Raw genomic sequence first — 81,177 nt, 5'->3', positions numbered from 1 at the left:
CGACTTGCATGTGTTAGGCCTGCCGCCAGCGTTCAATCTGAGCCATGATCAAACTCTTCAATTAAAGTTTTTTGAAACCTTCACCCTTACAAGTAAGAACGAAGCTTTCGGCTCAATGAATTCTGATTTCATTAATTAGACTCGGAAGAATCTAAATAATGTTTGTACATATTACTATGAACATTCATCGTTGCATTGAGTTGAAATTTTTTGATTGCCAACATTCCGAAGAACAGAAGACAATTTCGAATAACTCAATACCTGTGAATGTCCACACAGATTTCTTGTTTAGATTGTTAAAGAACGTTGCTAACATGAACATCTTTCGATTTTTCATTCAGCGGCCGTTGACGCTAGGTCGTTGGCTTGGGGTGCGTATTTTACGCATTTCCCGTTTCGCGTCAAGTGTTTTTTCAAACTTTCTTTTCGCTGTTGTAAGCTTCAATTTGAACCTTACAACCTGTCCGCGACGTTTGCCGTGTCAGTGGTTGCGCATTATAGGGAGCTTAAGATTTTGTGCAAGTATTAAAAGGCTAAATATTGCAAAAACATGACCAAGAGGTGCTTTTTCAATCGAAACGAACAAAAAAGGGACTACCCGTCCCTTTTTTGGCTATTTTACTGGGTTCTAATCCCCGAAAAATCGTGTTTCCTGTTTTATTTCTATTGGATTACCATCTATTTGCGCCGTAATTTTAATATAGATTTTAGTGATCCTTCTCTTCAGCTCAATGGGATCAACAGCAATACTAATTGGTAAGGTTATAACTTCACCAGATCCTATTGATACGTGCTGCGACCCAATCCATTTAGCGTTAGGCAAGCCTTCGACACTTAACTCATATTCTTGCGGTTGCTCTGTCTTATTGAGAATTTTAATCGTAAAGGTATTCTCTGTGTTGCCTCGGTTATTTTCTCGATAAAGTGAGTTTCTATCTCTAATGACATCCATGCGAACTGGAGCAATGGTTGCGCTGGCATAGATGAAGATTAATATCATCGAAGTGAGTACCACTCCGTAGCCAACCAACTTAGGTCGCAATACCTTTTCTTGCACACCATCAAGTTTATTTTCTGTTGTGTAACGAATGAGACCTTTATCGTATCCCATACGCTCCATGGTGTTATCACATGCATCAATACAGGCACCACAGTTAATGCATTCGTATTGCAGACCATTACGAATATCAATCCCTGTTGGGCACACTTGAACACATAAGTCACAATCAATGCAGTCGCCTAAACCCATTTCTTTTGGATCTTGTTTACGAGTACGTGGACCGCGAGTTTCTCCGCGCTTAGTGTCATAACCCACTATATAAGTGTTCTTGTCAAACATAGCGGCTTGGAAGCGGGCATACGGACACATGTGAATACACATGATCTCTCGCATCCATCCTGCATTACCGTAAGTCGCAATAGTAAAGAAGACCACCCAAAAATATATCCCACCACCGGCATTAAGCGTAAAGAAGTCTATATAGAGTTCGCGACTTGGAACAAAGTAGGATACAAATGTCGTGGCCGTTAATAGTGAGACCAATAGCCAGGAGGTATGTTTAGCGGTTTTACGCCATAGTTTATTAATACTCCATGGCATTTGATCAAGCTTGATTCGTTTATTACGCGCACCTTCAAACTTTTCTTCGAACCAAATAAAGATGAAAGTCCACACGGTCTGTGGACAGGTATAGCCACACCACACCCTGCCAAGGTAAGTGGTGACAAAAAATAATCCAAATGCGGCTATCATAAAGAGTGCAGCAAGCAAGGTAAGATCTTGTGGCCATATCGTTAAGCCAAAGACGTGAAATTTTTGCTCGGCAAGATGAAACCACACGGCTTGACGATCTCCCCAGGGTAACCAAGGAAGAAGTAAGAAGAATAATATGGCAATCCACCCCATATAACGTCGTAACGTTGTCCATAAGCCATCGACAGCTCTTACGTAAATACGGTTGCGCGGATTGAAACGGTCTGCTTTACTAGCATCAGGTTGATGAATTTTAATACGCTGCTGTTTAGAAAAGTCCTTGGAGTTAGATTCTGTCGTCATTTTACAGCCTTACTGCTTTAATATTGAACGGTAACTAGCTTATTATATAGGTAATAACACATAATTGGATAAAAAGATGAGAGGCTGGATAGGATTAGCAATAATCGCGGGGGTTATTTATTATTTCGCGACAGAAACAGACAAACTAGATAAGCCAATTAACGATATTAACACTATGTTTACTAAGGCAGATAAAAAACTTGATTCGATGACTGGCACAAAAATAATTAAAATCGATAAACATCTACCACAACTTAAAACAGAAATTTATGAGCGATTATCAACAATTGAAATCCGTGAATTAGATGGTGTATTTACCAGTAACGAAGCGATAGCCCAGTTTAAAGATCAATACTGCCACAGTAGTGCTCGCCACCCGGTTTTTACTAAAGAAAATCTGCAATTTATTTGCGATAAAATCTGAGTAAGTTAACGGTTTTATCGACACGAATTGACCTAGATATCAAACAAGCCTAGCCTTTATGTAACATTTGCAATAGGGGCTAGGTTTTATATGACGCAACAATCACAAACTAATTCAGTATCTGACATTTTTGACCCTACTTTATGGGATGTTGTTAACGGATTCAATTTTGAAGACATCACATATCATCGCGCTAAATCCCAAGGTACAGTGCGTATCGCCATTAATCGCCCTGATTGTCTTAACTCATTCCGTCCCAAAACAGTAGATGAACTCTATATAGCGTTAGACCACGCGAGGCAATGGTCTGATGTGGGCTGTGTACTCATAACAGGTAATGGACCGTCTGCAAAAGGTCAGTATTCATTCTGTGCAGGTGGCGATCAACGTATTCGAGGGAAAGATGGCTATAAATATGAAGGAGCTGAAGAAGGTAAACCTGATGTCGCTCGTATGGGGCGCCTGCATATCTTAGAAGTGCAGCGTTTAATTCGTTTTATGCCAAAAGTGGTGATTGCCGTAGTGCCTGGCTGGGCTGTTGGCGGTGGACATAGTTTGCATGTGGTTTGTGATTTAACTTTAGCATCTAAAGAACATGCCATCTTTAAACAAACCGACCCTGATGTAGGCAGTTTTGACTCAGGATATGGTAGTGCTTATTTAGCCAAGATGATTGGCCAGAAACGTGCACGTGAAATATTCTTCCTTGGGTTTAATTACTCTGCTGAAGAGGCGTTTAATATGGGCATGGTCAACCGTGCCATTCCACATGCAGAACTCGAAACTGAAGCCTTAGTTTGGGCTAAAGAAATTAACTCTAAATCCCCTACGGCAATGCGCATGCTGAAGTATGGCTTTAATATGGCTGATGATGGTTTAGTGGGCCAACAACTGTTTGCTGGTGAAGCAACACGCTTAGCCTATGCCAGCGAAGAAGCCCAAGAAGGCCGTGATGCCTTTTTAGAAAAGCGCGACCAAGACTTTTCACGTTTTCCTTGGCATTACTAACCTCAATAGATGAGGTTATGATCTGACTTAATGTTATTAGCTAGTATAAAGGCCCTTGTTAAGGGCCTTTATTTTTTTGGTATTAGAAAGTATAAACCTAATCGAAATTTTCATTTGCAACAATCGAATCACCCCTCTTTTATATGATAATGATAACTGTTATCATTTAAATAAATCAAACGGGGGATCCATCATGAAAAAGACCATCAGCTTTGCAATTTTACACTTCTGTGTTGCGTTTACGATTACTTACTTATTAACGGGTAGCATTATTATCGGTGGCACCATTGCCCTGCTTGAGCCTGCAGTCAACACGGTTGTGTTTTACTTTCATGAAAAGGTGTGGAAAAACATTGAGGCAAAGCAGGTGCAACAAGCTGAGATAGTGGCACAACACGCAAGTATTTAGGTAACCCGAATATGGTTAAGACTAACATTACGGCGAGAGGTTTAACGTACTCAAGTAAAAGTTGTCTCAGGTTAATGTCGCGATATCACGAGTATGTTGAAGACAAGCAAGAGCTTGCTTTTCTCACCAGCACTGACTTTCAAACACCCTCTATTAAAGTGCAACACTTCACGGCAATCTGCAGCGTGGTTTCAGTTGATGACACCCCAACAGCCACTCATGTTTCAACCGACCAAGTACTAGCCTAGACATAAATTAAAACTCATCTGTTTTATTAACGGAACTAGACCCAGTAAATAAATGGCGACCCAAATATAACAACGCTCAATCAACCTCAGCCACATTGCTCAACACCGTAACTTGAAAGCGAAACGGTCTGATGAATACATCGTTAAATGAGCAATCTAGCCACCTGAGTTAACGGCTTCATTAATGTATCCCACCTAGAAATAAATGATGTCGACGACGCCATTGCCAGCATTAACCAAACCGTTGCCTAACAGAATAATACCACCGAAAATCATTAGCCTCTGCTAACGAACTTCAAAGCACAATAGTAAATTTAGTGGATGTTATGTCGCAACTTGAGCTGCTAATGGAGCAAATGTAGAGCACTTTTAACGTGCCTCAGACTCAGCCCAACAAAGTACTAGAAGTATGCCCGACGGCTAAAAGGAAGTTGAACAGACTGCCGGCAGCATTTGCATATTGGCCAAGGACATTAAAACCACAGCCAGCATATTACTCACACGGAAAATTTCAGGTAAACAATTGGCTAACCCGGTAAAACGATTGCTCCACAAACCCGTTTGTTGTCATTGAATACCGCAACTCGATCAGGCGAAAGAAACCGTCAATCAGCAATAAGCCGTGCTAACGAGCACAAGCCTCACAACAATAAGCTCATATAGTTAAGCTTAGAATGCAAGATTTTAGACCGTTAGGCGAAACTGTTTCTGCTGGTAATTATCAAATTAGTGAAGCAGGCGTCGAGCTAAGCTCTGTTGCAGGCAAGCAAACCAATATCGCTGAGTATTTTTGAGGCTTTGTGAGCATTAATGAGTAACAGTTAACACAAATAAAGTTATTACCTGGGCGGTTTTTGTTTATACCAAATCCAAAATCCACTTAATGACACTAACAATAATGCTAGCGCAAACAAATCCCATAACCACACAGTTAACGCCCCAAATAAGCGACCACTATGCAGGTCTAGCATTACGCGTTGCCAATTTAAATGCGCACTACGGGCATGTTGAATAAACTCAGCATCAACTCGTGGATTAGGTATCAACCAAGTGATAGCCTTGATAGGCTCCATGAGTTGCCAATCGATTAACTGCTCATCGGCTTGATAAACACCAGCTTTAGTATTTAACCATACTCGACTGTTCACCACAGCAAGCGCTAATAAGTCAGTCGGTAAACCCATGCTGCTATTTTGCGTTTCTTGTAAATGGCCTGCTGTATCGAATAAATACAACTGTTGCTCATCTATTGCCACCAGCATATTGGCAGTATAACTGGCACTCATTAAGGTTTGTGATCCTTCAAAAATAACCCGTTTACCCTGCCACAATAAATTATCGGTAATATACAGCGCAGGCAAATTGGAGGTATCTAATGCAGAAAACTGAGCAACATGTGCAGGAGCAGGAATACCATAATAATCAAGTAACCACGACTGAGTAACTGGCGTTTGAGCTAAACCAATATCGTCACTGTGATTTATCGCCACACCGGTAAGCACTAACAGCAAGATGAACAGCGCACTTACCAATCCTAAACGGCGATGCCAAGGACGAAGAATGCGCATAAATTTAAGCCTAACACTGTTTTGTCGAGATGCTTTATTCACACTAACCTGCTTGAAATTATCCGGTTGAATTGAAACGTGGTTTATTGCACCACATGGGCATGAAGTAATAATGCAATGCGCGATAACTTCGTTAATGCTCTTACCGATAATGTTGCACCAGTAATCCCGTCTATATGTTTATCCAGCTGATGTTGGTCGTCTAACTTTGCCGACTTAAATTGGTCGGTAAAAAAATCATGACGAACTTCATCACCACGACTTTCGCGATAAACTAACACTTTAGTTCGCGCTATATGATGGTCTTTTATATGCACAGCAACCGTAATAGGCGACTCTTTACCAATCTCATCCATAATCCATACGGTTTCATCATTATGTTGCCAGTAACGCACACGCATTTTATTAAAACGATGAGCTAAAATAGCTTCTACCGATTGTTTGAGATCATCATCTAACCACAAGACTTTGGCTTTACCACTACCGCCATTAAATGCTTGGTTAATAAAGGCTTCATTTGACTGATATTGTGAGGCTGCAATCGCATTAAATGCCGAAAAACAAATAACTAACCCCATCATAAATAACATTAAATATGATCTTAACCTTGTCTGCATATCAGCCCTTAATCTATAATAAAAACACGGGTGCCGACAATATACACTGTTGGCACCCATTGACCGATAATCTGTTATATCGGTTTATCTTATCTCTGAATACTCAACGATTAAAACTGGTAACCAACACCTAGGTTGAAACCATCTGAATCAGCAGCGCCGCCAATTTTTTCGTAGTCAGCTTTAAACACCACGTTTTCGTGTAACCAGTAGTTCACACCCACACTAGTTTGTTTTTTCTTCGTATCGGCGCTATCACCGGCATTGTTGTCCCACTCGTTGTAACGGGCAAACACACCAAACTGTTCATTGATTCGGTAAGCAGGCTCAATATAGAAACCATTTTGCTTGTCACGACCTAACGCTTCAGCTTCTTTACCATCAATATTCCACTGGGCGTATAGCGCTTTAACCGTGAAGTTTTCAATGCTGTAAATCGCATGCGCAGTAAGCAATGTTGCTGAGGCAGAATCAACATCAGCTGTACCTTGCGTTAAGTCAGACTGATATTGAACCGTCGCCGCTAGCTCTAAACCTGGAACCGCAGTATATTTTACTCGGCCGGTATAGGCTAAATCTTCACCTTTCGCTTTAGATACTTTTTGACGACCATTACGGATTTTATAACCAGAGCTTTGGTCTAAATACAAACCAGACGTCACGGCGGTGTCAAAGGCTACACCAGGAGCGGCTTTAATATTAAGGTTTAAACCACCTTCCCACCATGTCGCAGGAATAATGTCTTTTTCTACCGGGTTACGCTCAACACCGTAGAATACTGTAGGTTCGTGAGTTTCGTTGATAATACCGACAGGCATTAAGAATAGACCCGCTTTACCGGTAAACATTTCATTAAAGTCATGCTCGATATACGCTTGCTCTAACTCAACCTCACCATTTTGACTCTCACCGGCAATTGAATGTTCAACTTCTAGCTCAGAGAAAAAACGGGTTGTGCTATTAAACTCGTGACCTACAAACAATACAAAGCGGTGGAAATCGAATTCTTTCTTGTCGGTGCCGGTTTGGTTATTAGAAATATTGTTATAGTGTAATTCACCATAACCACCAATAGTGGTTGCCGACTTGCTTGATGCGGTCGCTTCTACTACATCAGCTGTGGTCTCTACACGCATTTCTGTTTGCTCTAGACGTTTTTCAAGATCTTGCAGCACTTTTTGCTGCTGCTCAATAATTTGGCGTAATTCGGTTGTGTCGTCAGCAGCTATAGCTTGATTGCTAGCAAAAAGCCCGAGTATTGTTGCCGCAATTAACGTTTTTTTCATTTTCTCATCCTGATTTAGTCAATGTGAGTAACTATAATGTTATATAAAGCTCTGTAAGTTCCGTGGATTATACATAGTGGATATACTAATGCAAACAATTATCATTAAGATTATGATGCGTATGTCACATATTTAACAATGAATAGCGCTTTATTATCAGAGCTGATAATTGATATAAAAGGGGGTTATTAAGGTGAAAGTGAGCATGCTAATATTAACCAGTAACGGGTGAAAACCTGTTTTATTCGCAGCGATTAATAGCTGTGTAGGCCTTATATTTGTATTGAGTATTCTCCACATTGAGACCCAAAGCGCACAAAAAAACACAATATAATGATGCCTTTGACTAAGGGCTTAACCTAATAGAGCCCAAACCAATTAAATATATTTGCCTTTCTAGCAAAGTGCTATAATCTAACTAACACCTCTTCGTTTTGTCATTTATTTGTCCTCGATATCTGGCTGAACACTCAATTTTTAAGACGGCCCAATGACTGCCCTTCGTTTAAGCTACCAAACTGTTGAGTTTGGTGAAATCGATGTTCACTTGTGTACCTTACGTAATAATCAAGAATTTGATGACCCTACCGGTATTGCTGAAAAACTCGGTATATCCTCGGCGAATTGGCCAATTTTTGGCATTGTTTGGCCATCAAGCTTAGTGCTGGCTAATTATATGTTGGATTACAAAACAGAAGGCAAAAGAATTCTAGAAATAGGCTGTGGAATGGCGCTCTCAAGCTTACTACTTAATGCAAAAAATGCCGATATTACCGCAACCGACTACCACCCAGAAGTTGAACAGTTCCTTAATAGAAATACCCAATTAAATAATGGTAAAAGCATTGCTTTTGAGCGGGTAGACTGGGCTAACGACACCAGTAAATTGGGGCTTTTTGACGTCATCATCGGCAGCGATTTGCTCTATGAAGATCAACATGTGCAGTTATTAGCTTATTTTATTAAAAACCATGCCAGCGCCAAATGTGACGTCATCATTGTCGACCCCGGTCGCGGTCGAAAAAATAAGCTCACTGTAAAATTAGCCGAATTCGGGTTTATCAGCAGCCATTTCAAACCGATACACACCGACTATCTAGCACTGCCATTTAAAGGCTATATTCTGGTTTTTTCTCGTATTAATGTTATCGCGTAACCACGACGTAAAAGCCTACATGTGATTCTTGTCGATGTAAAAAAGAGCGCGGTCATCTTAAATTCAATACTCACTAACCGGAGCGAGGCATAACAAGCAAACCTAAGTAACTATTTTTTAAAACTTTTGTAGCACGATCTGTATGGTATTACTTGTCATTGACTCGTTTGAACACGTCAATGAACCTTGTTATCAGCAAAAGCGTAAGGACACATTTAACATCATTTTTGGGCTAAAGCCTGTTATTCACAACTTGGTGAAGCCTTACACTTTACGCCGAGGTAGCTATCTGAGATTTAACATATTGTCTCAAGTGACCACGTTCACTACACTTGCTTCATTTTGATGCTTCACTCACATCTGCGCGACCATCACGGGTCAATTTGATGGCACAACAGCCACCAGCAACTGCTGCCACTATTTTACCCATCCACAAAATGCCGTTGATACCTTGTTACGGTAACGATAAACGCCCATTGAACGATCAAAATCTAAGTAACGAATACAACACTCAGCCAGCATTTTATTATTTGTCAGGTTTTTAGGCTCAAAAAAGGCTATGATCTCCCTTCGTCGCCCCCAGAGCCTTTTGACATTGATAATAGTGTGATGTCATCCATGCCTCTAATGAGTCGTTATAGCGGTTTTTACTCAGCCTTTATCAGGTGCGCCGTGAATCTTTTTACCCCTTTTATAATTTAAATTAGGCAGTACCATGGCTATCAGAATTAAACTTAAACCTGGCCGCGAACGTTCATTAGATCGACGCCACCCTTGGATATTTTCCAACGGTATTCACAACATCAATGGCGGAAAACCTGCAGCAGGTGACACGGTTGAAGTCGTGGCGCACGACGGGCACTGGCTCGGACGCGGAGCCTGGTCGCCAGAATCTCAAATCCAAGTACGGATATGGACCTTCGACAAAGAAGAAACCATCGATGCCGACTTCTTCGCGAGACGCATAAAAAGGGCACAAGCAGGCCGGGATGATCTGATCCGCGAACAAGGCCTAACAGGCTATCGCTTAATCGCCGCAGAATCGGACGGTTTACCTGGTATCACCATAGACCGTTACGCCAATGTATTGGTGTGCCAACTATTAAGTACCGGTGCCGAAAAATGGCGTGACACCATAGTAGAGCAACTGGTTATTCAATATCCAGATTGCACTGTCTATGAGCGTTCAGATGTTGACTCGAGAAAGAAAGAAGGCCTCATTCCAGTGGTAGGGTTACTGCACGGTGAATTACCCCCCATGCCAGTCATCATCGAAGAAAATGGTATCAAGATTGCCGTCGATGTGGTTAAAGGCCACAAAACAGGCTTCTATTTGGATCAACGTGACAACCGCGCCATCGCCGCCCGTTTCGTTAAAGGTAAGTCTGTACTTAACTGCTTCTGTTACACCGGCACTTTTGGTTTGTATGCCGCTAAAGCTGGTGCGGCGAGTATTGAAAACGTCGATGTCTCTACCCTAGCACTGCAAACCGCCCGCGATAATATGGCGATTAATAACCTTAATGATGACCATGTAAACTACCTCGAAGCCGACGTATTTAAGTTACTGCGACTGTATCGAGATGAAGGTAAAACCTTCGATGTTATCGTATTAGATCCGCCTAAGTTTGCCGACAATAAGTCACAACTCGATGGCGCGTGTCGCGGTTATAAAGACATCAATATGATTGCCATGCAATTACTTAATCCTGGTGGAATACTACTGACTTTCTCTTGTTCGGGCTTAATGCAGTCAGACTTGTTCCAAAAAGTCGTTGCCGATGCTGCATTAGATGCAAAACGTGAAGTACAATTTATTGAGCGCATGCATCAAGCCAGCGATCATCCTATTAGTAGCGCATTCCCAGAAGGCTATTATCTTAAAGGGCTCGTTGCCAGAGTTTGGTAAATCAAGTGCCTGGTAAATCAATAAGCTACAGATAGCAAAAAGGGAACAAGATTTGTTCCCTTTTTGTTGGACTGCTTAGCGATGGTGTGATGTAGAAAGTGCCAAAAGCGAAAATTAACTCTTGGCACCATAGTCTCTTGCTCAGTTTTATGCTGGTACACCTGATTTAGGATTACTACCGTAATCATTTGCATCATGGCTATCTTGAGCTAGAAAAACAATTAGCACAATTAAACCAATAATTGGAATTAATAGTATTAATTGCCACCACCCAGAACGACCAGTATCATGCAGCCTTCTTGCTGCAATGCTGAGACTAGGGACTAGCAGTGCAAGACTCACTATCGCTGAAATGGTATCCAAACCAATTACAGCAAAAACAATATTGATAATCATATAAACAAGTATAAACATCCAATATTCTTTTCTTCGTGCTCGACCAGTGAAATCAGCATATTTTTTTAACGCGCCTATAAAATAATCCATTAGGGACTCTCCTTGTTGTTGATAAAGCTTTAAAGCGTATTAGCGAAAATGCCGATAAACATCCTGAGATACCCTTCAACAACCATCATTAACATTGCTTTATTTATTAATAATTTTAATAACCTACCAGCATATTTAAGTTAAATCAATCACCCTTTTGTGAGAATGTTCTTTATAGAAATAGGTGCATTACGCCCCATAAAAACAACTGCCGAAGAAGCCGCCTTTTATTCGTGTCACATGCTATGACAATAACGGTAATGGGATAATGTAAATTAACGGCACTATAAACTCGCGCAGAGTGGCAAAGGGATGACTTTTCATGATGAAGTGTGACTCAAACTGGGCAGCAACATAACGTGAAAAAAAATGAATAAGCGGTTTACTTAAAGCACCCAGCAATATCTGAACCATTAATTGGGCATAAAAAAGCGGCTTATCAGGCAAGAATAAGCCGCAAATCTTTTACAGAGTAATATTACATTGCAGTGAAGTCGTCTAATAAAATCACCCCAAATGGCGCTCCGCCACCGACATTATCAACAGCTGCCACACCATATATACCCGAGGCTCCTAATGTGACCTCTAAAGGCCCAATAGCGACATCTTTAGTATTAGCCACAGTGACACTAATAGTATAAGTACCAGGTGTTACGCTAATGCTGCCAGAAGAAACCTTAAATGGCACGTCCTCTAATACTGGTGTTGCATCAGTGATATCAGCAGATGAAGTAAGGTAAACGTCTACTTCTGGTGCAGAATAGGCAGCATGTGTCACAGTAAGCTTTGCCTCTGTCGCTACGCGACGAGTTTGTTCAACTAACACTAATGGCTCAATCATATTGCTGGTTAATGATCCCACAGCCAAGGCGCTATAACTCATACCAATACCTAAGTCGACTGCAGCATTATCTATAACCACAACATCATTATCGGCATCCGCGGCAACGGTTACGGTGTGAGCACCTTGAGCAAGGTTGACATAACCCGTCACATCACCAAAAGACAGCATATCTACAGCTGGTGTAGTGGCGCCGTCAACAAACACATCAACAGCTGGCGCATCAGCAACGGCATGTACCACCCGTAAATCAGCGCCACTGTTTACGTCATTTAACACTAGCTGTGCTCCGGGTAGCGACACTTGCAATGCCACAGGTGAATCTCCAGACCATGTATTAGGAATGGCACTGATAAAGTAATCTTGCATATCGCCTAACGCAACAGAACCTGAGTCATACACAACATCTTTCATTCCAGATGCAGTAATACGAATTTGATAATCGCTAGCGGGCACTTCAATCTGCGAGCTTACATCTAAATAGCTTGCCGATAACGTGGGAGCTGTAGCGCTTATATCTGCATCAGGAGCCGTAACATAAATATCAACAGTACCCACTAAAGGCGCGCCATGCAGCACTTGTACTCTGGCATAACCCGCAGCAATGTCCATGGTTGGGTTTTCAATTAATTTTAGACTCAAGGTGTTATCTGCAACAGAACCTAACGCAATGGCGGTATATTCCATGTCATCTTGTGCATCAAGTAATGCTTCTAACACAGTTAGCGTGGTGCCATCTGCCAACACAGCATCAACGTCAATGTCGTAGCTTGTTGCTGACACTTCGATTAAATCACTGGCCATCGCATAATCAACATTCGACAGCAATGCATTGCCATTAGCCACAACATTCACCAATGGAGCATCGCTGCCAGCATGAATAACGCGTATATATGACATTTCAGGCTCTACAAGCTCTACAACTGTTGCATCATCGTCGTCTGAGCAAGCTGTTAGACCAATTAAAGAAACACATAGTGCAAAAGGGTATATCCGTTTCATCTTAGAAATCCTCATTAGTAATATGACCGATTTCTATACGTGACAATCTTTTTTATAGTTCAAAAAAAACACAACAAAAATACAACACTTCCTGTTGGCTTTATATAAAAAAAACTATAAGCATCTGATAAAAAATGGAATAGTAATAAAAAAATAATTTAGTAGAGGGTACTTTATAGGATACGAAACCAGCAGAAAATAACCGAAAGGATAATGAGATTAATATATCTATCTTTGGCTTATTGTCAGATGCGTTAGTACGGGAATGATTAAGCTCCGGCAATGTATCATCGCACAACGAAACTCACCGATGATTAATATCACAAAAATTACAATCCTGTTTTACTTAAAAAAGGCCTAAAACCCCAGCCTTTTGAACGGGTGCATCAGCAAACCAACAATTATCCTATTAATAGCCCATTGCCAAAAGGTGATGTATTTAAAGATCTTGTGGGCAAAATTGAGTAGCGAAAAAGGGTTCTTGTTGAACACCCGGTGATATTTTAGCGTCGTACTGTAAGTAAATTGAAACCAAACTGATCTAGTTGTTTATACCATGCGTAACAAATGTTGCACAAAAAAACAGCCTCCCTCTCAACGTGGTATAAATTCGAAAGGAATATAAAAATGTTAAAGAAATTTATTACAACACTCGCCCTTATTGTTGCCAGTTTATCATTCACCTCTGTTGCTTATGCCGAACATCATGGTATGAAAAAAGACATTGTCGATGTCGCAGCTGAAAATGGCTCTTTCAATACGCTTGTTGCTGCAATCAAAGCAGCTGGACTTGTTGATACACTAAAAGGTGAAGGTCCATTTACGGTATTCGCACCGACAGATGAAGCTTTTGCTAAGTTAGCAGATGGGACCGTCGAGTCGCTACTGAAACCAGAAAACAAAGATAAACTTGCGGCAATTTTAACATATCATGTTGTTGCAGGAAAAGTGATGGCTGCTGATGTCGTTAAACTAGACAGCGCATCAACAGTTCAGGGACAAATGGTTACGATTAAAGCAAATTACGGCAATGTAATGGTAAATAACGCAAAAGTTATCATGACAGACGTAAAGGCGAGCAACGGTGTGATCCACGTGATTGATACTGTACTACTGCCTAAGTAATTGATGTACCGACGGGGGTATTGGTTACTATCAGTGCCCCCTAACCTTCAATAGCATAATAATCTTTATAATACAGAGCCTAGGTAATCGATAGCCAATCTTTAGATAACATGTCGAGCATCGAAACAGTCGTCACTTTTTTATATTGCCTTGTTCAATATTTTCCAACTCATGACCATTGTTTAGACAAACCTCAAAAGTATTGAATGAGCTTAATGATTTCTTTTCTAGTTAAACAACCTAGCGTGTTTCAACATGATTGCGATAGCTTTTATGGCCAGCTAAGTGCTCACATTGCGATCGACTTATTTGAAACTAAAAACGTAAACAACCAAAAACACCATTGATTTATTAGACCCCTGCACCCAATAAAAACAGCTTCCTAAGAAGCTGTTTTTTCATTGCTATATGCGATTTAAATCAATTTAGAGGTTTATTCTACCGTGACTGATTTTGCTAAATTACGCGGCTGATCTACGTCAGTCCCTTTAATTAATGCCACATGGTATGACAATAACTGTAATGGGATGGTGTAGATTAACGGTGCCATAAATACATCGCAGTGTGGAACAGGGATGACTTTCATGGTGTCGTCTGACTCAAATTCTGCATCGACATCAGCAAACACATACATCAATCCACCACGGGCACGCACTTCTTCAACGTTTGATTTAAGCTTTTCGAGTAATTCATTGTTTGGCGCCACCACAATCACGGGCATATCGGCATCAATCAAGGCTAATGGGCCATGCTTTAGCTCGCCAGAAGCATAGGCTTCTGCGTGAATATACGAAATTTCTTTTAGCTTTAATGCACCTTCCATCGCAATGGGGTATTGATCGCCTCGGCCTAAGAATAAGGCATTCTGTTTATCGGCAAAGTCTTCAGCTAATTCTGCAATAGCATCATTTAAGCCAAGCGCTTGCTCCACTTTAGCAGGCATAGATAACAGGCTTTGCGTAATAGCCGCTTCCATGTCGCTAGACATACCATTATGACGACCAATCGCCGTGGTTAACATTAACAAACCGGCAAGTTGCACGGTAAAGGCTTTCGTTGATGCAACGCCAATTTCAGCGCCCGCTTTCATCATGTAAGCCATATCAGATTCACGTACTAATGATGAACCCGCTGAGTTACAAATGGTTAATGTGGCTTTATAGCCCATTTCTTTTGCCAGGCGCATTGCCGCTAAGGTATCTGCGGTTTCACCAGATTGTGAGATAGTCACTAACAAGCTATTTGGGAATAAGTGCGACTTGCGGTAACGAAATTCTGAGGCTATTTCGACGTTACATGATACTCCGGCCCAGTCTTCTAACCAGTAACGCGCTGCCATACCCGCATGATAACTGGTACCACAGGCAATAATTTGTACGTGCTTAATGTCTTTTAAAAATTCAGCTGCATTTTCGCCAAAAGCTGAATCTAATACCTTACCGCCGGCAATACGACCTTCTAAGGTGTGCGCAATGGCTGTAGGTTGCTCATAAATTTCTTTGAGCATGTAGTGACGATATTCACCTTTGTCACCCGCGTCATGGGTCACTTCAGATTCTTTCACTTCACGCTTAACGGCGTTGCCATTAACATCAAAAATATTCACTTCACGACGCGTTATTTCTGCTACGTCGCCTTCTTCTAAAAAGGCGAACGAGCGAGTGACGGGTAACAGTGCCAGTTGGTCTGAGGCGACAAAGTTTTCACCTAGGCCGTAACCTATCACTAACGGGCTACCGCTTCGAGCCACAACCATGCGATCACTGTCGCGACGGTCGATAACAACAGTGCCATAGGCGCCTTCAAGTTGCTTAACGGTCGCTTGTACCGCTGCTAATAAATTAGTCGCTGTTTTTAATTCGTGGTGAACAAGATGACAAATCACTTCGGTGTCGGTGTCTGATGAAAATACGTAACCCAAACCTTTTAACATTTCGCGCAGTTTGTTGTGGTTTTCAATAATACCGTTATGTACAACAGCAACATCGCCTTCAGATAAATGTGGGTGTGCATTTCGCTCACTTGGTTCACCGTGGGTTGCCCAGCGAGTGTGGGCAATACCGGTGCCACCCGTTAATGGTGCGGCATCAAGTGCTGATGATAACTCCTGCACTTTACCCACGCGGCGAGTACGGCTTAATTCACCTTGATGAATCACAGCAACGCCCGCTGAGTCATAGCCACGGTATTCAAGACGGCGTAAACCTTCAACTAATATTTCAGCAACATCCCTTTGGGCCACGGCGCCTACGATTCCACACATGATATTTTCCTTTATTATTTCAATTTAATTTAATTAGCGAACGGCGCGAGTATTACTCTAACGCCATGGGCTGAAATGGTATCGACTGCATCTTGGGTGATGTTGTCATCGGTCACTAACACATTAATCACATCCCAAGGCAGCTCTAGATTGGGGATACGCCGACCAATTTTGGTCGATTCCAAAAGTACCACCACTTCACGCGACATTTCTGCCATCACTTTACTTAAGCCTGTTAACTCGTTAAACGTGGTGGTACCGCGATTAAGATCGATGCCGTCGGCACCGATAAACAGTTGGTCAAAGTTATATGATCGCAGCACTTGCTCTGCCACTTGGCCTTGAAAAGACTCAGAATGGGGATCCCACGTACCGCCGGTCATCAATAATGTCGGTTCATTTTCAAGTTCATGAACGGCATTGGCTAACTGTAATGAATTAGTCATCACCACTAAGCCACGTTTGTCATTGAGTTGCTGGACAATACCTGATGTGGTACTGCCGCTATCGATGATTATCCGGTTATGGTCGCGGATCAGCAGTGCGGCTTTGGCGGCTATCGCTTGTTTATTAAGAGACAGTTTTTCGCTGGCTATTTGGGTCATTTCTTGTGGCACTGACACCGCGCCGCCATAACGTCGTAATAATAGTCCATGGGTTTCAAGCATGGCCAAATCTTTACGAATAGTCACTTCTGAAGTGGCAAATAGATTCGCCAGCTCATCGACACTGACTTCGCCTTGCTCATTAACCAATTTAATGATCGAATGGCGACGTTGTTGGGTGTTACGTTTCGTCATTAAAATTAACTATCTTTCACATAAGTTTCGAAGCGAAAGGTATTTTAACAGCAAATGAAACTTTTTCTAGATCATATAGCCTAAATTTGAAATAAAAGTACAAAAAAGCCTCTTGAGTAAGTAGAGGCTTTTGATGATTAAGAAATGAAACTACTTTGAGTGGATAAAATCTTATTTCTGATTAGAACTTAGTTTCGACAGCAACACTGAAATTACGGTCTTGGCCGATTGTGACCATATTATACTGACCACCTTCAATATAATCGGTATCGAATAGATTTCTGACATTGGCACGAACACTGACGTCTTTGCCCATAATATCCATAGTATAAGCGGCACCAATATCAAAGCGGACATAACCGTCTTTGCTAATGCTGTTATCGGTATTAGCAAAACGCTCACCAACGTAGATAGCACCAAAATTAATTGCCAAACCTTCGGTCATTTCATAGCGAGTCCAGATGTTGGCTGACAATTCTGGAGCATCAACGGGTGTTTTACCTTCTCGCTCATCGCCAGTTTGATATTTGGCATTTAAGTACATCATTGAAGAGGTCATAAACCAGTTATCACTTAATTGGCCTTGGGCGCCGACTTCAAATCCACGATGTTGCTGCTCACCGCCTTGGGTGGTGATATCAGTAAAGGAAGCTATTGGAGTCGGTAATGTCTCAGAGACAGTTATATTTTCAAGGGTGATATCAAATACCGCCGCCGTGAGTAACAAACTATCGTTAAACAGCTCCCATTTGGTGCCGACTTCGTACTGAACACCATATTCAGGCTTTAAATCTAGCTTATCGTTTACATCAAACTGATTACTAACGGCACCTTGTGGGGTAAAGCTCTTTGAATAGTTAACGTAAATGCTGCCATTTTCCATCGGCGAGTAAATAATCCCGAATTTAGGTGATACCGCATAACTGTTCTCACCTAAGCCATCTTTCTTCTGTTCATCGTAACGCACTCCAGCGAGCAACTTCCATTGCTCACTTAATGTCATTAAATCCTGTAAATAGAAGCCGTAGTATTGGTATTCACTTGCAGTGCTTTTTGTACCAAGATGATAATCAATATCTGGCTGTATAAGGGGTTGTCCTGGCATAACCGTTTGAGGGGTACCCCGTACGATTTGTCTCTGATAGAAATAATCTAAATAGTTAGCGCCGATCAACAATTGATGTTGTATTGCCGCGAAATTAAACTCGCCAGTGAAATCGATATAAGCCGTTTTATGTTGCCAGTCGTCATAGCGATCAAATGGTTTAATGTTGTAGCCATTAGTAAAAGGGTCGGTTGTACGTTGCGGCGCAGAGTCGAAACGTTGACGATTAAATTGTTGATCGTTATATCCCCCTTTAACTTTCCACTTATCACTAATATACCAAGTCAGATCAGCACCTAGGTTAGAAATGGTATTATCGGTAAAAGCCCAAGGCGCATCCCAAACGGTTTTATTACTCCCTATAACATTACCTTGGGCATCTAACCAACCACCGGCATCAATACCGGCTTTATCTTGAGTGTGATCGTATTTAACCGATAACAATACATCATCAGTTAAATCAAATTCCATATTAAGATAACCTAACCAACGATCGCGCTGTTGATTTTCTTCGGTAGTGGAATATTCACGCCAGTATTGGGTGTCTTGCTTAACTAACACACCACGATAACGAATACTTTGAGCGTCATTTAAACTCCCTCCAGCATCTATCTTCGCACGAGTAGAGCCGTAACCATCCGTGTCTAAACCGATATTAAGCATAGAGTCATAGGTCGGTTTTTTAGTCACCATATTGACTAAACCGCCAGGGCCAGATTGGCCATACAGCATACTAGAAGGGCCTTTCAATACTTCAACTTGTTGCAGCGTTTCAATAGGTTGTATGTAGTGAGACCATTGCTGGTGGCCATTAATAAGATAACCATTGCCCGAACTTAACTCAAAACCTCGAATACTGAACACTTGGCGGTTCCAGCGTGTCGTCCCCGCTGTTACGCTCGAGTCGTTCACTAACACTTCGGCAAGGTTAGTGGCCAGTTGTTCGTCGGTAACAAAATAGGGGATCACATTGACTGACTGCGGAGTATCCATGAGGTCGATATCACCACGCATAGCGCCAGATGCTGTACCGACTTTATAATCGTTAAAAGTACGACCGGTAACATTAATGCGCTCTATGTTTGCATCACTCGAGACCTCTGCCATCACAGGCATAGTCATTAATACCGAACCGACGGCCAAACCTATAACTGAATATTTATACACCATTGCCAACACCTCAATTAAACCTTTAACTTTAGAATTAACGGTAATATAAATGAGAAGCGTTTGTATTTAAGGTTCTTTACACAAACTTACAATCTGTTGCGATATAGATCAAAACTATTTAAAACCAATAGATTGAAAACCACATATAGGTTAACTCAAGCTTAATTTATTTTTAATCAGTTATTTTCTATACAGAATAAATAAACAACAAAAATGTTAAAACAAAAAAACGGCATATAGCCGTTTTTTTGTATTGGTTTAAAACTTACTTTTTAATTTTTAACGGACGTTGCCAACCCGTAATATGGCGCTGCTTAACGCGGGTAATAACCAATTCATCTTCGCCGACATCTTTAGTAATAGTAGAACCAGCACCAAGGGTGGCATTTTTACCAATAGTCACGGGGGCAATTAATTGGGTATCACTACCGACAAATACGCCATCTTCAATGGTGGTAATAAACTTATTGGCACCATCGTAATTACAGGTGATGGTACCGGCGCCAATGTTCACCCCAGCGCCTATTTGGGCATCACCTAAATAGGCTAAGTGGCCTGCTTTAGAGCCCTTACCTAACACGCTTTTTTTAATTTCAACGAAGTTACCAATGTGGGCATCTTCTTTAAGCTCTGCCCCAGGGCGTAAACGCGCAAAAGGTCCTGCACTCGCAGCGGGTCCAAGCTTGGCGCCTTCTACAATAGTATAGGGTTTAATTTCAGCATTATCGGCAATCTGGCAATCTATAAGAATCGCTCCTGCGCCAATAGTGACGTTATTACCCAAGGTGACTTTACCTTGGAATATCACATTGATATCAATCATCACGTCCATACCTACGCTTACATCACCGCGAATATCGATACGAGCAGGATCGCGCAAGTTAGCCCCTTCGAGCATCAGTTTTTCAGCAGCACGCGCTTGATAAGCTCGTTCTAATTGCGCTAGTTGTACGCGATTATTAGCACCTTCAACTTCGATAGACGATTGCGGCTGTGAGGTAGTAATTTCAACGCCATCAGCTTTAGCCATGCCAATAATGTCAGTAAGATAATATTCGCCTTGAGCATTATTATTCGATAAACGCTTTAACCACGCTTTTAGCTGCTTACCGGGTACCGCCATGATGCCGGTGTTCACTTCGTTAATTTTTAGCTGTTCAGCGTTGGCATCTTTTTGTTCAATAATGCCGACTACGCTGCCATGCTCACGCACAATACGACCATAACCGCTAGGGTTAGGTAAATTAACCGTCAAAATAGCGAGGCCATTTACAGGGCGAGCAGCCAATAATGCTTCTAGGGTTGATTGCTGAATAAGCGGCACATCGCCATATAGGATCAAAACGGTATCGTGGTCATTAATGTTTGGGGTTGCTTGCGCGACCGCATGGCCGGTCCCCAGTTGTTCTGCTTGTAATACCCAGTTTAATGCTTGCTCACCTAATGCTGTTTGTAACCTATCTGCGCCATAGCCATACACTAATTGAATTGCAGATGAGCCTAATGAATTAGCCGTATCTATCACGTGTTGCACCATACTTTTATGGGCAATAGGATGCAGCACTTTAGGCAGATCTGAGCGCATCCGAGTTCCTTTTCCTGCAGCTAAGATCACAACATTTAACGACATTAAGCATTCCTTTATTGAACCGATAGAGATTGGCTGACATTTTAACGGAATATCGCCAAAAGTAAAAATAGAGCGAGGGAATTTAACCCATAAAAAAGGCGACTCATAAGAGTCGCCTTTTAAGCGTCAAATAATCAGATTATCTGGTGATATTTTTCTTGATGGTTTCAACAACACGTAATTGAGCCAAAGATTTGGCTAATTCGATTACAGCAGCTTCGTAATTGAAGTCAGATCCAGCATTAGCAATTGCTTGCTCAGCATGTTCTTTAGCTTCTAAAGCCGCTTTCTCATCAATATCATCGGCACGTAATGCTACATCAGCAAGTACTGAAATTGCAGTAGGTTGTACTTCCAGTAAACCACCTGAAAGATACAACACTTCTACACTGCCATCTTGCATGATAAAGCGCGCCATACCAGGCTTAATTTTTGTTAGTAACGCAACATGGTTAGGCATAATGCCTAACTCACCTTCAGCACCATTAACTTCAAAGAAGCTAACTTGGCCATGAAAGATGCTGCTTTCTGCACTAACAATATCAAGTTGGACTGTTTTGGCTGCCATCAAGTTCTCCTTAAAGAACTAAGCTTTACGGCCTAGTTATTTTTTTTTGTTCGCTTTTTCGACAGCTTCATCGATTGAGCCAACCATGTAGAACGCTTGCTCTGGGATGTGATCGAACTCGCCATCCAAGATACCCTTAAAGCCACGAATGGTGTCTTTTAGAGAAACGTACGTACCAGGAGAACCGGTGAAGACTTCTGCTACGAAGAAAGGTTGAGACAAGAAACGCTCAATCTTACGTGCTCGGAATACCATGGTTTTGTCATCATCTGACAATTCATCCATACCCAAGATAGCAATAATGTCTTTCAGCTCTTTATAACGCTGTAATACAGTTTGTACACCGTTGGCAACATCATAATGCTCTTGGCCAACAACCTGAGGATCTAACTGACGTGAAGTCGAATCCAATGGGTCAACCGCAGGGTAAATACCCAAAGAAGCAATTTGACGAGACAATACAACAGTCGCATCTAAGTGAGCGAAAGTTGTTGCTGGTGACGGATCAGTTAAGTCATCCGCAGGTACATATACTGCTTGTACAGAAGTAATCGAACCCGTCTTAGTTGAAGCGATGCGTTCTTGAAGAACACCCATCTCTTCAGCTAGTGTTGGCTGATAACCTACTGCAGAAGGCATACGACCTAATAGTGCAGATACTTCAGTACCAGCTAAGGTGTAACGATAAATATTGTCAACGAACAACAATACGTCACGACCTTCGTCACGGAACTTTTCAGCGATACTCAGGCCGGTTAACGCTACGCGTAAACGGTTTCCTGGAGGCTCGTTCATCTGACCATAAACCATGGCAACTTTGTCTAATACGCCTGAATCTTCCATCTCGTAGTAGAAGTCGTTACCCTCACGGGTACGCTCACCAACACCAGCGAAAACAGAAAGACCAGAGTGAGCTTTAGCGATGTTGTTAATCAGTTCCATCATGTTAACTGTTTTACCAACACCAGCACCACCGAACAGACCTACTTTACCGCCTTTAGCGAAAGGACAAACAAGGTCGATAACCTTGATACCCGTCTCTAATAGTTCAGTTGAAGTTGACTGATCTTCGTATGAAGGCGCAGCACGGTGAATAACATAACGTTCTTCTTCACCGATAGGACCCGCTTCATCGATAGGCTCGCCCAATACATTCATAATACGGCCAAGGGTCTTAAGCCCAACCGGAACATTAATTGGTGAACCTGAGTTTACTACCTCTAGACCACGACGCAGACCATCAGAAGAACCCATAGCGATGGTACGAACAACGCCACCACCTAGCTGCTGCTGAACTTCCAGCACCAAACCATTACATGGGCCTTCGCCAGTGATCTTCAGAGCGTCATATACTCGAGGTACAGAATCTTGTGGAAATTCTACGTCCACAACCGCGCCAATTACTTGGACAACAGTACCTGTGCTCATGATTAATCCTCTAAACTTGATTTCGTTACCTAAACCTAAACCGCTGCAGCGCCTGAGACAATTTCCGACAGTTCTTGCGTAATAGCAGCCTGACGGGCCTTGTTATAGACGAGTTGCAAATCATCGATCATTTCGCCAGCGTTATCTGTTGCCGCCTTCATTGCTACCATACGGGCAGCCTGTTCAGAGGCAATATTCTCAACAACACCTTGATACACTTGAGACTCTACATAACGAGTTAACAATACATCCAAAACTTCTTTTGGATCTGGCTCGTAAATATAATCCCAAGGATAATTAGCTACTTCTTCATCTGACTTAGGTAAAGGTAGCAGCTGTTCGATCACTGGTGTCTGGCTCATTGTATTAACAAACTTGTTAAACACAATGTACAGACGATCCAATTTACCTTCGTTGTAAGCTTTTAACATGACACGTACTGTGCCAATCAAATCAACAAGTTTGGGCGCATCGCCTAAACCTGATGCATGGGCGGATATTTCACCACCGAAGCTTTTAAAAAACTGAACAGAACGGGCACCAATTGGGCAAAACTCAAAATCTGCGCCCTGTTCCTTCCATTTTTTAACGTCTGACACAACCTGTTTAAATAAGTTGACGTTCAAACCACCACAAAGGCCACGGTCGGTCGCTACAACAATGTAACCAACCCGCTTGGCCTCTCTCACCTCTAAATAGGGGTGTTTATACTCGAGAGTACCTCGCGCTACGTGACCGATCACCTTACGCATATTTTCTGCATATGGACGGCTTGCTCTCATGCGTTCCTGCGCTTTGCGCATTTTGCTGGCAGCTACCATTTCCATAGCGGAAGTGATCTTCTGAGTATTTTTAATACTCGCGATCTTGGTTTTAATCTCTTTAGCGTTGGCCATCTCTACTCTCCAATCTGGGACCTGAGGTGCCTAATGACACCCCTTGTTCATTATTACCAGGTTTGGGTTTCAATGAACTTGTCTAAGCCTGCCTTTAACTCACCTTCGATATCAGCGTTATAATCGCCAGTAGCATTGATGGTATTAAATAGGTCAGCATGTTGACTGTTCATGTATGAAAGCAGAGCGGCCTCGAAGCGACCAATTTCATTTAAAGCAACACCTTTAAGGTAGCCTTTTTCAGCTGCGAAAATAGACACAGACTGTGCTGCAACGCTCATAGGAGCATATTGCTTTTGCTTCATTAATTCGGTTACACGCTCACCATGCTCAAGTTGAGCACGTGTTGCATCATCTAAATCAGATGCAAACTGTGAGAACGCAGCAAGCTCTCGATACTGTGCAAGAGCAGTACGAATACCACCTGACAGTTTCTTGATGATTTTAGTCTGCGCAGCACCACCAACACGAGAAACTGAAATACCTGGGTTAACAGCTGGACGTAAGCCCGAGTTAAACAAATCAGTTTCAAGGAAGATCTGACCATCTGTAATAGAAATTACGTTAGTCGGTACGAACGCTGATACATCACCAGCTTGGGTTTCAATAATAGGCAAAGCGGTTAACGAACCCGTTTGACCTGTTACTGCACCTTTAGTGAACTTTTCTACATAATTTACGTTTACGCGTGAAGCACGCTCTAGTAAACGAGAGTGTAGATAAAATACGTCACCTGGGTAGGCTTCACGTCCTGGTGGACGCTTCAATAGCAATGAAATTTGACGGTAAGCAACTGCTTGCTTAGACAAATCATCATATACGATTAAAGAATCTTCACCGCGGTCACGGAAGTATTCACCCATAGAACAACCAGAATATGGCGCTAAAAATTGCAGTGCTGCAGTTTCAGAAGCAGATGCAACAACTACGATAGTGTTAGCTAATGCGCCATGTTCTTCAAGCTTTCGCACTACGTTAGCAATGGTAGAAGCTTTCTGACCAATGGCAACATAGACACACTTAATGCCTGAATCTTTCTGGTTGATAATTGCATCGATTGCCATCGCTGTTTTACCAGTCTGACGGTCACCAATGATCAATTCACGTTGACCACGACCAATAGGGATCATGGCATCAACGGCTTTATAACCAGTTTGAATTGGTTGTGATACAGACTTACGTTCAATAACACCAGGGGCAATCACTTCAACAGGAGAGAAACCATCGTTTTCGATAGGTCCTTTACCGTCAATAGGCTCACCTAGAGTGTTAACAACGCGGCCAAGTAGACCACGACCCACTGGTACTTCAAGAATACGACCAGTGGTTCTAACTTTATCGCCTTCTGCTAAATTAGCATAAGGCCCCATCACTACGGCGCCGACAGAATCACGTTCTAAGTTCAACGCGATTGCAAAACAGCCACCAGGCAGTTCGATCATTTCACCCTGCATTACATCGGCAAGGCCGTTAATGCGAATGATGCCGTCACTTACTGCAACGATTGTACCTTCGTTGCGAGCTTCACTAACGACGTCGAACTGCTCGATCCGCTGCTTAATCAGATCGCTGATTTCAGTGGAATTCAGTTGCATGCTCAAACTCCCAATTACGACTGCAGCTTATCAGACAATCGCGATAATTTACCGCTTACCGAGCCATCAATGACTAGGTCGCCTGATTTAATAATAACACCGCCAATAAGCGATGCGTCGATGCTGCAATTCAGCTTAACTTTGCGTGCGAGACGTTTCTCTAGAGAAACACTAATTTGTTGCTGTTGCTCAGAGCTTAGCTCAGTAGCAGAAACCACATAGGCCTCAACTTCTTTTGCCCACTCATTACGGTATTCAGCAAAAAGTAGCGATACTGTTGACAGTATCCCTAAACGACCGTTTTCAGCCATTACCTTTATCAGATTTTGACCTTGCTCATTGACTTGTTCACCGCATACTTTAATAAACAGTGAAGCGAGTTCTGTACTCGCTAAAGTACCATTAAGCAGTGGCTTTATTGATTCGTTTTCACTTACCAATGAAGCGAAAGTTAACATTTCTGTCCAACTTTCTACTACTTTATGTTCAACAGCAAAATCAAAAGCTGCCTTTGCGTAAGGGCGAGCGATGGTGCTTAATTCAGCCATAACTCAACTCCCTTAATCAAATTTCAGCAACAAGTTTATTAACAATGTCACTGTGGGCTTCTGGATCAATCGCACGTTCAAGAATCTTCTCTGCACCAATGATGGCTAGAGAAGCAACTTGCTTACGCAAGTCATCTTTCAGGCGATTACGTTCGTTTTCAATTTCTGCTTGACCCTGAGCGATAATTTTCGCTCGCTCAGTTTGAGCTTCAGCTTTAGCTTCGTCAACGATTTGAGCCTTACGCTTATTAGCTTGCTCAATAATGTCGTTGGCAGTTACCTTTGCTTCTTTTAGATGCTCAGTAGCTTTAACTTGTGCTAACTCTAGATCTTTTGCTGCACGGCCGGCATCAGCCAGACCATCAGCAATTTTCTTCTGGCGTTCTTCGATGGCATTCATCAACGGCGGCCATACAAACTTCATGCAAAACCACACGAAGAGAATAAAGGCAACCGTCTGACCGAATAGGGTAGCGTTGAAATTCACAACAGCCTCCTAGTTAGATTAAAGACAGAAGCGTTAATTAAAGCATTGCACCCAATGGGTTAGTAAACAACATAAATAGCGCAATACCGACACCGATCATAGTCACCGCATCTAGTAGACCCGCTACGATGAACATTTTAACTTGTAACATAGGCGCCATTTCTGGCTGACGTGCTGCACCTTCCAAAAACTTTCCACCTAAAAGGCCGAAACCGATAGCTGTTCCTAATGCACCCATACCAATAAGTAGAGCAACAGCAATAGCCGTCATTCCTAATACAGTTTCCATATCTATCTCCAGTATTCTAAATCGTTGTTATTAATGATTTAGGTCAAAAAAATTTTCGGTTATTCTTAATGATCTTCATGAGCCATGCTTAAATAAACAATGGTCAACATCATGAAAATAAATGCTTGTAAGGTAATAATTAAAATATGGAAAATTAACCAACCTAGTTGTAAACCTACACCTAGAGCAGATAACGCCACGTTAGAACCGTACATCAATGCAATAAGAATAAAAATCAACTCACCAGCATACAAGTTACCAAATAGTCGAAGAGCCAATGAAATAGGCTTTGCAACAAGAGTAACTGTTTCTAATAAAAAGTTGACGGGTATCATTGCCCAATGGTTAAAAGGCTGAAGTGTTAATTCTTTTACAAAACCTGAAACACCTTTGACTTTAATGCTGTAATAAATAATCAGCACAAACACACCAATAGCTAAGCTGAAGGTGATGTTAACGTCGGTAGTCGGAACAACTTTTAGGTATGGCACACCCATTAAACTCGCTGCCCAAGGCAACCAATCTACAGGTATCATATCCATGAAGTTCATCATGAAAATCCACACAAAAACTGTCAAGGCTAAAGGTGCAATAACCGGATTGCGGCCGTGAAAAGTTTCTTTCACACTGCTATCAACGAACTCAACAATCATCTCGACAAAACATTGAAATTTGCCAGGAACGCCTGTTGTCGCTTTTTTGCCGGCACTGTAAAACAGCCATAAGAACAACACTCCAAGCCCAACCGAAAAGAACAACGAATCAATGTTCCAAGTCCAAAAGCCAGCCTTTTCACATGCATGGTTCATTGCTAGCCCATTATCGGTAGCACAAACTTGCAGGTTAGTAAGGTGATGTTGGATATAGCTTTGCTGTGTTAGCTCTTCACCAGTTGCAGCCATGATTCATCCCACTTAACTTTGCTTGAAATATAAAGGTGCTATCCAATGTACTACTAACGCTAACGAATAACAGGTAAAAAGTGGCATAAAACCGACTTTTAAATTGATAAACACTAACGAAAACAATGCAATGGTTAACAGCATCTTTACCGCTTCCCCCCAATAAAAGCTTTTAATCACTTTTACTGCTGAGCTTGCTCCACTATGAGAGAAAGCTAGGGTTGCGAATACAAAATTAGGAAGTACAGCAATTACACCACCTGCTAGTGCAGATAAGCCATGCAGTGCTCCCCACATAACGAAAAATAATATTGAAATAATACTCGCCACTGCCGCTTGTACCAGCACTAATTTATAGGCTGCTAACCTGCCACGACGCGCCAAAACATTACTCAACTTTATATCTCCGCATTAATACCTTTTGTGGTCCTAATGTTAAATTTAATATATTAAACTAGCCTTAAGATCCAAAAAGCCTGCAAAGTATACCTTTTCGCGCTTTGTTTGCAACGTTGATGATAGTAAAACAGCTATGTAATGCACTATTACGCACTTAATAATCAAAAACAAAAAACAGAGCTATGTCGCAAACTTACTAATGAAATTGGTTTAATCCACATTTCAACGAATTTTACTTAAAATCCCGTCTAATTCAGTAAGGTTCTGATAGTTTATAACAATTTTCCCTTTACCTTTGCTGCCATGATTAATGGCAACCTTGGCACCGAGTTTTTCAATTAACTCTTGCTCTAAGCGACTAACATCATGATCTTTAGCTGGTGTTTCGGCTTCTTTAGCAGGATTTAAGACTTTATTAACTAATCGTTCAGTTTCTCGAACAGTCATTTCTTTTGACGCGACTAATCGAGCTAAATTTGTCTGTTCATCACCCTCTACAGCCAATAATGCACGGGCATGGCCCATGTCGATGTCACCATTTTCTAACAAACGTTTAACAGGCTCGTTGAGGCTATTTAAGCGTAATAAATTAGACACGCTTGCACGAGACTTACCAACAGCATCGGCTACTTGTTGGTGGGTTAACTCAAACTCTTCAAGTAATCGTTGCAGTGCGATGGCTTCTTCCATTGCATTAAGATCTTCACGCTGAATATTCTCAATAAGGGCGATGGCGACAGCAGCATCATCTGCCACTTGCTTAACAATACAGGGGACTTTATCAAGTTTGGCTAATTGAGCGGCACGCCAGCGACGTTCACCGGCGATGATTTCATAGTTAGTTTCAGATATTTTACGGATAACAATCGGTTGGATTACACCTTGAGCACGGATCGATTCAGCCAACTCTTCTAACGCTTCTGATGACATATCTTTACGAGGTTGATATTTACCCGGCTGTAATAAATCAAGATCTAGGTGAATTAAATCACTTAATCTAGCTGATTGTTGCTGTTCTTCTGCTTGTTCGCTTTTAAGACTTGCGGCATTACTATGATTTAATAAGGCATCCAAGCCTTTACCTAAACCGCGTTTTTTTAAGGTCATTTTTGTATCCTACGCTTGTTTTGGTTGAGTTTGCTGTTCCGCACGACGTATTATTTCACCGGCTAGGGCTAAATATGCTTTGGCTCCAGCACTTGATTTGTCGTAATACATGGCAGGTGCACCAAAACTAGGTGCTTCAGCTAAACGAACATTTCTAGGTATGACGGTACGATACACTTTTTCACCAAAATGCTGCTTGAGTTGATCAGATACATCATTTGATAAACGATTGCGCGGATCATACATGGTGCGCAAAATACCTTCTATGCTCAACGTAGGGTTAACCATAGCACCGAGCTTAGTTATAGTATCAATTAACGCTGTTAAGCCTTCTAGGGCATAATATTCGCATTGCATTGGTACTAGAACCGAATCAGCGGCAGACATGGCGTTTACCGTTAGCATATTGAGCGATGGCGGGCAGTCTATAAAAATATAGTCATAATCATCTTTGATCGACGCTATTGCATTACGTAAACGGATCTCTCGAGCATAAAATTCCATCAATTTAATTTCTGCCGCGGTGACATCACTATTACCTGCGATCAAATCATATTTACCTACGGTATTTTTAATCACGATATCGGCAAACGGTTTTTCTTCGACTAATAATTCATAAGCGGTATTCTCGACTTCATATTTATCAACGCCACTGCCCATAGTCGCATTGCCTTGAGGATCTAAATCGATCAACAACACTTTACGCTTTGTGGCGGCAAGTGATGCGGCTAAATTAACGCAAGTTGTTGTTTTTCCAACGCCACCTTTTTGGTTGGCTACGGCAATTATTTTACCCACAATGTCATCCTGTCTTAAAATTATTGATGTCCGGTTAGCTTAATTAGCGAAAGAAATGCGTGTTATTGCTTGGCTATTTTTAATAAATGTCGCTGTTCATCTAACGTTGGAACATGCAATACAATAGTTTCTACCAACGAAAATCCTGCTGGTATCTGTTGTAATTCTTGCTGATTTAACTGGCCTTTTAACGCATAAAAAATGCCTTTTTCAGTCGGTAAATGGTGACACCAACTTAGCATATCTTGAATAGATGCAAATGCTCTGCTTAATACACCGTCAAATTTAATCTCTGGGTTATAAGCTTCAACACGACTTTCAACTGGAGTAATATTATTGATTTTTAGTTCGAACTGAACCTGTTTTTGAAAACGGAACCGTTTGCCTAAACTATCAAGCAATACAAACTGCTTATCTGGATTCATAATCGCTAATGGGATCCCAGGTAAACCAGGGCCGGTTCCTACATCGATAAAATGCTGTCCTTCAAGGTAAGGAGAAACCGTTAAGCTGTCCATAATATGGCGGATTAGCATTTGCTCAGGATCGCGAACGGAGGTGAGGTTATAAGCCTTATTCCATTTATCAAGCATTTCAACAAAACCTATTAATTGTTTTTGTTGTAATTCGGTGGCCGACATTTTAATTTCAGCTAAATAGGTTTTAAGTTGGGCAGATAACACAGAAAGCCTCGTAGGTTGCATGATAACGACGGCAGTTATTATGAAGCCGTAAAAGCACTAAGGGAAGCCTTATGGCTTCCCTTGTGTTATTGAGTTGAAAAAATTACAACATTTATGCGATTTTGCGCAATAAACCTCGTTTTTTCAAATGCACTAGCAAAATAGAGATTGCTGCAGGTGTAATTCCTGGGATCCTTGATGCTTGTCCAACGGTATCGGGTTTATGGTTATTGAGTTTTGCGATCACTTCATTTGACAGGCCTGGTACTTGTTGATAATCCAAATCAAGTGGCAATAACGAGTTTTCATGACGAATAGCTTTATCAATTTCATCTTGCTGACGCTGAATATAACCCGAGTATTTAACTTGAATTTGTACTTGCTCAGCCGCTTGCGGATCATCAAGACCAGGACCAAAACCCTCTAATGACATTAGCTTCGCATAATCCATTTCTGGACGACGTAGTAAATCTTCAAATGATGCTTCACGAGAAATAGGCGCATTTAATTCTGGATTAAGTACGCCTAATAAAGGTGAATTAGTATGAACCCATTGGCTACGTAAACGCTGAAGTTCCAATTCGATCGATTCTCTTTTTTCTATAAATAATTTCCAGCGATTGTCATCAACTAATCCAAGTTCACGGCCTTTTTCTGTTAAGCGTAAATCGGCATTGTCTTCGCGAAGCAATAAACGGTATTCCGCACGACTGGTAAACATGCGGTAGGGTTCTTTGGTTCCTAAGGTTGATAAATCATCAACAAGTACGCCAAGGTAAGCTTCATCACGACGAGGACACCAAGCCGTTTTGCCTTGAACTTGCAGTGATGCATTCATCCCAGCAAGTAAACCTTGTGCTCCGGCTTCTTCGTAACCTGTAGTGCCGTTAATTTGACCGGCGAAAAAGAGTCCTTCAATGGCTTTGGTTTCTAATGAGTTTTTAAGATCTCGTGGATCAAAATAATCATATTCAATGGCATAACCTGGCCGAATAATTTCAGCGTTTTCCATGCCTTTAATCGAACGTACTAAATTTAGCTGTACATCAAATGGTAAGCTGGTTGAGATACCGTTTGGGTAGATCTCATTGGTGCTTAGCCCTTCTGGCTCAATAAATATTTGATGTGACGATTTGTCTGCAAAACGGTGGATCTTGTCTTCGATAGATGGGCAATAACGTGGCCCAACACCTTCTATCACGCCAGAATACATCGGACTTCTATCAAGTCCTCCACGAATTATCTCGTGGGTATTTTCATTGGTATGAGTAATAAAACATGAAACTTGTCTTGGATGCTGGCTGACATTACCCGTAAATGACATTACAGGTAACGGTGTATCACCTTTTTGTTCGGTCATTTGTGAAAAATCAATGGTGTTTGCATCAATGCGTGGTGGTGTACCGGTTTTCAAGCGGCCAACACGGATATTTAATTCGCGTAAGCGATTAGCCAATGCAATCGCGGGTGGATCACCGGCTCTGCCACCGCTATAATTTTGCAGTCCAATGTGAATTTTACCGCTTAAAAAAGTGCCCGTGGTTAGCACTATTGCAGGTGCTTCGAAAGCTAAGCCCATTTGAGTTACTACACCAACAACTTTATCATTTTCAACAACGAGGTCATCAACAGCCTGTTGGAAAATACGTAAATTAACTTGGTTTTGTAAAATATGTTGGATTTTTTGACGATACAGCGCTCTGTCTGCTTGGGCTCGTGTTGCACGAACTGCTGGCCCTTTGCTTGAATTTAATGTTCTAAATTGGATACCAGCAAAGTCTGTTGCCGTTGCCATTGCCCCACCCAATGCATCTATTTCTTTCACTAAATGGCCTTTACCAATGCCACCGATAGCTGGATTACAAGACATTTGGCCAAGCGTGTCGATGTTATGAGTTAACAATAATGTTTTTGAGCCCATTCTTGCCGCTGCAAGTGCTGCTTCAGTTCCGGCATGACCACCACCAACAACAATTACATCAAACCGTTCATGAAAATGCATTATCTGACCTTTGATTGCTAAGTAAGTTAAATTTGAATCTACCCTTTTTTCGATTGGATCATTTTAGCACTTGCTTGTCTGAACGTGAACGATCATTTTTCACTGATTGATCAAGATGGCGTTTGCTTAATAGATCTTAAGATCTTTATATAGATCTTTTTATTATACTTATTATTAGGATCGGACTTTTCTGTTGATAACTTTTATTTTTCTTTATAATCATATAGTAATGCAAAACCTAACCTGTTATTTGATCGCGATCAAACTCAAGATAACATGGGGACAGATCGGGGGGTTATCCACAAGGGTGATCATTGAGCGGATCGGACCGTGAATAGTACAGAGTTATGATCGCTAAAAATAATAGCTTATCCACAAAGTTATACTAAAAAAGAGTATATTGTGGATAAGTGTAATCTAATCTGTGAATGGATCATTATTTATTCAGGATATGATCGCGTTTACTGACATTTAGATAAGATGTTGCCATTGCAATAACCACGCTAGAGCGGGTTCTTCCGGTATTGGATCTTGTTGTACATCGATTTGGATCTTATCCACAATAGCTTTAGATCCATTTTGTAAAAGCAGTTCGGTGATCATTTCAGGTCCTTGGCAGAAAGTATCGTAGCTTGAGTCCCCTATTGCACACAAAGCGAACTGGATATGGCTAAGATCGGGTATTTCGATCATTAATTGTTTATAAAAAGGAACGATATTATCAGGTAGATCGCCTGCTCCATGAGTAGAACTGACAATGATCCACAGTGAAAAATCACCTAATTCATCGATATTTGGCTCTATAAATACCTCTGTTTGGTGATTTAACTCAGCAAGTTGAGCTGCCATTTCATCGGCAACATACTCTGAACCCCCTAATGTTGTGCCTACTAATAATGCGATTTTTGCCATTTTAACTCCGAATGATTAATTATATTTGTCCATTATACGCCCATTTTTCATTACCCTGTGTGGCTAACCTCAGTCGTGTATTAGGCTGAATGTAACCATCAAACAACCGGTTTAAATGACTCTTGCTGAAGAAACACGACAGATAGCTGAGTTTGCATGGGGGTCTGAGAGGGTGATGTTATGGGTTGATGACTTATTCTGGCTTATTTACTTTCGATTTGTCCCCTTTAGCTACATAGATCACCCTATTAATGTCGTTAGAGGTCCATATCCTGATGATCGCGCCAAGCATAATATACTCATGCGTGGCGTTTTTCAGGGCCATGAGCGGTACCGTGGGAATGACCTATGTTGCAGTGGCTAATATGTTTGGGGCGGCAAGGGGCTATTTTCGGTTGGGAATTAATCATTAATATATTGATTAATAATAAAAAACGAGCTATCTAGGCTCGTTTTATTATCTGCTTATAGACTTTATAACCGTGCTAGGTGTTTTGCATGAAAACGCAGATGGTCTTCTATAAACGTTGCGATAAAATAATAGCTGTGGTCATAGCCTGGTTGCATTCTTAGCTCAAGCGGATAACCTTTGGCTTTAGCCACTTGTACTAAGGCTTGTGGTTTGAGTTGCTCGTCTAAAAAATTGTCGTTGCTGCCTTGGTCCACTAGCGCGGGGACAAAGTGTTGACTATGGTTCATTAACTCACAACTGTCATATTGAGCCCATTGCTTTTGATCATCCCCCAAATAACCGCGAAAGGCTTTGATCCCCCAAGGGCAGTCTATTGGATGACAAACAGGGCTAAACGCTGACACACTTTGGTATCGCTGTGGATTTTTTAAGGCGATGGTTAATGCACCATGACCCCCCATCGAATGGCCACTGATACTGCGCTGTGTTGTTACCGGAAAGTGGGCTTCAATCAATGCTGGCAGTTCGTTCACTACATAATCATACATTTGATAATGCTGCTTAAATGGTGGTTTTGTGGCATTAAGATAAAATCCTGCCCCTAAGCCAAAGTCATATGCGCCGTCTTTATCATCTGCGACACCTTCCCCTCGCGGGCTGGTATCGGGTGCCACAATTGCTATTCCTAGTTCGGCAGCGATGCGCTGTGCGCCCGCTTTTTGCATAAAGTTTTCATCAGTACAGGTGAGCCCTGACAACCAATATAACACCGGTACTTTTTGGCTTTCTGCTTGTGGCGGTAAGTAAATGGCAAAGCGCATAGTGCAATTAAGTGCGCTTGATTGATGACTATATTGTTTATGCCAACCACCAAATGCTTTGGTACTGCTGATACTTTCAATGGTCATTAAGTGTCCTTATTTGTCAGCAAGCAGTTAAGCAGTCTGAATGCTTAACTGCGCCTGCGATGATGAATTAAGCGTTACTTGGCAAAGTGAATTACACTGCGAATACTTTCGCCTTTGTGCATTAACTCAAACGCATGGTTAATATCTTCAAGACCCATAGTGTGGGTAATAAAGTGGTCTAGTTTGAATTCGCCCGCTAAGTATTGTTCAACAATACCGGGTAACTCGCTGCGTCCTTTTACCCCACCAAATGCACTGCCACGCCATACACGACCCGTGACCAACTGGAATGGGCGGGTTGATATTTCTTGGCCTGCGCCGGCAACTCCAATAATGACCGATTCGCCCCAACCTTTATGACAACATTCTAATGCACTGCGCATCACATTGACGTTACCGATACATTCAAACGAGAAATCCACGCCGCCATCGGTCATTTCTACAATCACTTCTTGAATCGGCTTATCAAAGTTTTTAGGGTTAATGCAATCGGTTGCCCCTAATTTTTTAGCCAATTCAAATTTAGATTCATTAAGATCTATACCAATAATACGGCTGGCACCTGCCATGGTGGCACCAATAATTGCAGATAAACCAATACCGCCTAGACCAAAAATAGCCACAGTATCGCCTTGTTGAACTTTAGCTGTCTTTAGAACAGCGCCCATTCCAGTGGTAACACCACAACCGAGAAGACACACTTCTTCAAGTGGCGCGGTTGGATTCACTTTTGCTAACGATATTTCTGGTAATACTGTGTATTCCGAGAACGTTGAGCAACCCATATAATGGAAAATAGGTTGGCCATCTTTAAAGAAACGTGTAGTGCCGTCTGGCATTAACCCTTTTCCTTGAGTAGCGCGAACCGCGCTGCAAAGATTGGTTTTACCAGAAGTACAAAACTTACAAACACCGCATTCAGCGGTATACAGCGGAATAACATGATCGCCTACTTTTACGCTAGTGACACCGTCACCGACCATATGAACAATGCCGCCGCCTTCATGACCAAGAATCGCTGGGAATACGCCTTCAGGATCATCGCCTGAAAGTGTGAATGCATCTGTGTGACAAACGCCTGATGCCACAATTCGTACCATGACTTCACCTGGTTTTGGGTACATTACATCGACTTCTTCTACCGATAGTGGCTGACCAGGTCCCCAAGCAATTGCGGCTTTTGACTTAATAAATTGTGCTGACATAAATGATTTCCTTAACATTAGCTACCATGGTCGACATGGCTGATCGTAATAACTTCAGTGTAGTGTATTTAGCCATTGTATTTGTTTATCATATAATGATAATTAGCTTGTTTTACAAATGACTTTTACGAGAATGTAATAATGATGAAGTGGGAAGGTATTTTTGAATTTGTTGCCGTGGCCGAAACCAACAGTTTTACGGCTGCAGGTAAGCGTTTGGGTATTTCTACTGCGCAAGTGAGTCGACAAATCAGCCAGTTGGAAAATCGTTTAAACACCAAATTATTTTATCGCACCACCCGTAAGGTATCACTAACTGAAGAAGGCATGGTTTATTATCAGCATTGTCGTCAAGTGTTAAACAGTCTTGATGAAGCAGAGCGAGCTATTTCAAGTTTAAAAGATAAACCGCAAGGCTTGATTAGGATTACCGCGCCAGTGACCTACGGTGAAAAATTTATTATGCCGATAGTAATTGATTTTATGCAGCAATATCCTGACATTGAAGTGGTTTGCGAATTAACAAATCAACAACTTGATTTGGTTGATGGTGGTTATGATTTAGCTATTAGGCTTGGGCGTTTACTCAATTCCAGCATGATGGCAAAACGATTAACCAATAGACGCCAGTACGTGTGCGCCGCACCGAGTTATATTGCTAAATACGGTACACCTTATGCTTTATCTGAACTGACTCAACATAACTGCTTAATTGGCAGTCAGCCTCATTGGCATTTTGTTGAAAAAGGCAAACCTAAGACGGTAAAAGTGCATGGATCTTTGGCATGTAGTAGCGGCTTGAGTTTATTGAATGCGGCAATTTTGGGTTTGGGTATAGTGCAGTTACCGGGATATTACGTCAATGATGCCATTGCTGAGGGGCGATTGGTTGTATTACTTGCACCTTTTCAACAACCAAAAGAAGGCATTTGGGCTTTGTATCCGCACAATCGTCATTTATCACCAAAGGTGAGATTGTTGGTCGATAAGTTATCGCAAGAGTTATCATTAAAGTGATTCAATCACTGATAAATTTAGCTCATAGTCCGTAAAAACCGCGCTATTTGAGCTTTAGGAAGACTGGATATTTTGTTGACCATATCAATGGTAATCGGTTGTTTTGGAAGTTGTTGCTGCAATACTTCTATTTGATGTAACCATAAATGACTTGTCATGGTGGCGTCGGCTAATGCGCGGTGAAATACGCCATCGTTAGGTAACTGATGATGATCCACTAGCGTGCCGAGCTTATGATTGGGGGCATCTTGGCTTATGCGGCGAGATAACAATAAAGAGCAGCAAAAGATCCCTGAATATTTCAGCTTGTGTTGGCTAAATTCAGCATCGAGAAACTTCTTATCAAAGCTGGCATTGTGTGCCACCAAATTAAATCCATCGATAAATTTGGCAAATTGTCCCATTACTTGCTTTGACACTGGGGCATGTTTGAGCATGTCGTTGCTGATACCTGTGTATTGTTCAATAAAGCTATTGACTCGCCGACCAGGATTAATAAGTTCCTGAAAGGTATCGACTATTTGACCATCGACCAATTTTACCGCGCCGATTTCAATGGCACGGTCACCATTATCGGGTGATAAACCTGTGGTTTCAAAATCGAGCACCACAACTTGGTTAGCGAGTGTTGTCATTAATATTGTCTACTTATTTACCGATACAAAATGAACTAAAAATCTTGCCGAGCAAATCATCTGAGGTAAATTTACCGGTGATTTCAGATAAGGCTATTTGTGTCATTCGAAGCTCTTCAGCCAGTAATTCACCGGCTAAATACACTTCAAGCTGTTCTTTACCTAGCTGTAAGTGACTTGCGGCAAGATCGAGTGCTTCTAAATGGCGACGACGGGCAATAAAGCCACCCTCTAAGTTACTTTGGTAACCCATTAATGATTTGAGATGTTGCTTTAACTCATCAACACCTAAACCTGTTTTGGCCGATATCCGATAAACGTTATTGCCCTGTTCTTCGGTTTTGTCTAAGGTTTCACCGGTTAAATCGGCTTTATTACGTACGACTGTAACCCCAAGTTTTGCCGGTAGGCGGTCGATAAAATCTGGCCAAATCTCGTGAGGGTTCACGGCATCGGTTGTGGTGCCATCGACCATAAACAATACTCTATCTGCTGCGGCTATTTCGGCCCATGCGCGTTCAATACCAATTTTTTCAACAGTGTCGAGCGTATCTCGTAATCCTGCTGTATCTATTATGTGAAGTGGCATACCGTCTAAGTGAATGTGTTCGCGTAGCACGTCGCGAGTCGTACCGGCAACTTCCGTTACAATAGCCGATTCTTTACCTGCTAACGCATTCAGTAAGCTAGATTTACCGGCATTTGGGCGACCGGCAATAACAACTTTCATGCCTTCGCGGATAATAGAACCTTGCTTGGCGCTGGCTTGTACCGTGTCTAATTTATTGATGATTTTATATAACGCGTTGGCGATTTTACCATCGGATAAAAAATCGACTTCGTCATCGGGGAAATCAATTGCGGCTTCCACATATAAACGTAGGTTGGTGACTTGGTCGACAAGCTCATAGACTTCTTTTGAGAATTCACCTTGTAGTGACAACAATGCACTTTTCGCAGCCTGTTCACTGGTGGCATCGATTAAGTCTGCAATGGCTTCTGCCTGAGTTAAATCGAGCTTATCGTTCATAAAGGCTTGTTCGCTGAATTCACCTGGTCTAGCAATGCGAATACCATCGATTTCCATGACGCGCTTGATTAGCATGTCGAGCACAATTTGACCACCATGACCTTGTAGTTCAAGTACATCTTCGCCAGTAAAGGAATTGGGTCCTTTAAAAAATAGCGCAATACCTTGGTCAATAACCTTACTGTCAGCACTGTTAAAGTCACAATATTCAGCGTAACGCGTTTTTGGCACATGGCCAATAATGGCGGTTGCAACATTAGTGGCTAAGTTACCAGAAATACGAATGATGCCTACGCCACCTCGTCCGGGGGCGGTCGCTTGTGCCACAATAGTGTCTGTTGTCACGGTAGTACCTATAAAATTGATAAAGGAAAAGGCGGCTAATCAGCCGCCTTTTTAATCAGTTATACAACATTGAGCTTAGGCTTATTTTATGCCATTTTTCTCAAGGCCGGCATAAATAATCTTCTGCTGAGTAATGGCAACTAAGTTACCTACTAACCAGTAAAGTACTAGACCTGCTGGGAACCATAAGAAGAAGACGGTAAAGATAACGGGCATCCACTGCATCATTTTTACTTGCATAGGATCCATCGTTGGCGCAACCGGTTGCATTTTCTGCATTAAAAACATCGACAAGCCCATTAATAATGGCAAGACGTAGTATGGATCTTGTACCGATAAGTCGTTAATCCATAGCATGAATGGCGCATGGCGTAATTCATAGCTTTCTAGCAGCACCCAGTAAAGCGCGATAAAGATTGGCATCTGTAACAAAATAGGTAAGCAACCTCCCATAGGGTTTACTTTCTCTTTCTTGTACAGCTCCATCATCGCTTGACCCATCTTCTGACGGTCATCGCCAAAGCGTTCTTTCATCTCAGTCATTTTTGGCTGCAGATTACGCATTTTGGCCATCGAAGTGTATTGCTTCTTGGTCAGGGGATATAAGCCACCACGTACCGTTAGGGTAATCAAAATAATTGCTACACCCCAGTTACCCACAAATGATTGATAGAACATCAATAACCAATGGATTGGAATGGCTAACCACCATAAGAAACCGTAATCAACAACCAAGTTTAAGGTTTCAGAAATAGCTGAAAGCGCTTTTTGATTTTTAGGGCCGACATAAAACTGTGAGCTAATATCTTGTGTGACGCCTGGTGCAATATCATATACCGCGCCGCGAAAACCTATATTGGCTAGACCACCAGAGACTCTTGAGAAAATGGTGTTTGAATCTATTGCTGGCGGAACCCAAGCTGACACAAAGTAATGTTGTAGCATTGCTGCCCAACCACCTAATGTGACTTTAGCAAGATTCTTATCAGCCATATCGTCAAAATTATATTTCTCATAACGAGTATCTTCAGACGAGAAAGCACCACCACGATAAGTCGGCATAATCATGCTGCTTTCTGATTCTTTAATCGTTTGCTTAATTTGACCATACATTTGCACTTGTAACGGTGCCGTTGAGGTGTTGTTGATAGTGTAATCTACGCCGACATCATACTGACCACGGGTAAACGTAAAGGTTTTTACGTAGGTGACACCGTTGTCTGCTGTAAAAGTAAATGGCACTGTTAATGTGTCTTTGTCTTCAGCTAAAAAATATGAACTGGCTTGAACATTATAAGTTGCACGACCATTAGCACTACTATCAATACCATCACGACCAATAAGGCCACTTTGAGCTATATAAGTGAAATCATTTTGCTGATCTAAAATAACGAAAGGGTCGTTACTGTCTATTTCGCGTTTATGTTCCACTAATGCGGCATAAACAATGTCACCACCAATAGGGCTTATTTTAATAACAAGCTTATCGGTTTTAACGCTAATAAGGTTTTTAGTTGCAGGTAATTCTTCTTGTACCCCAATAACATCTGCTTCTGGAACGTCATCACTGTGTTGTGGGGCGGCGTTAGTTTGGCTAACAGTTTGTGCTGCTGCCGGTTGTGGTGCTTTATCTGTTTGCCATTGTTGCCACATTAAAAAGCTGACAAACAGCAGACCGATTAGCAATATATTGCGTTGAGATTCCATAGCCTATTTATTACACCTGTCATTTTTAGGGGGGACGGGATCACTACCGCCTGCATGTAAAGGGTGACATTTTAATATGCGTTTTATTGCAAACCAACTACCTTTTAGTGTTCCATGTGTTTTTATTGCTTCTATAGCGTAATAAGAACAAGTTGGATTAAACCGACAACGCGGTCCCAATAAAGGGCTGATAATAATTTGGTAACCACGGATAACCGTAGTTGCTAGCCATTGTAACGGCGACTGAGTTTGCGCCATAGCTTTTCTACTAATTTGTGTAGTTCTGCATTTTCCATTTCCATCACGCCATTTCTGACTAATACAACGATATCTATATCTGGGATGTCGTGTTGATGTAAACGAAAACTATCTCTTATCACACGTTTGATACGATTACGTTGGTTTGCACGTTTAACAAAACGTTTTGCAACGGTTAACCCTAAACGAGGATGTTGCTCTGAATTTGGAATTGCGAGCAGAGTTATTTCAGCAGAGGATGCTTTGATTGGATTGGAGAATACAGATTTAAATTGCGCGGGAGTTAACAAACGTAACTCCCGCGAAAAGGTATAGCTAGTCACCTGGTTATCTACTTATGCAGATAAACGAGTGCGACCTTTCGCACGACGACGTGCAAGTACCTTACGGCCACCTACAGTAGCCATACGAGCGCGGAAGCCGTGAGAACGCTTGCGCTTCAGGTTGCTAGGTTGAAAAGTACGTTTACTCATTATGGCAATCCGTCTTTGTTAGTGAATTTTCCTTATCTCCAAAATTAGAGTTAAGGGTAAAAAAGAGGCAGAATTGTAATCACTTTAAGTACTGTCGTCAATAACGAAAGTACTTATATAATAAATTTATGCCAATCTTTATTTGAAGCTACTAACGATTAAGCACCATAAGATGTGGATAAGTCTGTGTACAGACACTATATCTTGTGGATCTTTCATTGTTTCAGTAGATCAAAGAATCGCTATTATAGATCAAGGTGGATCGGTTAATAAAGCTGGATTTGCTTGAAATTCACAATTAATCGATCGTTTTCGATCTTTGATGATCATCGATTTATACATAGAATGATCACGCTGGGGATAAATCTGCTTTTAAGGATAGCGATCATAGTGATCTCACTATAGAATACATCTCCTTTGTTTAAAGATATTTGGGGATAAATAAGTGGCGGTTTCACTTTGGCAACAATGTATCGGCAGACTGCAAGACGAGTTATCAGCGCAGCAGTTCAGTATGTGGATCCGTCCGTTACAGGCTGAAATGGATGGTGATACATTGGTTTTGTATGCGCCAAATCGTTTTGTGCTGGATTGGGTACGCGATAAATACATCAATATCATTAATCAATTTTTTACTGAACAAATGGGCGGTAATGCACCCAAGTTACGTTTTGATATTGGTAGCCGTCCTTCTGCACGCCAAGTTGCGCCAGCGCCTGTAGCTGCTAAGCCTGTGAATCGTCAAACGAAAGCCCAAGTGGGAACGACGTCTTTTAATACCCAGGCCGAACCGATTATCAATCCCAACCACCGCAGTAATATTAACCCAACATATCAGTTTGATAATTTTGTTGAAGGTAAATCGAACCAATTAGGTAAAGCTGCGGCATTGCAAGTATCTGAAAATCCTGGTGGTGCTTATAATCCGTTATTTTTATATGGCGGAACCGGTTTAGGTAAAACCCATTTACTGCATGCTGTGGCCAATGGCATTATTAAAAACAATCCTAATGCTAAAGTGGTATATATGCATTCTGAGCGTTTTGTACAGGACATGGTTAAGGCCTTACAAAATAACGCCATTGAAGAATTTAAACGTTATTACCGCAGCGTAGACGCGTTATTTATTGATGATATTCAATTTTTTGCCAATAAAGATCGTTCACAAGAAGAATTTTTTCATACCTTCAATGCTTTACTAGAAGGTAATCATCAAATTATTTTAACCTCTGATCGTTATCCTAAAGAGATCGACGGGGTAGAAGATCGCTTAAAATCACGTTTTGGTTGGGGGTTAACCGTAGCGATTGAACCGCCGGAGTTAGAAACCCGCGTGGCGATTTTAATGCGTAAAGCACAAGAGAATGGCATTAATTTACCCGATGAAGTGGCTTTCTTTATTGCCAAGCGTTTACGTTCAAATGTACGTGAATTAGAAGGTGCACTAAACCGTGTGATTGCTAATGCTAACTTCACTGGACGTCCTATCACCATCGACTTTGTGCGCGAAGCATTAAGAGATCTCTTGGCACTGCAAGAAAAATTAGTCACTATAGATAATATTCAGAAGACTGTTGCTGAGTACTATAAAATAAAAATGGCAGATATGCTGTCTAAACGCCGTTCTCGCAGTGTGGCAAGGCCTAGACAAGTGGCGATGGCGCTATCTAAAGAACTTACTAACCAAAGTTTACCGGAAATTGGTGATGCTTTTGGTGGTCGTGACCATACGACAGTATTGCATGCTTGTCGTAAAATCGCCCAACTGCGCGAAGAGAGTCATGACATTAAAGAAGATTATGCTAACTTGATTAGAACTTTGTCTTCTTAATTCAGGGATTGTAGACACGATGAAATTTTCAATTGATAGGGACGCCCTGTTAAAACCGTTGCAGCTAGTGTGTGGCGCGGTAGAACGCAGACACAATTTACCTATTTTAGCCAACTTATTAGTTGAAGTTAGTGAGTCCTCACTTAAGCTAACGGGCACTGATTTAGAAGTTGAGTTAGTGGGCCAAGTGGCAATTCATGGTGATATTGATATCGGTCGTACCACCGTTCCAGCCAAAAAATTGCTGGATATTGTTAAGTCATTACCAGAGCAAAGTGAATTAAAAGTCGAACAGCAAGATAATAAATGGTTATTGCGTTCCGGTCGTAGCCGTTTTTCATTGGCAACATTGCCTGCTGAAGATTACCCCAACGTTGAAGAATTCCAAGCAGATATCGAATTTAGCTTAAAGCAAGGCGTGTTGAAGTCGATTATCGATTCAACTCAGTTCTCAATGGCTAACCAAGATGTGCGTTATTACCTTAACGGTTTGTTATTTGAAACCGAAGGTAATGTTTTACGTGCTATAGCCACAGACGGACACCGTTTAGCGCTAAGTCATCGCACGTTAGATATCTCATTACCTGAAAAACAAGTGATTGTGCCTCGCAAAGGGGTGGTTGAAATGGCACGCTTGCTCGACAGTGACGATCAGGACATTACCATTGCGATTGGTGATAATGCCATTCGGGCCGTGACTACCTCCGCTGTGTTTACCAGTAAGCTCGTTGATGGTCGCTTCCCTGATTATCGTAGAGTGTTACCTAAGGGTGGCACTAAAGTGGTCATTGCCAGCCGAAATCAGCTAAAACAAGCATTAACCCGCGCCTCTATTTTGTCGAATGAAAAATTCCGTGGGGTTCGTATTCAGCTTGAACCTGGGTTATTGAAAATTACTGCTAATAACCCAGAGCAAGAAGAAGCTGAAGAAATCATTGATGTTGATTATGACTCTGATAATTTAGAAATTGGTTTTAACGTCAGCTATCTACTTGATGTGTTAAATAACTTAGCCAGCGATGAAGTGCGTATTACCTTAATTGATGGTAATTCGAGTGCTTTGATTGAGAACCACAAAGAAGAAGATTCTATGTATGTGGTGATGCCTATGCGTCTTTAACGGGTTATCGTCTGATTGTTTATTAAGGTGCTGTAAGGCACCTTCTTTGTCTATATAGGATTATTTATTCTGGTTATCACAAATAGGTCTACATGAGTTTATCGCGTCTTACCATTGGTTCATTTCGTAACATTACCTCTGCGTCATTACAGCCTTGTGATGGCTTAAATTTGATTTACGGTCAAAATGGCAGTGGCAAAACCAGTATTCTTGAAGCCATTTACTTTTTGGGTATGGGCCGCTCATTTCGCAGCCACTTATCGCAACGGGTGATCAACCATGATGACGATAAACTGACCCTATTTGCCCAGTTAATTGACGCCGACAGAGACTATAAAATTGGTTTACGTCGCCATCGAAGTGGTGAGATTGAAGTTAAAATCAATGGCGAGAAAGTGAAGCGTTTATCAACGTTGGCCGATACTTTGCCCATTCAAGTTATTACTCCAGAAAGTTTTTCTTTATTGTTCGAGGGACCTAAAGCTCGCCGTCAATTTATCGATTGGGGGGCATTTCATTCCGACCCGTATTTTTATCAAGCTTGGGTGAATACCAGGAAGGTATTAAAGCAGCGCAATCAATTACTTAGAAATCAATCACCCTATAGCCAAATACAATTTTGGGATAAGGAGTTGGTGCGGTATGCTGAACAGGTTACCGATATACGAAATCAATATGTAGACTCGTTAAATGGGCTACTAAAGGGTATAATCGGAGTGTTTTTACCTCATATTGATATTAAGGTTTCTTTTACCCGAGGATGGGACAGTAAAACGGATTTTTCACAATTACTTGAAAACCAATACTCAAGAGATTTAGCCGCAGGTAATACGGGTAGCGGGCCCCATAAAGCAGACTTACGTTTGCGTGTGGGTACTTTACCCGCGCAGGATGCGTTGTCCCGTGGACAATTAAAATTATTAGTCTGTGCACTACGTATTGCACAGGGAAAGTTGCTCAAACAACAGCTAGATAAAAACAGTATTTATCTGGTTGACGATTTACCGTCAGAGTTGGATGCACAGCATAGGCAGCTATTGCTTCAGCAGTTAACCGAAACCGGTGCACAAATATTTGTCACCGCGATTGATCCGCTAACAATAGTCGATTCGTTATCTAGCCCTCCAAACAGGACGTTTCATGTGGAACAAGGGCTGGTAACAGTTATTGAATAACAACGAGAGATAAATATGTCAGAGAATAGTTACGATTCTTCGAGTATCAAGGTATTAAAAGGCCTTGATGCAGTCCGTAAGAGACCTGGTATGTACATTGGTGATACTGATGATGGCACAGGTCTTCATCACATGGTATTCGAAGTGGTTGATAACTCTATCGATGAAGCTTTAGCAGGCCATTGTAGCGAAATCACCATTACCATTCATTCCGATGGTTCAGTCTCAGTAAAAGACGATGGTCGTGGTATTCCTGTTTCGATACATGAGGAAGAGGGTATCTCTGCTGCTGAAGTGATTATGACCGTACTTCATGCTGGTGGTAAGTTTGATGACAACTCATACAAAGTCTCTGGTGGACTTCACGGTGTGGGTGTTTCGGTCGTTAATGCTTTATCGCGAAAGCTGCAGTTAACTATTCGTCGTGCAGGTAAAATCTATGAGCAGTTTTATACTCATGGTGTACCTGATGCGCCTATCAAAGAAATCGGCGATGCGGTGACAACCGGCACCGAACTCCGTTTTTGGCCAAGCAGTGAGACGTTTACTAATAATCTTGAATTCCATTTTGAAATTTTAGCCAAACGAGTACGTGAACTCTCATTCTTGAACTCTGGTGTGGGCATTCGTTTAGTTGACGAGCTCGAGAATAAAGATGAGTTCTTTAGATATGAAGGTGGTATTAGAGCCTTTGTTGACTACTTAAACCGTAACAAAACGCCGATTAACAAAGATGTATTCCATTTTGCACACGAACGCGAAGACGGTATTACCGTTGAAGTGGCAATGCAGTGGAACGATGGTTATCAAGAAAATATTTATTGTTTTACCAATAATATTCCTCAGCGCGATGGTGGTACTCACTTAGCCGGTTTCCGTGGAGCATTGACGCGTAACTTGAATAACTACATGGAACGTGAAGGTTATAACAAAAAAGGTAAAACCAACGCCACCGGTGATGATGCGCGCGAAGGCTTAACTGCGGTTATTTCTGTTAAAGTACCGGATCCAAAGTTTAGCTCGCAAACGAAAGATAAACTTGTTTCTAGCGAAGTGAAAAGCGCTGTTGAGCAAACGATGGGTGAGCAGTTAAACGATTACCTATTAGAAAACCCAGCAGATGCTAAATTAATTGTTGGCAAGATTGTTGACGCTTCACGGGCGCGCGAAGCGGCTCGTAAAGCGCGTGAAATGACTCGTCGTAAAGGCGCATTAGATTTAGGTGGTTTGCCTGGTAAGTTAGCTGATTGCCAAGAGAAAGACCCTGGTCTTTCTGAAATATATATAGTGGAAGGGGACTCTGCTGGCGGATCTGCCAAGCAGGGGCGTAATCGTAAAAACCAAGCTATTCTTCCACTGAAAGGTAAAATCTTAAACGTAGAAAAAGCGCGTTTTGACAAAATGTTATCGTCTCAAGAAGTGGCAACACTGATCACGGCATTAGGTTGTGGTATTGGCCGTGATGAGTATAACCCTGATAAGACCCGTTATCACAATATCATTATCATGACCGATGCTGATGTCGACGGTTCACACATCCGTACCTTGCTACTGACCTTTTTCTTCCGTCAAATGCCAGAATTGATCGAACGTGGATATATTTATATTGCTCAACCACCGCTCTTTAAAGTAAAAAAAGGTAAGCAAGAACAATATTTAAAAGACGAACCCGCGTTAACGGAATATTTAACTACTCAAGCACTTGATGGTACAAGTATTTACCCAAGCAAAGGTGCTTTTGGTATGTCTGGTGAGCCATTAGAGCGCTTGGTGGCGCAGTATCGTGAAGTTGAACGCATCATTAAGCGTCTAGAAAAACGCTTCCCGTCCAACTTACTTGACCGTATGTTGTATCACCCAGAAGTCACCGCGGATGTGTTGAATGACGAAGCGAAAATGACCACATGGTGCAATGACTTTATTGCGGCATTAGTTGAGCGTGAAAATAGTGGCATTATCTACACTGCGAATGTCATGCTTGATCCTGAACGTAAGGTTTACACTCCTAGTGTGACAATCCGTAAACACGGTATTGATTTCAGCTATCTATTTGGTCATGACTTCTTCACGTCAACGGATTACCAACGTATGGCTAAATTAGGTGCTGCGTTACACGGTATGATTGAAGAAGGCGGTTACGTACAACGTGGCGAACGTGTTAAAGACGTTGAAAGTTTCTTAGAAGCGCTAGATTGGACGATTAGTGAAGCGAAACGCGGTCTTTATATTCAACGCTATAAAGGTTTGGGTGAAATGAACCCTGAACAGTTATGGGAAACCACAATGGATCCGGAATCCCGTCGTATGTTACGTGTGACTATTGAAGATGCAGTTGCTGCAGATCAGCTCTTTACGTGTTTGATGGGCGACCAAGTTGAGCCGCGTCGTGAGTTTATTGAAACCAATGCGCTTAATGTTGCAAACTTAGACGTATAACATAAATTATGTGTGTAAATGGGTGCCTTTGGCACCCATTTTTTTACTATATTGATTGCTATTATAATCAATATAGCAATTAATCAACAGCTTATAAGGTTTGTAATCGTGGTTATTAGTTTTTTTAAAAATTTATTTAATTTTCGTGACCACAATGACCAAGTCAAATTTACTGGCATAACCACAGTAGAGAAACGTCAACAAACTAAACCGAAAGCGCCAGTCCCTGCAATTGAGATCACCGTAAATCAAGCCGCTGAATCACAGTTAGACTTGTCTAGTTTATTTTATAGTTTGTTATTTTCAAACCAACAAACGACAGTAACCGGGATCGCCAATAATTTAGAGCGTAGCGTGATGCGAAATATTGAACAGGCATTAAGCTCACCTCAATCGATTGCAGAAAACGTATTAAAGCTACCCAGTAAAATACTGGAACTCGATAAAAAACTTGCCGATGACAGTATTGAAACCCAAGCGTTAATAAAACTCATTGAGCAAGATCCATTATTGTGTGTTGAAGTCCTTAAACTTTGTAATTCATCCGCTTTCAAACGAGCGAATAGTGATGTTAGTAGTATTCAGCAAGCATTAGTTCAAGTGGGTCGACAGCAATTAAGGCAATTTATTACCGCGTGTTTAGCCCGTCAGTTGATAGATATAAAACCTATTTATTTTAGACGGTTCGGCGCTGAAATTTGGCGCCACTCTATGCAAGTGGCTTTCTTGGCCAGCGAGTTAGCCAAGCCTGATCAGCGTGACAGTGCTTTTCTTTTGGGCTTGCTCCATGATGTCGGTAAAATTGCTATTTTTAAAATGCTGGTAGATGCTTTTTATCAAGCTGAACCTGGAGATCAGCCTAACTCACAGCTATTTAAGCAGGTCATGACCACAAAGTCGTTAACCCTGAGTGCGCTTTTAGCCCGTTATTGGCAACTACCACAACACTTTGAAACGCCATTAACTCTCCTTGCCAATAGTAATATTAAGCCTACAGACGATATGGCACTGCTAGTCTGGAAAGCTAATATTATTAGTGAGTGCTCAATGCTAAAGCAAGTCGATAAATTACCTAAACCGGCATTAACGGTTTTGTTAGCTCAAGTAGAGTGTAACGAAGAAGATTTTATTGCATTACATCAAAAGCTTATGCAATTTTAAATTAACCTCAGTCCGGGAATAGGAGCAGTTTTATAACCATTTATGACCCCAAGTTTAGGCTTAATGAGTATAACGCCCATAAAAAAGCGCCTTTCGGCGCTTTGTCACTTCATTTTAGTGGCAGCTGAAGCAAACTATTGCAGTAATGAAATATCTGCAACGTGTAAGAACTGCTCACGAAGATTGGTTAATAAGGCTAAACGATTATTTTTCAATGCTTCATCATCAGCCATTACCATCACATCTTCAAAAAACAGATCGACACTTTCGCGTAAGTCAGCTAGCAAGGTTAATGCTTGTTGGTAATCGCCATTGGCAAACAAGGGGGCTAACTGCGGTTGCAGTTGTGCTAGTTTGTCGGCTAAGGCTTTTTCTGCTGTTTCGGTTAATAGTGCTTGGTTGATGGTTTCAGGCAGTTTACCTTCAACTTTAGCCAGAATATTCGATACCCGTTTATTCGCTGCTGCAAGCGCGGTAGAAGCGTCTAAACCACGGAAGTGAGAAACAGCATTAATACGGCTGTCAAAGTCTGCTGGACGAGTAGGGCGACGAGCAAGTACGGCCAAAATAACATTGACTTGAATGCCTTTATCTTGGTACCAAGCACGGAAACGTGCGAGCAGGAACTCAAGGACATCTTCGCCGCTATTGGCATTAGTCACGTTAGCTGCGTGCAATGCTTGAGCTTTAGCTATTAATTCAACTAAGTCGAGTGGCAGTTTGTTTTCAACGATAATGCGTAAAATACCAATGGCTGCACGGCGAAGGGCAAATGGGTCAGCCGCCCCTTTTGGAGCTTGGCCAATACTAAAAATACCCACTAAAGTATCGAGCTTTTCAGCTAACGCAACGGCACATGATACGCTTGCTGTTGGTACTGTATCCCCAGAAAACTTAGGTTTGTATTGCTCTTCAAGCGCCACGGCAACGGCTTCTTCTTCGCCGTCTAAACGGGCATAATGCATGCCCATAGTGCCTTGAGTGTCGGTAAACTCCATAACCATATTGGTCATAAGATCGGCTTTAGACAATAAACCGGCGCGGCTGGCATCAGCACTATTAGTGTTTACACCATTGTCGTTCATTTGCGTTGCAATGAAACCAGCTAGCGTTGAAATACGCTCAACTCGGGCCTTTAATGTGCCCAGTTGTTTTTGAAATACCACAGTTTCCAAGCTATCAATACGAGATTCAAGCTTTTGTTTCTTATCAGTATTAAAGAAAAACTCTGCATCAGCAAGACGAGGGCGCACCACTTTTTCGTTACCTGATATAATCTGTTGTGGATCTTTTGATTCGATGTTGGTAACAAAAATAAAGTTAGGCAGTAGCTTGCCTGCTTTATCAAATACGGGGAAGTATTTTTGGTCACCTTTCATGGTGTAAACCAAGGCTTCAGAAGGCACATCTAAAAACTTTTCTTCAAAACTGGCCGTCAATACAATTGGCCATTCAACTAATGAGGCCACTTCTTCTAATAAGCTGTCTTCAATATCGGCAACGCCGCCTAATTTGGCTGCAGCGGCTTCAGCATCGGCTTTAATCAGTGATTTACGCAGGTGATAATCGGCAAGGACTTTTCCTTGCTCTTTAAGCGCGGCGAGGTAGTTGTCTGCATGATCCAATTCAAAGCTCGCTTGGCCCATAAAGCGATGTCCGCGAATTACGCGGTCAGATTTAATCCCAAGTAATTCGCCAGAAACTATTTCGCTACCTAGTAACATGGTCACTGTGTGCACAGGGCGAATAAACTGCGTTTTGTTGTAACCCCAACGCATTCGTTTTGGAATAGGTAACTTGTCTAACGCTCGCTGTGCCATGTCAGTAATTAAGCTTTTTGTTTCAACGCCAACTACTTTAGCTTGATGAACTAACCATTCACCTTTATCGGTCACTAAACGTTCGGCCTGTTCAACAGTAATACCGTTACCACGCGCCCAACCTTGTGCTGCTTTAGTTGGATTACCGTCTGCATCAAATGCTGAACTGACTGCGGGTCCACGTTTTTCAATCACTTTATCGGCTTGAGCTTGTGCTAAACCAATGACATTAATCGCTAAACGTCGAGGGGCTGCGTACCAAGTTGCAGATTCAAAAGGTAAATCTGCTTTGGTTAATTCATCGGTAAAGTTTGCTAGAAATGATTCGGCTAAAGTGCGCAGTGACTTTGGCGGTAACTCTTCGGTACCAATTTCAATGAGTAAGTTTTCAAAATTCATTCGTTACCTCTACTTACACATTGGGAAGCCAAGAGCTTCACGTGCTTGATAATAAGATTCTGCAACACCTTTTGCCATCGTGCGAACGCGAAGAATATAACGCTGGCGTTCGGTAACTGATATAGCATGGCGAGCATCAAGTAAGTTGAAAGCATGTGATGCTTTCATGACTTGCTCGTAAGCAGGTAATGGTAGCGGTTTTTCGAGTGATAAAAGGTGATGGCACATTTTTTCACACTGGTCGAACAGGGTGAACATAAAGTCGACATCGGCATGTTCAAAGTTATAAGTTGATTGCTCAACTTCGTTCTGATGGAAAATATCACCATAAGTGACACGACCTAAAGGTCCGTCGGTCCAAACAAGATCGTATACACTATCAACTTCTTGAATATACATCGCTAGACGCTCAAGTCCGTAAGTGATCTCACCGGTAACGGGGCTGCATTCAATGCCGCCGACTTGCTGGAAATAAGTAAACTGAGTCACTTCCATTCCATTAAGCCAGATTTCCCAGCCCAATCCCCAAGCACCTAATGTTGGTGATTCCCAATTGTCTTCAACAAAGCGAATATCATGTATTTGGGTATCAATGCCGAGGGCTTCAAGTGAGCCAAGATAAAGTTCTTGGATGTTGTCTGGCGATGGCTTGAGGACTACTTGGAATTGATAGTAATGTTGTAGGCGATTAGGGTTTTCACCATAACGTCCATCAGTAGGACGGCGAGACGGTTGCACATATGCACTGCTCATTGGCTCTGGGCCTAATGAACGCAAGAACGTCTGCGGGTGAAAAGTACCAGCGCCAACTTCCATATCCAGAGGTTGAACAATAGCGCAACCTTGTTGCGCCCAATATTCCTGAAGGGTTAGAATAAAACCCTGAAATGTCTTTACGTCGTGTTTCGTCGTCATGTCTACTACTGTCAGGCTATTAATAGAAAATGGTTATGATTATACCTTGTCGAGCAAGGCAGATGTAGGTTATTTTTTAACGTATACATAAAAACGTTAATGGGACTCTAGTATGCAAGTTAACCGATGTGGTTGGGTAAGTGAAGATCCTTTATATCAGCAATACCACGATACGGTTTGGGGACGACCTCAATTTGATCCCAAACAGCTTTTTGCTAAGTTATGTTTAGACGGTCAGCAGGCTGGATTATCGTGGCTTACTATTTTAAAAAAGCAGCAAAACTATGAGCAATTTTTTGCCAATTTTGAGCCCAGTATTATTGCCCAATATGATCAACACAAGGTGGAAGCATTAATGCTTGAACCGGGTATTGTGCGTAATCGACTTAAAATAAACTCGATCATCAAAAATGCCAAAGCCTATATGGCTTTTGTAGAGCAGGGTAATGATTTTGCTACTTTTTTGTGGGATTTTGTCGGCGGTTCGCCTAACGTTAATCAGTTTGAATCATTGAGTCAAGTTCCAGTGCAAACTCCTGAGTCTGAAGCTATGTCTAAGGCATTAAAAAAGCTTGGCTTTAATTTTGTCGGGCCCACAATTTGCTATGCGTTTATGCAGGCGGTGGGGATGGTTAATGACCACACCACAGATTGTCATTGTTATGGGCAGTTTTAATGAGTCTTGATCGATAATAAAAAGGGCTGTTCCACGTGGAACAGCCCTTTTTTGTCTAAGTCACTTTATTGTAAGTTAACATATTAACTGGTTTAGATTTTCTCGAAGAAAAATGGTTTACGTTGGTGTTTATCACCATTTAGTTGATCCATGGTTTCTGAGTTAAACAACTTACCATTGACCATGGTATAAGTGACTTTATCAGTAGTTCTGATATCGGCTAATGGATCGCCATCAACCACTATTAAGTCTGCCAACTTACCGACTTTAATAGAACCTAGTTGATGGTCCATTCCAAAGGTAATAGCAGGATTTATGGTCGCGGTTTTTAACACCTCCATATTACTCATTCCACCTTGAGCAAACATCCACATTTCCCAGTGAGCGGCTAGACCTTCACGTTGACCGTGTGCACCAATATTGGGTTTTACGCCGAGTTCATTGAGTTCATTTGCTACACGCGCCACGTTAAAGTGGTTGTAATGTGCGTCGGGTGCTGTGGTTCTGCGCATTGAACGTGCATCTAAAATATCGTGTGGTACATACATGCTTAGCCGAGGGTGAGCCCAAACATCGGTTTTGTCATACCAGTAGTTTTCGCCGGAAATACCACCATAGGCGACAACCAGTGTCGGGGTGTAATGGACTTCCGTCTGGCTCCAAAATTGTTTGATGTCGTTATAAATCGAGGCAACGGGTAATGAGTGCTCTACCGTTGTGTGGCCATCGGCAATCATTGACAAGTTATGTTGTAATAAACTGCCGCCTTCTGGTACCACCATCATTTCAAGTTCGCGTGCCGCGGCGATAATTTGCTGGCGCTGATCGCGACGTGGTTGGTTATAGCTTTTAACACTAAAGGCACCAACTTTTTTAAGACGCTCTAAATGGAATTTAGCATCATCGAGCGAGTCAACGTGCGAGGTGTAACCGGGTAGATTTGCGCCATACAAAATGGTACCGGTTGAAAAAATTCGTGGCCCAACAATTCTGCCGGATTTTTGCTGCTCAGAAGCGGCAAATATTTCAGTGGTGTCATTTGATGGATCATGGATCGAGGTCACCCCAAGTGATAAACCTGAATACAATGCCCAGTTTTGCTGTGGAATAATTTCATCATCTGCTTGACCTCCATGAGCGTGGGCATCGAATAAGCCTGGCATAATCGTTTTGCCGCTGATGTCGATGACTTGGGCGTCTTTAGGAATAGTGGTATTAGCACCGCCGACGCTAACAATTTTATTGTCTTTAACAATGACAACACCATTGTCGATCACCTTGTCATTTTCCATGGTGATTACTTTGCCGCCAGTAAACACCACGGTTCCACGTGGAACATCAGCGTTGTCTTTAAAACCCAGAGAGGTGATTGTAGGTTCAACTTTGGTTTCAGACTTTCCATATTGAGTGTCAACTTCTGCTTGATATAAGTCTGGGCCTAAGGTCCAATAAAGTTGGTTGTTTTTTCCGTTCCAGCTAATGCTTTCACCTGCTCTGGTACTCAATTGGATGATAGGCAAATTAGTGGCTTTAGGGCCAATCGCAATGGTTTCACCGTGTTTTGCAAAAGGCGTCACATACACTCTAAAGCGTTCTGCAAACGCTAAGTGCTCACCGTTTGGAGATAGACGAAACTCAGTGGCATGCTCACTGGTGTAATGGGTCCGTTTTTCAAAACCATTCATGCCGATGGATGCGAACTCTGGTGTCTCATCTGAATCCATAAAGTAAACCCGTTCTGGGTCCGCGCCAAATTGGGGCTGATGGCCACTGGCAGTTAGTTTGGTATTCTGTTTACCCTTGATATCGACTTTATATAAACCAGGTTCTTGTGACCAAGTCCGTGGTGTTATGTCGCCACCACGCGCTTTACGGTAAACAACATAGTCGCCATTAGGTGAAAAGGTCGGTTCAACATATTTACCAGGCTCACTGGTTAGTACTTTAGCTTTGCCACCACGGGTGCTAACGACCCTAACGGTGCCTTGTAGTTGGTCTGTCCAAGTGGTAAACACAATATCTTTGCCGTCTCGAGACCATTGTGGGAACAGTTCATTTATATCTTCGTCTAAACGCGTTAGACGTGTTTTTTTACCATTATTTATATTACGGATCCAAATTTTACCTAGAGCCTCAAACACCACTTTGTTGCCGTCTGGTGACACTTGTGCCATACGTAGCATTTTTACATTAAACTCATCTTGGTCGAGATTTTGGGTAAAACGGACCGAGGGTTGAATGTCTCGTTGAGCCTTAACACTAAATGGAATGTCACAGACTTGTTTGCTGTCTACGTCGAGTTTGTTTATTTTACCTTTAGCCCAAAATACGATGTGCTTGTTGTCATTGGTCCATGACATTGTCGGGTAAACACCATGGATTGCCCAGGTTTCCTGCATATCACGATCAAGCTTGTCATAAAGCTTGGTTTCTTTACCTGAGGTTAAATCGACAGAATATAACGTCGATTGGAATCCATCGCGTTTGATGTATGCCAGTGTTTTACCATCAGGACTTGGTGTTGGACGAATTGCACCACCGGTACCTTCGATTATGACTTCTATATCACCCGTCTGAGTATCGTAACGCTTTATTTTATAAATGCCTTTAACTGAGTCTTTAGAGTAGTGAAAGGTTTTGCCTGGGGTGGCATCTTGGCTGAAGTAGATGTAACGCCCATCGGGTGAGTAAGCGGGTTCGCCTAAATCTTTTTGTTCATTTGGGCGCTCTGTAAGTTTAACGCCTTCACCCCCTGCGATGTGATACATCCATACTTCACCAGCTCCTAAGCTGCGGGTACCGGTAAAATGTTTTCTGGCCACCAGGTATTGTGAGTCTGGACTCCAGGCAGGGCTATTTAATAGACGGAACGTTTCGGTGGTAATGGGGTGGGGATTAGTGCCATCGGCATTCATAATCCAAATATTATCGCCGCCATCCTCGTCAGAGGTAAAAGCAATATATTTACCATCAGGACTATAAACGGGCTGCATTTGCCAAGCAATACCTTGTGCTAGTGGGGTTGCTTCACCACCAGCAATCGGTATTTGGTAAATGTCGCCTAATAGATCAAACACAAGGTGTTTACCGTCTGGTGACACATTGATATTCATCCAAGTACCTTCAGAAACATTAATGTCTATTTTTGTCAGAGGTGCACTTTCAGGCGCATTGACGAGCCATTTGGTTTTTTCAACTTCAGCAAAGGCTGCTGTATTTAGCCCTAACGTTAATGCCAGCGCGGTATAAAGTGGTGTTAGTTTTTGTGTAAACATAAATTATCCGTTATTTTTTTAGTTTGTTGTTGGCTTTGTTATTCTAGTTTTTTATTTTACGAATAGCGTTAAATCAGTTCATTTATTCTTAATTCTTATATTAAGTATGAGGTTGAAATGAATTTAATGGCCCCCTTTATCGCATGATTAACGCATAAGGGGTACTACAATTCTGTTTCAATTGATGATGTATATTAACAACTTAATCATGTTGACCCATCGCAAGCGAAGTTTGCAATGAGTTTTTCGGGATAACGTCAGTAATAGAAATGGGTAAATGTGCTGCAGATATTAATGTATCAAGCTTAATTTGAGATGAGTTCTATTTAATGAATGTGGCTAAATTTATTATTTACAGCTTAGCTAAGGATGATTAGATCACCAGGCTGAATTAATCCGCCATTGATGACTCTACACGTAACACCACCACGCCAATCTGGCGTTAATGCCTGTTCTAGACCTGCATGCGCGAGTTCCATTTTTTTACAGGGATCGGTTTCGCCGGTGATCTGCAATCGAAGCTCAGTTCCAATGGTGATAATTTTGCCAACATCAGCGGCGCTAAATTGGTAGCCGTTAATTAATAAATTGGCTCGACGAGTTAACCAATCTAAATCTGTTTTGACCTGTTGGCAGGCTATTTGCCATTGCGGTTTCGACAATACGGTAACTTGGCGTTTGCCTGGTCGGCCAAAAACATCATTTTCCACCCCTCGCGCTAAGGTCACATTGGCACATAAAGCGGGTTTCATTGCGCCGCGTTTTGCCGTTTTGTATGCGATAGCTTCCAAGGTGATAGTCATTATTTACAATCCTTTTTTGAGCAAGTAATGGTAAGGGGCTTTACTGATATCGAAGGCAATTAACGTGTGGTCCATAAATTCACAAAAACTGGGGATATCACGAGTCGTAGCCGGATCATCTGCAATGATGAGTAATGTTTCACCTTCGGCCATTTTTCGAACGGTTTTACGGATCATCATTACAGGTTCTGGGCAGCGAAGTCCAAGTGCATCGAGTTGGTATTGTGCTTGGGTGTAAATATCGGTCATTGAGTGTTATCTATTTTAACTAATCTAATTAGCGCTAATATTACTCTTGTGATTTATGCTTGCCAAGTTTGCTATTAATTTATGTTTTTTTAACGTTTTTTATTTTGCCTAAAACATGTTTCACGTGGAACATTAGCCAAAGTAGGAAAAGAAAAAAATAAAAAAACGAGCCAAAATAGCTCGTTTTTTATTACTGATCATTAATCAGCTTGGCATTGGTAACCTTATACGCGTTCGAATACGGTTGCGATACCTTGACCTAAACCGATACACATAGTGGCAAGACCAAGTGTTGCATCTTTTTCTTCCATTAAGTTAATCAGGGTTGTTGAAATTCGTGCGCCTGAACAACCTAGTGGGTGGCCTAATGCAATCGCGCCACCGTTAAGGTTAATCTTCTCATCGACGACATCTTGCAAGCCAAGATCTTTAACACAAGGTAAAGACTGTGCAGCAAAGGCTTCATTCAATTCGATAAGGTCTAAATCTGCAACAGACAAACCGGCACGAGTTAATGCTTTTTTGGTTGCGGGTACTGGGCCGTAACCCATAATGGCTGGATCACAACCCGCAACAGCCATAGAGCGGATACGAGCTCGAATCGTTAACCCAAGGGCACGCGCTTTTGACTCTTCCATGACCAACATAGCAGAAGCACCATCTGATAATGCTGATGATGTACCCGCTGTCACAGTACCGTTAACTGGGTCGAATGCCGGACGTAAACCCGCAAGCGACTCGAGTGTTGTTTCAGGACGGATAACTTCGTCATTCATCACTTTAATCAGTGTGCCGTTTGCGTCGTGGCCTTCAATACCCCAAATTTCTTTGGCAAAACGACCTTCAATCGTTGCTGCATGAGCACGCTGATGAGAGCGCACGGCAAACGCATCTTGTTGTTCGCGAGTAACACCATACATTTTACCCAACATTTCAGCGGTCAAGCCCATCATGCCTGATGCTTTTGCAACACGGTTTGCGAGGCCTGGATGGAAATCAACACCGTGGTTCATTGGTACATGACCCATGTGCTCAACACCACCAATAATGAAGGTGTCACCTTGGCCGGTCATAATGGCACGAGCCGCTTGGTGAAGGGCATCCATTGACGAACCACATAAACGGTTTACGGTAACGGCGCCAGCTGTTTTAGGAATACCAGCTAATAATGATGCGTTACGAGCAATGTTGAAACCTTGTTCAAGGGTTTGCTGCACACACCCCCAAATCACATCTTCAATGTCATTAGGGTCTAGTTGTGGGTTACGCACTAATAGCGCTTTCATTAGTTCTGCAGACAAGGTTTCTGCACGTACATTTCTAAATACCCCAGCCTTAGAACGGCCCATTGGGGTACGAATGCAGTCTACGATAACAGCTTGTTTCATGATTTAATTCCTTTCCCGCTAATTAGGCTTGGTAGTAACTACCGTTGTTGGCTGCAAGTGCACGCATTGCATCGGTAACTTGATACAAGCCACCCAGATGTGCGTATTTGTCTGCTAGGGCAACAAAGTTTGCTACGCCCATGGTGTCTAAGTAACGGAATACACCGCCGCGGAATGGTGGGAAACCAATACCGTAAACCAGACCCATATCGCCTTCAGCAGGTGATGCAATAATATCTTCTTCTAAACAACGGACGGTTTCGATGATCATCGGGATCATACAACGAGCGATAATATCATCAGACTCGAATGCCTTTAATTCACCAAAAGTGGCGTGCAATAATTCATAGCTTGTTGGATCAATGTCTTTCTTCGGTTTACCGCGACGGTCGACAGAATAAGCATAGAAACCTTTGGCATTTTTTTGACCTAGACGCTTGTTTTCAAACATAATATCGATAGCATCTTTGCCATTTTTACCCATGCGGTCAGGGAAGCCTTCTGCCATTACAGCTTGGGCGTGATGACCGGTATCTAAACCTACTACGTCAAGTAAGTATGCTGGGCCCATAGGCCAGCCAAACTGTTTTTCCATCACTTTATCGACAGCAGCAAAATCAGCACCTTCAGCGAGTAGACCACTAAAGCCGGCAAAATATGGAAACAATACTCGGTTAACGAAGAAGCCTGGGCAATCATTTACCACAATTGGGGTTTTGCCCATTTTGCTAGCGTAAGCCACTACGGTTGCGATGGTTTCTTCAGAGCTATGCTCACCACGGATAATTTCAACTAATGGCATTTTATGCACAGGGTTAAAGAAGTGCATACCGCAGAAACGTTCTGGTTTCTTCAGGCTTTTTGCCAATAAATTGATTGAGATGGTCGAAGTATTTGACGCAATAATGGCATCTTCAGATACGTATTGTTCGACTTCTGCAAGCACTGTCGCTTTCACTTTTGGATGTTCAACAACGGCTTCTACAACGATATCGCTATGTTTAATGGCGGCATAATCTAATGAAGGAGTAATGTTGTTTAATACTTTAGCCATTTTCTCTGGCGTAGAGCGGCCTCGAGCAACTTGAGTCGTAAGGATTTTAGCTGCTTCGTTTAAGCCTAACTCTAATGCTGGCTGAGCGATGTCTTTCATGACAATCGGCGTGCCTTTGCTGGCACTTTGGTATGCAATACCACCACCCATGATACCTGCACCCAATACCGCGGCTTGGTTTACATCATGAGCCAGCTTACCGGCTTTCTTTGCTTTACCTTTTACAAATTGGTCATTTAAGAAAATACCAATTAGGGCTTGGGCAACGTCTGTTTTAGCCAATTTAATGAAAGCCTGTGCTTCCACTTTTAATGCGCCATCACGATCTAAACCTGCAGCGTGTTCAATAACATTCACAGCGGCCATTGGCGCGGGATAATGTTTGCCTGCAACTGAGAACACCATGCCTTTCGCTGTGGCAAAAGACATCATGGCTTCAAGCTTTGGTAACTGTAATGGTGATTGCTTTTTGGTACGTCGGGCTTGCCAATCAAGGCTGCCATTAAGTGCATCATGCAACATTTGGATCGCTGCGGCTTGTAAATTCTCTGGTGCAACAACGGCATCAATAGCACCTACTTTTAAGGCATCTTCTGGGCGTTGATCTTTAGCCGTGGTGATCCACTCAAGCGCATTATCTGCACCAATCACTCTAGGCAATCGCACTGTGCCACCAAAACCAGGAATAAGACCTAATTTTGTTTCTGGTAACCCGATACGAGCATTGGTATCTGCAACACGTAAGTCAGTTGCTAAAATGGTTTCACAACCACCACCAAGCGCAAAACCGTTTACGGCAGAGGCCGTTGGGAACGGTAAGTCTTCTAGCTTATTGAATACCGCGTTGGCTTGTTCAACCCAAGCTAACAAGGTTGCATCGTCTTGTTGAAATAGGGTTAAGAATTCAGTGATGTCTGCGCCAACAATAAAAGTGCTTTTTGCTGATGTCAGCAATAAGGCTTTAATGTCAGTGTTTTGTTTGATGCTGTCTAGCGCGGCATCAAGAGAGGCTATGGTTTCTCTGTCAAATTTGTTTACCGAACCTTGTGCGTTAAAGCACAGTTTGGCAATATTATCTTCAAGTAACTCAACCTGAATGGTAGGGCTTTGGTAGATCATTGCTTGCTTCCTTATTGCTTAAAAGCGACTTCCACATCTTATTTTACTGTGCAGTTATCAAGCTTGAATCACAGCGGTTTCGGCCATCTATTGACCAGCTAATTATCAGTGTGCGACTAAATGAGACAAATTACAACAACCAATTTAAACGGCCGTTTAATTTCTTATCATCTAGGGAGGAGTTTTTATGTTTGTGATAGACTGATCAAGTTAACACTTATTAAAAAAGGGATACTCAATGGATCTGTTAGCCCATCTATATCATGCACACATCGGTGAGCTAAATCGTCGAGTCGCTGAAATTTGTCTGCGTGAGAATATTTCAGGATTAGTTATTCATTCTGGTCAGCCGCACCGACAGTTTTTAGATGATTTAAACTATCCCTTTAAAGTGAACCCGCAATTTAAAGCTTGGTTGCCGATTTTAGATAATCCTAATTGTTGGATTATTGCCAACGGCCAAGATAAACCGCGTTTAGTATTTTACCGTCCGGTCGATTTTTGGCACAAGGTGAATGATTTGCCTGATGCCTTTTGGACTGAGCATTTCGAGATTGAATTATTAACCAAAGCGGATCATATTGCCGAATATTTACCCAAAGAGATAACTCAATGGGCGTATGTTGGTGAGCATTTGGATGTTGCAGATGTATTAGGATTTACCTCTCGAAATCCCGATGCTGTGATGAACTACTTACATTTTCATCGTGCGGATAAAACCGAATATGAACTTGAGTGCATGCGCCGAGCGAATCAAATTGCCGTAAAAGGTCATTTAGCGGCCAAAAATGCTTTTTATAATGGCGCTAGCGAGTTTGAAATACAGCAGCGTTATTTGCTCGAAATTGGCCAGGGTGAAAACGAAGTGCCTTATGGCAATATCGTCGCATTAAATCAAAATGCCGCTATTTTGCATTACACTGCTTTAGAACATATAAACCCAGCACAGCGTTTATCATTTCTCATTGATGCTGGGGCCAGTTATCACGGCTATGCTGCTGATATAACAAGAACTTATGCATTTGAAAAAAACCGATTCTGTGAACTAATTGATGCACTCAAGAAGGTGCAATTAGCCATCATTGACACCATGAAACCCGGGGTTAAATACACCGATCTCCACATTGCGACTCACGAGCACATTGGTCAGTTATTGATTGATTTTGGCTTGGCTAATGGTACGGTTGAGCAGTTAGTTGCCCAAGGCATTACCCGAGCATTTTTCCCCCATGGCTTAGGTCATATGTTGGGGCTACAAGTCCATGATATGGGCGGTTATGCTCATGATGAACGTGGTACTAATGTCGCCGCGCCAGATGATCACCCATTTTTACGTTGCACCCGAGTGTTAGCAGCAAATCAGGTACTCACCATTGAACCTGGTATTTACATTATCGATACCTTGCTTGAGCAACTATCTGCAACCGCTAAGCTAGCCATTAATTGGCAAACTGTTGCTGAGCTGCGTCCATTTGGTGGTATTCGTATTGAAGATAATGTGATAGTGCATCATAACCGAGTGGAAAACATGACAAGAGAGTTTGGTTTAGTTGATTGAATATTATTCAGTTCCAACAGCTAATGTATTGATTCAAGAAGAGATAAAGCATAGTCGCTTTATCTCTTTGTTATTTCATTGTCCACACCCAAATGATATGAAGTTAGCACTTACTGACATAAAGCGGCAATATCCTGGAGCGAATCATTATTGTTATGCTTTTGTCTCTGGCAGCCCTGAAAACACCATTGATATGGGGTCCAGTGATGATGGTGAACCATCAGGTAGTGCCGGCAAACCCATGTTAGCGTGCTTACAAGGCGCAAACATGGGTGAGCTTGGTGCTATTGTGGTGCGTTATTTTGGTGGCACCAAGTTGGGTGTCGGTGGTTTAGTGCGTGCTTATACTTCGGGTATCAAGCAAGGATTAACGCAAATACACACTCAGGTGAAGCATTTAAGGTATCGGGCAAGCTTAGTGTGCCATTATGCACAACTAACTGATGTTGAGTATTTAGTTGCTCAACATGATGGCGTGGTGACGGATAAAATGTTTAGCGACATTGTTGAAATACACTTTGAGCTGGCTAAATCACACCATCAGGCTTTTAATCAAGCATTAGCGACACTGACTCAGGGCCAACTACAAGTAACGTTTACAGTTTGAGCTATGACTAACTTATGCCAGAATGTCACTCAATAGTTAAATCCGACGCAGCACAACTTAAACAGAATCCTTAATGCAATATAAAACAATTATTAGAATCACAGGTTTGCTGATGGGGTTATTTTCAATCACCATGTTGCCGTCAGCATTAGTGGCTATCTTGTATAAAGATGGTGGCGGTACTGCTTTTATTCAGGCCTTTTTTGTCAGTATTTTTTTAGGCTTTTTATTGTGGTACCCCAACCGTCATCAAAAAGGTGATCTACGAACTCGTGAAGGTTTCTTGATTGTGGTGCTGTTCTGGACAGTGCTGGGATCCATAGGTGCGCTGCCGTTTATTTTTGCTAATAACCCCGATTTAAGTTGGACCGACAGTTTTTTTGAATCATTTTCAGCCTTAACCACCACGGGCGCTACCGTGATTGTTGGGCTAGATAATTTACCTAAGTCAATATTGTTTTATCGCCATTTACTGCAGTGGATGGGTGGTATGGGTATCATCGTTTTAGCCGTAGCCATTTTACCGCTGTTGGGTATTGGTGGTATGCAGCTGTACAAAGCTGAAGTACCAGGCCCGGTTAAAGACACTAAAGTGACCCCTCGCATCGCCGAAACAGCTAAGGCTTTATGGTATATATACTTTTTGCTCACTACCGCTTGTGCTTTAGCATTCTACTTTGCTGGTATGGATGCATTTGATGCGATTTGTCATTCATTTTCGACCATTGCGATTGGCGGTTTTTCTACTCATGATGCGAGTATAGGCTATTTTGAAAGCCCGTTAATTAACGTGATTTGTGCTGTTTTCTTGCTCATTGCGGCAGCCAATTTTAGCTTGCACTTTGCTGCATTTACTCGCCGTGGTATTAACGTTAAGGTCTACCTAAAAGACGCGGAGTTTAGGGTTTTGATTGCCGTGCAACTGGTGTTGACCGCAATCTGTTTTGCGACATTATACCAGTCAGGTATTTACGATACTCCTGAGAAAACCCTTGATTATGCCTTCTTCCAAGTGGTATCGATTTCAACTACCGCAGGTTTTGGTACTGAAGATTTCCATTCTTGGCCGTTGTTTTTACCGATTTTATTAATATTCTCAAGTTTTATTGGTGGGTGTGCTGGTTCTACTGGCGGCGGCATGAAAGTCATCCGCTTCATTCTACTTATTTTGCAAGGTTCACGTGAGCTAAAACGATTAGTTCATCCTAAGGCTTTGTATTCCATTAGGATCGGCTCAAAGGTATTACCCGATAGAATTATTGATGCGGTGTGGGGATTCTTTTCCGCTTACGCATTAGTATTTGTGACGTGTATGGTGATTTTAATGGCCATGGACATGGACGCCATTACCGCATTCAGTGCCACTGCCGCGAGTTTAAATAACTTAGGACCCGGTCTGGGTGATGTGGCATCAAATTATGCCAGTATTTCAGACGGTGCCAAGTGGGTACTGGTGATGGCGATGTTATTTGGTCGATTAGAAGTGTTCACCTTATTGGTGTTATTCACCCCTACGTTTTGGAAAAATTAATGATGAAAACTGCAATTCTGTACTCTACAGTCGATGGGCAGACGCTGGCAATTTGTCAGCAAATCAAGCAAATTTTAATGACAAATGGCGAGCAGGTTAGGGTGGTTAACCTAGCGGAGGCTGACGCGGATGATTTAGTTTGTGTCGATAAAGTCGTTATTGGTGCCAGTATTCGATATGGCAAACATCGACCAGAATTGTTCAAGTTTGTTGAGCAACACAAAGCCATACTCGATACCAAGCGGAACAGTTTTTTTAGCGTAAACGTTGTGGCAAGAAAGCCTGAAAAAAACACTCCAGAAACCAATCCTTATATGGTGAAGTTTTTAGGACTCTCGGCTTGGAAGCCTCAGCTATTAGGCGTCTTTGCGGGTAAGATAGATTACCCTCGTTACGGTTTCTTCGATAAGTTTATGATCCGATTTATCATGTGGATGACCAAAGGACCGACCGATACACAGGGAACGTTCGAGTTTACGGATTGGAGTAAAGTCGATGATTATGCCAAACAAATAACAGGGCAAATGTAACCTCATGACACCAACAGCGTGTCCAATGACATATTATTGGGCACACTATTCACTCTCAACGCTATTTAAGCCTTTATGTTAGTTAAGCGCAGTAGCGTCGATGTAGAATAGAGATAACTTCGGTTACTTGCTCATTTTTAAGCGTGTAATAAACCACTTGTGAGCTCTTACGAGTGTTGACCAAATCTTGGGTACGCAGTACCGCTAAATGCTGTGACAATGCTGATTGGCTCAGCGGCACTGTCTCATTTAACTCCGTGACACTTAATTCTTGTTCTAACAATAAACATAAAATCATTAAGCGGTAAGGATTCGCAATGGCTTTTAACCATTGTGCAGCCGTTTCGGCATTAATAAGCATCGTTGCGACATCGATATCTTGCTTCATGAGTGTCCTTATGTAACCTTTAATTGCGAGTTAGTCTGGGTTCAGTTTTGTTTTCTATATCATAATACTTTTGCTTCATAGAGATCTCAATTTAAACGATTAAATATATGAGCCATTTCTAATTTGTGATCTTTGCAGGGGTTTTAAGAGACTTTTTTTGCCAAACTGATGAAAATCAATCAGCAATGAGAATCAAAAATGGCCAATGTTTTAGTGTTGTATTATTCTCGGGGTGGCCACACCGCACATATTAGCCGTGCAATTTCAGAGCAAATTCAATCCCAAGGCGATAATTGTGATGTGATGAATATTCAAGATAAAACCCCAATCGATTGGTCTAAATACCAAGCTGTTGCGTTAGGGGCTTGTGTCTTATATGGCTCATATCACAAATCGGTGTTTGAATTTGTTCGTGAAAATCAGCGACACTTGTCGCAGTTACCCAATAGTTTTTTTTGCGTCAATGTCGTCGCTCGCAAGCCAGAAAAACGCATCCCCGAGAACAATAAATACTTACAGAAGTTTTTAACCTTATCGGCGTGGAAACCCCAAGATGTCAAAATTATTGCCGGTAAAGTCGATTATCCTTCTTGGCCTTGGTATGACAGCTTAATGATCCGCCTTATTATGAAGATGACCGATGGCCCCACCGATCCTACTGCAATTATTGATTATACTGATTGGGACGATGTGAAGGCCTATGCTGACCATATTACCCATTTAGCGTCTTCTGGAGTCGTCATTGCCTAAGCAATATTAATAACGCCAAAATTTAGGGTGAAACAACACTGCGACAGTCAGTATTTCCAAGCGCCCTAATAACATTCCTAGTGCCAATGCCCATTTTGCTACGTCAGGAAGTGGAGCAAAGTTTCCTGCTGGGCCAATAATAGGACCAAGGCCTGGTCCGACGTTGGTGACCGCAGTAATCGCTCCTGTAAAGCTGGTCATTGGGTCTAACCCTGTCAGTACTAATGTAATTGAAAGCACTAATATCACGATAACCATCAGCATAAAAAACGCCATGATTGAGCGGACAATATCATCACGAATACGATGGCCATTGTATTTGTCTTTAAACACCCCGTTAGGATGAAACTGTTGTTTAATTTGTTGACGCATAATTGAGAATGCGATTTGGAAACGAAATATTTTTATCCCACCAGATGTTGAGCCAGAACAACTGCCAATAAACATTAGAAATAGAAATATCACACTGGCGAAAGCCCCCCAAGATTGATAGTCCGTTAACCCATAACCTGTGGTAGTGATAACCGAAATGACATTGAAGCTGGCTAATCTTAATGCATCTAAAAAGTCTATTTGCTGGTGTTGCCAAAGCCAAAAGGCTAACGAAAATGACACCAGTAACACAAAGCGTAAAAATCCTTTTACCTGTTGATCATTCCATAAGCGTAAGCTGCGTTGCTGTATGGTTTGTACAAACATCAATAACGGCAATCCGCCTGCCAACATAAACACGATACTCACCCAATGAGCCGAATGTGAAAAGATGGCCATTGATTTATCTGAGGTTGAGTATCCTCCGGTCGATAATGTTGTCATTGCATGATTGATTGCCTCAAACCAGTGCATGCCAGCAAGGTGATAAGAATATGCACATAGCATTGTTAATGCCGCATAAATCAAGAATAAGTGTTTAGCCATATGCTGGGTGCGGGGGATCGTTTTGTCACTCCAATCAGAGGATTCGGTCCTAAATAAGCGCATACCCCCCACATTCAAAAACGGTAGGATTGCCACGGCCATGACAATAAAGCCTATGCCGCCAAGCCATTGTAATAATGAACGCCAGACTAAAATACTATGGTCCATATTATCTAAACCAGATAAAACCGTTGAACCTGTGGTGGTAATGCCTGACATAGTTTCAAAAAAAGCGTCGGTATAATTAATACCGTGATAAAGCGTGAAGGGTAAGGCTGCAAATAAGCTGACCACAAACCAAGTTACACTTGTCAGCATAAACATGTCGCGGATGTTGAGGTTGAAATGATGGTGTCGGCCATTTTGAATACACAGAATGGCGATAAAGCCGGTAAACAACCCTGAGATCATAAAGTCTCCAATGGTTTCTTCAGCATAAAACAGTGCAAAAGCCATTGGTACCAGCATAAATCCTGTTAGTATCGCCAGAAAAATACCGATAATGAAAATGATTTGTTTGAAGTTAAGCATAAGAACTTAAAAGAAAAATGCGCTAGGTTGAAATAACTTTTCTACGTCACCGATGAACTTCTTATTGACCAAGAATAAAATGACATGGTCACCCTGTTCGATTACCGTTCTATCGTGGCCCATTAACACCTCATCATTACGAACAATGGCGCCAATGGTGGTTCCTGGCGGCAGCTTGATATCACCAATTTTTTTCCCGACCACTTTTGAGGTACTCGAATCACCATGGGCGATGGCTTCAATGGCTTCTGCTGCACCACGGCGCAATGAATAAACATTACAAATATCACCTTGGCGAATATGCGTCAGCAGCGCTGAAATAGTAGCTTGTTGCGGAGAGATGGCGATATCAATGTTAGCTTCTTGTACTATATCAACATAGGCTTCACGTTGGATCAGCACCATGACTTTTTTAGCACCCATACGTTTGGCGAGTAGAGCGGACATAATATTGGCTTCATCGTCGTTAGTGACGGCGATAAACACATCGGTTTGATCTATGTGCTCTTCAAGCAATAATTCTTGGTCTGAGGCATCACCACAAAACACGGTGGTTTTTTCCAATTTTTCAGACAGTAACTCTGCGCGCTCTTGACGGTGCTCAATCAATTTAACCGAGTGAGTACGTTGTAGTTTTTGGGCAAGGCCAAAACCAATATTACCGCCACCGGCAATCATTATATTTCGGTACGAATTATCCAGTTTTTGCATCTCACTCATTACCGCGCGAATATGGCGGCTATCGGCGACGAAAAACACTTCGTCATCGGCTTCAATAATGGTGGTGCCACGCGGCATAATGGGACGACCTTGTCTAAAAATAGCCGCCACCCGGGTATCAATATTGGGCATGTGCTCACGTAATGTGGCGAGTGCGTTACCCACTAGTGGGCCACCATAATAGGCTTTAACCGCAACAAGGCTGAGTCTACCCTTCGCAAATTCAAGAACTTGAAGTGCACCAGGGTATTCGACCAATCTTTGTATGTAAGCGGTCACTAACTGTTCTGGTGCAATTAACTCGTCAATAATAAAACCGCCACGAGGTTTGGCATCTCCGCTTTTAATTTCACTGCTGATAAATAGTTTATCTTGAAGTTCCAAATAGGCTTCTGAGCGAATACGCGCAATTTTTGTCGGTGTGCCAAAAAGGCTATAAGCGATTTGGCAGGCAGACATGTTACATTCATCGCTGTTTGTTACTGCAATGAGCATGTCCGCGTCTTCTGCTCCCGCTTCTTTTAGTACACTCGGATGGGCGCCATGACCGACAACAACACGCAAATCAAATTTGTCTTGCAACAACCTTAGTCGAGCGCGATCACTGTCGACGAGTGTGATGTCGTTATTTTCACCGACCAAGTTTTCAGCTAATGTGCCGCCAACTTGTCCAGCCCCTAAAATAATAATTTTCATGGCTTGAGGTACATCCTTAAAGTGCTTTAACTAGGCGAGCGTAATAAAAGCCGTCCATATTGTCTTGTCCTGGCAAAATCTGCCAACCGATATCATCGAGATGAGTTTGTTGCTCTATCGGTACTAAACTCGCATCGGGTGTCCGTGTTAGAAATAGCTCAACTTGCTGGCTGTTTTCTTGGGGTAAAATAGAACAGGTTGCATATAATAAGCAGCCACCCGGTTTAAGCCATTGCCAGCAATGATCCAATATTTGTGTCTGTAAGTTGGCTAACTCTTCAATATCGCTATTTTTACGTAACCATTTTATATCAGGGTGACGACGAATAACGCCTGTGGCTGAGCAAGGTGCATCGAGTAATATGCGATCAAATTGCTGTCCTTGCCACCATGATGGGATATCAGCAGCATCGCCGTGAATAAGCTGCGCTTTTAAATGCAACCTGTCCAGATTTTGTTGTACTCGAGCTAGGCGTTTTTGATCAAAGTCGACTGCGACTAAATTAATATCGGGAGCAAGCTCTAGTAAATGGCAACTTTTGCCACCTGGTGCAGCACAGGCATCTAGGATCAATTCATCCGCCATTGGTGCCAGTAAGGTTGCAGCCCATTGCGCGGCGCCATCTTGAACAGAGACTGCTCCTTGCATAAAATCAGGTAAAGCGGTCACATCTTTTGCGCCTTCGAGCAATATAGCATCTTGGCTTGGGCCTGCTTGGGCGGGAATATCGTGTTGGGCTAATGCCGCTAAATAAGCATCACGTGTTTGTGATTGCTGATTATTACGCAGCCACATGGGTGGACGCTGATGGCTTTGCTCAATAATGTTTTGCCAATGGTCTGGATAAGCTTGTTGTAAGCGTTTAATAAACCAAGCTGGAGTATTAAAACGTAGGGTTTCGGAGTCGGTGTTTAAGGCGGCATCTTGGCGCTGTATAGTACGCAATACACCATTGACCACTTTTACCAAACCATCAAAACGTAACTGTCGGCAGGCTTCTGCCGTTTCAGAAATCGCGGCATGTGCCGGAATGCGAGTAAAGTAAAGCTGGTAACAACCGACAATCAACAATTGATGTAATATGCGCTGCTTTCCCTTAAACGGCTTGGCTAAGCAGTCGCTGACGCATTTGTCGAGTTGTGGCAATTGGCGCATAACGCCGTAACATAGTTCTGCTAATAGGGCTTTGTCTTTGCCATTTTGCAGGTGTTGTTGCTGATCGGGTAGCGCTACCGATAACGACATACCCTTTTCAAGTACTTCATAAATCGCTTTAGCTGCCAGTGCGCGCACATTCATGCTAGTTAGCCTCTTGGTTTAAACACACACCAGCGGTAAACCAATCACCACGAGCATTCAAAATATCGGCCACATTAAGTGGCTTTTTGTTGGGCAGTTGCATGGTCTGAATAATTAACTTGCCATCAGCGGTAGCCACTTCAATACCGAGTTTGGTTGCCGCGATAATGGTGCCCGGAGCTTCGTGACATACTTCTGCGGAATAATCAGCTTGCCAAACTTTAATGGTACTTTGATGATGCTCAAAATAGCTGACGGGCCAGGGATTAAATGCGCGGATGTCTTGCCATAATTGCTTGGCTGTTTTATGCCAATCAAGACGCGCTTCTTCTTTAGAGAGTTTTGCCGCGTAATTGGCGAGCGATTCATCTTGCTTTTGAGCCGTTAACGTCCCTTCGCTTAATCCTGCTAAAGCCTCAATTAATGCTTCAGGTCCTTGGGCTGCGAGTTTTTCATATAGACTGGCTGAGGTGTCGCTCGGTTCGATGGGTAAGCGGGTGTTAAACAGCATATCACCAGTGTCTAGGCCGATATCCATTAGCATAATGGTGACACCGGTTTCTGTGTCGCCTGCCCATAATGCTCGTTGGATAGGCGCGGCTCCACGCCAGCGCGGTAAAATTGAACCGTGAACATTAATACAACCTAAACGCGGAGTATCAAGGACTATCTTTGGTAAAATCAACCCGTAAGCAACAACAACCATGATATCGGCATTGAGGTGTGCTAATTCCGCTTGTGCCGCATCATTTCGTAATGATGCTGGTTGAAATACCGGAATGGCATGCGCTAATGCCAGTGCTTTTACTGGGCTTGCTGTAAGTTTTTTACCTCGCCCTGCGGGTCTATCGGGTTGAGTATAAGTCGCAATCACATCATGTTCAGAGTCGATGAGCGCTTGTAAATGTCTGGCAGCGAAATCCGGAGTACCGGCAAAGATAATTTTTAACGGTTTCAAATTTTTTCCTATACTTCTCTAGCATCTAAACGAGCTTCTTTTTCAAGCTTAGTTTTTATACGTTGGCGTTTTAATGGTGATAAGTAATCGACAAACAACTTACCTTTAAGGTGATCCATTTCATGCTGAATACAAACGGCAAATAACTCATCTGCTTCAATAGTGAACTCTTTACCGTGACGATCTAGGGCTTTGAGCGTGACAAATTCAGCACGGTCAACTTTGGCATAAATCCCCGGTACCGATAGGCAGCCTTCTTCATTTGCCAAGTCGCCACTACTGGCAATAATCTCAGGATTAATAAAAACGGTTGGGCGTTCTATCTCATCTTGTAAATCCATCACAATCAATTGTTGATGAAAATCCACTTGAGTAGCAGCGAGACCGATACCTTTCTCTAGGTACATCGTCTCGAGCATGTTATCAATTATAGTCTGTAATTGCGGACCAAAATCCGTCACAGGTAGCGCGATGGTGCGTAAACGTTCATCTGGAAATCGTAAAACATTAAGTAGTGGCATATATAAACTCTTCACAAGTCTGTCAAATTTCAGCCAGATAGCTATACTGGCCATTGCGATTAGGGTAATTTTAATCCTTACCGCTTATCAATAACAGCAAAAAGCTCTAATAAAGAGCTAAACAACATGGATCTCACCATGAAACGCTTACTTTTACTTGTTTTTTTATCATTAAATTTTTTTGGGGCTAACGCTGATACATTAACCCTAAAGGCGGGCCATCCTGACACGTATGTCGTTAAAAAAGGCGATACGTTGTGGGATATCTCTGGATATTTTTTGAATGACCCTTGGCGTTGGCCTAAATTGTGGGGTGTTAACCCGCAAATTGCTAATCCACATCTAATTTACCCTGGCGATAGACTGACATTAGTATTTATTGATGGTCAACCTCGTTTAGTGGTTAAGCAGCACATTCAGAAGAGTCCTGAAGGACGAGTCATATCCAAAGATGGCCCGATTCCTGCTGTTGATCTTGCCTTAATTAGACCCTATTTAGTACAAAATAGAGTTGTGGATCCTGCATGGTTATTGGAATTGCCGATTGTTATGAGCGGCGAGAGCCCATCAATTCATCATGTGGTCGATGACGTTGTCTATGTTAATGCGCAGCTTGAACAAGGCCTTAAAGTGGCAATTTATCAAACTGGACGTGAGTTTTTTGCTCCAAATAGCGGCGAATTATTAGGCCAGGAAATTATTTTAGCTTCGAGTGGGCGGGTTATTGAGTCTGGCGTTGTGTCAAAAGTTGAATTGCTCAGTAGCTTACGTGAAACCAAAGGTGGCTTTCATGTTGCCCCGGTAGAAGATGAAGCGTTAATGTCGGCTTATTTTATCCCAAAAGCGGCAGACTTAGGTGTTTCTACCTCTATTGTTGGTATAACAGGTAACATTCGTGAAGCTGGTAAGTTAGATGTCGTCTATCTTGATCGTGGTGCCAATGATGGTGTTGAGACTGGACATGTTTTTTCAATGTACCGCGATGGCGAAAACATTATTATTGATAATGAGGGTAATCCAGTTCGACCTATAGACCGTTCATCTTACGATAAAGTGCTGGCGAACTTTTCAGATGATACCGTGTATAAAATGCCAGATATTTTTCATGGTAATTTGATGGTTTTTAAAGTGTTTGATAAAACCAGTTTAGGTTTGATTATGTTCAATGAGCACCCCGTTCGAGTCGGTGATAAATTGACTAAACCAGATCCCTTGACCATTAAAGGTGAATAATTTCAGATAAACTGGTCGACTGGTTAGTTGTTTGTGCCGTATCTGGGCTAGGACCTGCTCGGATTCAACAATTATTAACTCAAATGGACGTTGAAGAAATTCGTCAACGTCTAGAGTTTGAACCTCAGGCCTTGCCTTTACCAGCAAGCCTATTGGCTAAATGTAGTATCGACTTTAATAAGGTCGAGCAAGCCCTAGCCTGGCTTGATTCGCAGTCCAATCACTATATTGTGACCCTCTCTGATCCACTTTATCCGCCATTACTTGCACAAATTAGCGATCCACCACAGGTATTATTTGTTAAAGGGTCGATAGAATCTCTTGTGTTACCGAGTATTGCAATGGTGGGAAGCCGTAATGCCTCTCGAGGCGGCTTAGATATAACGGCAGAACTCGCTTATCATTTAGCTCACCAAGGCTTTTCAATTACCAGCGGCATGGCTGCTGGTATTGATGGTGCAGCCCATAAAGCGACTCTGGCTGCTAATGGAACGACCATAGCAGTATTGGGCAGCGGGGTTGAGTGCATTTACCCTAAGCGTCATCAAAACTTGTATCATGACATTATCAATACAGGCTGTGTAATCAGTGAATATTGGCCAAGTATAGGGCCTTTTTCTGGTAACTTCCCTCGGCGTAACCGTATTGTCAGTGGCCTAAGCTTAGGCACTGTCGTGGTTGAGGCAAGTCGTAAAAGTGGTTCGTTAATTAGTGCTCGACTTGCAATGGAGCAAAACCGTGAAGTGTTTGCTGTACCAGGATCGGTGTTAGGGGGCTATAGTCAAGGTTGCCATGATTTAATTAAAAATGGCGCCAAACTTGTCGAGTCGGCTGTCGATATAATCGAAGAATTGGGCAGTTTATCTGATTATCACCTTGAACAATTGCATCTACGGCACCATATACGAGATAATGACATTTGTGATTTGCCATTTCCTCCGCTGTTATCTAGTGTAGGATATGAAACTACTGCGGTAGATGCAGTAGTTGAGGATAGTGGGAAACCAATAGATCTGGTGTTAATACAAATGCTTGAACTTGAGTTACAAGGGTGGGTTGCAGCAGTGCCCGGTGGTTACGTCAGACTAAAGAGGAGTTAGCCATGTTTGATATCCTCATGTATTTATTTGAAAATTATGTTCATAGTGAAATTGAGCTATTAGTTGATGAAGATGAGCTCACTAAAGAGTTAACCCGTGCGGGTTTTCATCAAGTTGATATTATAAAAGCACTTTCTTGGTTAGAGCACCTTGCTGATCTACAAGAAAGCGATAAACCTTACTTGTGTAATCACGCACAACATTCATTCCGTATTTATACCAAAGCGGAAATGGCCAAATTAGATGTTGAGTGCCGTGGTTTTTTATTGTTTTTAGAGCAGATACAAGTACTCAGTGTCGAAACCCGTGAAATGGTCATTGACCGTGTCATGGAATTAGATGAACCTACATTAGTGTTAGAAGATCTCAAATGGGTGGTATTAATGGTACTATTTAACGTGCCAGGAAATGAGTCAGCCTATGAGCAAATGGAAGATTTAATCTTCGAGCAGCCAGAAGGGCGTTTACACTCATAACAAAAAGGAGGCTTAGCCTCCTTTTTTAGGTCTACAGAAAATTATTCATTGAGAGCACCATGTCGAAAATTGATCCGCAGTTGTTTACTGTCCACGAGCATGCACTGGAGAAAGAGTTTGAACTTTGTCCTGTTTGTGGTTCTGAACTGTCGGTTAAACACAGTAAACATGGCAGCTTTGTGGGGTGTAATAACTACCCAACATGCGACTATACTCGTCCACTAGTGCAACATGAGTCGATAGAGACTCAAGTTATCAGCGGTTCAGAATGTCCGCAGTGTGGCCATGAGTTAGCGGTTAAGTCTGGTCGGTTTGGTATTTTTATTGGTTGCACTCACTACCCAGAATGTACTCATATTGAAAAACACGATCACACCAATCAAGCTGAACAGATTGTTTGCCCTCAGTGCGCCAAAGGTCATCTTGAGTCTCGGACCAGTCGTTATGGTAAAACTTTTTTTGCTTGTAGCGCCTACCCAAAATGTAAGTTTATCGTAAACTACCCTCCGTATAATGAAGCTTGCCCTGATTGTGGCTTCGGGATTTTAGTTGAACGTAAAGGTGCGGCGGGTAGCCGAGTTGAGTGTCCGCAAAAATCCTGTAAATATAAACGTGCTCTGTAGTTTTCGTTATTAATATCAATTTGATGTAAGGAAGTTTCATGTTGCAATTGCAGCCATCCGCTGTCGCTGCCGTCATAAGTCAAGGCGGAGTGATTGCTTATCCAACTGAAGCGGTGTTTGGTTTAGGCTGTGATCCTGACAACGACAGTGCTATTGAAAAATTGTTGGCTGTTAAACAGCGTCCTTGGCAAAAGGGGTTGATTTTAGTAGCCAGTTCTTTGGATCAACTTTTGCCTTACCTTGATATCACTCAACTAACTGAACCGCAGTTGCAGTTTGCGCAATCAAAGTGGCCAGGCCCCTTTACCTTTGTTATGCCTATTCAGTCCCATGTATCCAAATTACTCTGCGGTGAATTTGATTCGATTGCAGTGCGCGTATCAGCTCACCCCGTTGTGCGAGAGTTGTGCGACACCCTCAATAAACCCCTTGTATCGACAAGTGCCAATTTAGCCGGAAAGTCACCGGTCGTCGATGCACAACATATCATCACTGATTTTACTGATAAAATTGATGCATTGATTTTAGGTAAGCTGGGCGAACAACGTCAGCCATCAACCATTATTGATGCCCGCAGTGGTCAGATCCTTCGTAATGGAAGCTAATACTATGTCAAACAACCTTTCTCAAGTGCCCGACGCACAACAAGTAAAATCATTCCTGCTAGCATTACAGCAAAATATTTGTCAGCGTTTAGAGCTACTCGACGGCAAAGCCACTTTTAAAGCTGACTCATGGAAGCGTGAAGAAGGCGGCGGTGGCACTAGTCGAGTATTAACTCAAGGCAAAATCTTTGAGCAAGCTGGCGTTAACTTTTCACATGTGATGGGTGCATCTATGCCTGCATCGGCTACTGCGCATCGCCCTGAATTAGCTGGCCGTAGTTTTGAGGCGATGGGGGTGTCTTTAGTGATCCACCCCAATAACCCTTATATCCCGACGACCCATGCCAACGTACGTTTTTTTATTGCCCGTAAAGAAGGTGCGGACCCCGTGTGGTGGTTTGGTGGCGGATTTGATTTAACACCTTATTACCCCTTTAAAGAAGATGTCGTCAGCTGGCATCAAACGGCTAAAGATATTTGCCAGCCATTTGGCGATGACGTTTATCCTAAATACAAAAAATGGTGTGATGAGTATTTCTTTATACCGCATCGTAATGAAACTCGAGGTGTCGGCGGACTATTTTTTGACGATTTAAACGAACCCGGTTTTGAGCGTAGTTTTGAGTTTATGCAAGCGGTAGGAAACGGCTTTATTGAAGCTTATGCGCCAATTGTCGAGCGCAATAAAACCTTAGAATACGGTGACGATGAGCGCCAGTTCCAACTTTATCGTCGTGGCCGCTATGTCGAGTTTAACTTGGTTTATGATCGTGGCACCTTATTTGGTTTACAAACCGGCGGTCGTACAGAATCGATTTTAATGTCAATGCCGCCTCTGGTACGTTGGGAATACGCGTTCACCCCTGAAGAAGATAGTCCAGAAGCTGAGTTGTACGATATCTACTTAAAACCACAAGACTGGTTAGCTGAAGTTTAATTCCAATCGGATTCTACCTTGCCATGCTGCAATAACGAGTCATCGGTTACCCATGTTGTCTGCTAAGGTCGAAATAGCCTGAATCATCGTTTGTTGATGTTCAGGCTTTTTTATTGCGTTGTTAATCGCCGCGCGCATGAGAATGATCCTCTGATCACCATAGACTCAGCGATAACGGAGGGCATGTGTTTAGCACGTAATGCCGGATGAGTATGGGTAACTTGTCAGCAAGTGTTGAATCGCTGCATAATTCACTCGTAAATGCAGGTAAACTAGCCAAAACAAGAGTAATAATAGCGGTTGCTTTCCCAGGTGGTAGCCATGGTATTTACGCACTCCGTTTTAGTTTGGGAATGGGGTTGCCAATGGCATGAACTATGGTGATATTCTGGCTGCTGTGACGGCAAATGTGGCCGATATATTCTATTTAGATACTGGGCAGATTGCGGTTGGAAAACCGGCAGGTTTAGTCTTATGCAGAGGCGCCTCTTTGGTGTTCAGCAGTAAAGTACAAAAGATGTGGATAGCAGTAGAAAAGCAAGATACTGACAGCCGTCAAGGTAAGCTCGGTGGTTGCTATTTACAAAAAAAGCCAATGTCTGAGGTATATAGCCGCTAACATTTGATGATAGACGTCAGATGTGTCCATCGTAGGCAAATAATGCCGTTAACTAAGAGGTGAAGTAAATGACCGATAAGTATGCTGTATTTGGTAACCCGATAGCGCAAAGTAAGTCGCCATTCATACATACTGAGTTTGCCAAACAAACTCAGCAAGACTTAAGTTATGACGCTATTCTCGTCTCTGTCGATCAATTTGATTCTTCGTTAACGGCATTCTTTACCGATGGCGGTAAAGGCGCCAATGTTACCGCACCTTTTAAAGAACAAGCATTTGCCATGTGTGATGAGCTCAGTGAGATGGCTACACTCGCAGGCGCCGTCAACACGTTGTTTAATTTACCCAATGGCAAAATAGGCGGTGACAATACCGATGGCGTTGGCTTGGTGAATGACCTAGAAATGCTATTTGGCTCGTTAAAAGGTAAGCGAGTCTTATTGGTAGGTGCTGGTGGCGCGGCAAGGGGGTGTATTTTGCCTATTTTGCAGCATAATGTGGCTCAATTGGTTATCTGTAATCGGACTCACGAAAAAGCACAGCAACTCCAAGCCTTATTCAGTGAATATGGTAACTTTTTTGCTAAACCCATTGAGGAATTAGTCTCTCCGTTTGATTTAGTGATTAACTCAACCTCTGCAGGTTTATCTGGGCAGTTAATTACTCTGCCTAATGTTATCGTAGATAAAACCACTGATTGTTACGACATGACCTACAGCCAACAAACCACAGCATTTAACCAATGGGCGCAAGATCAACATGCCCGTAAAACCGCTGATGGGCTAGGCATGTTGGTTGGTCAGGCGGCAAAAAGTTTTAGTTTATGGCGCGGTGTGACTCCTGATACCGCATCTGTCATGGGAAAACTGCGTGAGTCACTGGCGCAAAAGGTAGCAGATTAATGAATCAAAGCGTGATCTTTACCGATCAGCACTATATCGAAACAAATGAAGTAAGATTTATTGCGCAGCAACAGGGGATAAATATTAATTGTTTTGCTCACTTTTCTGTTATTAGCGAGCTTTGTGATAATCAACTGGTGGATCAACATAATGCCGCCAGTTTGTTTGAACAATGTCGTTTTGACCTAGAAGACAAAGCTGAAGCGCTCATAGCACAAGAAGCCTTTAGCGATAGTGGCGACATTACTGTTATTTCATGATGTGTTTAATCAGCTGGATTGGTCGAGTTAGTTTCGCGCAGACTTGGGTGCCGACCATTTTTTGAGTCGTTTTTTGGTATACATATTGTTATCAGCTTGCTTAAAGGCACTCTCCCAATCTAGATCATATTGTGCAAATCCGTAGCTAAAATGAATGCCATGTACGCAAGCGGCGAGGTCTTGCTGCAATTGGGTGATTTGCTGCTCTAAGGTATCGATAGGGCCGCGGCATAAAGCAACAAACTCATCACCACCATAACGCGCAACCAAAAACTCAGGATGCCATAGCGCCTTTAGTGATTGTGCAATGGCTTTTAATGCATCGTCACCCGCTTGGTGTCCATACTGATCATTTAACGGTTTTAAGTTATCCATATCCAAGATGATAATATAACTGGCTAACTCTGGATTGTGTTGCCATTGTAAAATCGTGGCATCAAACTTCTTACGGTTATACAGCTCGGTTAATCCATCATAATCTGCCATGATTTCGATTTTCTTCGACTTTTGATATAACGAAATCGCATTAGCGGCTTCAGAGGTTAGAATATTAACCAAGTTAATATCGTAATCACCAAAGGCATCCATCTTGATACTGTCTAAGTTCATCATTCCATAAAGTTCACCCTCAATATGGATTGGGCTAGATAAGGTTGAGCAGATTGGTTGTATCGAAGCATGTAATAGTGCGTGTTGGTCTTCATTTGTGAGAGTGCTTTTAGCATTGATGTTCTTCATGTTGTTAATCACAACCGCCTTATCACAACGACCATTCGTCCGTCGGAACTGAAAGGTTTCTTCTAAGGTAAAGTTTATTTTTCGAAGAGCATCTATATCCAACCCCACAACCGACTCAAATTGTAATCTAGTGGTATTCTTATCAACCAGAATGATACTGCCCATTTCGGCATCATCGATAGCACTTACTGCTTTTTGCAATAGAGCGTCTAAAAAGGTTTTTTCAGAATCGTATTGACTGGATAAATTCACTAATTCATAAGTCGTATCGTTAATGTGGACAACTTGCTCTAAATGTTGCCAAAGCCGTAAAATATTTTGTTTGTGGATATAATAAGTGATGCCATAACTCAAAGCGTAAACGCCACAAATAAGCATTAGGTATAAATAGGTATTTGCATTACTAGGTATGGCGAATATGAAAATAATAACGAACAACAAGAAAGGCACAGCAAGCAATAATAGATGACTCTTAAAGTCTACATAGGCAATGTGCTTATTGTTAATGCGTCCTTTAGTTTTCACTTCAATCATCCTAATAATAAGTCGGTAATACTCTTTAGCATTAAACATCGATGCTCGACGTGCCTCAAGCCAAACTAAACTACCATCTGCGAGTCAATATAAGCTAATTATCGTCGTCAGAGTGTGTTTGAGTCCCGATGTGATAAGTAATAAACAAACTGTGATGGCCATTTATTCTGTAAATCATAGTGAGTGTATCAACGAAGATCATAAAGATATGTGTGGAATGACTTGTTTTAACAAGGCTTAAACGAAATAGACCAACATATTATTGGCCCAAATCGTTTGTATGAATAACGCTACTGTTGTAAGTCTACCAAATATTCATTTTTTAAACGGACATAATTATCAGCCGATTGTGGTAAAAATACACGTTCCGCGTCAGTTAACGGTCGAACTTGTTTACATGGGCTGCCTACATATAAGTAACCACTTTGCAAAATTTTATTGGGTGGCACGAGTGAGCCCGCGCCGACAATCACGTCATCTTCTACTATTGCACCATCAAGTAAGATAGCGCCCATACCTATTAGCACGCGATGACCAATCTTGCAGCCATGCAACATCGCCTTATGACCAATAGTCACATCATCACCAATAATTAATGGATTACCATTAGGATTAGAAGGCGATTTACGCGTTACATGCAATATACTGCCATCTTGGACATTACTGCGTTTACCAATACGGATCTTATTCACATCACCACGAGCAGCAACTAATGGCCAAATGCTGGCGTCATGGTCCAATTTTATATCGCCAACAAGTACTGCAGACTCATCAACATAGACGTTATCAGCTAAATTAGGGTGGATCCCTTGGTAAGTTCTTACATTGGTAGACATAACAATCCTTATATATTTATGGTTTCAGACAGTATAATGCTTAAAAACTAGCTGGTCAGGCTAAATTATCCGCAAACAAACCCAAAATGACAAATCACCTCAATAAAGGGCTTGCGCTAAATCTTGTATTGCCTATAATGCGCATCCACTGACACGGCAGACAGCGAAAGCAGTCACC

Annotated in this window: 77 protein-coding genes and 1 rRNA gene; 29 read left to right on the top strand and 49 right to left on the bottom strand. The window is 42.1% G+C overall.

Annotation, left to right across the window (positions count from 1 at the left end; all coding sequences use genetic code 11):
* Nucleotides 1-64 (bottom strand): 16S ribosomal RNA (locus tag AAEY93_RS13180); the annotation flags it as partial.
* Nucleotides 65-628: 564 nt separating this feature from the next.
* Complete coding sequence (gene ccoG, locus AAEY93_RS13175; protein WP_101033411.1) at nt 629-2,056, bottom strand: cytochrome c oxidase accessory protein CcoG; 1,428 nt, start codon at nt 2,054-2,056, stop codon at nt 629-631.
* Between the two features lie 76 nt (nt 2,057-2,132).
* On the opposite strand from ccoG, the gene AAEY93_RS13170 reads away from it, so the two are divergent.
* The 4 genes from AAEY93_RS13170 to AAEY93_RS13155 all read left to right on the top strand — a co-directional run bounded on the left by AAEY93_RS13170 (nt 2,133) and on the right by AAEY93_RS13155 (nt 4,145).
* Nucleotides 2,133-2,480 (top strand): hypothetical protein, encoded by a 348-nt coding sequence (locus AAEY93_RS13170; protein ID WP_351077478.1) that lies wholly within the window; start codon nt 2,133-2,135, stop codon nt 2,478-2,480.
* A gap of 90 nt (nt 2,481-2,570) precedes the next feature.
* Nucleotides 2,571-3,488, top strand: coding sequence for a 1,4-dihydroxy-2-naphthoyl-CoA synthase (locus tag AAEY93_RS13165; RefSeq protein ID WP_101033413.1), 918 nt, complete (start codon nt 2,571-2,573; stop codon nt 3,486-3,488).
* A 193-nt stretch (nt 3,489-3,681) separates the two neighbouring features.
* On the top strand, nt 3,682-3,897 hold the full coding sequence (locus tag AAEY93_RS13160; protein ID WP_101033414.1) for a DUF2061 domain-containing protein: 216 nt from the start codon (nt 3,682-3,684) through the stop codon (nt 3,895-3,897).
* Nucleotides 3,898-3,971: 74 nt separating this feature from the next.
* Complete coding sequence (locus AAEY93_RS13155; RefSeq protein WP_164839422.1) at nt 3,972-4,145, top strand: hypothetical protein; 174 nt, start codon at nt 3,972-3,974, stop codon at nt 4,143-4,145.
* An 839-nt stretch (nt 4,146-4,984) separates the two neighbouring features.
* Here the strand turns inward: AAEY93_RS13155 and AAEY93_RS13150 are convergent.
* The 3 genes from AAEY93_RS13150 to AAEY93_RS13140 all read right to left on the bottom strand — a co-directional run bounded on the left by AAEY93_RS13150 (nt 4,985) and on the right by AAEY93_RS13140 (nt 7,616).
* A complete protein-coding gene (locus tag AAEY93_RS13150) occupies nt 4,985-5,824 on the bottom strand; it encodes a PepSY-associated TM helix domain-containing protein (protein WP_351077485.1) in 840 nt (279 codons plus the stop codon).
* Entirely contained in the window at nt 5,797-6,303 is a 507-nt protein-coding gene (locus tag AAEY93_RS13145) for an FMN-binding protein (RefSeq protein ID WP_502959559.1), read from the bottom strand. The genes AAEY93_RS13150 and AAEY93_RS13145 overlap by 28 nt, the downstream gene beginning before the upstream one ends.
* A 137-nt stretch (nt 6,304-6,440) precedes the next feature.
* Nucleotides 6,441-7,616, bottom strand: coding sequence for a porin (locus AAEY93_RS13140; protein ID WP_351077473.1), 1,176 nt, complete (start codon nt 7,614-7,616; stop codon nt 6,441-6,443).
* A 490-nt stretch (nt 7,617-8,106) separates the two neighbouring features.
* On the opposite strand from AAEY93_RS13140, the gene AAEY93_RS13135 reads away from it, so the two are divergent.
* From AAEY93_RS13135 to AAEY93_RS13125, 3 genes are all read left to right on the top strand, one after another.
* Nucleotides 8,107-8,772, top strand: coding sequence for a class I SAM-dependent methyltransferase (locus tag AAEY93_RS13135; RefSeq protein WP_351077471.1), 666 nt, complete (start codon nt 8,107-8,109; stop codon nt 8,770-8,772).
* A 386-nt stretch (nt 8,773-9,158) separates the two neighbouring features.
* On the top strand, nt 9,159-9,317 hold the full coding sequence (locus tag AAEY93_RS13130) for a hypothetical protein (RefSeq protein ID WP_351077468.1): 159 nt from the start codon (nt 9,159-9,161) through the stop codon (nt 9,315-9,317).
* Nucleotides 9,318-9,487: 170 nt separating this feature from the next.
* On the top strand, nt 9,488-10,681 hold the full coding sequence (locus AAEY93_RS13125; protein ID WP_101033420.1) for a class I SAM-dependent rRNA methyltransferase: 1,194 nt from the start codon (nt 9,488-9,490) through the stop codon (nt 10,679-10,681).
* A 147-nt stretch (nt 10,682-10,828) separates the two neighbouring features.
* Here the strand turns inward: AAEY93_RS13125 and AAEY93_RS13120 are convergent, their stop codons facing one another.
* From AAEY93_RS13120 to AAEY93_RS13110, 3 genes are all read right to left on the bottom strand, one after another.
* The gene (locus AAEY93_RS13120) at nt 10,829-11,167 is read right to left on the bottom strand and encodes a DUF805 domain-containing protein (protein WP_351077464.1); all 339 of its coding nucleotides are present in this window, start codon (nt 11,165-11,167) and stop codon (nt 10,829-10,831) included.
* A 243-nt stretch (nt 11,168-11,410) separates the two neighbouring features.
* Nucleotides 11,411-11,614 carry a hypothetical protein gene (locus AAEY93_RS13115; protein WP_351077462.1) on the bottom strand — a complete coding sequence of 68 codons (204 nt, stop codon included), beginning with the start codon at nt 11,612-11,614 and terminating at the stop codon, nt 11,411-11,413.
* A 31-nt stretch (nt 11,615-11,645) separates the two neighbouring features.
* Nucleotides 11,646-13,010 carry a DUF4397 domain-containing protein gene (locus tag AAEY93_RS13110; RefSeq protein WP_351077459.1) on the bottom strand — a complete coding sequence of 455 codons (1,365 nt, stop codon included), beginning with the start codon at nt 13,008-13,010 and terminating at the stop codon, nt 11,646-11,648.
* A 627-nt stretch (nt 13,011-13,637) separates the two neighbouring features.
* Between AAEY93_RS13110 and AAEY93_RS13105 the strand changes: the two genes are divergently transcribed.
* Nucleotides 13,638-14,135 (top strand): fasciclin domain-containing protein, encoded by a 498-nt coding sequence (locus AAEY93_RS13105; protein ID WP_351077456.1) that lies wholly within the window; start codon nt 13,638-13,640, stop codon nt 14,133-14,135.
* Nucleotides 14,136-14,568: 433 nt separating this feature from the next.
* Here the strand turns inward: AAEY93_RS13105 and glmS are convergent, their stop codons facing one another.
* The 20 genes from glmS to AAEY93_RS13005 all read right to left on the bottom strand — a co-directional run bounded on the left by glmS (nt 14,569) and on the right by AAEY93_RS13005 (nt 36,242).
* Nucleotides 14,569-16,398 (bottom strand): glutamine--fructose-6-phosphate transaminase (isomerizing), encoded by a 1,830-nt coding sequence (gene glmS, locus AAEY93_RS13100; RefSeq protein WP_101033424.1) that lies wholly within the window; start codon nt 16,396-16,398, stop codon nt 14,569-14,571.
* Between the two features lie 29 nt (nt 16,399-16,427).
* Nucleotides 16,428-17,198, bottom strand: a complete 771-nt coding sequence (locus tag AAEY93_RS13095; RefSeq protein WP_124012909.1) for a DeoR/GlpR family DNA-binding transcription regulator — start codon at nt 17,196-17,198, stop codon at nt 16,428-16,430.
* Nucleotides 17,199-17,379: 181 nt separating this feature from the next.
* A complete protein-coding gene (locus AAEY93_RS13090; protein ID WP_351077452.1) occupies nt 17,380-19,473 on the bottom strand; it encodes a TonB-dependent receptor in 2,094 nt (697 codons plus the stop codon).
* Between the two features lie 265 nt (nt 19,474-19,738).
* Nucleotides 19,739-21,103 (bottom strand): bifunctional UDP-N-acetylglucosamine diphosphorylase/glucosamine-1-phosphate N-acetyltransferase GlmU, encoded by a 1,365-nt coding sequence (glmU, locus tag AAEY93_RS13085; protein ID WP_101033427.1) that lies wholly within the window; start codon nt 21,101-21,103, stop codon nt 19,739-19,741.
* Nucleotides 21,104-21,242: 139 nt separating this feature from the next.
* The gene (locus tag AAEY93_RS13080) at nt 21,243-21,671 is read right to left on the bottom strand and encodes a F0F1 ATP synthase subunit epsilon (protein ID WP_101033428.1); all 429 of its coding nucleotides are present in this window, start codon (nt 21,669-21,671) and stop codon (nt 21,243-21,245) included.
* Nucleotides 21,672-21,707: 36 nt separating this feature from the next.
* Nucleotides 21,708-23,099 carry a F0F1 ATP synthase subunit beta gene (atpD, locus tag AAEY93_RS13075; RefSeq protein ID WP_101033429.1) on the bottom strand — a complete coding sequence of 464 codons (1,392 nt, stop codon included), beginning with the start codon at nt 23,097-23,099 and terminating at the stop codon, nt 21,708-21,710.
* A gap of 35 nt (nt 23,100-23,134) precedes the next feature.
* A complete protein-coding gene (gene atpG, locus AAEY93_RS13070; RefSeq protein ID WP_101033430.1) occupies nt 23,135-23,995 on the bottom strand; it encodes a F0F1 ATP synthase subunit gamma in 861 nt (286 codons plus the stop codon).
* A 53-nt stretch (nt 23,996-24,048) separates the two neighbouring features.
* The gene (atpA, locus tag AAEY93_RS13065; RefSeq protein ID WP_101033431.1) at nt 24,049-25,590 is read right to left on the bottom strand and encodes a F0F1 ATP synthase subunit alpha; all 1,542 of its coding nucleotides are present in this window, start codon (nt 25,588-25,590) and stop codon (nt 24,049-24,051) included.
* A 14-nt stretch (nt 25,591-25,604) separates the two neighbouring features.
* Nucleotides 25,605-26,138 (bottom strand): F0F1 ATP synthase subunit delta, encoded by a 534-nt coding sequence (atpH, locus tag AAEY93_RS13060; RefSeq protein WP_101033432.1) that lies wholly within the window; start codon nt 26,136-26,138, stop codon nt 25,605-25,607.
* A gap of 16 nt (nt 26,139-26,154) precedes the next feature.
* A complete protein-coding gene (atpF, locus tag AAEY93_RS13055; RefSeq protein WP_124012912.1) occupies nt 26,155-26,625 on the bottom strand; it encodes a F0F1 ATP synthase subunit B in 471 nt (156 codons plus the stop codon).
* Nucleotides 26,626-26,662: 37 nt separating this feature from the next.
* Nucleotides 26,663-26,914, bottom strand: coding sequence for a F0F1 ATP synthase subunit C (gene atpE, locus AAEY93_RS13050; RefSeq protein ID WP_011639455.1), 252 nt, complete (start codon nt 26,912-26,914; stop codon nt 26,663-26,665).
* A 65-nt stretch (nt 26,915-26,979) separates the two neighbouring features.
* Nucleotides 26,980-27,816, bottom strand: a complete 837-nt coding sequence (atpB, locus tag AAEY93_RS13045) for a F0F1 ATP synthase subunit A (protein WP_101033434.1) — start codon at nt 27,814-27,816, stop codon at nt 26,980-26,982.
* A gap of 12 nt (nt 27,817-27,828) precedes the next feature.
* Complete coding sequence (locus AAEY93_RS13040; RefSeq protein WP_101033435.1) at nt 27,829-28,212, bottom strand: ATP synthase subunit I; 384 nt, start codon at nt 28,210-28,212, stop codon at nt 27,829-27,831.
* Between the two features lie 225 nt (nt 28,213-28,437).
* The gene (locus tag AAEY93_RS13035; protein WP_101033436.1) at nt 28,438-29,322 is read right to left on the bottom strand and encodes a ParB/RepB/Spo0J family partition protein; all 885 of its coding nucleotides are present in this window, start codon (nt 29,320-29,322) and stop codon (nt 28,438-28,440) included.
* Nucleotides 29,323-29,331: 9 nt separating this feature from the next.
* Nucleotides 29,332-30,120, bottom strand: coding sequence for a ParA family protein (locus AAEY93_RS13030; RefSeq protein ID WP_124012913.1), 789 nt, complete (start codon nt 30,118-30,120; stop codon nt 29,332-29,334).
* Nucleotides 30,121-30,182: 62 nt separating this feature from the next.
* Nucleotides 30,183-30,803, bottom strand: a complete 621-nt coding sequence (gene rsmG, locus AAEY93_RS13025; RefSeq protein ID WP_124012914.1) for a 16S rRNA (guanine(527)-N(7))-methyltransferase RsmG — start codon at nt 30,801-30,803, stop codon at nt 30,183-30,185.
* 112 nt (nt 30,804-30,915) lie between these two features.
* On the bottom strand, nt 30,916-32,805 hold the full coding sequence (gene mnmG, locus AAEY93_RS13020; RefSeq protein ID WP_101033439.1) for a tRNA uridine-5-carboxymethylaminomethyl(34) synthesis enzyme MnmG: 1,890 nt from the start codon (nt 32,803-32,805) through the stop codon (nt 30,916-30,918).
* Between the two features lie 471 nt (nt 32,806-33,276).
* On the bottom strand, nt 33,277-33,717 hold the full coding sequence (mioC, locus tag AAEY93_RS13015) for an FMN-binding protein MioC (protein WP_351077439.1): 441 nt from the start codon (nt 33,715-33,717) through the stop codon (nt 33,277-33,279).
* A 474-nt stretch (nt 33,718-34,191) separates the two neighbouring features.
* Entirely contained in the window at nt 34,192-35,037 is an 846-nt protein-coding gene (fghA, locus tag AAEY93_RS13010) for an S-formylglutathione hydrolase (RefSeq protein WP_124012916.1), read from the bottom strand.
* Nucleotides 35,038-35,111: 74 nt separating this feature from the next.
* Complete coding sequence (locus AAEY93_RS13005; RefSeq protein WP_101033442.1) at nt 35,112-36,242, bottom strand: S-(hydroxymethyl)glutathione dehydrogenase/class III alcohol dehydrogenase; 1,131 nt, start codon at nt 36,240-36,242, stop codon at nt 35,112-35,114.
* A gap of 141 nt (nt 36,243-36,383) precedes the next feature.
* Here AAEY93_RS13005 and AAEY93_RS13000 point away from each other — a divergent pair, with 141 nt between their 5' ends.
* The gene (locus AAEY93_RS13000) at nt 36,384-37,259 is read left to right on the top strand and encodes a LysR substrate-binding domain-containing protein (RefSeq protein WP_124012917.1); all 876 of its coding nucleotides are present in this window, start codon (nt 36,384-36,386) and stop codon (nt 37,257-37,259) included.
* Between the two features lie 17 nt (nt 37,260-37,276).
* Here AAEY93_RS13000 and AAEY93_RS12995 read toward each other — a convergent pair whose 3' ends face one another.
* The 6 genes from AAEY93_RS12995 to rpmH form a co-directional block, all read right to left on the bottom strand.
* Entirely contained in the window at nt 37,277-37,894 is a 618-nt protein-coding gene (locus AAEY93_RS12995; RefSeq protein WP_124012918.1) for a 3'-5' exonuclease, read from the bottom strand.
* 13 nt (nt 37,895-37,907) lie between these two features.
* Nucleotides 37,908-39,269, bottom strand: a complete 1,362-nt coding sequence (gene mnmE / locus AAEY93_RS12990) for a tRNA uridine-5-carboxymethylaminomethyl(34) synthesis GTPase MnmE (RefSeq protein WP_124012919.1) — start codon at nt 39,267-39,269, stop codon at nt 37,908-37,910.
* A gap of 81 nt (nt 39,270-39,350) precedes the next feature.
* Nucleotides 39,351-40,976 (bottom strand): membrane protein insertase YidC, encoded by a 1,626-nt coding sequence (gene yidC, locus AAEY93_RS12985; protein WP_101033445.1) that lies wholly within the window; start codon nt 40,974-40,976, stop codon nt 39,351-39,353.
* Between the two features lie 3 nt (nt 40,977-40,979).
* Nucleotides 40,980-41,234 carry a membrane protein insertion efficiency factor YidD gene (gene yidD / locus AAEY93_RS12980; protein ID WP_101033446.1) on the bottom strand — a complete coding sequence of 85 codons (255 nt, stop codon included), beginning with the start codon at nt 41,232-41,234 and terminating at the stop codon, nt 40,980-40,982.
* Nucleotides 41,201-41,557, bottom strand: a complete 357-nt coding sequence (gene rnpA, locus AAEY93_RS12975; protein WP_101033447.1) for a ribonuclease P protein component — start codon at nt 41,555-41,557, stop codon at nt 41,201-41,203. The genes yidD and rnpA overlap by 34 nt, the downstream gene beginning before the upstream one ends.
* A 12-nt stretch (nt 41,558-41,569) precedes the next feature.
* Nucleotides 41,570-41,707, bottom strand: coding sequence for a 50S ribosomal protein L34 (gene rpmH / locus AAEY93_RS12970; RefSeq protein WP_101033448.1), 138 nt, complete (start codon nt 41,705-41,707; stop codon nt 41,570-41,572).
* A 445-nt stretch (nt 41,708-42,152) separates the two neighbouring features.
* On the opposite strand from rpmH, the gene dnaA reads away from it, so the two are divergent.
* From dnaA to AAEY93_RS12945, 5 genes are all read left to right on the top strand, one after another.
* Complete coding sequence (gene dnaA / locus AAEY93_RS12965; RefSeq protein ID WP_101033449.1) at nt 42,153-43,538, top strand: chromosomal replication initiator protein DnaA; 1,386 nt, start codon at nt 42,153-42,155, stop codon at nt 43,536-43,538.
* A gap of 19 nt (nt 43,539-43,557) precedes the next feature.
* Nucleotides 43,558-44,658, top strand: a complete 1,101-nt coding sequence (gene dnaN / locus AAEY93_RS12960; protein ID WP_101033450.1) for a DNA polymerase III subunit beta — start codon at nt 43,558-43,560, stop codon at nt 44,656-44,658.
* 92 nt (nt 44,659-44,750) lie between these two features.
* Entirely contained in the window at nt 44,751-45,833 is a 1,083-nt protein-coding gene (gene recF / locus AAEY93_RS12955; protein WP_101033451.1) for a DNA replication/repair protein RecF, read from the top strand.
* 15 nt (nt 45,834-45,848) lie between these two features.
* Nucleotides 45,849-48,269, top strand: a complete 2,421-nt coding sequence (gene gyrB, locus AAEY93_RS12950) for a DNA topoisomerase (ATP-hydrolyzing) subunit B (RefSeq protein ID WP_124012920.1) — start codon at nt 45,849-45,851, stop codon at nt 48,267-48,269.
* A 108-nt stretch (nt 48,270-48,377) separates the two neighbouring features.
* Nucleotides 48,378-49,430, top strand: a complete 1,053-nt coding sequence (locus tag AAEY93_RS12945) for an HDOD domain-containing protein (protein ID WP_351077427.1) — start codon at nt 48,378-48,380, stop codon at nt 49,428-49,430.
* Nucleotides 49,431-49,564: 134 nt separating this feature from the next.
* On the opposite strand, the gene glyS is transcribed toward AAEY93_RS12945, so the two are convergent.
* Both glyS and glyQ read right to left on the bottom strand, forming a co-directional pair.
* Nucleotides 49,565-51,649: a glycine--tRNA ligase subunit beta gene (glyS, locus tag AAEY93_RS12940; RefSeq protein ID WP_124012922.1), complete on the bottom strand. Its 2,085-nt coding sequence runs from the start codon at nt 51,647-51,649 to the stop codon at nt 49,565-49,567.
* Between the two features lie 9 nt (nt 51,650-51,658).
* Nucleotides 51,659-52,564 carry a glycine--tRNA ligase subunit alpha gene (gene glyQ, locus AAEY93_RS12935; protein ID WP_101033455.1) on the bottom strand — a complete coding sequence of 302 codons (906 nt, stop codon included), beginning with the start codon at nt 52,562-52,564 and terminating at the stop codon, nt 51,659-51,661.
* 112 nt (nt 52,565-52,676) lie between these two features.
* Between glyQ and AAEY93_RS12930 the strand changes: the two genes are divergently transcribed.
* Nucleotides 52,677-53,240 carry a DNA-3-methyladenine glycosylase I gene (locus tag AAEY93_RS12930; protein ID WP_101033456.1) on the top strand — a complete coding sequence of 188 codons (564 nt, stop codon included), beginning with the start codon at nt 52,677-52,679 and terminating at the stop codon, nt 53,238-53,240.
* Between the two features lie 92 nt (nt 53,241-53,332).
* On the opposite strand, the gene AAEY93_RS12925 is transcribed toward AAEY93_RS12930, so the two are convergent.
* The 5 genes from AAEY93_RS12925 to fadB form a co-directional block, all read right to left on the bottom strand.
* The gene (locus tag AAEY93_RS12925) at nt 53,333-56,515 is read right to left on the bottom strand and encodes an amidohydrolase family protein (RefSeq protein ID WP_124012923.1); all 3,183 of its coding nucleotides are present in this window, start codon (nt 56,513-56,515) and stop codon (nt 53,333-53,335) included.
* A 359-nt stretch (nt 56,516-56,874) separates the two neighbouring features.
* Nucleotides 56,875-57,318 carry an MOSC domain-containing protein gene (locus AAEY93_RS12920; protein WP_124012924.1) on the bottom strand — a complete coding sequence of 148 codons (444 nt, stop codon included), beginning with the start codon at nt 57,316-57,318 and terminating at the stop codon, nt 56,875-56,877.
* Between the two features lie 3 nt (nt 57,319-57,321).
* On the bottom strand, nt 57,322-57,567 hold the full coding sequence (gene tusA / locus AAEY93_RS12915) for a sulfurtransferase TusA (protein WP_101033459.1): 246 nt from the start codon (nt 57,565-57,567) through the stop codon (nt 57,322-57,324).
* Between the two features lie 224 nt (nt 57,568-57,791).
* Nucleotides 57,792-58,955, bottom strand: a complete 1,164-nt coding sequence (gene fadA / locus AAEY93_RS12910) for an acetyl-CoA C-acyltransferase FadA (protein ID WP_101033460.1) — start codon at nt 58,953-58,955, stop codon at nt 57,792-57,794.
* 22 nt (nt 58,956-58,977) lie between these two features.
* The gene (fadB, locus tag AAEY93_RS12905) at nt 58,978-61,128 is read right to left on the bottom strand and encodes a fatty acid oxidation complex subunit alpha FadB (RefSeq protein ID WP_351077419.1); all 2,151 of its coding nucleotides are present in this window, start codon (nt 61,126-61,128) and stop codon (nt 58,978-58,980) included.
* Nucleotides 61,129-61,366: 238 nt separating this feature from the next.
* Between fadB and pepQ the strand changes: the two genes are divergently transcribed.
* The 4 genes from pepQ (at nt 61,367) to hemG (AAEY93_RS12885) (ending at nt 65,354) form a co-directional block, all read left to right on the top strand.
* The gene (gene pepQ / locus AAEY93_RS12900) at nt 61,367-62,686 is read left to right on the top strand and encodes a Xaa-Pro dipeptidase (RefSeq protein WP_351077416.1); all 1,320 of its coding nucleotides are present in this window, start codon (nt 61,367-61,369) and stop codon (nt 62,684-62,686) included.
* Entirely contained in the window at nt 62,679-63,293 is a 615-nt protein-coding gene (locus AAEY93_RS12895; protein ID WP_124012927.1) for a YigZ family protein, read from the top strand. Before pepQ ends, AAEY93_RS12895 begins: the two co-directional genes overlap by 8 nt.
* A gap of 73 nt (nt 63,294-63,366) precedes the next feature.
* Nucleotides 63,367-64,824: a TrkH family potassium uptake protein gene (locus AAEY93_RS12890; protein ID WP_124012928.1), complete on the top strand. Its 1,458-nt coding sequence runs from the start codon at nt 63,367-63,369 to the stop codon at nt 64,822-64,824.
* Between the two features lie 2 nt (nt 64,825-64,826).
* Nucleotides 64,827-65,354 (top strand): menaquinone-dependent protoporphyrinogen IX dehydrogenase, encoded by a 528-nt coding sequence (hemG, locus tag AAEY93_RS12885; RefSeq protein ID WP_124013015.1) that lies wholly within the window; start codon nt 64,827-64,829, stop codon nt 65,352-65,354.
* Nucleotides 65,355-65,436: 82 nt separating this feature from the next.
* Here hemG (AAEY93_RS12885) and AAEY93_RS12880 read toward each other — a convergent pair whose 3' ends face one another.
* Nucleotides 65,437-65,742 carry an ArsR/SmtB family transcription factor gene (locus AAEY93_RS12880; protein ID WP_101033465.1) on the bottom strand — a complete coding sequence of 102 codons (306 nt, stop codon included), beginning with the start codon at nt 65,740-65,742 and terminating at the stop codon, nt 65,437-65,439.
* Nucleotides 65,743-65,940: 198 nt separating this feature from the next.
* Between AAEY93_RS12880 and hemG (AAEY93_RS12875) the strand changes: the two genes are divergently transcribed.
* Nucleotides 65,941-66,492: a menaquinone-dependent protoporphyrinogen IX dehydrogenase gene (gene hemG, locus AAEY93_RS12875; RefSeq protein WP_124012929.1), complete on the top strand. Its 552-nt coding sequence runs from the start codon at nt 65,941-65,943 to the stop codon at nt 66,490-66,492.
* 6 nt (nt 66,493-66,498) lie between these two features.
* Here hemG (AAEY93_RS12875) and AAEY93_RS12870 read toward each other — a convergent pair whose 3' ends face one another.
* The 5 genes from AAEY93_RS12870 to def are packed head-to-tail and all read right to left on the bottom strand — an operon-like array spanning nt 66,499 to nt 72,136.
* Nucleotides 66,499-67,941, bottom strand: coding sequence for a TrkH family potassium uptake protein (locus AAEY93_RS12870; protein WP_124012930.1), 1,443 nt, complete (start codon nt 67,939-67,941; stop codon nt 66,499-66,501).
* A 6-nt stretch (nt 67,942-67,947) separates the two neighbouring features.
* Nucleotides 67,948-69,357, bottom strand: a complete 1,410-nt coding sequence (trkA, locus tag AAEY93_RS12865; protein ID WP_101033468.1) for a Trk system potassium transporter TrkA — start codon at nt 69,355-69,357, stop codon at nt 67,948-67,950.
* A 16-nt stretch (nt 69,358-69,373) separates the two neighbouring features.
* A complete protein-coding gene (gene rsmB / locus AAEY93_RS12860; RefSeq protein ID WP_124012931.1) occupies nt 69,374-70,657 on the bottom strand; it encodes a 16S rRNA (cytosine(967)-C(5))-methyltransferase RsmB in 1,284 nt (427 codons plus the stop codon).
* A 1-nt stretch (nt 70,658) separates the two neighbouring features.
* The gene (fmt, locus tag AAEY93_RS12855; protein ID WP_351077407.1) at nt 70,659-71,615 is read right to left on the bottom strand and encodes a methionyl-tRNA formyltransferase; all 957 of its coding nucleotides are present in this window, start codon (nt 71,613-71,615) and stop codon (nt 70,659-70,661) included.
* A gap of 8 nt (nt 71,616-71,623) precedes the next feature.
* Nucleotides 71,624-72,136, bottom strand: a complete 513-nt coding sequence (def, locus tag AAEY93_RS12850) for a peptide deformylase (RefSeq protein ID WP_233768597.1) — start codon at nt 72,134-72,136, stop codon at nt 71,624-71,626.
* Nucleotides 72,137-72,262: 126 nt separating this feature from the next.
* Between def and AAEY93_RS12845 the strand changes: the two genes are divergently transcribed.
* The 9 genes from AAEY93_RS12845 to AAEY93_RS12805 all read left to right on the top strand — a co-directional run bounded on the left by AAEY93_RS12845 (nt 72,263) and on the right by AAEY93_RS12805 (nt 78,891).
* On the top strand, nt 72,263-73,369 hold the full coding sequence (locus AAEY93_RS12845; protein WP_124012934.1) for a LysM peptidoglycan-binding domain-containing protein: 1,107 nt from the start codon (nt 72,263-72,265) through the stop codon (nt 73,367-73,369).
* A gap of 83 nt (nt 73,370-73,452) precedes the next feature.
* Complete coding sequence (dprA, locus tag AAEY93_RS12840) at nt 73,453-74,469, top strand: DNA-processing protein DprA (RefSeq protein WP_124012935.1); 1,017 nt, start codon at nt 73,453-73,455, stop codon at nt 74,467-74,469.
* 2 nt (nt 74,470-74,471) lie between these two features.
* Nucleotides 74,472-74,945: a DUF494 family protein gene (locus tag AAEY93_RS12835; protein ID WP_101033474.1), complete on the top strand. Its 474-nt coding sequence runs from the start codon at nt 74,472-74,474 to the stop codon at nt 74,943-74,945.
* 59 nt (nt 74,946-75,004) lie between these two features.
* Nucleotides 75,005-75,568, top strand: a complete 564-nt coding sequence (locus AAEY93_RS12830; protein WP_124012936.1) for a DNA topoisomerase family protein — start codon at nt 75,005-75,007, stop codon at nt 75,566-75,568.
* Between the two features lie 38 nt (nt 75,569-75,606).
* Entirely contained in the window at nt 75,607-76,173 is a 567-nt protein-coding gene (gene tsaC, locus AAEY93_RS12825; protein WP_124012937.1) for an L-threonylcarbamoyladenylate synthase type 1 TsaC, read from the top strand.
* Nucleotides 76,174-76,177: 4 nt separating this feature from the next.
* Nucleotides 76,178-77,110: an oxygen-dependent coproporphyrinogen oxidase gene (gene hemF / locus AAEY93_RS12820; RefSeq protein ID WP_124012938.1), complete on the top strand. Its 933-nt coding sequence runs from the start codon at nt 76,178-76,180 to the stop codon at nt 77,108-77,110.
* 370 nt (nt 77,111-77,480) lie between these two features.
* Nucleotides 77,481-77,729 (top strand): hypothetical protein, encoded by a 249-nt coding sequence (locus tag AAEY93_RS12815; RefSeq protein WP_351077399.1) that lies wholly within the window; start codon nt 77,481-77,483, stop codon nt 77,727-77,729.
* A 68-nt stretch (nt 77,730-77,797) separates the two neighbouring features.
* Nucleotides 77,798-78,631 carry a shikimate dehydrogenase gene (gene aroE / locus AAEY93_RS12810; RefSeq protein WP_351077396.1) on the top strand — a complete coding sequence of 278 codons (834 nt, stop codon included), beginning with the start codon at nt 77,798-77,800 and terminating at the stop codon, nt 78,629-78,631.
* Nucleotides 78,631-78,891 (top strand): DUF1488 family protein, encoded by a 261-nt coding sequence (locus AAEY93_RS12805; RefSeq protein WP_351077393.1) that lies wholly within the window; start codon nt 78,631-78,633, stop codon nt 78,889-78,891. Before aroE ends, AAEY93_RS12805 begins: the two co-directional genes overlap by 1 nt.
* 27 nt (nt 78,892-78,918) lie before the next feature.
* On the opposite strand, the gene AAEY93_RS12800 is transcribed toward AAEY93_RS12805, so the two are convergent.
* Entirely contained in the window at nt 78,919-80,154 is a 1,236-nt protein-coding gene (locus AAEY93_RS12800; RefSeq protein WP_351077390.1) for a sensor domain-containing diguanylate cyclase, read from the bottom strand.
* Nucleotides 80,155-80,453: 299 nt separating this feature from the next.
* Nucleotides 80,454-80,999 carry a gamma carbonic anhydrase family protein gene (locus AAEY93_RS12795; RefSeq protein ID WP_101033487.1) on the bottom strand — a complete coding sequence of 182 codons (546 nt, stop codon included), beginning with the start codon at nt 80,997-80,999 and terminating at the stop codon, nt 80,454-80,456.
* Nucleotides 81,000-81,177: the final 178 nt, after the last annotated feature.

The sequence above is a fragment of the Shewanella sp. CAL98-MNA-CIBAN-0140 genome (assembly GCF_040309905.1).
In the GTDB taxonomy this organism is placed as follows: Bacteria; Pseudomonadota; Gammaproteobacteria; order Enterobacterales; family Shewanellaceae; genus Shewanella; species Shewanella psychromarinicola.
Note: the sequence above shows the minus strand (reverse complement) of the source record. Positions and strands in the feature narration are given on the sequence as shown.

Coding starts and splice junctions, on each gene's coding strand:
- AAEY93_RS13125 (WP_101033420.1), top strand. CDS start 9,488: ATGGCTATCAGAATTAAACTTAAACCTGGCCGCGAACGTTCATTAGAT.
- trkA (WP_101033468.1), bottom strand. CDS start 69,357: ATGAAAATTATTATTTTAGGGGCTGGACAAGTTGGCGGCACATTAGCT.
- AAEY93_RS12795 (WP_101033487.1), bottom strand. CDS start 80,999: ATGTCTACCAATGTAAGAACTTACCAAGGGATCCACCCTAATTTAGCT.
- yidC (WP_101033445.1), bottom strand. CDS start 40,976: ATGGAATCTCAACGCAATATATTGCTAATCGGTCTGCTGTTTGTCAGC.
- AAEY93_RS12830 (WP_124012936.1), top strand. CDS start 75,005: ATGTCGAAAATTGATCCGCAGTTGTTTACTGTCCACGAGCATGCACTG.
- AAEY93_RS12835 (WP_101033474.1), top strand. CDS start 74,472: ATGTTTGATATCCTCATGTATTTATTTGAAAATTATGTTCATAGTGAA.
- tsaC (WP_124012937.1), top strand. CDS start 75,607: ATGTTGCAATTGCAGCCATCCGCTGTCGCTGCCGTCATAAGTCAAGGC.
- AAEY93_RS12925 (WP_124012923.1), bottom strand. CDS start 56,515: ATGTTTACACAAAAACTAACACCACTTTATACCGCGCTGGCATTAACG.
- atpE (WP_011639455.1), bottom strand. CDS start 26,914: ATGGAAACTGTATTAGGAATGACGGCTATTGCTGTTGCTCTACTTATT.
- yidD (WP_101033446.1), bottom strand. CDS start 41,234: ATGGCGCAAACTCAGTCGCCGTTACAATGGCTAGCAACTACGGTTATC.
- recF (WP_101033451.1), top strand. CDS start 44,751: ATGAGTTTATCGCGTCTTACCATTGGTTCATTTCGTAACATTACCTCT.
- atpD (WP_101033429.1), bottom strand. CDS start 23,099: ATGAGCACAGGTACTGTTGTCCAAGTAATTGGCGCGGTTGTGGACGTA.
- AAEY93_RS13140 (WP_351077473.1), bottom strand. CDS start 7,616: ATGAAAAAAACGTTAATTGCGGCAACAATACTCGGGCTTTTTGCTAGC.
- hemG (WP_124012929.1), top strand. CDS start 65,941: ATGGCCAATGTTTTAGTGTTGTATTATTCTCGGGGTGGCCACACCGCA.
- pepQ (WP_351077416.1), top strand. CDS start 61,367: ATGGATCTGTTAGCCCATCTATATCATGCACACATCGGTGAGCTAAAT.
- AAEY93_RS13130 (WP_351077468.1), top strand. CDS start 9,159: ATGGCACAACAGCCACCAGCAACTGCTGCCACTATTTTACCCATCCAC.
- mnmG (WP_101033439.1), bottom strand. CDS start 32,805: ATGCATTTTCATGAACGGTTTGATGTAATTGTTGTTGGTGGTGGTCAT.
- AAEY93_RS13000 (WP_124012917.1), top strand. CDS start 36,384: ATGATGAAGTGGGAAGGTATTTTTGAATTTGTTGCCGTGGCCGAAACC.
- glyS (WP_124012922.1), bottom strand. CDS start 51,649: ATGAATTTTGAAAACTTACTCATTGAAATTGGTACCGAAGAGTTACCG.
- AAEY93_RS12880 (WP_101033465.1), bottom strand. CDS start 65,742: ATGAAGCAAGATATCGATGTCGCAACGATGCTTATTAATGCCGAAACG.
- AAEY93_RS13095 (WP_124012909.1), bottom strand. CDS start 17,198: ATGACGAAACGTAACACCCAACAACGTCGCCATTCGATCATTAAATTG.
- atpA (WP_101033431.1), bottom strand. CDS start 25,590: ATGCAACTGAATTCCACTGAAATCAGCGATCTGATTAAGCAGCGGATC.
- AAEY93_RS12920 (WP_124012924.1), bottom strand. CDS start 57,318: ATGACTATCACCTTGGAAGCTATCGCATACAAAACGGCAAAACGCGGC.
- glmS (WP_101033424.1), bottom strand. CDS start 16,398: ATGTGTGGAATCGTAGGCGCCGTGGCCCAAAGGGATGTTGCTGAAATA.
- def (WP_233768597.1), bottom strand. CDS start 72,136: ATGCCACTACTTAATGTTTTACGATTTCCAGATGAACGTTTACGCACC.
- fadB (WP_351077419.1), bottom strand. CDS start 61,128: ATGATCTACCAAAGCCCTACCATTCAGGTTGAGTTACTTGAAGATAAT.
- AAEY93_RS13165 (WP_101033413.1), top strand. CDS start 2,571: ATGACGCAACAATCACAAACTAATTCAGTATCTGACATTTTTGACCCT.
- AAEY93_RS13090 (WP_351077452.1), bottom strand. CDS start 19,473: ATGGTGTATAAATATTCAGTTATAGGTTTGGCCGTCGGTTCGGTATTA.
- AAEY93_RS13145 (WP_502959559.1), bottom strand. CDS start 6,303: ATGTTATTTATGATGGGGTTAGTTATTTGTTTTTCGGCATTTAATGCG.
- tusA (WP_101033459.1), bottom strand. CDS start 57,567: ATGACCGATATTTACACCCAAGCACAATACCAACTCGATGCACTTGGA.
- ccoG (WP_101033411.1), bottom strand. CDS start 2,056: ATGACGACAGAATCTAACTCCAAGGACTTTTCTAAACAGCAGCGTATT.
- mioC (WP_351077439.1), bottom strand. CDS start 33,717: ATGGCAAAAATCGCATTATTAGTAGGCACAACATTAGGGGGTTCAGAG.
- AAEY93_RS12870 (WP_124012930.1), bottom strand. CDS start 67,941: ATGCTTAACTTCAAACAAATCATTTTCATTATCGGTATTTTTCTGGCG.
- gyrB (WP_124012920.1), top strand. CDS start 45,849: ATGTCAGAGAATAGTTACGATTCTTCGAGTATCAAGGTATTAAAAGGC.
- rsmB (WP_124012931.1), bottom strand. CDS start 70,657: ATGAATGTGCGCGCACTGGCAGCTAAAGCGATTTATGAAGTACTTGAA.
- AAEY93_RS13160 (WP_101033414.1), top strand. CDS start 3,682: ATGAAAAAGACCATCAGCTTTGCAATTTTACACTTCTGTGTTGCGTTT.
- dnaN (WP_101033450.1), top strand. CDS start 43,558: ATGAAATTTTCAATTGATAGGGACGCCCTGTTAAAACCGTTGCAGCTA.
- atpH (WP_101033432.1), bottom strand. CDS start 26,138: ATGGCTGAATTAAGCACCATCGCTCGCCCTTACGCAAAGGCAGCTTTT.
- AAEY93_RS12815 (WP_351077399.1), top strand. CDS start 77,481: ATGAACTATGGTGATATTCTGGCTGCTGTGACGGCAAATGTGGCCGAT.
- AAEY93_RS13120 (WP_351077464.1), bottom strand. CDS start 11,167: ATGGATTATTTTATAGGCGCGTTAAAAAAATATGCTGATTTCACTGGT.
- AAEY93_RS13105 (WP_351077456.1), top strand. CDS start 13,638: ATGTTAAAGAAATTTATTACAACACTCGCCCTTATTGTTGCCAGTTTA.
- AAEY93_RS12890 (WP_124012928.1), top strand. CDS start 63,367: ATGCAATATAAAACAATTATTAGAATCACAGGTTTGCTGATGGGGTTA.
- AAEY93_RS13035 (WP_101033436.1), bottom strand. CDS start 29,322: ATGACCTTAAAAAAACGCGGTTTAGGTAAAGGCTTGGATGCCTTATTA.
- hemG (WP_124013015.1), top strand. CDS start 64,827: ATGAAAACTGCAATTCTGTACTCTACAGTCGATGGGCAGACGCTGGCA.
- glyQ (WP_101033455.1), bottom strand. CDS start 52,564: ATGACGACGAAACACGACGTAAAGACATTTCAGGGTTTTATTCTAACC.
- glmU (WP_101033427.1), bottom strand. CDS start 21,103: ATGTCGTTAAATGTTGTGATCTTAGCTGCAGGAAAAGGAACTCGGATG.
- atpB (WP_101033434.1), bottom strand. CDS start 27,816: ATGGCTGCAACTGGTGAAGAGCTAACACAGCAAAGCTATATCCAACAT.
- rpmH (WP_101033448.1), bottom strand. CDS start 41,707: ATGAGTAAACGTACTTTTCAACCTAGCAACCTGAAGCGCAAGCGTTCT.
- AAEY93_RS13110 (WP_351077459.1), bottom strand. CDS start 13,010: ATGAAACGGATATACCCTTTTGCACTATGTGTTTCTTTAATTGGTCTA.
- hemF (WP_124012938.1), top strand. CDS start 76,178: ATGTCAAACAACCTTTCTCAAGTGCCCGACGCACAACAAGTAAAATCA.
- AAEY93_RS13170 (WP_351077478.1), top strand. CDS start 2,133: ATGAGAGGCTGGATAGGATTAGCAATAATCGCGGGGGTTATTTATTAT.
- atpG (WP_101033430.1), bottom strand. CDS start 23,995: ATGGCCAACGCTAAAGAGATTAAAACCAAGATCGCGAGTATTAAAAAT.
- dprA (WP_124012935.1), top strand. CDS start 73,453: ATGGACGTTGAAGAAATTCGTCAACGTCTAGAGTTTGAACCTCAGGCC.
- AAEY93_RS13080 (WP_101033428.1), bottom strand. CDS start 21,671: ATGGCAGCCAAAACAGTCCAACTTGATATTGTTAGTGCAGAAAGCAGC.
- fghA (WP_124012916.1), bottom strand. CDS start 35,037: ATGACCATTGAAAGTATCAGCAGTACCAAAGCATTTGGTGGTTGGCAT.
- AAEY93_RS12995 (WP_124012918.1), bottom strand. CDS start 37,894: ATGACAACACTCGCTAACCAAGTTGTGGTGCTCGATTTTGAAACCACA.
- fadA (WP_101033460.1), bottom strand. CDS start 58,955: ATGAAACAAGCTGTTATCGTAGACTGCATTCGTACCCCAATGGGCCGT.
- AAEY93_RS13005 (WP_101033442.1), bottom strand. CDS start 36,242: ATGTCAGCACAATTTATTAAGTCAAAAGCCGCAATTGCTTGGGGACCT.
- AAEY93_RS12805 (WP_351077393.1), top strand. CDS start 78,631: ATGAATCAAAGCGTGATCTTTACCGATCAGCACTATATCGAAACAAAT.
- AAEY93_RS13155 (WP_164839422.1), top strand. CDS start 3,972: ATGTCGCGATATCACGAGTATGTTGAAGACAAGCAAGAGCTTGCTTTT.
- AAEY93_RS13135 (WP_351077471.1), top strand. CDS start 8,107: ATGACTGCCCTTCGTTTAAGCTACCAAACTGTTGAGTTTGGTGAAATC.
- AAEY93_RS12845 (WP_124012934.1), top strand. CDS start 72,263: ATGGATCTCACCATGAAACGCTTACTTTTACTTGTTTTTTTATCATTA.
- aroE (WP_351077396.1), top strand. CDS start 77,798: ATGACCGATAAGTATGCTGTATTTGGTAACCCGATAGCGCAAAGTAAG.
- AAEY93_RS12930 (WP_101033456.1), top strand. CDS start 52,677: ATGCAAGTTAACCGATGTGGTTGGGTAAGTGAAGATCCTTTATATCAG.